The organism is Chlorobiota bacterium, from assembly GCA_016700335.1.
Lineage (GTDB): Bacteria > Bacteroidota > Ignavibacteria > OLB7 > OLB7.
This window is the reverse complement of record CP065014.1, coordinates 1,842,132-1,957,474: the sequence shown is the minus strand read 5'-3', so window position 1 is coordinate 1,957,474 and position 115,343 is coordinate 1,842,132. Positions and strand designations below refer to the sequence as shown.

Annotated in this window: 88 protein-coding genes and 5 tRNA genes (2 of these 93 cut by a window edge); 56 read left to right on the top strand and 37 right to left on the bottom strand. The window is 28.2% G+C overall.

The genetic code is table 11. The annotated features are described in order from the left end of the window. Both rfaE1 and IPP08_08010 read left to right on the top strand, forming a co-directional pair. A protein-coding gene (gene rfaE1 / locus IPP08_08015) for a D-glycero-beta-D-manno-heptose-7-phosphate kinase (GenBank protein QQS65720.1) crosses the window boundary here: on the top strand, positions 1 to 841 show its 3' portion. The gene continues 146 nt to the left of window position 1, outside the view; only the last 841 of its 987 coding nucleotides appear in the window; its start codon lies off the left edge, out of view; it ends in the stop codon at positions 839 to 841. A 42-nt stretch (positions 842 to 883) separates the two neighbouring features. Continuing rightward, positions 884 to 957: transfer RNA gene (locus IPP08_08010), tRNA-Val, on the top strand. A gap of 83 nt (positions 958 to 1,040) precedes the next feature. Here IPP08_08010 and IPP08_08005 read toward each other — a convergent pair. Continuing rightward, positions 1,041 to 2,195 (bottom strand): acyl-CoA dehydrogenase, encoded by a 1,155-nt coding sequence (locus tag IPP08_08005; protein ID QQS65719.1) that lies wholly within the window; start codon positions 2,193 to 2,195, stop codon positions 1,041 to 1,043. A gap of 110 nt (positions 2,196 to 2,305) precedes the next feature. Here IPP08_08005 and IPP08_08000 point away from each other — a divergent pair, with 110 nt between their 5' ends. Beyond that, positions 2,306 to 4,201: an APC family permease gene (locus IPP08_08000; GenBank protein ID QQS65718.1), complete on the top strand. Its 1,896-nt coding sequence runs from the start codon at positions 2,306 to 2,308 to the stop codon at positions 4,199 to 4,201. Between the two features lie 129 nt (positions 4,202 to 4,330). On the opposite strand, the gene IPP08_07995 is transcribed toward IPP08_08000, so the two are convergent. Beyond that, positions 4,331 to 6,853, bottom strand: a complete 2,523-nt coding sequence (locus IPP08_07995) for an LPS-assembly protein LptD (GenBank protein ID QQS65717.1) — start codon at positions 6,851 to 6,853, stop codon at positions 4,331 to 4,333. 210 nt (positions 6,854 to 7,063) lie between these two features. Beyond that, positions 7,064 to 8,065 (bottom strand): glycoside hydrolase, encoded by a 1,002-nt coding sequence (locus tag IPP08_07990; protein QQS65716.1) that lies wholly within the window; start codon positions 8,063 to 8,065, stop codon positions 7,064 to 7,066. A 231-nt stretch (positions 8,066 to 8,296) separates the two neighbouring features. Here IPP08_07990 and dnaN point away from each other — a divergent pair, with 231 nt between their 5' ends. The 7 genes from dnaN (at position 8,297) to IPP08_07955 (ending at position 15,495) form a co-directional block, all read left to right on the top strand. Next, a complete protein-coding gene (gene dnaN, locus IPP08_07985) occupies positions 8,297 to 9,409 on the top strand; it encodes a DNA polymerase III subunit beta (GenBank protein ID QQS65715.1) in 1,113 nt (370 codons plus the stop codon). Between the two features lie 111 nt (positions 9,410 to 9,520). Beyond that, the gene (recF, locus tag IPP08_07980) at positions 9,521 to 10,654 is read left to right on the top strand and encodes a DNA replication and repair protein RecF (protein ID QQS65714.1); all 1,134 of its coding nucleotides are present in this window, start codon (positions 9,521 to 9,523) and stop codon (positions 10,652 to 10,654) included. 40 nt (positions 10,655 to 10,694) lie between these two features. Next, positions 10,695 to 10,973, top strand: a complete 279-nt coding sequence (locus tag IPP08_07975; protein ID QQS65713.1) for a DUF721 domain-containing protein — start codon at positions 10,695 to 10,697, stop codon at positions 10,971 to 10,973. Positions 10,974 to 11,026: 53 nt separating this feature from the next. Further along, entirely contained in the window at positions 11,027 to 13,030 is a 2,004-nt protein-coding gene (gyrB, locus tag IPP08_07970; GenBank protein ID QQS65712.1) for a DNA topoisomerase (ATP-hydrolyzing) subunit B, read from the top strand. A gap of 85 nt (positions 13,031 to 13,115) precedes the next feature. Continuing rightward, the gene (locus tag IPP08_07965) at positions 13,116 to 14,120 is read left to right on the top strand and encodes an NAD(P)H-dependent glycerol-3-phosphate dehydrogenase (protein QQS65711.1); all 1,005 of its coding nucleotides are present in this window, start codon (positions 13,116 to 13,118) and stop codon (positions 14,118 to 14,120) included. Between the two features lie 94 nt (positions 14,121 to 14,214). Further along, positions 14,215 to 14,907: a hypothetical protein gene (locus IPP08_07960; GenBank protein QQS65710.1), complete on the top strand. Its 693-nt coding sequence runs from the start codon at positions 14,215 to 14,217 to the stop codon at positions 14,905 to 14,907. Between the two features lie 60 nt (positions 14,908 to 14,967). Then, the gene (locus IPP08_07955; protein QQS65709.1) at positions 14,968 to 15,495 is read left to right on the top strand and encodes a hypothetical protein; all 528 of its coding nucleotides are present in this window, start codon (positions 14,968 to 14,970) and stop codon (positions 15,493 to 15,495) included. A gap of 52 nt (positions 15,496 to 15,547) precedes the next feature. Here IPP08_07955 and IPP08_07950 read toward each other — a convergent pair whose 3' ends face one another. Both IPP08_07950 and IPP08_07945 read right to left on the bottom strand, forming a co-directional pair. Then, positions 15,548 to 16,831, bottom strand: coding sequence for a dihydroorotase (locus IPP08_07950; protein ID QQS65708.1), 1,284 nt, complete (start codon positions 16,829 to 16,831; stop codon positions 15,548 to 15,550). A gap of 45 nt (positions 16,832 to 16,876) precedes the next feature. Beyond that, positions 16,877 to 17,887 carry a hypothetical protein gene (locus tag IPP08_07945; GenBank protein ID QQS65707.1) on the bottom strand — a complete coding sequence of 337 codons (1,011 nt, stop codon included), beginning with the start codon at positions 17,885 to 17,887 and terminating at the stop codon, positions 16,877 to 16,879. 220 nt (positions 17,888 to 18,107) lie between these two features. Between IPP08_07945 and IPP08_07940 the strand changes: the two genes are divergently transcribed. Both IPP08_07940 and recN read left to right on the top strand, forming a co-directional pair. Continuing rightward, positions 18,108 to 18,704, top strand: coding sequence for an SGNH/GDSL hydrolase family protein (locus tag IPP08_07940; protein ID QQS67854.1), 597 nt, complete (start codon positions 18,108 to 18,110; stop codon positions 18,702 to 18,704). 65 nt (positions 18,705 to 18,769) lie between these two features. Beyond that, positions 18,770 to 20,470, top strand: a complete 1,701-nt coding sequence (gene recN, locus IPP08_07935; protein ID QQS65706.1) for a DNA repair protein RecN — start codon at positions 18,770 to 18,772, stop codon at positions 20,468 to 20,470. A 33-nt stretch (positions 20,471 to 20,503) separates the two neighbouring features. Here the strand turns inward: recN and priA are convergent, their stop codons facing one another. Then, on the bottom strand, positions 20,504 to 23,008 hold the full coding sequence (gene priA, locus IPP08_07930) for a primosomal protein N' (GenBank protein QQS65705.1): 2,505 nt from the start codon (positions 23,006 to 23,008) through the stop codon (positions 20,504 to 20,506). Between the two features lie 83 nt (positions 23,009 to 23,091). Next, on the bottom strand, positions 23,092 to 24,597 hold the full coding sequence (locus IPP08_07925) for a tetratricopeptide repeat protein (GenBank protein QQS65704.1): 1,506 nt from the start codon (positions 24,595 to 24,597) through the stop codon (positions 23,092 to 23,094). A 178-nt stretch (positions 24,598 to 24,775) separates the two neighbouring features. On the opposite strand from IPP08_07925, the gene gcvT reads away from it, so the two are divergent. Then, the gene (gcvT, locus tag IPP08_07920) at positions 24,776 to 25,873 is read left to right on the top strand and encodes a glycine cleavage system aminomethyltransferase GcvT (protein QQS65703.1); all 1,098 of its coding nucleotides are present in this window, start codon (positions 24,776 to 24,778) and stop codon (positions 25,871 to 25,873) included. A gap of 1 nt (position 25,874) precedes the next feature. Continuing rightward, complete coding sequence (gene hemH / locus IPP08_07915; GenBank protein ID QQS65702.1) at positions 25,875 to 26,897, top strand: ferrochelatase; 1,023 nt, start codon at positions 25,875 to 25,877, stop codon at positions 26,895 to 26,897. Positions 26,898 to 26,979: 82 nt separating this feature from the next. On the opposite strand, the gene IPP08_07910 is transcribed toward hemH, so the two are convergent. Next, entirely contained in the window at positions 26,980 to 27,234 is a 255-nt protein-coding gene (locus tag IPP08_07910) for a DUF3276 family protein (protein QQS65701.1), read from the bottom strand. Positions 27,235 to 27,432: 198 nt separating this feature from the next. Here IPP08_07910 and IPP08_07905 point away from each other — a divergent pair, with 198 nt between their 5' ends. After that, positions 27,433 to 28,185: a class I SAM-dependent methyltransferase gene (locus IPP08_07905; GenBank protein QQS65700.1), complete on the top strand. Its 753-nt coding sequence runs from the start codon at positions 27,433 to 27,435 to the stop codon at positions 28,183 to 28,185. A 59-nt stretch (positions 28,186 to 28,244) separates the two neighbouring features. On the opposite strand, the gene ald is transcribed toward IPP08_07905, so the two are convergent. After that, positions 28,245 to 29,357, bottom strand: coding sequence for an alanine dehydrogenase (ald, locus tag IPP08_07900; protein ID QQS65699.1), 1,113 nt, complete (start codon positions 29,355 to 29,357; stop codon positions 28,245 to 28,247). A gap of 330 nt (positions 29,358 to 29,687) precedes the next feature. Next, entirely contained in the window at positions 29,688 to 30,131 is a 444-nt protein-coding gene (locus IPP08_07895; protein QQS65698.1) for a BrxA/BrxB family bacilliredoxin, read from the bottom strand. A 166-nt stretch (positions 30,132 to 30,297) separates the two neighbouring features. Here IPP08_07895 and IPP08_07890 point away from each other — a divergent pair, with 166 nt between their 5' ends. From IPP08_07890 to IPP08_07870, 5 genes are all read left to right on the top strand, one after another. Further along, positions 30,298 to 30,888 (top strand): thiamine phosphate synthase, encoded by a 591-nt coding sequence (locus IPP08_07890; protein ID QQS65697.1) that lies wholly within the window; start codon positions 30,298 to 30,300, stop codon positions 30,886 to 30,888. Positions 30,889 to 30,957: 69 nt separating this feature from the next. Next, on the top strand, positions 30,958 to 32,451 hold the full coding sequence (lysS, locus tag IPP08_07885) for a lysine--tRNA ligase (GenBank protein QQS65696.1): 1,494 nt from the start codon (positions 30,958 to 30,960) through the stop codon (positions 32,449 to 32,451). 526 nt (positions 32,452 to 32,977) lie between these two features. Continuing rightward, positions 32,978 to 34,699 carry a GIY-YIG nuclease family protein gene (locus IPP08_07880; protein ID QQS65695.1) on the top strand — a complete coding sequence of 574 codons (1,722 nt, stop codon included), beginning with the start codon at positions 32,978 to 32,980 and terminating at the stop codon, positions 34,697 to 34,699. A 7-nt stretch (positions 34,700 to 34,706) separates the two neighbouring features. Further along, complete coding sequence (locus tag IPP08_07875; protein ID QQS65694.1) at positions 34,707 to 35,183, top strand: DUF2127 domain-containing protein; 477 nt, start codon at positions 34,707 to 34,709, stop codon at positions 35,181 to 35,183. 57 nt (positions 35,184 to 35,240) lie between these two features. Then, positions 35,241 to 37,451 carry a hypothetical protein gene (locus tag IPP08_07870; protein QQS65693.1) on the top strand — a complete coding sequence of 737 codons (2,211 nt, stop codon included), beginning with the start codon at positions 35,241 to 35,243 and terminating at the stop codon, positions 37,449 to 37,451. Between the two features lie 68 nt (positions 37,452 to 37,519). Here the strand turns inward: IPP08_07870 and IPP08_07865 are convergent, their stop codons facing one another. Beyond that, a complete protein-coding gene (locus tag IPP08_07865; GenBank protein QQS65692.1) occupies positions 37,520 to 38,998 on the bottom strand; it encodes a hypothetical protein in 1,479 nt (492 codons plus the stop codon). Positions 38,999 to 39,122: 124 nt separating this feature from the next. Further along, positions 39,123 to 39,195, bottom strand: a tRNA-Ile gene (locus tag IPP08_07860). A 214-nt stretch (positions 39,196 to 39,409) separates the two neighbouring features. On the opposite strand from IPP08_07860, the gene IPP08_07855 reads away from it, so the two are divergent. The 8 genes from IPP08_07855 (at position 39,410) to IPP08_07820 (ending at position 44,021) form a co-directional block, all read left to right on the top strand. Next, the gene (locus IPP08_07855) at positions 39,410 to 39,892 is read left to right on the top strand and encodes a hypothetical protein (protein QQS65691.1); all 483 of its coding nucleotides are present in this window, start codon (positions 39,410 to 39,412) and stop codon (positions 39,890 to 39,892) included. 162 nt (positions 39,893 to 40,054) lie between these two features. Then, positions 40,055 to 41,080 (top strand): hypothetical protein, encoded by a 1,026-nt coding sequence (locus IPP08_07850; GenBank protein QQS67853.1) that lies wholly within the window; start codon positions 40,055 to 40,057, stop codon positions 41,078 to 41,080. Between the two features lie 137 nt (positions 41,081 to 41,217). Next, positions 41,218 to 41,292, top strand: a tRNA-Val gene (locus IPP08_07845). Between the two features lie 46 nt (positions 41,293 to 41,338). Beyond that, positions 41,339 to 41,482, top strand: coding sequence for a hypothetical protein (locus IPP08_07840; protein QQS65690.1), 144 nt, complete (start codon positions 41,339 to 41,341; stop codon positions 41,480 to 41,482). A gap of 237 nt (positions 41,483 to 41,719) precedes the next feature. After that, complete coding sequence (locus IPP08_07835) at positions 41,720 to 42,088, top strand: hypothetical protein (GenBank protein QQS65689.1); 369 nt, start codon at positions 41,720 to 41,722, stop codon at positions 42,086 to 42,088. 486 nt (positions 42,089 to 42,574) lie between these two features. Then, positions 42,575 to 42,648: transfer RNA gene (locus IPP08_07830), tRNA-Met, on the top strand. 46 nt (positions 42,649 to 42,694) lie between these two features. After that, positions 42,695 to 42,784 (top strand) — tRNA-Ser (locus tag IPP08_07825). A 100-nt stretch (positions 42,785 to 42,884) separates the two neighbouring features. Then, a complete protein-coding gene (locus tag IPP08_07820) occupies positions 42,885 to 44,021 on the top strand; it encodes a PLP-dependent transferase (protein QQS65688.1) in 1,137 nt (378 codons plus the stop codon). A 5-nt stretch (positions 44,022 to 44,026) separates the two neighbouring features. On the opposite strand, the gene IPP08_07815 is transcribed toward IPP08_07820, so the two are convergent. The 5 genes from IPP08_07815 to rsmG all read right to left on the bottom strand — a co-directional run bounded on the left by IPP08_07815 (position 44,027) and on the right by rsmG (position 48,856). Next, positions 44,027 to 45,271 carry a CinA family nicotinamide mononucleotide deamidase-related protein gene (locus IPP08_07815; GenBank protein ID QQS65687.1) on the bottom strand — a complete coding sequence of 415 codons (1,245 nt, stop codon included), beginning with the start codon at positions 45,269 to 45,271 and terminating at the stop codon, positions 44,027 to 44,029. Positions 45,272 to 45,317: 46 nt separating this feature from the next. Continuing rightward, entirely contained in the window at positions 45,318 to 46,190 is an 873-nt protein-coding gene (locus tag IPP08_07810) for a fatty acid desaturase (protein QQS65686.1), read from the bottom strand. A gap of 71 nt (positions 46,191 to 46,261) precedes the next feature. Then, on the bottom strand, positions 46,262 to 47,248 hold the full coding sequence (locus IPP08_07805) for a polyprenyl synthetase family protein (GenBank protein ID QQS65685.1): 987 nt from the start codon (positions 47,246 to 47,248) through the stop codon (positions 46,262 to 46,264). 66 nt (positions 47,249 to 47,314) lie between these two features. Beyond that, entirely contained in the window at positions 47,315 to 48,112 is a 798-nt protein-coding gene (gene tatC / locus IPP08_07800; protein ID QQS65684.1) for a twin-arginine translocase subunit TatC, read from the bottom strand. 84 nt (positions 48,113 to 48,196) lie between these two features. Further along, positions 48,197 to 48,856: a 16S rRNA (guanine(527)-N(7))-methyltransferase RsmG gene (gene rsmG / locus IPP08_07795; protein ID QQS65683.1), complete on the bottom strand. Its 660-nt coding sequence runs from the start codon at positions 48,854 to 48,856 to the stop codon at positions 48,197 to 48,199. Positions 48,857 to 49,032: 176 nt separating this feature from the next. Here rsmG and IPP08_07790 point away from each other — a divergent pair, with 176 nt between their 5' ends. Both IPP08_07790 and IPP08_07785 read left to right on the top strand, forming a co-directional pair. Beyond that, positions 49,033 to 51,810, top strand: coding sequence for a HEAT repeat domain-containing protein (locus IPP08_07790; GenBank protein ID QQS65682.1), 2,778 nt, complete (start codon positions 49,033 to 49,035; stop codon positions 51,808 to 51,810). Between the two features lie 22 nt (positions 51,811 to 51,832). Next, on the top strand, positions 51,833 to 52,291 hold the full coding sequence (locus IPP08_07785) for a cyclic nucleotide-binding domain-containing protein (GenBank protein ID QQS65681.1): 459 nt from the start codon (positions 51,833 to 51,835) through the stop codon (positions 52,289 to 52,291). Here the strand turns inward: IPP08_07785 and IPP08_07780 are convergent. The 3 genes from IPP08_07780 to IPP08_07770 all read right to left on the bottom strand — a co-directional run bounded on the left by IPP08_07780 (position 52,288) and on the right by IPP08_07770 (position 54,563). Next, positions 52,288 to 52,878, bottom strand: coding sequence for an HD domain-containing protein (locus IPP08_07780; protein ID QQS65680.1), 591 nt, complete (start codon positions 52,876 to 52,878; stop codon positions 52,288 to 52,290). The genes IPP08_07785 and IPP08_07780 overlap by 4 nt on opposite strands. A gap of 139 nt (positions 52,879 to 53,017) precedes the next feature. Next, on the bottom strand, positions 53,018 to 53,896 hold the full coding sequence (locus IPP08_07775; protein ID QQS65679.1) for a YihY/virulence factor BrkB family protein: 879 nt from the start codon (positions 53,894 to 53,896) through the stop codon (positions 53,018 to 53,020). A 52-nt stretch (positions 53,897 to 53,948) separates the two neighbouring features. Then, positions 53,949 to 54,563, bottom strand: a complete 615-nt coding sequence (locus IPP08_07770; protein QQS65678.1) for an outer membrane lipoprotein carrier protein LolA — start codon at positions 54,561 to 54,563, stop codon at positions 53,949 to 53,951. A 172-nt stretch (positions 54,564 to 54,735) separates the two neighbouring features. On the opposite strand from IPP08_07770, the gene IPP08_07765 reads away from it, so the two are divergent. The 4 genes from IPP08_07765 to IPP08_07750 all read left to right on the top strand — a co-directional run bounded on the left by IPP08_07765 (position 54,736) and on the right by IPP08_07750 (position 65,979). Beyond that, positions 54,736 to 58,830, top strand: a complete 4,095-nt coding sequence (locus IPP08_07765; protein QQS65677.1) for a choice-of-anchor D domain-containing protein — start codon at positions 54,736 to 54,738, stop codon at positions 58,828 to 58,830. A gap of 259 nt (positions 58,831 to 59,089) precedes the next feature. Next, complete coding sequence (locus IPP08_07760) at positions 59,090 to 63,178, top strand: choice-of-anchor D domain-containing protein (GenBank protein QQS65676.1); 4,089 nt, start codon at positions 59,090 to 59,092, stop codon at positions 63,176 to 63,178. 174 nt (positions 63,179 to 63,352) lie between these two features. After that, the gene (locus IPP08_07755) at positions 63,353 to 65,155 is read left to right on the top strand and encodes a hypothetical protein (protein ID QQS65675.1); all 1,803 of its coding nucleotides are present in this window, start codon (positions 63,353 to 63,355) and stop codon (positions 65,153 to 65,155) included. Positions 65,156 to 65,280: 125 nt separating this feature from the next. After that, positions 65,281 to 65,979 carry a hypothetical protein gene (locus tag IPP08_07750; GenBank protein ID QQS65674.1) on the top strand — a complete coding sequence of 233 codons (699 nt, stop codon included), beginning with the start codon at positions 65,281 to 65,283 and terminating at the stop codon, positions 65,977 to 65,979. 10 nt (positions 65,980 to 65,989) lie between these two features. Here IPP08_07750 and IPP08_07745 read toward each other — a convergent pair whose 3' ends face one another. Further along, entirely contained in the window at positions 65,990 to 66,508 is a 519-nt protein-coding gene (locus IPP08_07745) for a redoxin domain-containing protein (protein ID QQS65673.1), read from the bottom strand. A 209-nt stretch (positions 66,509 to 66,717) separates the two neighbouring features. Further along, positions 66,718 to 67,956, bottom strand: a complete 1,239-nt coding sequence (locus IPP08_07740) for an MFS transporter (protein ID QQS65672.1) — start codon at positions 67,954 to 67,956, stop codon at positions 66,718 to 66,720. A gap of 150 nt (positions 67,957 to 68,106) precedes the next feature. On the opposite strand from IPP08_07740, the gene tgt reads away from it, so the two are divergent. Both tgt and IPP08_07730 read left to right on the top strand, forming a co-directional pair. Continuing rightward, positions 68,107 to 69,234 (top strand): tRNA guanosine(34) transglycosylase Tgt, encoded by a 1,128-nt coding sequence (tgt, locus tag IPP08_07735; protein QQS65671.1) that lies wholly within the window; start codon positions 68,107 to 68,109, stop codon positions 69,232 to 69,234. 133 nt (positions 69,235 to 69,367) lie between these two features. Further along, the gene (locus IPP08_07730; protein QQS65670.1) at positions 69,368 to 72,343 is read left to right on the top strand and encodes a T9SS type A sorting domain-containing protein; all 2,976 of its coding nucleotides are present in this window, start codon (positions 69,368 to 69,370) and stop codon (positions 72,341 to 72,343) included. A 296-nt stretch (positions 72,344 to 72,639) separates the two neighbouring features. Here IPP08_07730 and IPP08_07725 read toward each other — a convergent pair whose 3' ends face one another. Next, positions 72,640 to 72,780, bottom strand: a complete 141-nt coding sequence (locus IPP08_07725) for a hypothetical protein (protein QQS65669.1) — start codon at positions 72,778 to 72,780, stop codon at positions 72,640 to 72,642. 300 nt (positions 72,781 to 73,080) lie between these two features. Continuing rightward, positions 73,081 to 75,075 carry a hypothetical protein gene (locus IPP08_07720; GenBank protein ID QQS65668.1) on the bottom strand — a complete coding sequence of 665 codons (1,995 nt, stop codon included), beginning with the start codon at positions 75,073 to 75,075 and terminating at the stop codon, positions 73,081 to 73,083. A 1,090-nt stretch (positions 75,076 to 76,165) separates the two neighbouring features. Between IPP08_07720 and IPP08_07715 the strand changes: the two genes are divergently transcribed. Further along, positions 76,166 to 76,399, top strand: coding sequence for a hypothetical protein (locus IPP08_07715; GenBank protein ID QQS65667.1), 234 nt, complete (start codon positions 76,166 to 76,168; stop codon positions 76,397 to 76,399). Positions 76,400 to 76,664: 265 nt separating this feature from the next. Here IPP08_07715 and IPP08_07710 read toward each other — a convergent pair whose 3' ends face one another. From IPP08_07710 to IPP08_07700, 3 genes are read right to left on the bottom strand one after another with little or no spacing between them, the layout of a single operon-like run. After that, positions 76,665 to 80,336, bottom strand: coding sequence for a hypothetical protein (locus tag IPP08_07710; protein QQS65666.1), 3,672 nt, complete (start codon positions 80,334 to 80,336; stop codon positions 76,665 to 76,667). A gap of 50 nt (positions 80,337 to 80,386) precedes the next feature. Further along, positions 80,387 to 81,418 carry a cytochrome-c peroxidase gene (locus tag IPP08_07705; GenBank protein ID QQS65665.1) on the bottom strand — a complete coding sequence of 344 codons (1,032 nt, stop codon included), beginning with the start codon at positions 81,416 to 81,418 and terminating at the stop codon, positions 80,387 to 80,389. Continuing rightward, positions 81,408 to 81,983, bottom strand: coding sequence for a hypothetical protein (locus IPP08_07700; protein QQS65664.1), 576 nt, complete (start codon positions 81,981 to 81,983; stop codon positions 81,408 to 81,410). Before IPP08_07700 ends, IPP08_07705 begins: the two co-directional genes overlap by 11 nt. A gap of 769 nt (positions 81,984 to 82,752) precedes the next feature. Between IPP08_07700 and IPP08_07695 the strand changes: the two genes are divergently transcribed. After that, on the top strand, positions 82,753 to 83,304 hold the full coding sequence (locus IPP08_07695; GenBank protein QQS65663.1) for a Spy/CpxP family protein refolding chaperone: 552 nt from the start codon (positions 82,753 to 82,755) through the stop codon (positions 83,302 to 83,304). 58 nt (positions 83,305 to 83,362) lie between these two features. On the opposite strand, the gene prfA is transcribed toward IPP08_07695, so the two are convergent. After that, positions 83,363 to 84,442: a peptide chain release factor 1 gene (prfA, locus tag IPP08_07690; GenBank protein QQS65662.1), complete on the bottom strand. Its 1,080-nt coding sequence runs from the start codon at positions 84,440 to 84,442 to the stop codon at positions 83,363 to 83,365. A 67-nt stretch (positions 84,443 to 84,509) separates the two neighbouring features. Continuing rightward, positions 84,510 to 85,502 carry a DUF3078 domain-containing protein gene (locus tag IPP08_07685; GenBank protein QQS65661.1) on the bottom strand — a complete coding sequence of 331 codons (993 nt, stop codon included), beginning with the start codon at positions 85,500 to 85,502 and terminating at the stop codon, positions 84,510 to 84,512. 219 nt (positions 85,503 to 85,721) lie between these two features. Between IPP08_07685 and dnaB the strand changes: the two genes are divergently transcribed. Further along, entirely contained in the window at positions 85,722 to 87,236 is a 1,515-nt protein-coding gene (dnaB, locus tag IPP08_07680) for a replicative DNA helicase (protein ID QQS65660.1), read from the top strand. A gap of 17 nt (positions 87,237 to 87,253) precedes the next feature. On the opposite strand, the gene IPP08_07675 is transcribed toward dnaB, so the two are convergent. Continuing rightward, entirely contained in the window at positions 87,254 to 88,180 is a 927-nt protein-coding gene (locus tag IPP08_07675; protein ID QQS65659.1) for a flavin reductase family protein, read from the bottom strand. A gap of 47 nt (positions 88,181 to 88,227) precedes the next feature. Next, complete coding sequence (locus tag IPP08_07670) at positions 88,228 to 89,577, bottom strand: FAD-dependent monooxygenase (protein QQS65658.1); 1,350 nt, start codon at positions 89,575 to 89,577, stop codon at positions 88,228 to 88,230. Positions 89,578 to 89,701: 124 nt separating this feature from the next. On the opposite strand from IPP08_07670, the gene tilS reads away from it, so the two are divergent. The 8 genes from tilS (at position 89,702) to raiA (ending at position 98,197) form a co-directional block, all read left to right on the top strand. Next, the gene (gene tilS / locus IPP08_07665) at positions 89,702 to 91,882 is read left to right on the top strand and encodes a tRNA lysidine(34) synthetase TilS (protein QQS65657.1); all 2,181 of its coding nucleotides are present in this window, start codon (positions 89,702 to 89,704) and stop codon (positions 91,880 to 91,882) included. 47 nt (positions 91,883 to 91,929) lie between these two features. Next, on the top strand, positions 91,930 to 92,493 hold the full coding sequence (locus IPP08_07660) for a hypoxanthine phosphoribosyltransferase (GenBank protein ID QQS65656.1): 564 nt from the start codon (positions 91,930 to 91,932) through the stop codon (positions 92,491 to 92,493). 153 nt (positions 92,494 to 92,646) lie between these two features. Continuing rightward, complete coding sequence (gene ftsH / locus IPP08_07655) at positions 92,647 to 94,608, top strand: ATP-dependent zinc metalloprotease FtsH (GenBank protein QQS67852.1); 1,962 nt, start codon at positions 92,647 to 92,649, stop codon at positions 94,606 to 94,608. A 114-nt stretch (positions 94,609 to 94,722) separates the two neighbouring features. Then, positions 94,723 to 95,622, top strand: a complete 900-nt coding sequence (locus tag IPP08_07650) for a hypothetical protein (protein ID QQS65655.1) — start codon at positions 94,723 to 94,725, stop codon at positions 95,620 to 95,622. A gap of 68 nt (positions 95,623 to 95,690) precedes the next feature. After that, positions 95,691 to 96,308: a heme-copper oxidase subunit III gene (locus IPP08_07645; protein ID QQS65654.1), complete on the top strand. Its 618-nt coding sequence runs from the start codon at positions 95,691 to 95,693 to the stop codon at positions 96,306 to 96,308. Positions 96,309 to 96,358: 50 nt separating this feature from the next. Next, positions 96,359 to 96,775: a cytochrome C oxidase subunit IV family protein gene (locus IPP08_07640; GenBank protein ID QQS65653.1), complete on the top strand. Its 417-nt coding sequence runs from the start codon at positions 96,359 to 96,361 to the stop codon at positions 96,773 to 96,775. Between the two features lie 171 nt (positions 96,776 to 96,946). Further along, a complete protein-coding gene (locus IPP08_07635) occupies positions 96,947 to 97,801 on the top strand; it encodes a hypothetical protein (protein ID QQS65652.1) in 855 nt (284 codons plus the stop codon). A gap of 93 nt (positions 97,802 to 97,894) precedes the next feature. Continuing rightward, complete coding sequence (gene raiA, locus IPP08_07630) at positions 97,895 to 98,197, top strand: ribosome-associated translation inhibitor RaiA (protein ID QQS65651.1); 303 nt, start codon at positions 97,895 to 97,897, stop codon at positions 98,195 to 98,197. 23 nt (positions 98,198 to 98,220) lie between these two features. Here raiA and IPP08_07625 read toward each other — a convergent pair whose 3' ends face one another. From IPP08_07625 to IPP08_07600, 6 genes are all read right to left on the bottom strand, one after another. Next, positions 98,221 to 99,189, bottom strand: coding sequence for an ATP-binding protein (locus IPP08_07625; protein ID QQS65650.1), 969 nt, complete (start codon positions 99,187 to 99,189; stop codon positions 98,221 to 98,223). 20 nt (positions 99,190 to 99,209) lie between these two features. Continuing rightward, positions 99,210 to 99,905, bottom strand: coding sequence for a response regulator transcription factor (locus IPP08_07620; GenBank protein ID QQS65649.1), 696 nt, complete (start codon positions 99,903 to 99,905; stop codon positions 99,210 to 99,212). Positions 99,906 to 100,048: 143 nt separating this feature from the next. Continuing rightward, entirely contained in the window at positions 100,049 to 100,561 is a 513-nt protein-coding gene (locus IPP08_07615) for a hypothetical protein (GenBank protein QQS65648.1), read from the bottom strand. Positions 100,562 to 100,630: 69 nt separating this feature from the next. After that, the gene (gene xseB / locus IPP08_07610; protein QQS65647.1) at positions 100,631 to 100,858 is read right to left on the bottom strand and encodes an exodeoxyribonuclease VII small subunit; all 228 of its coding nucleotides are present in this window, start codon (positions 100,856 to 100,858) and stop codon (positions 100,631 to 100,633) included. A gap of 141 nt (positions 100,859 to 100,999) precedes the next feature. After that, positions 101,000 to 102,013: a hypothetical protein gene (locus tag IPP08_07605; GenBank protein ID QQS65646.1), complete on the bottom strand. Its 1,014-nt coding sequence runs from the start codon at positions 102,011 to 102,013 to the stop codon at positions 101,000 to 101,002. A 206-nt stretch (positions 102,014 to 102,219) separates the two neighbouring features. Then, a complete protein-coding gene (locus IPP08_07600) occupies positions 102,220 to 104,154 on the bottom strand; it encodes a T9SS type A sorting domain-containing protein (protein QQS65645.1) in 1,935 nt (644 codons plus the stop codon). Positions 104,155 to 104,446: 292 nt separating this feature from the next. Between IPP08_07600 and IPP08_07595 the strand changes: the two genes are divergently transcribed. The 9 genes from IPP08_07595 to IPP08_07555 all read left to right on the top strand — a co-directional run. Further along, positions 104,447 to 106,108, top strand: coding sequence for an acyl-CoA carboxylase subunit beta (locus IPP08_07595; protein QQS65644.1), 1,662 nt, complete (start codon positions 104,447 to 104,449; stop codon positions 106,106 to 106,108). A 108-nt stretch (positions 106,109 to 106,216) separates the two neighbouring features. Continuing rightward, positions 106,217 to 109,057, top strand: coding sequence for a S8 family serine peptidase (locus IPP08_07590; protein QQS65643.1), 2,841 nt, complete (start codon positions 106,217 to 106,219; stop codon positions 109,055 to 109,057). A gap of 1 nt (position 109,058) precedes the next feature. Then, on the top strand, positions 109,059 to 109,838 hold the full coding sequence (locus IPP08_07585) for an ABC transporter ATP-binding protein (protein QQS65642.1): 780 nt from the start codon (positions 109,059 to 109,061) through the stop codon (positions 109,836 to 109,838). 148 nt (positions 109,839 to 109,986) lie between these two features. Then, complete coding sequence (locus IPP08_07580) at positions 109,987 to 111,405, top strand: acetyl-CoA carboxylase biotin carboxylase subunit (protein QQS65641.1); 1,419 nt, start codon at positions 109,987 to 109,989, stop codon at positions 111,403 to 111,405. 31 nt (positions 111,406 to 111,436) lie between these two features. Then, positions 111,437 to 111,721, top strand: coding sequence for a hypothetical protein (locus IPP08_07575; protein ID QQS65640.1), 285 nt, complete (start codon positions 111,437 to 111,439; stop codon positions 111,719 to 111,721). A 112-nt stretch (positions 111,722 to 111,833) separates the two neighbouring features. Then, complete coding sequence (gene lpdA / locus IPP08_07570; GenBank protein QQS65639.1) at positions 111,834 to 113,237, top strand: dihydrolipoyl dehydrogenase; 1,404 nt, start codon at positions 111,834 to 111,836, stop codon at positions 113,235 to 113,237. 73 nt (positions 113,238 to 113,310) lie between these two features. Continuing rightward, a complete protein-coding gene (gene lipB, locus IPP08_07565) occupies positions 113,311 to 113,958 on the top strand; it encodes a lipoyl(octanoyl) transferase LipB (protein ID QQS65638.1) in 648 nt (215 codons plus the stop codon). A 34-nt stretch (positions 113,959 to 113,992) separates the two neighbouring features. Next, positions 113,993 to 114,805 (top strand): class I SAM-dependent methyltransferase, encoded by an 813-nt coding sequence (locus IPP08_07560; GenBank protein ID QQS65637.1) that lies wholly within the window; start codon positions 113,993 to 113,995, stop codon positions 114,803 to 114,805. Between the two features lie 159 nt (positions 114,806 to 114,964). After that, positions 114,965 to 115,343, top strand: partial view of a TlpA family protein disulfide reductase gene (locus tag IPP08_07555; protein QQS65636.1) — the 5' portion only. It continues 71 nt past the right edge of the window; 379 of the gene's 450 nt are visible here — the first part of the coding sequence; it begins with the start codon at positions 114,965 to 114,967; its stop codon lies off the right edge, out of view.

The following is a 115,343-nucleotide window of genomic DNA, read 5'->3' as shown; positions in this document are numbered from 1 at the left end:
AATTGATGAATCTGAACATCCAGGTGGCGCAGCAAATGTTGGTTACAACATAGCAACATTAGGTGGAAAAGCATTTTTATTTGGGGTAATTGGCAATGATAAAAATGGAGAGCATTTGGTTGCTTTACTTAACAAACTAGAAATTAATACATTAGGATTAATAATTGATACCAACAGACCAACCACAGTTAAAACAAGAATAATTGCTGGGAGCCAGCATGTGGTAAGGTTTGATAGAGAAAGTAAAAAGCATTTATCAGAAAATTCTTTAAATCAAATAGTTGAAAAGTTTAATTTAATTTCTGATAATATTGATGCAGTTATTCTTCAAGATTACAATAAAGGTGTTTTACAAAAATCTTTGATTGAGTCAATAATTAAAATTTCTAATAGAAAAAAAATCCCAATATTAGTTGATCCAAAAAAGGATAATTTTTTTGAATATAAATATTGCACAATTTTTAAACCTAACAGGAAAGAAGCTGAAGAAGGATTGGGAGTTAAATTAGATAGTATGGATAAATTGAATGAAGCTTCTAAAAATTTGCTTTCAAAAATTAATAGTAAATTTGTAGTAATTACTTTAAGTGGAGAGGGGATGTTAATATCCGAACAGGATAAAGAAATTATGCATATTCCTACTAACGCAATTCAAGTGGCTGATGTTTCTGGTGCAGGAGATACAGTTATTGCAACATTAGCTGTAAGTATTGCTGCAGGAGCAAGTATGACTCAAGCAGTTACTTTATCTAATTATTCTGCTGGTATTGTTTGTGAACAAATAGGTACTGTTCCAATTAAATTTAAAGAGTTAAAAAATAAATTCAAATTGACTGATTGAAAAATATTCTATTATGAAAGATTTATCAAAATAATAATTACTGGGGTTATGGCACAGTTGGTTAGCGCGCTTCCTTGACATGGAAGAGGTCACAAGTTCGAGTCTTGTTAATCCCACAAAAAAACACCATAAGTAAATAAATTAATTAATGGTGTTTTTTTTTAATACTTATTAAATTACTAACTGAAAATTTTGCTAATTACTCACTCTCTTTTATTAATTGTCTAGCAATAACGATATGTTGAATTTCTGAAGTACCTTCATATATTTCTGTAATTTTAGCATCACGTAAATATCTTTCAACTTTATATTCTCTAACATATCCATACCCTCCATGCACTTGAATAGCTTCTAAAGTTACTTCAACTGCAATTTTAGATGCAAATAGTTTAGCCATAGAAGCTTCCTTAATAAATGGTAAATGTTTGTCTTTCAAACTTGCAGCTTGATGAACTAAAGCTCTTGCAGCAGAAATTTTTGTAGCCATATCTGCTAATTTAAATTGAATTGCTTGAAACTCATGTAAAGGTTTGCCTTGAGCTTTACGTTCTTTAGAATAATTAACAGCAGCTTCAAAAGCTCCTTGAGCAATTCCTAAAGCCTGAGCAGCAATACCAATTCTACCACCATTTAATGTCTCCATTGCTAAGTTAAAACCTCTACCCTCATCACCTAACATATATTCAGCAGGAATTATTACATCTTGAAATTGAAGAGAGCAAGTATCGCTAGATCTAATTCCAAGTTTATCTTCTTTAATACCGTTAGTGAATCCAGGCATATCTTTTTCAAGTATAAAACAACTTATTCCCTTATGAGCTTTCTCTTTATCAGTTTGTGCATAAACTAAATAATATTTTGCAGTTGTTCCATTTGTTATCCAATTTTTTATTCCATTCAATGTCCAAGTTCCATCAGAGTTTTTTGTTGCCATTGTATTTTGATTTCTGGCATCACTACCAGCCTCAGGCTCAGATAAAGCATACGCACCAATGCATTCACCACTTGCTAATGGTTTTAAAAATTTTTCTTTTTGGAATTCAGTTCCGTAAGTCTCAAGTGCCCAACATACTAATGAATTATTCACAGACATAACTACACCAACTGAAGCATCAATTTTAGAAATTTCCTCCATTGCAATTACATAACTTAAAGTATCTAATCCAGAACCACCCCATTCAGGAGAAACCATCATTCCTAAAAATCCAAGTTCACCAAGTTTTCTAATTGCATCATGAGCAAATTCACCTTTTATATCCCTTTCAATTGATGTTGGCTCTACTTCATTTTTTGCAAAATCTCGTGCTGTATCACGAATCATTATTTGTGTTTCATTTAAATCGAAGTTTAACATATTGTTGTATTAATTTGAAATGTTTTATGTTTGAAGATAAAATGTTTTCAAAATTAAGAAAGGACTTCTAAAATTTACTATTTATTTTATTTCATTAATATTATTTCTAAATGGAGTTAAAATTACCAATACTAGTTGTACTAAATTTAGGGCTTGTTATTTTATTTATTTATTTATGGAGAAAAAAGAATTTACTTTCTTCATTTGAAAATGGGAAATGGTATTTGTCTTGGTTAGCAGTTGCCACAATTACTTTAATGGATGAATTGACATCCATTTTCTATGCTCCTGCAGAAGCACATGAGTTGCTTAACCATCATTCAATGGCTGAGTACACGATATTCTTTATTGCTTTTACTTCATTAGTTGTAAGGCTGTTAACTACAAGGATGACAGAGATAGCTAGGATTTTAGAAGTAAAAGGTATAAAAGGTGGAGGGGTTTATTCCTTCAGTTATATTGTTATGGGACCTATAATGTCTTTCATTGCAGTATCATCTATATTTGTAGATTATATACTTACAGCTAGTATTTCTACTGTTTCTGCAGTGAATAATGCTTTTTCAATAATACCAGGAATTGATAGTAAAATTGCATCTTTTGGATTTGAATTTTTTATAGTTTGGTCGGTATGTGCATTAAATATTTCCGGAATTAAAGAGAGTGCTAAATTTACATTTGCAATATTTGTGGCTGCTTCAATTTTACTACTAACCCTTTTAGCAAGTGGTATTATAGATATGCCAATTGAAGGTTGGAAAACAATGGGTCATGGATTTATTGAAGCTCCAAAGCAGATTATTGAGAATGGATTTAGTGGAATTCTTAAAAGTATGATGTTTGTAATTGTTGGTGTTTCTAGTTGTATTCTAGCTTATTCTGGTGTAGAATCTGTTATTCAAACTGCTGGATTATTAAAGTCTTGGAAAGAGATTAAAAAAGCTTACTTATTTTTAGGTTTAACAGTTGGATTAGTTACTCCATTAATTTCTGCTTTAGTATTATCTAATCCTGGTATTGATGTTAGTAAAAATTCAACAGATTTAATAACACATTTTGCTGGTTACTTAAATGGACCATGGTTTGGAGTTGCAGTTGGTGCATTAGCAAGTTTTACATTAACAATGGCTTTGAATACTGCTTACGTAGCTTCCGCTGAGCTAATTGAAAGAGTTGCACATAGATATGGTTTCCATTGGATAGTTGATTTAAATAAACGAGGCTCATTGTATCGAGTACATATACTAAATGCAACTTTATATACGATTGTAATTGTTATAACAGGTGGTTCTCAGAAGATGTTAGCAGAAATGTATGCTGTTGGTTTGGTAGCAAGTTTTGTAATTAATATGGGATGTTTACTTTATTATAGATTTAAAGAGGGAACTAATTTAACTGATGGAGATGGAAAAGTGGTTGAAGCTGAGAAGTATAATACTTCAAGGTTTGGAACTTTAATGTTATTCTTATTGTTGTTAGGTTGTTTGATTTATCTGTCAACAACAAAGCCAGTTGGGTTTGGAATGTGGGCTATTTTCACAGGATTTTGTTTAATAATTGGTTTAAAATATGCTCGTAAAAGAGAACCAGAAATTGAACAAAGAAAATTAACTGCTTCACCAATGGACGCAATTTTACATTTAGCAGAATATGAAGGAGATGATGTTCATGTTCACTTTTCAAGACCACAAGAAGAACTTGAAATTAATCATAGTCATGCTTATATAACATTCTATAATCCAAGGCAGAATGCACCTGTTGCTATTGGTCCTGGTCATTTTGTTATTTCACTAGAACAAACTCCTTTACCTGAAGCGATTAAAGAAATTATTGAATTACTAAAATATGAAATGACTGGTTATAATATAACTTTCCACTTTGGTTGGCCTCAAAGTAGTTGGTTTGATAGAATGTCAATTGGAGTTATGGTTTACAGATTAATGAAGTTACCAAAAGAATATCCTAATTTTAATTTCGTAATGGAATACAAAAAGAAAAAGATATAATTGATATTCTAAAATTTAAATATCAGTTAATTAAGATAAAGTTCTAATATTAAAAAGCATTATTGAACATTAAATGTCAATAATGCTTTTTATTTAATGCAATGAAATTTCAAATCTTAATATTCAACTTTAATACCCTCGATACTCATATTTTATATCCTTTAAAGAAGGTGCTTTTAGTCCAATTTTAAAATAAATACCCGATAAAAATCCAGTAGGTATATAATTCAATTGCATTTCCCAACAGTGCAAATCTTTAGTAATGTTAATGTTTGGAATTAAAAACTCACCTTGCCTGAAATCGTAACTACCGTTTGCAGATAAACGTAATGTTGGTGTTAATGTTAAAGAAAAATCTGTAAAGATTGAAAATATATTTTCTGTTGAATTTAGATATCTGCTAAGGCTATAACTACCTGTAAATCCTATTCTCCAAGGTATTGAAAAATCATGATTACCATTTACAATTTCACCTGTAAATTCATCAATATCAAAGTGGGTATCTTTATAACTTGTTCTGCTTCTAGTTGGTTTTAAAGAATCTGAAATTTTCTTTTGACTTAAATCATTTAATCCATTACTACCAAAACTTGTACTAAAAGTTAAGCTAGATCTTTCAGTTATAAATGGAAATTTACCTGAATCAAACAAAAGACTAGGAATCTTTTTTCCTAAAGAATCTTTTTCATAAAATGACAAGCTTGTATTACCACTTAAACTTCCTATAATTCCTAAGTCAGTTGAGGCATCAATAAAAATATCTCCCCATTTTAACCCATCGTAACTTAATGGATTATAACTTCCATTAATATTCAAACTCATTAGTTGTCTTCTATAATCATCTAATGTATCTCCTTGAGAAATTTTAGCATCTAAGATATTATTTAAACTATATGTAATCAACGCCGATTGTCCTTTTGAAATACTGTTACCTAAATAATTATCAGTTTCAAATTTTGAATATAAATCAAATCTATTTGAAATTGGATTATACAGGGAATCAAAATATTGTGGAAAATCTGGCTGATAAGAAATAGTAATTCTTGGAATGTAAGTATGCCTAATAGCATTTATTCCAAAAATTCTAGGTTGAATAATTCCATATCTTTTAGTTGATATTGTTATGCTACCACTATAACTTTGAGTGTAATGAAATGCTGAATCATATTGAGATGTTCGAATAGTAGAATCTGATATAAAAAATTCTTTTTTAGTTTTTCTAAAAAATATACTACTTGAATATCTGAAACTTGGCTCTATTGTAAAATAACCAATTTTTGGAGTGAAAGAAATTGAAGGGTTAATGGTTACAGCTTTTCTGGAATCATCTATATTAAAAGATTTTTTTATTGAATCAAATCCTGATCTAATATATTCATTTATATATCCAGTACTTATTGACATTGATAGGTTGCTTAAAAAGCCATTATCATTTGATGAATTTTCAAAAGGTCTCCATGTTGGTAATGAAATACTTAAATAGGGAAGCCTTTTTGTAATTTCATTTGTTTTATAATTAATAAAAGAGCTCTGATTTAAATTTAAAAAAATTTGGTTGTATAAATTTAGATTTAATTTAGGGAATGATTCATCAATTGTAGAATTAAAATCATTTAATCGATTACTATATGAAGCTGAAAGTGCCCAGTTTTTTCCTGATGTTGAAAAAGAAAAATCAGATAATATTTCTTGCTGAGTTATGGAGTTTACATCTTCTAATCTATTTGTTCCTGATGCAGTGTTTCTTGAAGCTCCAGAAGTTGAATATTGAAGGTTCCCTCCAATCCTAGTATATCTTCCAAACCTTTGTTCATGCTGATAATTACCAATGAAGTTATTTACAAATGATTCATCTAAACTATATCTAGATCTGCCCGTTGTTAATGTCAAATCGGATCTATCTAACTTCCAGTTTTTGTTCCTGAACCGTAAATAATTTGTGATATTATATCCTCCAATACTATAAATATTTGCTGTAACTAAATCATCGAAATAATCATTTCCCGCCCAAAAAAATCCCAATTTTTCTAGCCCAACACCTTTACTTGAACCTCCTAATAGTGGGGTAGGTATGAGAATCCCAGATTGTTTACCACCGGTTTTAGGGAAGTAAACACCAAAAGGTAATGCGAAAATTGGGACATCAGCAACAAATAAAACTAAATTGTTAGCAAATACTTTATCATTAGCAATTACTTTCATTTTAGGTGCATAAAAGTAATAATGAGGATGTTTTGCATCGCAAGTTGTATATGTTGCATTCTTTACAAAATAAGTGTCATCAGACACTTTTTTAATTTTATCTCCATAATAAAACCCATCACCAAATTTAGTTTCAGCAGATGCTAAAGTTCCTTTTTTAGTTTTAAAATTATAGCTAAGTTTTATAGATGAAAATTCATTTGATTCATCTTTAAAAACAGGAACACCAATATATTCATTAGTTGAGGAATCTAATTTTGCTTCAGCGAATAACTCTGAGTTCCCAAAGTCAATAGTTATGAATTCTGCAGTTAGAACTTGCTTCCCACGTGTAAACACAGCAGATCCATACAGATACATTTTCTTTTCTGCAATATCAAATATAGTACTATCTTTTGCAGAATGAGTTATTGATGTATCTTGTTGTGAATTAGAATTATTCAGCTTCATTGTATTTACAACTTTCAATGTAGTATCTATAATTTGACAATCTGAAACAGTTAGATTTAAAATTAGAATGATGCTAAATGAAAAAGTAAATAATATTATTTTCGGAACTTGTATGATCAAATTATTTAAGTTATTCTGCAAAGATAGTTGGGTAATCTTTATATATTTATATTGTTTAGAAATGAAAAATAAATTGTAAAAAAAACTAATTTAATTTTTGTAGAATGATTTAATTGTATTTATTACAGATTTATTTTGAGGGGTAAAATCAGTTTTAATATCTAAATCACTTTGTTCTAAATTATCATACCATTTCCAAATAAAACCTCCAGCAAAGTATTTTTTTTTCCAAAAAGTTTTATAAATTGCTAAATAAGCATTTTCTTGAGCGAAATTATTTGCATTCGGACTTTGTTCAATTTGCCAAGGTTTATCACAATTATTATCCATACTTCTATAACCATATTCGGTAAATATAATTTTCTTGTTGAATTTTGTTGAAAGTGAATCTATTTTGGTTTCATATTGAACCCAGTTATTCATAAGTTCATTTACTTCAGGAGTTTTAGATTTCGATAATGGATAATAAGCATCAATACCAATAAAATCTAGTTTATTCCAAAATGGTACTTTTAAAGATTCATCCCAATTTGCTGCATAAATTAATTTACCAGAATAAATTTTTCTAACAGAATCAATTAAACTATTCCAAAATTCAACTCTATTATTTACAAAACATTTTAATTCAGTTCCAATACATAAAATATCTACTTTTTTATCATTACATATTTTAGCGTATATAAGAATATAATCTAAATAATTTTTTTCAAATAATGACCAATCATTATCATCCATCAATTTAAATTCGCCTGTAAATGAGCCATTCCCAATCCATATTTGAGGTTTTATCATTATTTTCATATTCATTTTCTGAGCAATATCAATACAATTAATAATACCTTCTGGTTTTTCACCATACCATTGCCAAAATGAGTTATTTTTGAGGTTAGGAGAATTATCTTTAGTATAAGCAAAAGGCATAAAACAAACTGAGTTTGAATTTATATTAACTGCATCAATTAATGAATTTTGGTTCAAACTGACAACAGGAGCAACATAACTTATTCCATTAAAAAAATTTGAATCTTGAATTCTAACAATTGGGTAATTACTAACTTCGGAATCTTTCTGAAAACTACAAGAAACCAACATAAATATTGTTGTTATATAAAATAGTTTAATCAAAATTTTATTAAAAATATAGTTTTTGAGAAATTAATTTAGTGTTCAAAAATTGATTGAATTAAGAAATTAACTCATTAATAATGAATTAATTTTAAATTAACTAAAATCAAACAATTAAAAAAAGAATAATTACTTCAATTTACGTATCTTTGCAAACTTCTTTAAATTTTTGATAAAATAATAAATTCAATATAAATAATGAAATTTTCTATATCAATAAAAGACCTACAGAGTGCATTAGGGCGTATTTCTAATGCAATTCCACAACGATCTCCAATTACAATTTTAGAGAACATAAAAATGGAATTATTTGGTAATTCTTTAAGTTTAACTGCAACTGATTTGGAGATTACAACAATAACTAAAATCGATGTTTCAGGAATTGAAGATGGGTCTGCACTTTTTCCTGGAAAAAAGTTTATAGATACAGTTAGAGCATTAGATTTGGGAGAAGTTGAAATTTCTGTTGATAACTCTAATTATAGAATTAATATCAAAACTGAAAATGGAAGTTATAAATTGTCTGGATTAAATTCAGATGAATTTCCAAGACAAACAGAATTTGTTTCTAATGTTAATGTAGAGTTTCCTATGCAAAAGTTAAGTAGTATTATTGATAAAACAACCTTTGCTTGTTCAACTGATGATTTCCGACCAGCAATGACTGGTGTCCTTTTCCAGTTTAAGGGGGATTCCATTTGTGCAGTAGCAACAGATGGTTTCAGATTAGTTAGAATTATAGATAAAGAAGTTCAAACAGGTTCAAATGCACCTGATATTATAATTCCTCCAAAAGCATTGAATATTGTAAACAAATCTTTTATTTCTGATAATGTAGTTATCGATGCAAATTCTACTCATGTTAAATTTTCAGATGGAATAACAACTGTTATTGCAAGGTTAATTGACGAAACATATCCTGATTATTCAAGTGTTATTCCTCCAGATGGAGACAAGAAATTGCTGATAAACCGAGACTCTATACTTTCAACAATTCGTAGAGTTAGTATTTATTCTCATCAACAAACTAAGCAAGTTAGATTTAAAGCTGATAGCAATATCCTTTACATAAAAGCAGAAGACTCTGATACTGGTGGTGAAGCAAATGAATCATTAACATGTGATTATTCAAATGAGTTAATTGAAATTGGTTTTAATTCACAATATGTAAAAGATGCATTAGACAGAGTTAATGTAAATAATGTTGAATTTACTTTTACTACTCCTTTGCGTCCTGCTTTAATAGCTCCAACTGAACAAAATGGTCAAGATATACTAATGTTATTAATGCCTATAAGATTAAATAACTAAAGAAATAATTGTTAATATTTTTTATTTAATTTATATAATTAGTAATTATTGTTGTTAAAATTCCATTTTAAATTTAATTTTCATTTATCTATCTGATTCAAAATTTATTAAATGAGAGTTACTCGTTTAGCATTTTCAAACATTCGAAATCATTATACTTCACAAGTTTTTCCTGTAGATAATGTAAATATTTTTACTGGATTAAATGGAGAAGGTAAGACTTCAATTTTGGAAGCCATTACATTGTGTACACTCACCAGATCGTTTGCAGATCCATATGAACAGAATATTATTAGAAGTGGTGAAAAAAAAATTGAAGCTATATTAGAGTTTCAAACTGACTTAGGAGTTAAAAGAAAAATTGAAGTTTTATATGATACAGCCCAGGGGAAAACAATTTGGTTGGATGGTGAAAAAGTTAGCTCAGCTGCATCAATTATAGGTGTTGCTCCAACAATTGTTTTATCTCCAGATTTAAAGATAATCACTAATGGAGCACCATCTGAAAGAAGAAGATTTATAGATATTGTTATATCACAAGCTAAAAGAAGTTACTTAGATACACTAATTGATTATAGAAGAGTATTAAAACATAGGAATGCTCTTTTAATTGATTCAGTTAAAAATAACAAAACTATACCAGATATTTTGTTAGAACCATTCGACGAGATGCTAATAAATTTATCTGCAAAGTTAATGTTTGAAAGAGCATTATTTATAGCTGAATTCGAGATTGTTTTTACCAAAACAGTTTTAGAATTATCAAATAATAATGATATTGTAGAATTAAAATATTCCCCTAATTCAGTTCACAAACCTTTACCATTAATCGATGATTATCGTGATGCATTATGGTTAAAAAGTAAACAGATTAAAAAAGAAGAATTAAGAAGGGGAGCAACATTGTTTGGAGCTCATAGAGATGAATTGAAGATCAAGATTAATGGCTTAGAAGCTCGTCTTTCAGCTAGTCAAGGTCAACATAAAACTTTAATTACTGCTATGAAAATTGCTGAATTTAGATTCTTATCGAGCAAACTTGGGGAAACACCTATTATATTGTTAGATGATATTTTTAGTGAATTAGATGAGGAACGCTCTGAAAAGGTTTTTCATGCAACTCATTCATTAGCACAAATATTTATTACAACTGTTTCAATTAAAAATATTCCATTTTATAGTAACATAGAATCAGGGATAATAAATGTAAAAAATGGAGAGGTTAGTTTGAATGAGTTTGTTTGAAGATTATAAAATATTTAAATAAATAGAACAATTTAAATGTATGACTGAATCAATTGGATCAGCTATAAAAGAATGGTTAAGAAAAAATAACTTGGAACAAAAAGTTGCTCAAGAATCTGTTCCACTTTATTGGAAAGAAATAGTTGGGGAAATTTTAGCTAAGAATACAGAGGTTGAAAAAATTGAAAATGGGAAAATGTTTTTAAAAACTCAGAATTCAACTTGGAGAACAGAAATTATAATAAGAAGTGAAGAAATTAGAAAAAAAGTTAACATTCATTTTGGTAGTGAAGTTATTTTAGAAATTATTGTTAGATAGAAATTTTTTTTGATTGAATTTAAAAAACTAAATAAAATATTTAAAAATTATATATGGATATTCTTGAAAACAAACAACCTAATTCTTATTCTGAATCGAGTATAAAAGTACTTGAAGGGTTAGAAGCTGTGCGTTTACGACCAGCAATGTATATAGGTGATGTTGGATCTCGTGGTCTTCATCATTTAGTATATGAAGTTGTAGATAATTCTATTGATGAAGCTTTGGCTGGTAGGTGTGATAAAATTGAAATTATTTTACATAAAGACAATTCAGTTTCTGTTTCAGATAATGGATCTGGGATTCCAGTAGGAATTCATCCTGAAAAGCAAGTATCTGCTCTTCAAGTAGTAATGACAATACTTCATGCTGGAGGAAAATTTGATAAGGATTCATATAAGGTTTCAGGTGGATTGCATGGAGTAGGTGTTTCATGTGTAAATGCATTATCTGAAAAAATGATTACCACAGTTAAAAGAGATGGAAAATTATATCAACAAGAATATTCATGTGGAATTCCTTTAGGTGATGTAAAGCAAATTGGAGTATTAGATAACATAAATGATACTGGTACTTCACAAAGATTTTATCCCGATACAACTATATTCAAAACTAATATTTATAAGTGGGATATCTTAGCTGAAAGAATGAGAGAACTTGCTTTTCTTAATCCAAAAGTTAGTATAAAAATGACTGATGAAAGGGAAGATGGTTTTGAAGAAGTATATCATTATGTTGATGGTTTGATAGGATTTGTAGCTTATATTGATACTCAAAGAACTGCAATTACAAAAGCAGTTTTAATATCAGGTGAAAGAGATAATGTAGTTGTTGAAGTCTGTTTTCAGTACAACAGTAGTTACTCTGAAAATGTATTTAGTTATGTAAATAACATTAATACTAGAGAAGGAGGAACTCATGTATCTGGTTTTAGATCTTCATTAACTAGAACCTTGAATGCATATGCAACTAAAAATAAACTGATAAAAAATGATAAGCTTTCACTAACTGGAGATGATTTTAAAGAAGGCTTAACTTGCGTAATTTCAATTAAAGTTCCAGAACCACAATTTGAAGGTCAAACCAAAACGAAACTTGGGAATGGGGAAGTTGAGGGAATTGTAAGATCAATTTTTAGTGAACAACTAAATCAATATTTAGAAGAAAACCCAAAATCAGGGAAAGCAATTATAGAAAAAGTTTTTATGGCAGCTGAGGCTCGTGAAGCAGCTAGGAAATCTCGTGATTTAGTTAGAAGGAAAAGTGCCTTAGAATCATCAACATTACCTGGTAAATTGGCTGATTGTTCTATTGAAGATCCAGATTTTTGTGAAATTTATTTGGTTGAAGGTGATTCAGCTGGTGGTTCAGCTAAAGGGGCTAGGGATAGAAGATCACAAGCAATTTTACCCCTACGTGGAAAAGTTCTTAATGTTCAAAAATCTAGATTAAGTAGAATCTTAGAGAATGAAGAAATTAGAAATATCTTTACAGCAATTGGTGCGGGTTTTGGAGAAACATTAGATATTACTAAAGTAAGATATGGTAAAATTATTATAATGGCAGATGCTGATGTTGATGGGCTTCATATTCGTACTTTATTATTGACTTTATTTTTCAATTATATGAGGGAAATTGTAGATGCGGGAAAAATATATTTAGCAATGCCACCTTTATATAAAATTAAAAAAGGGAAACAAGAAAGATATGCTTTTGATGACAAAGAAAGAGATGAAATTCTTGCATTGTTTAGGAAAGATACCAAAGTAAAAGTTGAAGATAATGAAAATGAAGATTCTAATGAAGAAGGTGTAGAAGAGATTGGAAGAACTCGAGATGGTATTGTAATATCACGATTTAAAGGTTTAGGAGAAATGAATCCAGATCAACTTTGGGCTACTACAATGAATCCTGAAGCAAGAACTTTACAACAAGTTAATATTGAAAGTGCTCAAGCAGCAGCTCATTGGTTTGAAACTTTGATGGGTGATGCTGTTGAACCTCGCCGTCAATTTATTGAAAGAAATGCTAAGTATGTTAAAAATTTAGATGTATAATAAGTCAATTAATATCTAATTTTTTTATTAAATTGGGTAGACTATTTGTCTACCTTTTTTTATTATTATTAATTTTAAATTTAGTTTGAAAACAACAGTTGGTGTTATAGGAAATGGTAGTTGGGGAACAGCTTTAGCAATTCATTTGGCTAATAAAGATATTGATACATTCCTTTGGTCAAGAAGTAAAGATCAGATTGAATTAATGAATGATGATAGGGAAAATAAAAAATATTTACCTGGAGTTAAGTTCCCAGAAAAACTAAATGTTACTGGTAATTTGATTTATGCCTTAAATTGTAAAATAATTCTTTGTGCAATTCCTACTCAATTTATAAGATCAACACTTTCAAATGTTCCAGATGATTTGTTTAAAAATAAGATTTTGATAAGTGCTTCTAAAGGAATTGAAGTTGAATCACTTTTAAGAATATCTGAAATTTTTGTACAAACTCATCAGATAGATATTAATAATTTTATTTGTTTATCAGGTCCTAGTCACGCTGAAGAAATGAGTCGAGGAATTCCTACAACTCTAGTTTCTGCAAGTTTGAATGAAGATATTGCAAAAAAAATTGTAAGATTATTTTCAAATGAAAACCTAAGGGTTTATGAAAGTCATGATTTGATTGGAGTTGAATTAGGTGGAGCATTAAAAAATGTTATTGCAGTTTGTGCTGGTATAATTGATGGAGTAGGCTATGGTGATAATACTAAAGCAGCTTTGATAACCCGTGGTTTAGCTGAGATAACAAGATTAGGAATAAGTTTAGGTGCAGAAGCTCATACTTTTAGTGGCTTAGCTGGTATGGGTGATTTAGTTGTAACTTGCACAAGTAAACATAGTAGAAATAGATTTGTTGGAGAGCAAATAGGAAAAGGTAAAAAACTATCTCAGATTATTCAAGAAATGAATATGATAGCTGAAGGAATTGCAACTACAGAATCTGCTTTTAAGTATGCTAAAAAAAATAAAGTAGAACTACCAATCACAAATCAAGTTTATGAAATATTATTTAAAGATAAAGACCCTAAAAAAGCAATTTATGAATTAATGACTAGGTCATCAAAAAAAGAAATTTGGGTTTAATTTCTAAAAATAATTTTAAACCAAAATAGAAAATAAATTACTATTGTAATTATCTTGATTAATTTCTATTCTAAACAATCATTCATTATTAAATATGTCAAAAAGAATTTTAGGTTTGTTTGTATTTGTATTCTCTACTATTATATTAACTTCTTGCAGCCATACAAATAATTTATCAAAATATAAGATAGCTGGAGCTCCGGTTATATTTAGAGTTTCAGCAAAAGAAGGCGGGTCAGCTTACTCTTCTGTTTCGAGTCCATCAAAAAATGTAATAGTAGAAATTGTATCAGCAGTTGGAAGCGGAGTTGCATCTGAACTTGCACAAAAAAAATTAAATAGAGTGGTTAATCCTGATTCGATTGCAATGTTTATATCACAAGGTATGAAATTCGCAATGATAGATTATTTAAATATTAAGCCTGTAAAAGACATGTCTGAAAACCCTGAATATATTGTTGAAACAAAATTAACAAAGTACCAAATTATATCAAATGAATATGGCTTGTCGGCAAATGCATGTGGGAATTCTAGGATAATTCATAGGTCAACAGGTGCAATTGTTTGGGAAGATGATGAAACTCATAGCTTTACAATTTCAGATACTTGGTTAGCAATTGTAGCTCCAAATGTTGTAAAAACTGGAACAAGTGTAATGAATGCAGTAAAACTTAATTCAATGAAAGATGAAGATTTAAGTAAGATAATTGATATGACTGGGATAGAGGTTGGGAAAAAAATTGGAGAAACACTAAGAAATGATATTTCTAAAATGTACAATAAATAAGTTAATTTATACAAGTAATCTAATTAAAAATCATTAAATCTATTTAAATATAAATAAACAATGAATAAAGTAATTCTAACAATTATAATCCTATTGACTTCTGAATCTTTTTTACTATCACAAACAAATTTAAATAATGTATCAAAGGCTGATTCTTCAGATGATTTTTACTATAGAGGAAATTACTTTGGTGCAGGTGTTAGACTTGGCTTAACGTCAGGAACTGGATTAACTGGAAGATTTGTATCTGAAAAAGGATTTGTTATTGGAGCAAGTGTTTTTGCAATAACTTTAGGAGATTGGACTCATTTCAATTTTGGAGCTGAAGGACAATATTCTTTTATAAGAGAAAAGGATAGTAGATATTATGCAACTTTAGGATTAGCATATTTTAATTCAACAACAGATGAAGTAGGGTACCCAGGTAATAGAATTGCAAATCCATTTAGAATTGGTTTGGGGATTGGTTATGAATGGTTTTTAAACAAAAGATTTGCAACTTCTTTTGCCTTACCTATTACATATTTCCCATCTACTTCACAAATTCTCCCATTACCAGAAATAAGTTTACAAATGTATTTTAAATAAAATTAATTCAATCTAAAAAAATCTCTTCTATAAAATATTTGAGGAGATTTTTTTATAATTCAGACCAAACAATTTTACTTTTATTAATAATACAAATTGGTTTTCCACTAAGAGCAAATGAATTGAATGGGGTGTTCAAAGATTTAGTTTTAAATTTCTTAGAATCAACAATCCAATTTTCAATAGGATCAAAAATTGATAAATTAGCTACCTCACCAACATCAATTTTTATATCTTTTAAACCCATTATTTTTCGTGGATTAATAGACATTAACTCAATCATTTTATTAACTGAAATATGATTCTTATTTACAAGATATGTAAGAGTTAATCCCAAGGAAGTTTCTAGCCCAATAATACCATTCGGTGTTTGATTAATTTCTTGCTCCTTTTCTTGAAAAGAATGTGGTGCATGGTCTGTAGCAATTACATCTATAGTCCCATCTATTAAACCATTAATAACTTCATCAATATCTGATTGTAACCTTAACGGAGGATTCATTTTAGCATTAGATCCATACAACTCAATAGCATCATCAGTTAATACAAAATGATGAGGTGTAACTTCACAAGTAACATTTTTAACTCCACTTGCTTTTGCTTTCCTTACAATATCTACAGTTCCTTTTGTACTTAAATGTTGAACATGATATCTACCGTTATCACAGAAAGATGAAATTTGAATATCTCTATTTACAATAATCTCTTCAGCAACAGATGGGTAACCTTTGTAACCTTGTTTAGTTGAATTGAACCCTTCATTCATAATTGAATTTTTCGTCATACTGTTTTCTTCGCAATGTTGGCTCAAAGTTGCTCCTTCAAACATAGATAAGTATTCGAAGGCTCGCCTCATAACTTCTGGAGACTTTAGACAATCACCATCGTCTGTAAACAATCTTACTCCAGATTCATACAAAGAACCAATATTGGATAATTCTTCTCCTTTTCTATTTTTAGTAATAGCAGCTGAACAATGTACATCAACAGGTAAGTTCTGAGATTTAAATTGAATAGAATGTACAACTTCAACTGAATCAATAGTTGGGTTAGTATTTGGCATACAACAAACACCAGTAAAGCCACCGTTAGATGCAGCTGAACATCCAGTCTCAATTGTCTCCTTGTGTGTTCCACCTGGTTCTCTTAGATGCACATGCATGTCGTAAAGCCCAACTGAACAAATCCATTTTGAACCGTCAAAACTTTCAGAATTCACTTCAGGTATAATATTATCTTCAATTTTAGAAATAATACCATCAACTATTAATATATCAGTTCTTCTGTCTAAATTTTGAATTGGACTAATTAATCTTATATTTTTGAAAAGAATCATCTGATTTTTAAATTATTTAAAAAATTTGGTTACAAATAAATATCTTTAATTGTTATAGTATTCAATTAAATTAAATGCTTTTGCAAAATCTAAAAATGAATTGAATCTACATCCAGCAGCATTTTCATGTCCTCCACCGCCAAACATTTCTGCAATTTCTCTTGCAGACTTATTTCCACCACTAATGGATCTAAATGAACACCTAACACTTCCAGAATCTAAAATTGTATATATAACAGCAACACAATTTGGTTTTTTGTTAAACTCTTCACATAATAAATTACCAGTTTCTGAGGCAAAAGAAGTTGCGTTTGTAATTAATAAATGAGTATCCAAATAATTAATTCTTTTAGTATGAGATAATGTTTTTCTTGTTTGTGAATCAATCATTGCACTAATTCCGATACCTTTTAAAGTAGAATTTTCTAGCCAAATTTGAGAATTATTAATTGATTCTATAAATTCATTTTCTATACCTTCAACTCTATCTTCATTTAAATTAATAGTTGCATTTACTTCTTTTGAATTTTCAAGTTCCCATTCCCATAAATCTTGATCAGCAACATATTTTAACATTAAAGGAATATCTTTATCTTCATTAAATCTAATATTGCAATATTCCCAAACTAAAGTAGCACCACTCATTCCTGGAGCAATTTTAATGAAAACTTCATTGCAATATAAACTAATTTCATTAATTTTTTCTAAAGCAGTTTTATGATGATCAATACAAATTACAGGTGGATTATCTTTAGTTGTAATTTTTCTTTCATATCTTAATTGATTAATAATTTGATTTAGTTTAACTTCTGATAAACAAATATCTACAATAAAAATTTCATGAACCTCATATTTTGGTTCAATATTTTTTTCAACATAATTGATTGGGAGTAAATCATCCCAAGATCCATAATGTGTTATTGGACAAAATGAAAATTGGAAGTCATTATTTAAGTAATTTGATTCAATTAATCTATGCTTCAAAGCCACTGCAGCAGTTGCACCATCAGGACAAGGGAAGTGGAAAAAACATAATACTGATTTTTTATAACTCATTTTTAAAATTTATATTACAAATTTAATTATCATTTTTGATAAACAAATATAATCAGTTGAATTATTGTTTTTATTTTTAAGTTCAAATAAATTTTAAATGAAATTAAATAAAATATTAATTAAAAATATTATTGTTCGAGCTATAGTTTTATCTGTAGTATTTTTATCTTTTAATTGTTATACCTTAAAGAAAAAACCACTTGATTATTCAGTAAATCTAATGAAATATTTAGCACTAGGAGACTCATACACAATTGGGGAAGGAGTTCCAGAAGATTTAAGATTCCCTATGCAGTTATCAGATTCATTACGAAAGTATGGTGTAAATGTAAATGATCCAGAAGTAATTGCTAAAACTGGTTGGACAACTGATGAATTGCAATTAGCAATTGATGCTACTGCTCCACCTATAGATTATTCATTAGTAACTTTACTAATTGGAGTAAATAATCAATATAGGAATTATCAAATTGAAGATTATAGAGAACAATTTACTATCCTTCTAAAGCGTTCTATTGCATATGCACAAGGTAATCCTAAAAGAGTTATAGTAATTTCAATACCAGATTGGGGAGTTACACCATTTGCTGAAGGACGAGATAGAGCATTAATTGCAAGGGAAATTGATGAATACAATAAGGTTAATAAATCTGTTTCAGAAGAATATAAAGTTAGATATGTAGATATTACAGAAATATCTAGAAAATATGGCAATGACCCATCAATGGTTACAACTGACGGTTTGCATCCTTCGCCAAAACTATATGCAATTTGGGTTAGTCAAATTTTAGAATCAGCAAAAAAATCTTTGAAATAAAATTTGTAAAATTTGCAGAATAGTAATAATAAATCAGTACTTAATAATTACAAAAAAAAAACACATTGCTACAATCTTTATACATAAATAACTTCGCATTAATTGAAGAATTAACAATTAATTTTAAAAGTGGATTTAATGTTTTAACTGGAGAAACAGGAGCAGGTAAATCAATTCTAATTGGTGCTTTAGGTTTGCTGCTTGGAGAAAGATCTAATCAAGAATCAATTCGTACTGGTTGTGAAAAAGCAATTATAGAAGGTAAGTTTACTATTGAACATAATGAACCTGCACATTCTGTACTAATTAAGCATGAATATGCAAACGGAGAAGAACTTATTATAAGAAGAGAACTTACTTTGAAAGGTACTTCTAGAGCTTTTATAAATGACTCTCCAGTACCTTTGAATATATTGAAAGAATTAGGTGTTAATTTAGTTGATTTGCATGGTCAACATGATCATCAAATGCTACTAGACAATGAGACTCATATTGATATGCTAGATAATGCTGGTGGACTTGAAAAAATATTATTTGATTATAAAACTTCTTACCAAAAACTCAATTTTAAACTTAAAGAACTTTCAACAATTTTAAATAGAGAAGTTCAATTAAGAGAAAAACAAGATTTGTACAGATATCATTTAGATCAAATTAATGAAGTTTCTCCAGACCCAAATGAAGATGAGATAATAAAACAAGAGCTATTGATTTTGGAAAATTCTGAAAGAATTGTTAGCTCAATAAATAGTATTAATTATTCATTGTATGAAGATGAAAATTCTGCCAGAGACCGCATTTTAAGAGCTAGGAATATTCTTGATCAACTTTTAATTATAGATCCTGTATTTCAAGAACAAAGAGATGAAATTGTGAATTCAGTTGCAATTATAGATGAGATAATGAAATTTTTGCAAAGTTATTCATCAAAGATAGATTATAGTTCTGAACGATTAGAAAACAGAAGAGAAAGATTATCGCAGATAAACTCATTAAGAAAAAGATTTGGAGGAACTTTAGAAAGTGTATTAGCATACAAAAATAAAGTTGAGTCAGAGATTGAGTTATCTAATAATTTTGATTTAGAAATAGTTAAAATAAAAAATGAAATATTTTCACTCAAAAAAATTGCTGGAGAATTCGCATTAAGATTATCTCAAAAAAGAAAAGAGACTGCTAGAAAAATTGAAAAATCTATTGAGAAAACTTTATCTCAACTTGGCATAGAAAAAAGTAAATTTATTGTTGATATATTATTGATAAATAATTCTGAATCAACTGTTTTGAGTGATAATATAGAATTCAAAGCAAATGAAAAAGGGATAGACAACATTGAGTTCTTTATTTCAACTAATAAAGGAGAAGAACCAAAGCCATTGGTTAAAGTTGCTTCTGGAGGTGAAATTAGCAGAGTCATGCTTGCATTGAAAACAATTTTAGCAAAAAACAATAAATTACCTTTACTTGTTTTTGATGAAATAGATACTGGAATTTCTGGTAGAATTGCTTCTAAGGTAGGAAATGCAATGAAAAACTTGGCAGATTTCCATCAAATTATTGCTATAACACATCTAGCTCAAATTGCTGCAATGGGGCATCATCATTATGTTGTTGAAAAAATAACAAAGAAAGAAAGGAATATTACTTCAGTTAGAATATTATCTGACCTTGAACATATAACTGAAGTTGCAAGAATTATGAGTAGTGATAATATTACTGAAACAAGCCTTAAAATGGCAAAAGAACTTATAGATAAACAACTTTAGATCATTTAATTAATTTACTTTTTTATTTAATAATTATATCCCCTGAGCATCAACATCGATAATTATTTGAACATCTTTTTTTGCAAATCTTTTCATATAAGTATCATATGCTGATGTAAAGATTTTCATAAATTTTTTCCCGCTTGGATCTATTATTTTAATATTTTTTACAATAATTTGAAATCTATACAAACTTCTTAACTTCCAAATTAAAGCAGGTGATGGACCGAGAATTTCCATACTTAAATCTTTTGAAGGTAATAATTTTTTAAAAATTTCAGAATGACCTTCTGCTAAAGTTTTGTCTTCACTTCTAATTTCTATAACTATAAATCTTGAAAATGGAGGATATCTAAGTTCTTTTCTATTTTGTATTTCATAATGGAACATAGACAAATAGTCTTTAGTAAAGCTAGATTGTATTGCAGGATTTTCTGGTTGAGATGTTTGTATAATTACGTCTGCTTCAAGACCACTTCTTCTTCCTGCTCTTCCAGCAACTTGAGTTATTAATTGATAAGTTCTTTCTGATGAACGAAAGTCTGGAATCATTAAAGATGAATCTGCTGAAACAACTCCAACTAATGATACTCTATTAAAATCTAATCCTTTAGTTACCATTTGTGTTCCTAACAAAACATCAGCATTTCCAATTGCAAAATCATCTAATATTTTTTTGTGTGAACCTTTTTTAGAAGTAGTGTCTAAATCCATTCTAAGTACTTTAATATCTGCAATTTTTTCTAACAATTCTTCCTCCACTTTTTGAGTACCAACGCCTGGTTGTTTTAAATCTTTACTTCCGCAAATAGTACAACTTTTTTCAACAATTCTTTGATAATTACAATAATGACAATGTAGTTCATCTTTTGTTTTGTGGTATGTTAAAGCTACAGCACAGTTAGGGCACATTGGAGAATGTGAACAATTAGAACATTCAATTCTAGTAGCAAAACCCCTTCTATTTTGGAATAAAATAACCCCCTCATTTTTAATTTTCTTTTGTTTAATTAATTCAATCAATTTATCTGATAAAGCTCCTATCATTTTGTTCTCTTTTCTAGCTTTTGCAATATCGACAATTATCATTTTTGGTTCAGTAGCTTTATCTGCTCTTTGATTTAGCTCAATAAGTTTATACTTCCCATTTAATGCATTGAAGTAAGATTCAACTGAAGGAGTTGCTGATCCAAGTATAACAACTGTTCCTTCAATTGAACCTCGTACAACAGCAGCATCTCGTGCTTGATATCTTGGCTGTTGATCATATTGTTTGAAGCTGCTTTCATGCTCTTCATCAACAATTATTAAGCCTAAATTTTTTAATGGAGCAAACAATGCAGACCTTGCACCTATAACTAAATCACATCCATTTTCATTTACCCTTCTCCATCCATCATATCTTTCACCTTCACTCATCCTTGAATGCATAACCACAACTCTATTACCAAAAATTAATGTAAATCTTTCAACTAATTGCATGGTTAATGCTATTTCAGGAACCAACATTAAAGCAGTTTTTTTATTTTTAATACAATTTTTTATTGCTTCAATGTAAACTATAGTTTTACCAGAACCAGTTACACCATGTAATAGAAAACATTTATAAATATCTGAATCAATTGAATTATTGATTTCATCAATTAAAATTTTTTGTTCTGAATTTGGAATTATAGGTAATGAATTTACTTTCAAATTTTCATAAGAATCTAAGCTAATCACATCTTCACGAGAAATTTCAATTTCATAAATTTCAATTGCTTTCTTATTAAGTAAGCCCTTTAATGCTGACTCACTAGCATTTGTAATTGATAAAATATTACTTGCTAAAATATGTTCAGTTTTGTTTTTATCTAGTTGGTAAAGCAAAGCAAGCATTATATCTGCTTGCTTAGGGGCTTTTAAGTCTAAATCATTTAGTAAAATTTTTAATTTTTCTTCATTTAATAAAAATGAATCATTTAATTTTATAGCTAGGCATGTTTTAGGTTTAATTAATTTTTTTGTAAAACTACTTATGTTTATATATCCTTTCTCTTCTAACGATTTAAGTTGGGTTGTTAAATTATTTGAACCAACTGCTTTTCTGAGTGATGATAATTGTATTCCTTCTTTATGATCTGTTAATGCAGTAATAATTGCGCTTTGCCTAGGAGCTGATTTCCTCAATTCTTGGATTACATCATAATAATTTATATCGTTTAATTGAATTAACTGTGAAGATTCATTACTCATTCCTTGAGGTAACATAGTTTTCAAAGTTTCACCAATTGGTGATAAGTAATATTCACTTAACCAATTAGCAAATTTTATCATTCTTGGGGAAATTGCAGGTGATTCATCTAATACATCTAATACTGATTTTAATTTGGGTATACTTGATGATTCAATAAAGGATATAATTATTCCTGTAAATGTTCTTTTTCCAAATGGTACAATTACTCTACAACCAATATGTGTTAAGATTAAAAATTCTTCTGGAAGTTTGTAAGTAAACGTCTGGAATAATGGGACTGGAACAGCAACTTCAACTAACATAAATAAATTGCTAAATTAACTTTTAAATTTCTTGCAATTTATAGTATTAAAATTGAATAATTAACTAAATTTGGGATTGATAATTAATCTATTAATGTAATATTCCTTTCAATTTTAAATCTTAACAAATGCTCATTCTCATAATTTTTAAAATTTCTAGCACTCTGTAAATAATCTTTTGATTTTTTTAAATCACCTAATATTTTAAACCCTTCACTCATATAAAAATAACAAAATGGAGGTACCCATTTTTCTTCACTATTTACAGAGGAAGCAATTGCCTTTGCAAAAAAATCATTTGCAATATTGTAATTTTTCAATCCAAAATATGCTGAGCCTAAGATATAATTAATTTGTGAGATTTGTTCTGGTTTCAGTTTTTGTTGATTAGATAATTTTTTTGAAATTGTTAAAGCATCATTGAAATTTTCCACTTGAATAAAATTTAATCCCTTTATAATATCAATATCAATTGCATCTAAAGGATTAGAAATTAACTTCATTATTTTAATTTTTGAAGAAATATCTTCTCCAGTTTTACCAAAAGTTGATTTTGCACGTTGATATGATTTTAATGCATTTTCTCTATTCCCCTCAATTTCGTAACAAATACCAAGGTATGACCAAACTTGAGTTTTGAATAATTTCTCGTTATAATTTTTTAGAAAAGATTGCAAGTAAATTTTTGATTTAGAGAAATCATTCATCAAAAAATATGACATGCCAGATCTTGCATAACTCAATGCTGTAAATACTTTGAAATCTTTATTATTATCTTTTATTATCTTATCAAAATATGGTAAAGCTTTTTGTACTTCCCCTGCCTCACTGTAAGCTGTTCCAATCACATAATATAAAGGTACACTTTTAGGATATTTAATATTCATATCTTGAAGTACTCCTAGCCCTTTAGATTTCTCATTCTTATAGTAAATATCTAATAAAGCATTTATAAATTTGGCATCATGCTTGAAATAATATCCCCTTGCAGATGTAACTAATATTTCTTGAAGACCTAATTTTGAATCTCCTTTTATACCTGAAAGTCCTGTAACAAACTGTCCAATTTGAGGTATTGAACCAAATGCAAAATGGAAAATCCCAAGTCCCAAATAAGCATCCCATTCTTTATTGTTAACTTTAACAACCTCCATTAATTTATCGTAACAAGTTCTTCCTGACATAGCACCTGCAACAAAATTTTCAGCTCTAATGTTTCCAATAGCTCTATAACCATAAGCCATTCCTAACATCAATTTACTTCGAATATCATTTGGATTATTTTTAATTCTTTTTTCAGCTACAGAAATTGTTTTATCATTTAATGTTATGAAGTAAGATAATTGTTCATCTTTATTATCGAATAAGTAACTCCAAAGGTGAACATTTGAGCTGAAAAGATAACCCCTTGGATCTGTTGGATCTATTGAAATAGATTTGTCAAAGTATGATTTAGCCTCGTCGAAATTTACATTGTATAGTAATTCTAAACCTTTCATAATGTTATCATCTATTGCATCAGCCTTTAATTTATTAACTGAGAATAGTATAAAAAAAAGAAATAGAAACCTCATAATATTTTTTGTCATGATAATCTAAAGACGTAAAAAAATAATTTTAATTGTTAAGTTCATTTTATACTAAATATATTAATAAGCAATAATTATAGTTTTGTAAAAAACAAATTTTTAGTTTTTGTATTCCATAAAATTTACTTTATTTATGTTTGCATTCATTAAAAAATATTAAATCAATAATTAGTTTACAATGTCTGATAAATTAAAAAGAACATCGCTATTTGATATTCATGAAAAATTAGGAGCTAAAATTGTACCTTTTGCTGGCTTTGAAATGCCAGTTTCATATAAAGGAATTATTTCTGAACATTTGGCTGTAAGAAATAATGCTGGACTATTTGATGTTTCCCATATGGGCGAAGTATCAGTAACAGGTGAAAGTGCTTTAGAATTTATTCAAAAAATCACTATAAATGATGCAAGTGTATTAATAAATGGTCAGGCTCAATATAGTGCAATGTGTCTAAAAAATGGAGGGATTATTGATGACTTATTGGTTTATAAAAGAGATGAAAATAATTATTTATTAGTTATTAATGCATCAAACATAGACAAAGATTTCAATTGGATGCTTGAAAATAAAATTGATGGTGTAGAGCTAACTAATGTTTCCGATGAATATTCTTTATTAGCATTACAAGGACCAAAATCACTGGAGATTTTACAACAATTAACTGAAACAAATTTAAGTAAAATTGAATATTATTATTTTGTTGAAGGTTATATAAATGGTGTAAAGGCTATTATTTCAAGAACTGGTTACACTGGTGAGTTAGGATTTGAATTGTATATTTCTAGCAATAAATTTGATTGTGAATCAGTATGGAATTCAATTATGGAAAAAGGATCTGTATATGGAATTGAACCTACTGGTCTTGGAGCTAGAGACACACTTAGATTGGAAATGGGTTATTGCTTATATGGAAATGATGTTGATGAAACGACAAATCCAATTGAAGCTGGATTGGGTTGGATTACTAAGATTAACAAAAATGATTTTAATGGTAAATCGGTGATAGTTGAAACAAAAATGGAAGGTCCTAAAAGAAAACTTGTTGCTATAGAATTGCTTGAAAGAGCTATTCCAAGACATGGCTATGAGGTTTCAAAAGATGGAAAAATTATTGGAGTAATTACAAGTGGAACTATGTCTCCAAGTTTGAATAAGGGAATAGCAATGGGTTATGTAGAAACTCAATATTCTAAAGCTGGTACAGAATTAAATGTTTTGATAAGAGGCAATGAATCAATGGGAATTGTTGTGAAAACTCCATTCCTAAAAAAATAATATGCCAAACAAAAAAGGAATTTTAATTGTAAATTTAGGTACACCAGATAGTTTTAAAAAAAAGGATGTTAAAAAATATTTAATTGAATTTTTAACTGATAAAAGAGTGATTGATTATTCTTTTTTGTTAAGAAATTTTTTAGTAAGATTTTTAATAATTCCATTAAGACTAAATAGAGTTGTTAAATTATATGAAAATCTTTGGTTAAAAGAAGGATCACCATTAATGTACCACGGTTTAAATTTATTAGCTAAAGTTAAAGAAAAATTAGGGGATGAATATTCTGTTGAATTAGCTATGAGGTATCAAAACCCAAGTATAAAAATAGGTTTAGAAAAGTTAAAACAACAAAAAGTTTCTAGTATTACTGTATTGCCCTTATTCCCGCAGTATGCATCTGCAACAAGTGGTTCGGTTGCTGAAAAGGTAATAAAAGAGATTTCAAATTGGAATGTAATACCTGAATTAAAAATTATCCAAGCTTTTTACATTCATCCAAAGTTTATAAAAGCGTTTGCTGAAAATGGAAAAAAATTTCTAGCAGAAAATAAATATGATCATATATTATTTAGTTACCATGGTATTCCAGAAAGGCATTTAAGGAATGCAGGTAAAGATTTTAACAAATGTAATTTCCCAGATTGCGCTAGTAATTGCTCACAAGGAAAAGATGAAAATATGTATTGTTATAGATCATCTTGTTATGAAACTTCATATTTAATTGCAAAAGAATTAGGTTTAAAAGAAGATGATTACTCAATTTGTTTCCAATCAAGATTGGGTAAAGAGCCTTGGTTAGAGCCATATTCAGAAGAAGTGTCTGCTGAATTACCCAAAAATGGAAAAAAGAAAGTACTTGCTTTCTCACCAGCATTTGTAGCAGATTGTTTGGAAACAACTTCAGAAGTTGGTGAAGAATATAAAGAGATTTTTATGCATAATGGTGGAGAGCAATGGGATTTAGTTGAGAGTTTAAATAGTAGTGACTTATGGGTGGAATGTGTTTGTGAAATAGTCAAGTAAAAAAAGTCAAATCAAATTAAATTGATTTGACTTTTTTTGAAGAATAATTTTTGATTACAAGATTTATTAGAAATAAATCTTCTTAAAATGGAACTTCATTAATCTCTTTTTTTGGATTTGGAAATTGCTTCACAGAGCTTATTATTGCATCAATAAACTCTTTGATATGATTCTCAAATACCATAATCCCATTACGTTTGTATTTACCTTCAGACTCATATAAACTTTCGTTTATTTTCAAATACTTATTACCATTTGAAGCTGTATTTACATCAATAAAATAAGTTCTTTTTCCAGCACGAATCTGGATTGTTTTTAGTTCATTTGCATTTTCCATTTTTCATTTTGATTAGGAATTATTGGTAAAATTATTTACTCATATAATATAAATTATTTATGTTCCTATTCTAAAAAAAATCGTTCCATTGCATTTTGTAACTTAAAGTATATAATTTACTTAATAATAATATTAAAAATTTATAAATAAATTTGCTCAAGTTTTAATAAAAAATTTAATTTAAAAATTGAAATTCAAATGATTGAAAAATCTGAATGGTATGAAGATTGGTTTGCTTCAGATCATTATTTGAAATTGTACAGTAATAGAAATCAAAATGAAGCTAAGAAAGCAATTAGTTTGATATATAGTTTTCTAAATATTAATGATAGAATCAAAGTACTAGATTTAGCTTGTGGTGCTGGCAGACATTCAATTGAATTAGCAAAAAAGAATGCAATTGTTACTGGTGTAGATCTCTCCTCAAACTTATTGAAAATTGCAATAAATGATTCTTTAGCTGAAAAATTAGATATAACATATTTGTTATCAGATATGAGGAATATTACATTTGAAAATGAATTCAGATTAATAGTTCAATTATTTACAAGCTTTGGATATTTTGATTGTATTGAAGATGATAAGTTGGTTTTGGCAAATAATTTTAGAGCATTGGAAATAGGGGGATTTTACATTCTTGATTTGATAAATAAAAATTATTTGTTAAATAATTTAGTTTCTAATTCTATTAAGAAAATTGAAGATTTAGAAGTTGTTGAAAAAAGATATATTATAGATGATTTTGTTGTTAAAGAAATTAATTTGAAATCACCAATAAAAGAGATTAATTTCAATGAAAAAGTTAGACTTTATTCAATGAATCAAATATTAGATTTGCTATTAGAAATAGGATTTGATAGTGTAAAATTGTTTGGAGATTATGATGGAATTGAATATGATCAGAACAAATCTGAAAGAATGATTTTGATTAGTAGGAAAAATAAAAAATAAAAAAAACCTATAAATTGTGATTTACAACTTTATAGGTTAATATAAAATATAAATTGTATTTATAAAACTTCTTTCACAGGAGTATATTGCATTTCAAAAGCATCGCTTACGCCTTTAAAAGTAATTTTCCCATCTACAATATTTAATCCATGAACTAGTTCTGGAGATTTTTTCATAGCTTCTTTCCAACCTAAGTTTGCAAGTTGGATCATATAAACATAAGTTGCATTTGTTAAGCCTAATGTTGAAGTAAATGGAACTCCTCCTGGCATATTTGCAACACAGTAATGAACAACACCATCAACAACATAAGTAGGGTTGTCATGAGTAGTTGCTTTTGTAGTTTCCACACAACCACCCTGATCTACTGCAACATCAACTATAACAGATCCTACGGGCATTGTACACAGCATATCTTTTGTGATTAAGAATGGTGCTTTTGCTCCAGGAATCAACACAGCTCCAATCACTAAATCAGCAGTTCTAACTGCCTCTCTGATATTTGAATTTGTAGACATCATGGTTTGAACATTCTTAGGCATAACATCATCTAAATAACGAAGCCTTGGTAAACTTGTATCGAATATAGTTACATTAGCACCGAAACCAGCAGCAATTTTAGCAGCATTTATCCCAACAATTCCACCGCCTAAAACCAAAACATTAGCAGGCTTTGTTCCTGGAATTCCACCTAATAAAATACCTCTTCCACCCATTGCTTTTTCTAAATATTTTGCACCTTCTTGTGGTGCCATTCTTCCTGCAACTTCACTCATTGGAATTAACAATGGTAATGATCTATCTGGCAGTTGAACTGTTTCGTAAGCAATAGCAATACATTTTGATTTTACAATAGCTTCTGTAAGTGGTTTATTAGCTGCAAAATGAAAATACGTAAATAAAATTTGACCTTCCCTAATTAAGTTATATTCAGATTCAATAGGTTCTTTTACTTTAACAATCATATCAGCCACTTTATATACTTCAGCTGCTGTATCTACAATTGAAGCACCTACATTTGTATAAGATTCATTGTTATAACCCGAGCCAGATCCCGCATTATTTTCAACTATAACTCTATGACCATTTTTTATCAACATCTCAACCCCAGAAGGAACTGCTCCAACGCGATTTTCATTTGATTTGATTTCCTTAGGAACACCTATAATCATTTTTTTTAAATTTTAATTGTTAAATTTTATTGTATAAATTTTAAACCTATTTTGATATAACTTAAAATTATCTAAGTTGATAAAAAAAGAATCTATATCCGAATTCCAAAAATTATTTTTTATTCCAAATTCTACTTAAATAGATAATTAATAAAATTGCTATTATAAGAGAAAATATTGATGACCATATAGATTTAATTTGAGAAAAATAAAAGATATTCCACCAAGAAAAAAACAGACTGAATAAAATACCAAATACAATTAGAACTTTATGAAAAGTCATTAATGTAAATGGATCTCGTTCAAATAATTTCATATAAACTTAAAAAATTATATTGATCCTTCTTTTACACAAACTTGATTAATAACATCAATCAACGTTGTAGCAATAGCTTCAGGAGGATATCCTTCAATATGTTGCCTTTGCATCATAGCAATTAACTTCCCATCTTTTAATAAAGCCACTTGAGGCGAAGAAGGAGGATAACCAACAAAATATTCTCTTGCTCTTGAAACAGCTTCTCTATCTTGTCCAGCAAAAACAGTAACTATTCTATCAGGAAGTATCTCATTTTGCATAATAATTTTCATTGCAGGCCTTGCTCCACCAGCTGCACAGCCACAAACAGAATTGACATATACCATTGTGGTTCCAGATAACTTGAGCGTTTCATCAACTTCTTCTGCAGTACGGAGTTCTTTTATACCAATTGATGTAAGTTCGTCTCTCATTGGTTGAGTCAAAAATGGGTCATATAAAGGTTGTAAATTCATAATAATAGATTTGTTAAATTTGTTGAATAAAATAATTTGATTGCATTTTACGAATGACGAATTGAAACAAATTAAATTTAAGTTACAAAATTAATCTTAAATTTTCTTTTGAAGTAATGGTTTTTAGTGTTTTAAGAAAACAAACTTAATTACTTAGTATCAAAGTATGAACATTAATTTCAAAATAATTGCAATAATTAATAATGAAAAAAATTTAAAAAATGTTTTAGAATTTATTTTAAAATATCCTTCAATTAAAATTTGCATTATGTTAAGAGATGTTAATCATAATCAATTTGATTTAGAGAAATTAATTGAAATATATTTTCAAAAATATTATTTAAATGTACCTTTAATAGTTAATTCATTCTCAAATTATAGAGCTGATTTTTTGCATGTAAATTCTTATCAATTAAATGATAAAAATTTTATGAATAATTTAAATTTGAAATTTGGTGCTTCTTGTCATAATATTAATGATGTACAAATTGCAGAAAAATACAAAGCAGAATACTTAACTTACAGCCCAATATTTACTACTCAATCTCATTTAAATACTAATGGTAAAGGTATTAGTAAGTTAAAGCTTATTGTAGATTACACAAAAATTAAAGTATTTGCTCTTGGTGGAATATCTGTTTTAAATATTAAAAAATGTTTCGAAGTTGGCTGTTATGGAGTTGCTTCAATTTCATTTTTTGATAATTCCATTTCATTAGAAAAAGAAGTTATAGATTTACTATCAGATTGTAATTAAAAACTTGTGTAATTTTACGAACAAAATAAACTTGGCAATAAGAATTTTAAAATCAAAATAACTTTAAAAATGTCAGAACAGTCATTTCACAGATACGAAGAACTAAATGAAATTGAAACTAGTGGAATTTTAGCTTATCCATATTCATTCGAGATAAATTGTAATTCAATAGATGCTAAAAAACAATTTGAGAATAAGGAGTTAACTCAAAGCGAAGAACCTATTAATATTTCTCAAGCAGGAAGAATTGTAGCAATTAGAAAAATGGGAAAGGCTAGTTTTGTTCAAATTCAAGATACTGTTGGTAGGATTCAAATTTATCTAAAAAAAGATGATCTTCAAAACTATGATATGCTTAGACTCCTAGATTTAGGTGATATTATTGGAGTTAAAGGTTATTTGTTTAGAACTAAAACAGGTGAGATAAGCATTCATTCTACTGAATTTGAATTGCTTACAAAGTGCTTAGTTCCTTTGCCAGTTGCAAAAGAAGAAATTGATGAGGCTGGTAATAAAATTGTTTATGATGCATTTACTGACAAAGAACAAAGATACAGACAGAGATATTTAGATTTAAATATTAATTATGATGTTCGTGATGTTTTTAGAAAAAGAGCAAAAATTATTTCATGTATTAGATCTTTTATGGATAGAAATGATTGGTTAGAAGTTGAAACTCCTGTTCTTCATAACACTTATGGTGGTGCTGCTGCAAGACCCTTTGGAACTCATTTAAATGCTTTAGATATTCCTTTGTTTATGAGAATATCTTTAGAATTAAATTTGAAAAAATTAATTGTTGGAGGTTTTGATGGAGTTTACGAAATTGGAAAAAATTTTAGAAATGAAGGAATTGATAAAACTCACAATCCTGAGTTTACTATGATGGAGCTATATGTTGCATACAAAGATTATAATTGGATGATGATTAAAATTGAAGAACTTTTAAGTGAAGTTGCTTTGAAGGTTAATGGTTCTACTACCGTAAAATATAAAGGTATTGATATTAATTTTGCTCCACCGTATAGAAAAGTATGTATGTTAGATTTAATTAGCGAAAAAATTGGACATGATGTTTCTGAAATGAATGTAGATGAAATCCGAAAAATTGCTCAAGAGTTAGGAGTTCAAACTAACAACTCTATGGGAAAAGGAAAATTAATTGATGAAATATTTTCTGAAGTAATTCAACCTGATTTGATTCAACCTACTTTTGTTATGGATCAACCACTTGAAATGGTTCCTTTAGCAAAAAAACATAGAACTAAAAATGGACTTGTTGAAGCATGGGATTTATTTATTAATGGACAAGAAATTGGACCATGTTTTAGTGAGTTAAATGATCCTCGAGATCAAAGATCTAGGTTTGAAGAACAATTAAAACTAAGGGCAGATGGTGATGATGAAGCAATGTTGATTGACGAAGATTTTCTCAATGCATTAGAAGTTGGTTTGCCACCAACTGCCGGGGTTGGTATTGGAATTGATAGATTAACTATTTTGTTAACGGGTCAAGATTCTATTCGAGATGTAATTTTTTATCCAATGATGAGGAGTTTGTAAGATCCATTTCCATCTAACTGATTAATATTTATTTTAAATTTAATTGAAATAGATTTGACAATTATATATAAAAATACTTTCCAACATTTTATTCCTTTATAAATACAAATTTGGTTTATAATAGCAAAGTTAATAATTCAATTTAATATTTATTTAGAATATAAACTTGAATTAGATTCAATTAAAACTGATACAATTTTTTGTCTTAAAGCATTGGCCTTAACAATTCAAATTTTTTGATATCAATCGTTAAATAATAGGTCACTAAACATTACATAAGTAGGCGTGGAGCTATCTCCATGCCTGCTTTGTGTATAATTAATATGATTAATATGTATAATTTGTATAATAAAGTTTTGCTTTAATTTGAATTTATACATAAATTATAAATATATAAAATATCAATTTAATTAAAAGGTTTCTAAAAAATAATTTGTACCAAAAAATATTTAAATTTAAATAATAAGTAATTAATGAAAATTATTTGAGATGAATTATTATTTTGTTATTAAATTAAGTGTAGAATATGCCATTAATAGAAGAAATTACTTTTGCTGTAACAGATGTTGAAACAACTGGCTCTAGTGCAAGCAAAAATAGAATTATGGAAATCGGATGTGTAAATGTGTTAAATGGAAAAATTATTAGTGAAAACCATGCATTAATAAACCCCGAACAATTTATCCCACCTTATGTTCAGGAAATGACTGGTATATCAAATGCAATTGCTATAAATGCTCCAAAAGCATCTGAGACCCTACCTTTAATAAGAGAGTGGTATCCTAAAGAAGCAGTATTTACGGCTCATAATTTAGCCTTTGATTTTAATTTTGTTCAAGCTGAATTTCAAAGGCATAATATTTTACCCCTACATGCACCAAATCTTTGCACATTAAGATTAGCAAAAAGAATTTTGTCTAAAAGAAGAAGAAATGGTTTATCTAGCTTGGCTTCATACTTTGGAATTAGATTAAAGAATCATCATTCAGCAATAGACGATGCCAGGGCAACAGCAAATATCCTGATTGAATTATTAGAGATACTTCAAAATGAACACGATTGTGAATATTTAGATGATGTTTTAAGATTCCAGCATAAAACATTAACAAATCTAAAAACTCTTCCTAAGCATGTTTCAAAAATTTCAAATTCAATAAAAACTTTCCCTAATTCTTGCGGAGTTTATAAAATTATAAATTCAAAAAAAGAAGTTTTATATGTTGGTAAAGCAAAAAATTTGAAAAATCGATTATCAGATTATTTTTCTGTTTCCTCAACTTTAGCAAAAAAGATTTCAAAAATGGTTTCTTTGGCAAGAGAGGTAAATATAATTGAAACAAATTCAGAGATTGAAGCGTTGATCTTAGAATCAAAATTGATTAAAGAATTAAGACCTGAGTATAATACACTACAAAAAAGGTATAAGGGTTCTGCATTTTTAAAGATAGACTATATTGAAAAATTTCCAATGATTTCTATTGTAAGAGAAATTGATAATCATGAAAGTGAATATTATGGACCTTTCCCAAATTTTGATTCAGCTTTAACTATTCAGCAGGTTATTGAAAAAAGTTTCAAACTTAGAAAATGTATAAATATGCCCACCCCATCAGAAGAAGTAATTCCTTGTATATACTATCAAATTGACAAATGTGATGCTCCTTGTGCTTTGTTACAAAGTGAAATTGATTATAAAAAAGAACTTCATAATGTAAAAAATTTTTTAAGTGGAAATGATGGCGGAGTTATAGATTTATTAACAGCTCAAATGAAAACTGCTTCAGATATTCTTGATTTTGAAACAGCAGTAAATGTTAGAAATTTGATTCAAAATCTAAATAAAGTTTTTCAAAATACTTCAGAATTAACTGGTAGTATTAATAATAAAAATGGAGTTTTTATTTCAACTATTGATGAAGATATACTTGAAGCAATATTCATTGTAAGAGGTAAAGTGGGGCATGTATTGCAATATGAAGTTATTAGATTTGACAGTTATAAAATTAAAGAAATTATTGATGATATATATTTTAATAAAGTTAATATTAAAGTGAATTTATCTAAGCCTGAAATTGACGAAATGAGGATAATTTCTACTTACATTTATAGAAAAAGACATGAGGGTGAACTAATTCCTATTAATAAAAATTCCAAACTTGATATAATTTTAAAAGAGATTAAATCAAAATCAATTTTAAGAATAAATAATTTAAAAGAAGATTCAATAAAATCAAAAAAAGAAGATTAGTTTTTTTATGAAAAATTTAGATACAAAAGTTAAACATGATAAAGGATTGGTATATATTGCAATTTGGAAATTTATTAAAGGAATTTTTCTTCTTGTATTTGGGATATCATCTCTTTTTTACATCAAACTAAATTACATTGAAAATATAGTATTGAATATTCAAGAAGAATTGATGATTGAACATCTAAGCTATATAAAATGGATCTTAAACAAAGTACTTACCTTTTTAGAAAAGGGAAATTTACAAACTACTGGGGTTTTAGCAATAGTTTATTCAATTGTTTTAATAACAGAAGGGATTGGAGTTTATCTTCAGAAAAAATGGGCGGAATATCTTATAATAATTTCTACTTCGAGTTTGATTCCTTTTGAGTTTTATCATCTAGTTTTAAATCCAACATTAATAAAAGTTACTATAATTGTAATAAATGTATTAGTTGTAATATATTTGTATAAAATACTTAAAAAGAATACAGAAAGTTGATTATTTAATATTAGTATTTTGCTAATTATATTTAAACTGTAAATAATTATCTAAACATTGTTCATAGGTAGAAAAAAAGAATTAGGAACTATTACAAACCTATTAAAAGGTAAAAGAGAATCCCCTGATAAGTCACTTATTATAGGGGTTTCAGGACTATTCGGTTCTGGCAAAACTACTTTACTTAATGAAGTTGTAAATAATATTATTTCTGAAGGTAACTCAGATGGAATTTATGTTACAAATGAAGACATTACAATAAGTACATTACCTGAATTTGTTTATTCACTTGCATCAACATTCAAACCATTAGGCAAAGCAAAACCAAGATTTAATTTAGATGAAACTGATTCACGTAGAAGAAGATATTTACAAATTATTGGTAAACTTGGAATTGATGTTATACCTGTTTTAAGAGAACTTAGAAATAATAATCTTGCTTTGCAAAATAGCGAAGATTACAAAGTTTTAGAAAATGAAAAATTAGCTCTTGAAATTGCAATTAAAAATCAATTTAACAGTTCAGATGATCAAAAATTAATTCTTGATACTTCTAAAGTTGTAACTGAAAGTTTTATTATTGATATGATGACAACTCATTTCCCATTATTGGAGAAAATGCAGTCGCTCCAAGATTATATATCCAATAATGAAGCACCTAGAAAAATTATATTTTTTATTGACACTTTTGAAAAAATTTCTCCTTTAGTAAATCCTTGGTTGCTTGAATCTTTATTACCCTATTTCTACACTAAAAGATTTGGTGATCTTCAAATTTATAAATCATCATATTTACCAGAAGATGCTTTTATAAGAGATTTTTTTGATGTTCGATTTGTAATTGCAGGTCGTGAAAAGCTTACTATGACTGATGTTGAAAGAAGATGGGATAGATTTAGAACTGGTATTACTGAAGTTAGAATTGAACCATTTAATGAAGATGAATTAAAAAATTATTTATCGGATATTGGGTTAAACTCAAAACAAGAGATTGAAAATGTTATGAATCTTACTCATGGGTTGCCCTATTTAGCTTCACTATGGATTGATTCAAATAAAAATAATTTAATTGGAGATGATAAAGCTCTAATGAATTCTTTAGCAGAACAAAGGATATTTTGGTACAAGACACCAGAGCAATGTAATTGGATTAGATGTGCTTCTTTTCTTGAGTGGTTTGATTCTGATGCTTTACAATGTTTCCCATGTATTCCTAATGAAATGGTTGCAACTGAAGCATATGATTACTTAAGATACTCAAGTGAAATTGTTCAACCAAGTCAAAAAAAAGAAGGAAAGTTTGAAGTTTATGAAATTATTAGAACTTCTTTAAGAGATTCTACTTGGCAGGAAAGTACAGAAATGGCAATTGAGTTTCAAGAAGCCGCTCAGTCTTTTTATGATTCATTCTCATTTCTTGAAAAATATCAAAATCATGAAAAACATCTTATTAGAAGATTAGCTTACTTTCATAATTTTGATGATGAAGCAATTGCAAGGTGTTTTGGCGGTGAGGCACATATTGTTCGCGAGTTGATTTCTAATTCAACAGATTTAATTGAAAATAAAAATAGTATCTTCAGTATGAACGAAGATATTGCAAATAAATTAAGAAGATATAATAGGTGTGTTGATAAAACAAATTATTTAAAAATATTAGACGAAGTTAGAGAATTATGGTTTTGGAGAAGAAATTATTTGGAAAAAGAAATTAATGAAAGAGAAGTTTCTATTCAAGAAATTAATAAACAAATAATTAAAACTAACGCTGATTTAGAAATGAATAATACTCTTCGAAATGAAGCTGAAAGGTCAATGAGCGACTTAAAAGTTGAGTTTAGAAATTTAAAAAGAGATAATTCAGGGTCAATGACTTCAAAAGAAAATCTTATATTCAGAACTAGTTTGTTTTTTTTAGCAATATTTATTTTACTACTTTTAACTGTAAAATCTTTTCCAATTGAAGTTAAAACTCAAGACATTTTAAGAAGTGCAAGCTTTATTTTAGCTCCATTTTTTTTATTTGTTTGTGCTGGAATTATTGGGAAAATAGTTTTCTCGAAAAACAAATCTAATGATAGAAAAGATATTAGAGAAGATGTTGTTTCTATTGAGAATAGATTGTTAAATAAACAATATGAATATCACGATTTAGGATCCCAAATCAAAAAATATGAATTTGAAATATCAGCATTAAACGCAAATCTTGAAAGATTAAAGTTAGAAGTTTCAGGTTTTGAATTAAAACTTATCAACTCTTATGTTTAACTTTCTATTAGTTTAAATAAATTTTACAAAATTTTTATTCAAATTGTAAAAGATAAATCATTTAAAATCTATTTTTTAAAAACCTCGCAAGCCTCAATAATACTAGCTTCGGAAGTACTATATGCATCAATCCTATATTTAAATATTTCATCTTTTAATAAATATGGGTTTCCAAAATTCATAATTGCACAATTGTAATTTAATGCAACTTGAATTATCTTAAATTGATTCGTACTAAATCCTATATTTCCAGTATATGCATTTGGTTTGATAAATAACCCTAAAATAACAGAATTATTTTCTTTAATTCCTTGAATCAAAGTTTCAACTTCATTATCATTTATATCATCTGAGATAACAGCTCCAATTGCTTCTGGAGCACTATCAAACATAACACTAATCCATTCTTCAGCTTTGTTAGTATTAACTTTATTTGAGAACGCAAGTAGTAAAGAATTTGATTCTGGCTTAACTATTTTCCCACTAATTTTTATAGATTTTTTTGCTGTATGAATTGCAACATTGAAATTATTTTCTATTGTAAAAACTCTATCTTTATTAGATAAATCAAATTCTGTTATAAATTTTTTCATTTTCAAAATTCTATTTGAAGATTCATAAACCCTCTCTTCTGAAATTTGTCCATTTTTAAAACCTTTTATTAAACTTGTTAAAGAATCCTCTGCACTAGGCATAGTTTCAAGTATATCAGCACCTGCAACATAAGCCATTAAACTGGCTTTTCCATTTGAATATGATTTAGTAATGGCTTTCATATCCATTGCATCAGTAATAACAACGCCATTAAAACCTAATTTATTTCTAAGTAATTCAGTAGTGATTTTATATGATAATGAAGCTGGTAAATTAGATTCATCAATTATGGGAACACTTAAATGGGCTGTCATAATTGATAAAACTCCACTACTAATTGATTTCTTAAAAGGGGGAAGTTCAATTTGATTTATTCTATCAAGATTAAAATTAAGAATTGGAAGATCTGAATGTGAATCAATATCTGTGTCACCATGACCAGGAAAGTGTTTAGCACAAGCAATTATGCCAACATCTTGAATGCCCTTTAAATATGCTTCTGTGTGCTTAGCTACAAACTTAACATCTTCGCCAAATGATCTGGTATTGATTATAGGGTTATTAGGGTTAATGTTCACATCAACAACTGGAGCTAAATTCCAATGTAAACCCAAATATTTCATTTCCAATGCAATGCTTTGAGCCACGGTATAAGTAACAGATAAATCGTTAATAGAACCTAAAGCCCACATGTTAGGGAATTCAGTGCCGCCTTTAAACCTCATTGTTACGCCATCTTCACAATCAGCTGCAAATAATAATGAGCCCTCACTTCTTTTTTGTAATTCTCGAGTTAGTATATATACCTCATCAACTGTACCATCAAAGATAACAAAACCTCCAACATTCTTAACGTCAATTAAGTTATTTATATATTTGGAATATTCTTTATCGTAAAAATATCTGGAACATTCAAGTCTTGGAAAAATTGATTGAGCTAATAGATGAATCATAAAGAATATAAATTTAAAACTTTAATTAATTTTGAAAATCAATTGAAAAAAATTAGAATAGTGAAAATCGGGAAGTAAGAATATGAAAGGAATTATAACAAATTATAATAAAATATAAGTTTAGTGGGCCCGGAGGGAGTTGAACCCCCAACCAACGGATTATGAGTCCGCTGCTCTAACCATTGAGCTACAGGCCCTAGTAAACAAAATTTATTGAACTATACAGATGATTATTAAAAAGGATTGCAAATATACGAATTTCAATCAAAGATATTAGTTGAAATAAAAAAATTAATAATTAAAAAATTATTTTTAAAATTATCAATGTAGTTAAGACTAAATCTAAGTATTGCTTGTTCACATTAAACACTTAAATTCAAAAAAAAATTTAATTAATTATTTTATTTATAAATGAATAATTCAATGGAAGGTAAATCACCAAAGCAAATATTTAATACTGTTAAAATAATGCACTTAGCAATTTGTACAGGACCATTAATATTTGCAATTGCAATGGCATATCTTGTAAGTTTAGGTGAGTCTTTTGGAGTAACTGGAATTTCCAGCACTTTAATTTTATTAATTGCTGTTTTGCTATTTGTAACTGGAATATTTCTATCGAATATTTTATATAAGAAAAAAATTGATACTATAATTGAAAGTTATAATATCAAAGATAAATTTGCAATCTTTACTGGTGCATTTATCTTGAAACTAGCATTATTAGAAGCCCCGGCGTTGCTATGTGTAGTAGGATTTATGTTAACAGCGGATTATAAATTGTTAATCCCTGTGGGAATTATCTTACTTTTTATGTATTTTTCGGCACCAACTTTATCTAAGTTAACTAATGATTTAAAATTAACTCCAGATCAAATAAAAGAACTTTCATAAATATTATTAGCAGTTTTATAGAGTAAAACATTTTTTCAAATTAATTATTGTTTCAAAAGACTTTATATGAAAATTATTACTGTATCAAATAGTTCTGAGCTTAAGAAATTTATTAAAATAGTTTGGAAAATTTATAAAAATGATGTCAATTGGGTTCCACCAATTTTAGCTGACAGAATAAAATTATTAGATAAACAAAAGAATCCATTTTTCAAACATTCTGAAATGGAGTTGTTTTATTGTGAAAATAATGGAGAAATTATTGGTAGAATTGGAGCAATTATAAATTACAATCACAATAACACTTTCAATGATAAAATTGGATTTTTTGGATTCTTTGAATCTATAAATGATCAATCTGTTTCAGATTTATTATTTCAAACTGCTGAACAATGGCTTAAAACAAAAGGTTGTACTCATATTAGGGGACCCGTTAACCCTTCTTTAAATGATGAAGCTGGGTTATTGATTGAAGGCTTTAACGATTCACCACAAATTTTAATGACTTATAATCCTGAATATTATATTTTGTTAATTGAAAATTTTGGGTTTAAAAAAGTAAAAACTTTACTTGCTTACAGATTAATGGCAGATAAATTTATCTCTCCAAAATTAGAAAGGGTACAAAATCTAGTAAGAATTAGAGAAAAAATTACAGTCAGAAAAATAAGATTAAAACCTAAAAAATATTTTATTGAGGATGTAAAAATTATAAAAACAATTTACAATTCTGCTTGGGAACCTAACTGGGGATTTGTAAAAATGACTGACGAAGAATTTGATTTTTTAGCTGAAGATTTAAAACAAATAGTTATTGATGATTTTGTTGTTATAGCTGAATCGGAGGGTAAAGTTGTAGGTTTTGCATTAGGATTACCTGATATCAACCAAGCTTTTAAGTTCAACAAAGGAGGTTCCTTGATTGGTGCAATTTATTGTTTGTTATTTAAAAAGAAAAATATTACAAGAGGAAGAATATTAGTTTTAGGAGTTTTACCAGAGTTTCAAAAAAGAGGAATTGATTCAATATTGTATTACGAAGTTGGTACAGCAATGACTAAGAAATATCCATATTCTGAGGGAGAAGCATCATGGATTTTAGATGACAACATATTGATGAATCGTTCTTTAGAAATGATGAATGGTGAGGTTTATAAAAAGTATGCTTTATATGAAAAAGAGATTTGATTAAAATTATAATTTAAAATCAAATAAAATATTAAGATTAAAAACTACAAATTCAAGTTAACTTAAAAATAAATCTAAATTATATTCGTTCAATTCAAAGAATAAATTTATATTTGCATTCTATTTTTTAGAATAATGGGCGCTTAGCTCAGCTGGTTCAGAGCACCTGCCTTACAAGCAGGGGGTCGGGGGTTCGAATCCCTCAGCGCCCACAAATAATTAAAATGAAATAATCATAAAAAAAGCGGAACAACTAAATTGTTCCGCTTTTTTTATTGGGTTTATACTATAAAAATATGCATAACAGAAAATGAAGAACCATTTGCATTAACAGTTAAAAAAAAATGGATATTCAATGAAGAATTACAAATGACTTTTGTTATTAAGGATACAAATGGTTAAATAAAGGTTGCTATAAACTTATACAATAGTAATATACCTCACATACAAATCAACATCACGCCAAACTTTATTCATGATTCAAAAACAAAAATCAAAAAACAGAATCACAATGGAATAATTATATTGAAAAACTCCTACTATTGTAAATCCAATTCAAGATTAAATATGAAATATTTAGAATTTTTTTATAGAATAAAATAATACCAAAAAAAAATAAAGTATAAACAAAAAAAATTTATGAAAAAAGCAATAAAAATAATGTTAATAATGCTAGCAATAACAAGCACATCAAAAGCCCAGCAAATAGATAAAATAAAACCGAACCCAAAGGCAGTAGAGTTAAAGCAAATATGGGGAAGGGGAAACTTGGGAGTAAATACTGGTAGTATAGGTGATATAAATGGTGATGGATTAGATGACTGGATTTTGAGATATACCAAATACAATAAAGATATTAAATTTAATTATTTTTTACAAAAATTATTTTATGGTGTAAAAAACAAAATTCCAAAATATAGTGATGGTTTTAGTATTTGTGATACTCGAACCAATTTGGATAAAAGCCTGAGTTTAGAATTGAATTACATAACACAAATAAATTATTGAATTAGTATCAAGTTTAAAATTACTAACAAAATAAGACCAATGCAATAATTATAAAAAAAAAATATTAATTGTGTAACATAGTTTTAATATACTAGCATCTATAATATGATATTATGTTTGAAAATTCATAGCAATGATATTGTAAAAATGGTAGTTCAGACACAATATAAAAAAAGTTCCAGGAGTTGAGTATATTCTGGAAGTTGAGATAACTCAAATATTGAAGTTATAACAATTTTAATAAAAAATTTTATGCGAATGTAAAAAATGTCTTATTTTCGTATTGTAATCTTGTAGCGTTGAGTTTTTGTAGGGAATTAATACTATTAGATGGCTTATAAAAATATTAATGATTTGTAAATAAAATTAGAATCGAATCCATTTGCACCCATTGTAATATCAAGAAAATTAGGATATAGGAAACAAGATTTAAGAATACCTGTTTCGTATTTCCTTTTTTTAATTTAAAATCTTTCTTGTATTTTTGCCGAAGTAGCTCAGTAGGTTAGAGCAACGGAATCATAATCCGTGTGTCGGGGGTTCAAATCCCTCCTTCGGTACTGTTTATAAATTAGTTATATTAAAAAATAATTTCAATCAAAAATCGGAGAGATGGATGAGCGGTTGAAATCAACGGTTTGCTAAACCGTCGTAGGGATTATATCCTTACCGAGGGTTCGAATCCCTCTCTCTCCGCAAAAGAAACCCGCAAAGCAATAAATAATGAGCTTTGCGGGTTTTTGTATAAAATAACAATTTACTCTTAATAGTTCAAAAAATTTTATTAATATATCTAATGCAAGGCTTTTCAACTAGAGCAATACATGCTTCTCAAGAGGCTGAAGAAATAACTGGATCAGTAAATGTACCAATTTTTCAAACATCTACTTACAAACAAGAAGGTATAGGTAAGCATAAAGGCTTTGAATATGCTCGAACCCAAAATCCTACAAGATTCGCATTTGAAGGTTGTATGGCAAGTTTAGAACAAGGTACAAATGGTTTTGCTTTTGGTAGTGGCTTGGCTGCAATTGACGCTGTAATGAAGCTTGTAAAACCAGGTGATAGAGTTATTGCTGGTGATGATATGTATGGTGGTACTTTTAGATTGTTTGATAAAGTACTAAAGCCATTAGGTTATGAATTCGTTTATGTTGATATGAGAGATCCCGAAAATGTTAAGAATGCAATTACTAGTAACACTAAGATGATTTATGCCGAAACTCCAACAAACCCAATGATGAGGCTTTGTGACTTATCTGCAATTGGAATTGTTGCTAAAGATTCAGATTGTATTTTTGTTGTTGATAATACTTTTATGAGTCCGTATTTACAAAATCCTTTATTACTTGGTGCTTCAATTTCACTTCATTCATCTACAAAATATATTGGTGGACATAGTGATGTTGTTGGTGGAGTTGTTGTTACTAATGATGCAATTATTTCAGAAAAATTAAAATTCATTCAAAATGCATGTGGGGCAATTCCAGGTCCACAAGATTGCTTCTTAGCATTAAGGTCATTAAAAACTTTAGCTATTAGAATGGAAAAGCACTGTGAAAATGCTATAAAAATCTCTAAACATTTATCATTAAAAAAAGAATTTCAAAATATACATTATCCTGGTTTAGAATCATTCCCTCAATTTGAATTGGCTAAAAAACAAATGAAGAATTTTGGAGGTATGATTTCAGTTGATTTAGGATCTTTTGAGTTAGCAAACAAACTATGTTCTAACGTCAAAATATTCACATTTGCAGAGTCATTAGGAGGAGTTGAGTCTTTACTTTGCCATCCAGTTTCCATGACACATGGCTCGGTACCAAAAGAGACAAGAGATAAATTAGGAATTACTGATGGATTAGTAAGATTTTCTATAGGAATTGAAAATGTAGAAGACTTGATAAATGATATTGAGCAAGCAATTTCATAACTAAATTAGATTAAATCAATCAAATCAATTTCTTTTATTAACATTATTAGTGCAGTAATAACTGTTTTTTGTCTAACAGAATCACGACCTAATCCCATAGAAATTAATTTTGAAAATGTTTTAAATTTTGTTGATATTCCAATATAAACTGTGCCAACTGGTTTTTCTAAAGAGCCACCTGCTGGACCAGCAATCCCAGTTATTGAAATTGATAAATCAGTTTTAAATTTAAGTCTTTGTTCATAAGCAAGTATCTCTGCTGTTTCTTTACTAACTGCTCCAAAATTTTCCAATATATCAATTGGAACATTCAATTCTTTGCATTTAATTTCATTTGAATATGCAATTATTCCTCCTATATAATATTCGCTAGAACCAGCAACAGACGTTATTGCAGATCCTAATAGTCCTCCAGTACAAGATTCTACAGTAGAAATAGTTAATGACTTTTTAATTAATTTTTTTCCAAGTATGACTTCTAATTTCTCATCAAAATCCCAAATAATATATTCTTTGGCTTTATCATTAATTACTTCAATTATTTTATTATACCTATTGATAGAATCTTTAGAATCATTTTTCCTCATAACTCTAAGTCTAATCATAGAATAATTAGGTAGGTAAGCTAAAGAAACAAATTCATTAACTAATTCTTCACATGCAATTAAATAATCAGCAAGTATAGATTCTGGAATGCCAACAGCAACAAAAGTTTGTTGATTATTTGAAATATTTTTAAGTTTAATATCATTAATGATACAATCTTGAAAAATTCCTTTCATTTCAACTGGAACCCCTGGAAGAGAATAAATGCTTGCTTGGTTTAAAACAAACTTAATTCCGGCAGCAGTTCCATAATTATTAAATAATCCAGTTGAATTTTCTGGAATTAGGGCTTGATTTTCATTTCTTTCGTTTATTAAATGACCTCTTTCAGATAATCTTTTTTTTATAAAATCTAATTGAGAATGAAAAATTTTCAATTTGCATTTATTAAGGAGATCACAAATTACAAATTTGGTTATATCGTCGTGAGTAGGACCCAAACCACCGGTAATTATAATTAAATCATTTGATTTTGAAAGGAGTGATATTGTATCATAAGCAAGTGAGAAATTATCTCCAATAGTTCTTACTTCAGAAATAATGTAACCTAATTTTGTTAACTCAATTCCTAACCAGGTAGCATTTGTATTTGAAACTTGCCCAATTAAAAGTTCATCACCTATAGATAAAATAGCTGCTTTCATATATTAATATGTGATGTTTTAAATAGGTATTCCTTAAAAGAATAAATTAAGATTGATTTATATTTAATCTTCTTAACCTCATTGAATCAGTTTTAAAATTTTTGGAAAAAATACCTAAAACATAGGCTCTAATCATATAACCCCAAAAGCTTTTTTGGTTTAAAACTGGGTCAATTTTATCAGCTACTTTTTTATGAAGATCTGGAGTTAAACTCCAATGAGTTCCGGCTCTATCATGATGTACGGTATGAAATCCATTATTAAATAAAAATGCATTTAACATTGGTCCAACAAAATTCCTTGAATGGTTAATATCAGATTCTTCATCTGCATGCACATGCTGAACATAATTAAAAATTAAAATGCTAATTAAAGAAAACTGATGAGGAATTAAAATCAGAATTATTGCTTTGTGCCAATTAAAATAAAAAGCAAGAATATACAAAACACCTAAAGCAACATATTGAAAAATAGCACCATAGAAATCTGTTCTATTAGTTTTGAATAACATCTTTAAATAATCTGCAATTGGCTTTTGTTGATGAAAACTACTTATAGAAGGATAACTCATAAGTGTTGCCATATTATTTTTTTCACTACAACGATATGTTATAGTGTAATCACCTGATTTATTATTATAGAAATGATGATTTTTATTATGAGTAGGTATCCATCCAAAAGCAGGAAAACCATAAAATAATGTTAACCAATAATCGGTTATTACATTCAAATATTTCTTTTTCCACATAGGTAAATGATTATGATTATGAGCCATAATTGCTACAGCAACAGAAAAGAAAAGGCTAATTGAATATAATAAATAATTGATATCGGTTAAATACCATTGGATTATAAAAATTGTAGTTGTAATAATCATAAAAGCAATAGATCTCCGATCAGCAGCATATCTTAGAAGCATATAATTAGATTAATTTTTTACAAATATAATAATGTTTATAAAAGCAATAAATTTGAAAAATATTTTTATTGTTAACTATCTCTGTTTAAAGCAAAATCAACAAATAAAATTAAAGAATTTTTAGATTGGTTATCTGGTAATATACTTAAAGCATTTAAAGCTTTTAGCCTATATTCATTAGCAATTTTAATTGAATAATCTACTCCTCCAAATTTATTTACAAATTCAGTAACAATCTTAGTTTTTTCTTCATTTGAATCATCATTTAACTTCAAGGATCTAATAAGTTTGATAATTGATTTTGATTCAGTTTTAGTTGCTTTACTTAATGCATAAATTACTGGCAATGTTAATTTTTTTTCTAGAATATCATTACCTATTGGTTTCCCAATTTTTTTATGAGTAGAAGTATAATCAAATAAATCATCTTTAATTTGAAAAATAATTCCAACATACTCTCCAAAATCTCTCATTGCAATTTGAATATTTTCATCATTAGATGAACTTAGAGCACCAATTTCACAACAGACTGAGATTAATGAAGCAGTTTTATCTGAGATAATTCTGAAGTATTCTTCTTCTTTAATATTCAAACTTTTAGATTTATAAATCTGGAAAAGTTCACCTTCACTCATCCTTTTTACGGCTCTAGAAGTAGCTTTTAAAAATCCGAATTCATCATTTTCGTTTGCTATTATTAATCCTTGACTAAGAATGTAATCACCTGCAAGAACTGAAATTTTATTTTTCCAAACAGAATTAATGGATGGGAACCCACGTCTTTCGTCTGCTTCATCTACAACATCATCATGTACTAAAGTGGCTGTATGAAGAAGTTCAATCATTGAAGCTGCTATGTAGGATCTTCTGTTTACACCTCCGCAAGCTTCAGCTGATAAAAGTACCAATAATGGTCTTATCTTTTTACCTTTTTGTCTTAAAATATATTTTATAACAACATCTAATAAAAATACTTTTGAACGTAACGAATTCTTGTAAAATTTGTCAAATTCTTTTAAGTAAATTTCTATTGGTTTTGATATTTCTTTGAGTGGCATTTAATTTAAAGACGAACTTTTGAAGTAAATAGTACAATAGAGGTTATTATATTAAAATCGTTAAAATCATTCCAAATCTGAATTAACATTTGAAATAGTTCTACTCTTTAATGCTAATTTTGAAACTAAAATACTAATCTCATAAAGCCCATAAAGTGGGATAGCTAAAAATAAGCAGTTGATAGGATCTGGAGTAGGTGTAATTATTGCAGATACAATTAAAATAACAACAACAGCATGCCTCCAGTAATGTCTTAAAAAAGGGGGAGTAACAATTCCTAAACGAGATAAAGCATAACTTATAACTGGCATTTCAAATACTACTCCACAAGCTAATAAAAACCCTAATACAAAACTAAAATATGAAGATATCGAGAACCTATTTTCAATTGTTCCAAATTCAATTTTGCTAGTAAATTCAAGTGAAGTTGGAATCAATAGGAAGTAAGCAAAAACAACTCCTAATAAAAAACAAAATATAGTAGCAATTGCAATTGCACCTATATATTTTTGTTCTCTTTTATACAATCCAGGTTTAACAAATTGCCAGAACTGCCAAATAATAAATGGTATAGATAATATTAATCCACTAAACATTACAACTTGAATTGCCATTGTAATTTGCCCCATTGGCTCAAAGTTTTGCATTTTTATCGGTGGTGTTACATTATTTGCAGGACCTAATAATATTTTTTCAATGATAAACCTATAAAACACACCGCAGATAGTTGAACACAAGATCAATGCAAATAGAGATTTAATTATTTTACCTCTTAGCTCTTCAAGATGATCAAAGAATCCCATCTCATTTGTTAATTCAGAATCAAGTTTTCCATCTGAATCTAAAATATTTTCGTTTTCCAATTTTATTTATTCCAAAATTAATTTATTTATCATAAGTAATATCTACACCAATATTTGTAAATCAAAGAATTGTTAAAATTATAATTAAAAATTCACCTTTACAATTTTTTTCTCTTCAGTAAGAAACCAATCAGTCCCTTCTATCTCTATATCAAACACTTCAATTTTAGCTAATGGGAATTTAGTTTGAGCTTGAAGAATCTCATTTGTTAAATCTCCACCTTTAAGTGTTACAATTGGAGAATCGGGTTTCAAAATAGGCTTGCTCCATTTCATTAAATCGACCAAAGGGGCAACTGCTCTAGAAACAACAAAGTCGAATTTAATTTTTGAATTAGGATCATTTGGCATTTCTTCAGCTCGATTTCTTATAGATTTCAATCCAAATTTAGTAATATGAGAAGCTAACATACTAGTTGTTTGCACTTTTTTAGCAATTGAATCTAATAGAATCATTTCAATTTTTGGATATGCAATTTTTAATGGAATACCAGGTAGACCTCCTCCAGATCCAATATCTAAAATTTTAGATTTTACATCAGGAATAAACTTCATTAATATTGGGGTAAGAGAATGTAATAAATGCCTTAACCAAATTTGCTCTGTATCCCTACGAGATATTAAATTCACTTTTTCATTCCAATACAACAAATCATTGGCATATCTTTCAAAAGAGGCCATTTGTTCTTGTGAGAGTGGTAAACCGTTGCTTGCACAAACGGACCAAAATTCGATTGAATCCATTTGCAAAGATAATAGGATTTTGTTAGTTAGAAGTAACTTGAATACAATAGATACAAAAATTTTATTTAAAAAATTATTAACATTAAATATTAGTAGAATATAAATGAGTTTAACAAAATTGATTTATAATTATTTCTTTAATATTCATATTTTAAAAAACAATAAATTCTCCTAATATGAAAAAAAGAATTTTACAATTGTTAAATATTCATGATGATGAGGTATTCCTTGTATCAAGATTTTTCTTACTTCAATTGTTACAAGGAATAGGAGTAGCTGTTTTTAATACAATCGCTTTAACATTATTTCTTAATAGATTTCAACCATCATTACTTTCAAATGTTTATGTAGTTTCAGGTGCTTTGTTGCTTGTTATAGGATATTTTTATACTAAAATAGAACATAAATTGCCAGTTAAGAAAACTGCTCCAGGGGTAATTCTCTTTATGGGATTTAGTATTTTGCTTTTAAGATTCTTTTTAATTTATGACCAATCTCCCTGGGTCATTTTTTTTATGTTCTGTTGGTATTATGCAATTTACCTTTTAAATAATTTAGAATTTTGGGGAGTTGCAGCATTGACTTTTGATATAAGGCAAAGTAAAAGATTGTTTGGTATTATTGGTGCAGGAGATATTCCTGCAAAATTAATTGGGTATTCTGTAGTTCCAATATTATTGCATTATGTTTCAACAGAAAATGCATTATATGTATCATCATTTTTCATTTTGTCTTCTTTTTTTGTTTGCAGAAATTTAGATAAAGCTGGTAAGTTAGACATTGAAGTAAAACATGTACATCATAATAAAATTAAATTGGAACATGGTACCACTGATTTATTAGGGTCATTTTCATTATCAGATTTTTTTGTCAATAAACTAATAAAATACTTATCAATTTTATCATTTATAATTATAACAATTGTTACATTAATAAATTTTGGTTTTTATGTTGAAGTAAAACATCATTCTCACACAGATATTGAACTTGCTGGATTTATAAGTAAATTTTTTGCACTTGGTAGGCTTTTAGCATTATTAATAAGATTAGTTCTAACTGGTAGAGTAATGAACAGAATTGGTTTAAAATTCTCATTATTAATATCTCCAATTATTCTAATATTAATTTTAGGATACATTTTAATAAACTCATTATTAAGTAATAACAATTCAATTACTTCAACTTTATATTTGTTTGGATTAGCAGCTGTTTTATCTGAAATGCTTAAAACATCTATACAAGATCCAGTTTTTTTGTCAATGATGCAGCCACTTTCTTTGCAACTAAGACTTAAAAGTCATGCTGTTGTTAAAGGTGTTGTAGATCCTTTTGCTTTAGTATTTAGTGGTATAATTTCTTTTCTATTCGTTCATTTTACAAAAGGAACAAGCGATGAAGGACTTAATATAATTGCCTTAAGTGGTTTAATAGTTGTATTTATTATTGTATGGATTCTGATAATATTTTTAATTGAAAATGAATATGTTAGAACTTTAGTTAAAGCAATTAGCAAACGATATTCCTTTGGATCAGAACTAGATATTACTAATGAGAGAACAAAATCAGTTTTTTTAGAAAAAGTAAAATTTGGTGATCAATCTGAAGCTATGCATACTTTAAACATAGTAGGCAAAAGGTTCACACCAGAATTATCTGAGATTGTTCTTGCTGGGTTAGAAAATAAAAATGAAATTGTTATTAGAGAAAGTATTGCTTTGATAACTCATTTAAAATTAATTAATGCTGTTCCTTTAATTAATAAAATGATAAATGATGAATCATATTTATTTATACTCCCAGATTTAATAAAGTCGATTTGTTTGCTTACACCTGAAAATGTTGATGAATCAGAAATTTATGTGAATTCTGATAATATAGAATTATCAAAATCTGCTATTATCGGTTTGATGAGTAGTGGTGGAATATCTGCAATTGTAGTTGCTGGACAAAAATTAATTGAAATGATAAATTCACCTTATACTATAATAAGAAAAACTGCAGCTGAAATTATAGGAGATTTAAAAACAAATTCATTTTACAAACCAATTTTAAAACTTTTAAATGATGAAGAATTTATAGTTGTGAAAGAAAGTATAATTGCATGTGGTAAAATTAAAAACAAGTATTTAATTGAAAAAGTAGTTAAATTATTTAAAGATATTAAATATGAAAAAATATGTATCGATGCATTGATTAATGGAGGTGATAATTCTGTTGTTGAAATTAAAAAGATATTATATATAAATACATTAACTCAGAATCAAAACCAAAAATTAATTTACATTCTTGGGAATATTAATTCAAGTTTATCTATTAAGGTATTATTAGAACATTTAAAATTTGATAAAGTAAATAGATATACTATTTTACAAGCTCTCCATATAACTGATTTTAGAGTTAAAGAAGATAATAAATTATTTTTTAATGATTTAATTCAAGAGTCTTTAAATGTTGCTACTAAAATTACTAATATGATAAATTTCCTTTCTCAAACTGATGGAATGCATCATCTGTTAGACGCATTGGTATATGAATTAGAAAAATTAAGAGAAGTATTATTATTAATACTATCATTCATTTATGATTCTAATAAAATAAAAAAAGTTAGAACTGCTTTTCATTACAATAAAAAGGATACAATTGCAAATGCATTAGAAGTTTTTGAAATTGAAGTTGATAAAGATATTTCTCTAAGATTTATTGAATTATTTGAACCTAATGATATGAAAATTAAAAGTTTGAAATTTAATGATAAATCAAATTCATCATATACAGAAAATGATATATTCCAAATCATAATTTATGATGAAATATATTTTTTTGATAGATGGACTAAAGCAGCATGTACTTATTCTCTAAACGAATATCATGGGAATAATAAAAATGAGTATATAGATTTCTTAACTTTAAGTAGTGATAATTTAATTAAAGAGACTGCAATGAGTATTGCCTAATAATTATAAAAATTTAGTTCAAATGCATAAAAAAGAAAGCGATTCAAGTGAGAGATTATTACAAATTGAAAAAATTCTAACTTTAAAATCATTAGACATTTTTTCTGAAACTCCAACAAATGTTTTAGTGGAGGTGAGTGAAATTTTAGAAGAACTAGAATTGGAAGCTAATAGCTTAATCTTTAATGAAGGTGAAATTGGTCAATGTATGTATGTAATTTTCAAAGGAGAAGTTAAAATACATAAGGGTGGAGTTGTTGTTGCTATTCTTAAAGAAAAAGATCTTTTTGGTGAAATGTCTTTGTTAGATACTGAAGCTAGAAGTGCTAGCGCAACAACAATAACAGATACACTCTTATTGAAATTAGATCAAGAAGATTTATTTGAATTAATGGATACAAGGGTGGAAGTTGCAAAGGGTATTATAAAAATGCTTAGCAAAAGATTAAGAAATGCTAATGAAAAAGTTAAATCGAATTAATCAGGATTTTCAACAATCTTAATTATTTGTTCTAAATATTCTTTTTTCTTTGGCTCTCTATACATCTTACAAAAATCAGTAAAATATTGATGTTTTTTTAAAAAATTCATTTGAATAATGTTCCACTGAGATTCATTTGAAACATCCATGTAAATTTTTAATTCATCAAAAAGAGTTCTTCCAACATCCCAATAATCTGCAGTACCTAAATATTCTAAATCTGCATCAGCAATAATTTGTTCTAAATGAGTTTTTGGACTTTGTGGAATTTTAGTAGCCATTATCAAACCACAAACAATATTAACCTCATCATCAGATAAACCAAACTTTGGGAGCTCTTCCTTAGCTATTTTGCAACCCTCTTCTTCATGATTTTTGTAAACATGTACAAACCCAATATCGTGATAAAGTCCTCCAACATTTAGAAGGAATAATTCATTTGAAGTAATTTTTTCATGTTCACAAATTATGTTAATAGAATCTACAACAGATAATGTATGGTGCATTCCATGATAATACAAATCCATTGGTAACTCTTTTTTGAGTTTGTCTAAAACATGTTTTTTAATTTTGCTAAAATCTTTCATCTCTAAATTTAAGTTTTCTGTTTAATTTGATAAAACAAATTTTTGTAACTGATTATAACAACAAAGTAAGTGTTTTGAAATATTGATTGAAAAAATTCTACAGTTATAAAAAACAAATTCTAATTCATTAAAATAAGTATTAATTATATGATTTAGAATTATTTTTTAAGAATGAATTTTTATTGATTATTAAAGATAATTCTGCTCCAAATAACATAACTAATGCTGAAAAATATATCCATATTGCAGAGGCTGCAAAAATAGCATACACTCCATAAACTCTAGAAAATGATTTGAATGAAGTAACATAAAATTCAAATGCAATTCTAGAAACCTCCCATAAAATTGAGCTGAATATTGTTGACATCCAAAGGGTTTTATTATTTAATCTTTTATAGGGCATAAATCTAAAAATTGAAAGAAAAACAAATAAAGAACTAAAAATTATTATTACTTCACTTACAAACGAACTAACTAAATTTAAGGAAGCCCATTGATTTAGTTGATTATTCATTGAAAAAATAAGTTTAAAAATTGGACCTATCAAAACTGAAGCATAAATTAGAATTCCCATTATCATAATCACACAAATATCATAAAGTTTGTAAATAAGGAAATGTTTTTCGTTTTGTAAATTAAATACTGTGTTTACACCTGTTCTAATAGATGTTGCTAATGCTGATGATGTCCATAGTAAACCAGCAATTCCTAAAAATCCTGCAATTCCTCTATTATCAACTATTACATTAATCTGTTCTTTAATATGATCAATAATATCTTGTCTATATCCTACAACAAAAAAATCTTTTGCATAAATATTTAATTGGTTTATAATCGTTTGAGAATCCAATATGTACCCTAACACAAAAAGTATTATTAAAATTGTTGGTACTATAGATGTAATGATTGTAAAAGCAATCCCACTTGCCATCATATATATGTGATGTTCAGTTGTAGAATTTGAGAAATCTAATATATGGGAATAAATATTTTTAAATAAATCAAATACTTTTTTCAAATAATTTTTCACTTTAGAATAAAATAGAAACATAAATAAAATGGAATTAAAACTATTTAGTTAAATCAATAATTTTAACGTTAGGTGATGGGTTATATGAAAATTTATTTGGATTTATAATAGTATTATACTTTGAACTTAGGATTTTAATATTAATCTCACCAAAAGAATCATTATTTAAAATTAGTCTTTGAAAAGTATTATCTTTTTTATTGATATGCAAGACTGCTGAACTAATATCAGAAATTGTTTTACTTATATTTTGTGGTGTACATTTAATTATCATAGACCCTTTATTTTCGGAAACATATTCTGAATTGTAATCTCCAGGAAATGATGTAAAAATATCACTTGGTAAGATAGATTTTCTTTTTGTAATTGCCTTTGTTATAATTACTTGACTTAATTTAGAATTAATATTCCATACTTTTACACCATTGCAGATTATTGTTTTATCCCCATACCAGATGTTGTATTTATTACCTTTAGAATAATACATTTTACCTCTGATTTTATCAGAATTAGCACTTGTTTGTTCAAAAGAAATTTCCGCTGTATTAACACTAGAATAAAATTGTTTGGTTTTATTTACAAATTGAGTTACATCAGTTTTAAACTCTATAGAATTTAACAAGTTAAGACTAAACAGAATAGTTATGTATATCATATTTTAATTTAATTATTTGAATCTTTTGTATAGTTTTGAGTGTCTTTAAAAATTCTATTATGAATATTTTTTAATAAAATATAATTGTTTCTAATTTAAATCTAGTTAGATTTTATTAGTAACCTTAAATAATAAAAAGTTAAGCATATCATTTAAACAAAATCTAATATTAATGTACAGAAATCTACTACTATTTACAATTAATTTTCTAATTGTATTAAGTTTTTCATTTGCTCAAAATGGTAAGCCATTACCAAATATTCCATTCGGACCTTCAAATTCTGGAAAAGAATATTATTTTAATTTTCCTGCAAATTATGAATATGGTGCTTCAATTAAGTATTGTAGGTTATATATTACTGCTGGAGTTAGAACCAAAGTAACAATTGCAATTGGCTCTAAAAATAAGAAAACAATTTATACTGTACCATTTGATATTGTTACTTATGATTTATCTACAATAGATGCACAGATGTTTCCATTTTCAACTACTGATCCAGTAAGTGACGATCAAGTTTATCCAGGTAAAGCTGTTTATGTAAAAGCTGATGCACCAATTGTAGTTTATGGAATGAACAGAACTTCGTTTACAAGTGATGGTATGTTGTTATTACCAACAAATGCTATCGGAAAAGAATATATTATTGCAGCCGGACCAGATAATTTACAGGGATCTGCTTTTGCTGGAAAATTCCCATCTCAATTCGTTATATCATCTCCATTTGATGATACAGAAATTACTATTGAATTACCTTCTGGACAAAGATCTCCTAATCATAATGGAAAAAATGGTCCTTTTAATATTACAATGAATAAAGGAGATGGATTTTCTTGTCAATCTATTGATCAATATGCAGATTTTTCTGGAACTAAAATAATTGCTAATAAACCAATATCAGTTTGTTCTGGATGTTTATGCCCTTGGTTACCTGACCCAAGATACTCAGCTTGTGATCATATTGAAGAAATGATGTTACCAGTTACCGCTTGGGGTAAAATATATCATTCAATTCCTTTCGCAACAAGAAGAAAAACAGATCTTTATAGAGTTTTTGCTGGTGCTGATAATACTAAAATATTTATAAATGGTACTGAATGGGGTACTTTAAATAAAAAAGGTGGGAATGAAGGTGAAGGTTGGTTTAGTTATTTACATGATAAAAGAGAATTAATAGAATTTACTGGAGATAAACCTATTTATGTACAACAGATTAACAATTCTCAGAACTGGGATGGAGTAGAAAGCGATCCTTTTATGTTAGTTCTTACTCCTGTTGAGCAATATCAAACTCAATTGTTATTCACTACCCCATCAGCTGATTATCCAGCAAATTTTGTAAATTTTGTATGTGATTCTGCTGGTTATAATGACATTGAAATAGCTCAAGGCGGTACAGATAAATGGGAGTCTTTCCCAAGCAAATTTGGATTTGATTTCAAAAGATTTCCAACTAAAATAAATGGGGTTACTTACATTGCTAAAACAATAGCAATAAATCCAGGAACATACAGAGTAAGAGGTCCTAAGCCATTTGCAGGATATATATATGGATTTGGAAGTTTTGATAGTTATGGATATCCATTATCAGTTGCTGTAGGAGATTTGTCAAGACCAGATAAGGATGCACCAGTAATAAAAGATACAATCGATTGTTTTGGAAACTATGAAGCAACCACAACAGATTTACCAGATGACAGTAAAATAAGAAGCAATATATCAACAATAGATTTAGATCCAGATGCAACATATAATTATAGTATAACAGTAGCAGATTTCATACCAGGCACGGATAGGGAAGTAAAGTATTCATTGAAAGTAATAGATTTAAGTCAGAATGCCCAAGCAGTAGTTATAATATCAGACCAAGCAGGGAATTATACAATAGATACAATACAGTATAATGCATTCAATGTAACAATAACGCCATCCCCAGTAAACTTTGGCACATTATTTCCAGGTGTAAAAGTAGTAAAGAAATTAACAATAACAAACTTAGCAGAACGAGAAGTAAAGTTAAAGAATATCCAACTACAAAGGAATACGCCAGGATTTAAGATACTAAGCCCAATAGGCGGTTTTACGTTATCAAAAGCGGGTGATCCAGGCTCAAGCATAGTAGCTCAAATAGAATTCACATCAACAACAAATGGGAAGTATGAGGATTCAGTAGGCATAGAGAATGAATGTAATAAGAAATACATATCATTGATAAAAGCAAAAGTAGGAGCCCCATTGATAAATGTAACAGATAAAGACTTTGGAACATTGATAGTAAATACAACAAGTCCAGCATATACAATAGAAGTATCAAATCCAATAGATCCAGCATTAAGTGATGCGATACTAACGGTAACAGGAGCAAAAGGACCAAAGAAGCTAGAGTTTAAATTAGTAGATGGAATGTTGGCATTTCCATTTGATTTAGCCCCAGGAGAATCAAAGACGTTAAGAATAACATTTAGTCCAGGAAGTGTAGCAAGTTATTTAGATACAATAGTATTCAGCAGTAATGCAACAGGTGTAGATAGTTTGGGGATATTGCAAGGAAAGGGAATACAACCACAATTGATAGCAACAAATTATGATTGGGGAAGGAAGCGAGTAGGGACAGGATGGTATACAGGAAAAGTGATGTTAAAGAATTATGGAACAGCCCCAGCGATAATAAGAGGGTTGTTGGCAAGTACTGGAGATATAAATGATTTCAGATTACCCCAAACAACATTAGATGCATTGTCAGATTTAAATATATCAGCGAATGATTCAGTAGGTTTAGATGTAGAGTTTAATCCAACAACAACAGCAGGGAGACAGATGGTGATGAACTACAATGTGGTACAAGGACCAAGTGGAGTAAAATCAACATTAGATGGATTTGGCACCCGTCCAGGGTTGATAACCCAAGATTATGATTATGGAACAATGGAAGTAGGGACAACAGTAAGTACAATCAGAGATGTAGAATTTCAAGCAGTAGGACAGTATTTAGATTCAGTAACAATAACAGAGTGGGAGTTTAGTAATCAAACCCCAGAGAACGATTACAGCTCAAGTGAGAGTGTGGTAAATGTAAAGTTAGCAACCCCAATAGTATTAAAGCCAGGGAATACGACCTATACAATGAAAGGATCATTCATAGCGAAAGCGGTAGGACAAAGAGTAGCAAGAATGAAAGCAATAACATTAGATGGAGTAGATACAACATCAAAGTGGTCAGGGAATGGATTTTCATTATCAACGAGTATAGTTGGGAAAGGAGCGAATGCGGATAATATATGTGCACCAAAGGATACGATATTAAATGCAGAGGTAAGCAATAGTGGTCAGAAGGATGTGAAGGTATTAGGGTTAAAGTTGATAGGTTTATCAGGAGATTTCAGTTTGGTAAGTGGAGTAACAAGTTTCACATTAAAGCCAGGCGAGAAGCGACAGATAGGGATAAAGTATAGTCCAAGCAAAACAGGTAAGGAAGTAGGGAAACTAGAAGTAACTCATGATGCAGGCACACCAACGAGCCCAATGTTATTAGATATAAGTGGAAGCAGTTATGCAGAGACAATAAGTAGTGGAGTAGTGTTAACAGGCACAAGGGATAATAAGGGAGAGATAGGCGGGAAGTTAGGCTGTGTAGTATCGTTGTTAGGTGGGTTTAGTAATTTAGTGGATTTAAAGAGCATACAGTTAACAATAAATTATGATCCAGTACAGTTGAGTATAGATGAGTCAAGTATCCAGATAGGAGGAGCAGGCGTATCGTATACAAAGAATAACTTAAGCAAAGCAGGCATCTATGTAATAGATGTACAGAATCCTGGAGGATTTACCACATCAGGAGAGTTGTTAAAGTTCAATATGGATGTACAATTAACGGAGAAGTTAGAGCGTGAAATAGATGTAAAGATCATAACAAATCAAGGTTGTACAACAATAAATCCATCAACAACAAAGATAGATATATATCCAATATGTGGGTTAAGTTTACGAGCAATAGAGTTAATAAATGGAACATATACACTGAGCCAAAATGTCCCAAATCCATTTAATCCTAGTACAAAGATAAAGTACAGTATAGGATTAGAAGGAAGAACAGAGATAGTGTTACAGAATATGGAGGGAAAAGAGATACAGAGATTGGTATCGGAGGATCAAAAGGCAGGGAATTATGAGTTAACAGTAGATGTAGGAAATTTACCGAGTGGAAATTATTACTACACAATAAAGTCGGGAGTATGGACAGAGACAAAGATGATGACAGTAGTGAAGTAGATTAAAGGGATAGAAATAAGAAAAAGACCTTAAAGAGAATTGATTTTCTTTTCTTTGAGGTCTTTTTTGGTTTTTTAATGTAATAATTTGAGATTGAGATTGTTATTTATTTACCAATAAAATTTAATTTTAATTCATTTATATTTTATATGTTTGAATTCTATTAATATGTAAAAAAATCGTTTGTTTTATTAAAAATCAATTTAGAAATAATCTTAAATTTTAATCTCTTTATTTATAAATATAATTAATTTTCATTATGAAAAAATTATTACTTTTTGTATCTTTAACTATCTTGTTGCTTAATGGAACTATATTCTCTCAAGGGGGTAAGAACTTACCATCAATCCCTTTCGGACCAAGTAATTCTGGCAAAGATTATTGGTTTTCATTTCCACATAATTGGGAATTTGGAGCAACCATTAAATATTGTAGATTGTACATTACAGCAGGTACTAGAACCAAAGTTACTATTTCTATTGGGACTTCTAAGATATTAAAATCTTTATTTACAGTTCCATATGATATTATAACTTATGACCTTTCAAATGTAGATGCTCAATATGGAACAGTAAGGGATGATAATTCTCCTATTCCGAACGCTGAAGTTTATCCAAATAAAGCAATTCATGTTGAATCAGTTGCACCAATAGTAGTTTATGGAATGAACAGAACTTCTTTTACAAGTGATGGTATGTTAATTCTTCCAACAAATGGATTAGGTAAAGAATATCTTGTTGCATCTGCTGCTGAAATTGGAACAACTCAAAGATTACCTTCTGAATTTGTTATTGTTTCTCCTTATGATGAAACAGATGTTTTGATTACATTACCTTCAGATCAAAAATTACCAAATTATAGTGGTTCTAAAGGTCCTTTTAATATTTCAATGAATAAAGGTGACGTATTTGGGGCTTTATCTGATGTTACTTTGGCAGATTTAACAGGTACTTTAATTCAGAGTAGTAAGCCTGTTGCGGTTATGAGTGGTCAAAATTGTACATATTTACCTGATGCACGGTTTGCAGCTTGTGATCACATTGAAGAAATGATGTTGCCAGTTTCAGCGTGGGGTAAATTATATCATTCAATTCCATTTGCTACAAGAATCAAGACCGATATGTATAGAATTTTTGCTGGTGAAGATAACACAACAGTATCAATAAATGGTACTGTTTGGGGTAAATTACCTAAAAAAGGTGGTAAAGAAGGAGAAGGCTGGTTTAATTATTTGCATAATAAAAGGGAGTTAATAGAATTTACTGGGGATAAACCTATTTATATAGCTCAATATAATAATTCTCAAAACTGGGATGGAGTAGAAAGTGATCCTTTTATGTTAGTTCTTACTCCTGTTGAGCAATATCAAAATCAATTAATATTTACTACTCCATCAGCTGATTTCCCAAAAAATTATGTAAATTTTGTATGTGATTCTGCTGGTTATAATGACATTGAAATAGCTCAAGGCGGTACAGATAAATGGGAGTCTTTCCCAAGCAAATTTGGATTTGATGTTAAAAAGTTCCCAACTAAAATAAATGGGGTAACATACATTGGGAAAACAATAGCAATAAATCCAGGAACATACAGAGTAAGAGGTCCTAAGCCATTTGCAGGATATATATATGGATTTGGAAGTTTTGATAGTTATGGATATCCATTATCAGTTGCTGTAGGAGATTTGTCAAGACCAGATAAGGATGCACCAGTAATAAAAGATACAATTGATTGTTTTGGAAACTATGAAGCAACCACAACAGATTTACCAGATGACAGTAAAATAAGGAGCAATATATCAACAATAGATTTAGATCCAGATGCAACATATAATTATAGTATAACAGTAGCAGATTTCATACCAGGCACGGATAGGGAAGTAAAGTATTCATTGAAAGTAATAGATTTAAGTCAGAATGCCCAAGCAGTAGTTATAATATCAGACCAAGCAGGGAATTATACAATAGATACAATACAGTATAATGCATTCAATGTAACAATAACGCCATCCCCAGTAAACTTTGGCACATTATTTCCAGGCGTAAAAGTAGTAAAGAAATTAACAATAACAAACTTAGCAGAACGAGAAGTAAAGTTAAAGAATATCCAACTACAAAGGAATACGCCAGGATTTAAGATACTAAGCCCAATAGGCGGTTTTACGTTATCAAAAGCGGGTGATCCAGGCTCAAGCATAGTAGCTCAAATAGAATTCACATCAACAACAAATGGGAAGTATGAGGATTCAGTAGGCATAGAGAATGAATGTAATAAGAAATACATATCATTGATAAAAGCAAAAGTAGGAGCCCCATTGATAAATGTAACAGATAAAGACTTTGGAACATTGATAGTAAATACAACAAGTCCAGCATATACAATAGAAGTATCAAATCCAATAGATCCAGCATTAAGTGATGCGATACTAACGGTAACAGGAGCAAAAGGACCAAAGAAGCTAGAGTTTAAATTAGTAGATGGAATGTTGGCATTTCCATTTGATTTAGCCCCAGGAGAATCAAAGACGTTAAGAATAACATTTAGTCCAGGAAGTGTAGCAAGTTATTTAGATACAATAGTATTCAGCAGTAATGCAACAGGTGTAGATAGTTTGGGGATATTGCAAGGAAAGGGAATACAACCACAATTGATAGCAACAAATTATGATTGGGGAAGGAAGCGAGTAGGGACAGGATGGTATACAGGAAAAGTGATGTTAAAGAATTATGGAACAGCCCCAGCGATAATAAGAGGGTTGTTGGCAAGTACTGGAGATATAAATGATTTCAGATTACCCCAAACAACATTAGATGCATTGTCAGATTTAAATATATCAGCGAATGATTCAGTAGGTTTAGATGTAGAGTTTAATCCAACAACAACAGCAGGGAGACAGATGGTGATGAACTACAATGTGGTACAAGGACCAAGTGGAGTAAAATCAACATTAGATGGATTTGGCACCCGTCCAGGGTTGATAACCCAAGATTATGATTATGGAACAATGGAAGTAGGGACAACAGTAAGTACAATCAGAGATGTAGAATTTCAAGCAGTAGGACAGTATTTAGATTCAGTAACAATAACAGAGTGGGAGTTTAGTAATCAAACCCCAGAGAACGATTACAGCTCAAGTGAGAGTGTGGTAAATGTAAAGTTAGCAACCCCAATAGTATTAAAGCCAGGGAATACGACCTATACAATGAAAGGATCATTCATAGCGAAAGCGGTAGGACAAAGAGTAGCAAGAATGAAAGCAATAACATTAGATGGAGTAGATACAACATCAAAGTGGTCAGGGAATGGATTTTCATTATCAACGAGTATAGTTGGGAAAGGAGCGAATGCGGATAATATATGTGCACCAAAGGATACGATATTAAATGCAGAGGTAAGCAATAGTGGTCAGAAGGATGTGAAGGTATTAGGGTTAAAGTTGATAGGTTTATCAGGAGATTTCAGTTTGGTAAGTGGAGTAACAAGTTTCACATTAAAGCCAGGCGAGAAGCGACAGATAGGGATAAAGTATAGTCCAAGCAAAACAGGTAAGGAAGTAGGGAAACTAGAAGTAACTCATGATGCAGGCACACCAACGAGCCCAATGTTATTAGATATAAGTGGAAGCAGTTATGCAGAGACAATAAGTAGTGGAGTAGTGTTAACAGGCACAAGGGATAATAAGGGAGAGATAGGCGGGAAGTTAGGCTGTGTAGTATCGTTGTTAGGTGGGTTTAGTAATTTAGTGGATTTAAAGAGCATACAGTTAACAATAAATTATGATCCAGTACAGTTGAGTATAGATGAGTCAAGTATCCAGATAGGAGGAGCAGGCGTATCGTATACAAAGAATAACTTAAGCAAAGCAGGCATCTATGTAATAGATGTACAGAATCCTGGAGGATTTACCACATCAGGAGAGTTGTTAAAGTTCAATATGGATGTACAATTAACGGAGAAGTTAGAGCGTGAAATAGATGTAAAGATCATAACAAATCAAGGTTGTACAACAATAAATCCATCAACAACAAAGATAGATATATATCCAATATGTGGGTTAAGTTTACGAGCAATAGAGTTAATAAATGGAACATATACACTGAGCCAAAATGTCCCAAATCCATTTAATCCTAGTACAAAGATAAAGTACAGTATAGGATTAGAAGGAAGAACAGAGATAGTGTTACAGAATATGGAGGGAAAAGAGATACAGAGATTGGTATCGGAGGATCAAAAGGCAGGGAATTATGAGTTAACAGTAGATGTAGGAAATTTACCGAGTGGAAATTATTACTACACAATAAAGTCGGGAGTATGGACAGAGACAAAGATGATGACAGTAGTGAAGTAGATTAAAGGGATAGAAATAAGAAAAAGACCTTAAAGAGAATTGATTTTCTTTTCTTTGAGGTCTTTTTTGGTTTTTAAGAGTTTCAAATTTTAAGTTATTTTTACTTTAATAATAGTCTGATAATATAGAATTTTATTTTCCATTATATCTTTTTAATAAAAATTACTCCCAATTTTGAAATTATTTGTTTTTATAATTTTTTATTCATGCATTGTTAAATGTTTTTCTCAAATTTCTGGACCATCACAAAAAATTAAACTTTTACATGCAGATTCGTTAATTGGTAAAGCAATTACAGGTGAAGAAATATTTTCTGGAAATGTATCTGTTATTCAAGGTGTTGTTAAAATTCAATCTGATGTAATTAAATTATTTTCAAAAGAAAATAGAGCAACATTTAATGGAAATGTAAAAATTGAACAACCTGGTTTAGTTATTACCGCCGGTAATGGAGATTATGATGGATCAACAAGATTAGCCACTGGTACTGATGGAATTTCACTAACTGAAGATAATGCTATCATTACTGCTCAAACTGGAGTTTATAATACTTATAATAAGAGAGCAAAATTTTTAAATGATGTAATAGTAAAACAAGGAAATACAATTGTTAAAGCTCCACAAGCAGACTATTCATCAATTGATAAAAAAGTAGAATTTAAAGGAAGAGTTAATTATTCTGAAGGTACTACTAATTTATCAGCAAACAATGCAACTTATTATACTATTACAAAAAAATCTTTTTTCTCTGGAAATGTTGTACTTATTGACAAAGAGTTAAGTTTAACATCCGATTTTGGAGAGATTGATAATTTGACAAATAAAGCAGTTTTCAGGGGTAATTTAAAAGTTAGTAATAATAATATGAACGTTATTTCAGAACAAGTAGAATTTGATAATGTAACAAAAAAAGCAAATTTCAAAGGTAAGGTAATTATGAATGATAAAGGCACAATTACTTATGCTGATGAAATTAATTATGATATAAATACTGGAAGAGCTTTGTTAAATGGAATTGTTTCAGTTGAAAATGATTCCATTAAAATAAATGCAAATAAAATTGATTTCAATAAAAAAACTGGTGAATCAATAATTACTGGGAATGGTGTATTGTATTTGAAAAAAGAGAATACATTGATTACTGGTGATACAATGATAAATAAAAGCAAAGAAGGATATTCAAAAGCATTTGGAAACCCTAAAATTGTATTTGTTGAAACAATTAAAAATGAAAGCTCCACAGGTAAACAAAATGGGGATACAACTATTATAACTGCAGATACTATTGAATCATTTAAAAATGATACAAACCAAAACTATATTGGAAATGGAAATTTTAAAATTGTAAAAGGTTCAATGAAAGCAGTTGCCGATATTGGAAAATATTTTGTAAAAGAAAGTGTTATAATATTATCAAAAAATACAGTAAAATTAATAGACAAACCTATAACTGGTGAATTAATTGATACTAATTTTTTGAACAAAGATTCTTCTATATCGCAGAAAATTATTAACTCAGATTGTTCTAATACTCGACCATCAATTCCTGTTATTTGGTATGAAAATTCTCAAATAAGTGCTGACTCTATCTCTATTGGATTAGCTAACAAAAAAATCAATTCAATAAATGCTATAGGGAAAGGACTAACAGTTATGAAGAATAAGTTAGAAAATAGGTTTGATCAAATTTATGCTGATTCATTATTCTTTATAATTAAAAGTGATACAATTAGAAAAGTGAATTGTATCAAATATGCCAGTAGCATCTATTATTTGTATGATAATGAAAACCCAAATGGAGTTGAACAAGTGTCTGGAGATAAGATAGAGATTTATTTTAAAGAAGGAAAACCAAACAAAATAAAAGTAAACGCAACATCAGAAATTTCAACAAAAGGTGAATATTTTCCAGAAGGTTTAGTAAAAAATAATGAATTGAAATTTAAACTAGAAAATTTTAGATATTTTGTAAAATAATATCTTCAAATTTTTTCGTAAGTAATTCAATTTTTGCATGTTAATTTTTCTTAAAACAACACATTCTTTACTTAAAAGGTTTGACTAATTTCATTATCAAAGTAATAACTTTAAGTTTACTTTTATTGTCTTTTAATATTACAATATATTCTCAAACAATAGTTACTAATTCTATAAATATTAATTTAATAGATACATCTAGAATATATAAAACCGATTCTATTATTCCTACTACCGGTGATACTATTAATAATTTCACACCACAACAAGATAGTTTATTCCAACAAAAATTGTTTCAAAGATTATTAGAAAAAGATAAATTAAAATTGGATTTTACTTTTGAAAGAGAAGAATTAATCGAGCTTTTAGACAGCATAAATAATACGCCTCTTGCTATTATGAAAAGAAATTTGACTTTTAATCCTAAAGATATTTTAGCAGACCCTCGTGATGTTTCAAGAAGAAATGAAGATATTTATAGGTCTCTTTACGGATGGGATTCTAAGCGTCCTATTACTTTGTATCCATTTACATTATCTATTTCAATGGGGTCAATTGGAAGATTTTTAGGAGTAATTGAAGATGTAACACCAAGAATTAAATACATGATAAATAAACAATCAAAAGTATCAGTAAAAATTTATGATCATACATCAATTTTAATAAGGAATTTAGTTGATGCAAATCAGAACACTGGATCATATTCTTTTGATTGGGATATGAAGAATGATAAAGGGGTTAAAGTATTAATGGGTGATTATGTAGTTGAAATAATAATTGATGGCAAACCTTATAAAATGAATAAAAGAATCGAAGTACCTTAACTCTAAAGTTCTAAATATTACAAACAGAATACTCTGAATAATTAACATTATCTGATGGTGTATTATAAATAAATTTCTTCACAAACTCTCCTTTAAAAATTAAAAATACACCTCCTAATTGTTTTTCATTTCCAGTAGATTTAGTCTGAAAATTACCATTCAAAATTGCTCTAAATGATCCAACAATAGTTTTCAAGTTTATCATATTTTTAAATGTAACTTCTTTAAGATTTAAAGCTTTATACAAAATTCTATCTTTGTCTACTATATATGGTATCTTTGAAATATTGTATTTCTCAATTAAATTTTGAAAAGAAATAGAGTCTGAGTGATGCACAATAACTATTTCAGTACCATTTTTTAATATCTTTTTCCAATTTTTATTAATATCTGAAAGTGTCTCTTTGCAAAACAAACATCCAGTATGCCTTATAAATACTACCATTATTGGTTTAACAAATGACATTTCATAAATTGTAAATCCTTTATTTGTTTTAAATTGGTCTAAAATATTCTTGTTATCAGTCAAATTGTTAAAGTATAAATAAAATGGTAATTTTAAATTTTAAATACATTAGATACCTTATTGAATAAGTAATAATAGTATAATGACGAATTTAAATGAAATAGATTCTAAATTTTACATTAAAATTTAAATTCTAAATCTTAATTTAAATGTTTTAAATATCTGATATTTAGGTTTCAAAATTTAAAAAATATTATTTAAATTTATATAGCTCATTCTTTAATTTCTATTAAATCAGATCCATTAATTCTAACATCTTTAACTTTAGAAATCATTAAAATTCCAAATAGGAAAAATAACCCTATTATTAAAATTGCTTTTCGTTGACCAAAATAATTTGATGCTTCACCAAACAAAAGTGGACCAATAATTGCCGAAGCTTTTCCACAAAATCCATCATAAAATCCAAAAAATTCAGTTCTTTTGTTTTGAGGTGTTAATAATGCCATCATTGCTCTACTAGTGCTTTGAGATGACCCTAAACCAATACCTGCAACAATTCCAATAATATAAAAAAAAGGTTTAGTAGTAACAAAGAAAGCAGATATAACCACAATTACCCATATTGTAAGTGTGATTATTATCACATTTCTAGCACCAAACCTATTCGTTAAAGAACCAAATAATAAAGATCCAATCAATGCTGAACCTTGAACTATAATAAATAAAACTAGTCTTTCTTGTGTATTAAATCCTAAAGTGGATTCAGCATATAAACTTGCAAAAAGTATAACAGTTAATATACCATCATTGTAAATAAAAAATGCAATTAAAAATTTATTTACCTCCTTATAATTTTTAATTTCCTTAATAGTATTAACTACACTTTTATAACCTTTAGCAATTGATGATTTTAAAATAGTACTTGATTTATTCTCTTTTATATTAAAAAATAATGGCAAAGAAAAAATAGCAAAGAAAAATCCAGAGATTGCAATTAGCGTTCTTATATCTGAATCAGTTGGTGATCCTTGCAAAAAATACATTGAAATTCCAAGTATTATAAATGAACCTAAGTAACCCATTGCAAAACCATATCCCGATACTTTTGCATAATCTTTAGGTTCAGAAATATCAGGTAAAATTGCATCATAAAATACAGTTCCACCTTCAAATCCAAAATTTGCAATAATTATTAAAACCATTGCAATCCATAATGTCCATGTAAAAAAAAGTCCGAATGTGGCAGCAATGGTAAAGATTGTTAAAGCAGCTAAGAATAATTTCTTTTTATTTCCTGCATCTGCAATTGCACCAAGTAAAGGTGCAAGTAAAGCAGTAAGCAGCATTGAAATTGATACAGCCCTTCCCCAATAAGCTTCATTCCCATTTGCTAATGAATTTTTAAAGTAAACAGGATAAACAACAGTCATCATTATGACATAAAATCCAGTGTTAGCAAAATCGAAGAATGACCAAGATAAAACCTTTTTAAAATCTTGTTTGGACATGATTAATTGTAAATAAAAAAATATTATTATACGCCTAAATTAAGTGTTGTTCTTGAAATAAATATTTAAAATTAATGTAAATGTATTAAATCTATTTCTTCATTTTATTGGAGTTATTTCTTTAAATTTTGTTAGCTATTTTTGAAAGATATGAAATTTGAATTATTACAAACTGATATTGTATCAAAGGCAAGAGCTGGAATTATTGAAACAGATCATGGAACTTTCAATACTCCAGTATTTATGCCTGTTGGTACTCGTGGGGCAGTTAAAACTTTATTAAGTGAAGACTTATTAAGGTCAAACTCAGAAATTATTCTTTCAAATACTTATCATTTATTTACAAGACCTGGCTTAGATGTTTTGTTGAAAATAGGTGGTTTGCATAAATTTATGAATTGGAATAGATCTATTCTTACTGACTCTGGAGGATTCCAAATTTTTTCGTTAAAGGAATTATGCAAAGTAAATGAAGATGGTGTGAAATTCCAATCTCATATTGATGGAGCAAAAATTAATTTAACTCCCGAAAAGGTAATTGATATTCAGAGAGCTATAGGATCTGATATAATGATGGTGTTAGATGAATTTAGATCACCAGATTTACCTGTAAATGAACATCGAGAGGCTGCAGAAAGGTCTTTAAGATGGGCAATTAGAGCAAAAGAATATCACAATAAAATAGATTATCCCTATGGATTTACTCAAGCATTATTTTCCATAATTCAAGGAGGGACTAACAAACAGCTTCGAGAATTTAGTGCAATTGAAACAGTTAAAGTTGGATTTGATGGATTTGCTATTGGTGGGTTAGCTGTAGGTGAACCTACCAATGTGATGTATGATGTAATTGACTTTACAATCCCTTTCCTACCCGAAAATCGACCAAGATACTTGATGGGAGTGGGTACTCCAGAAAATCTTCTAGAAGCCATTTCTCGTGGGGTTGATATGTTTGATTGTGTAATGCCAACTAGAAATGCTAGAAATGCAACCTTGTTTACTTCAAAAGGAAGGTTAAATGTAAGAAATCTAAAATTTAAATATGACGAATCGCCAATTGATTCCAATTGTGATTGTTTAACTTGCAAAGGATATTCACTTTCTTATATAAGGCATTTATTTAATGTTGATGAAATTACTGCTTGTACTTTATCAACAATTCATAACATTCATTTTTATTTGCAATTAATGAGGTCGTCAAGAGAGAAAATATTAACAGGAAATTTTTTAGAATGGAAGAATGAGATTGTTCAAAATCTTGTTAAAAAAATTTAATTTGTTCTTAATATATTTTAAAAAATTTATTTTATAATTTATAACTTTTGTTAGATAAATATTGCATTTTAATTTATATAATCTAAAAGTTTCATTTATTTTACAATTCCATTTCATAAAAAAGAATGTACGAATGAAAATTTATATTAATTATAATAAAATTGTAACTTTTTGTATTGCAATTTACTTTATAACTTCTCAATTAATTCAAGCACAAACAGTAAGATCAGATACTCGAGGGAAGCAATTTTATATTGCTTTTATGGAAAATTTAGGAAGCAATACTAATGGCTCAAAGTTAAGGTTATATGCGTCTTGCGACAAATTAACAAAATTGAAAATTATTTTAAATAATAATTTTTCTGCCCCAATCAATTATGATATTCAACAAGTAAATACTCCACTTGAAATTAAAATTCCATTTAATCTAGAATTAGATAATTCTAATACTGGTGTAAGTAATAAAAGTGTAATAGTTGAAGCTGATGATGAAATTACTATTTATGGTGTATCAATTAGAGATAAATCTGCAGATGCTTTTGTTGCAATTCCTGAAAAAGTTCTGACCCCACGATATATTGTTTTATCTTATTCAAATGGATATTTGATTCAAGGGAATAATGGAACTTTTGATACGCCTTCTGAATTTGCAGTTGTTGCTACTGCTGATAATACTGTTTTAAGAATTACTTCTTCTCCTCTGGCTAAAATTAATGGTAATCAAAAAGGAGCTACATTTAATGTAAATTTGAATAAAGGACAAGTCTTCTTTGGTCAAGCAGAAATTAACAAAGATGCACAAGATGTTAGTGGAACTGAGATTTTAGGAAATAAACCTGTTGCAGTATTTGCTGGTGTTAAAAGAGCATCTATACCAGTATTAGATGGTAGAAGTCGTGATCATTTATGTGAACAAATTCCACCATTAGAAACATGGGGAAAAAATTACATAGTTACACCTCATTTTGTAATTACACCATCATCTCCTTTTAAACCAATTTTCAGAATATTATCTGCATTTGATAATACTAATTGGAAGTTAAATGGAGTTGTACAAACACCTCTACAAAAGGGGATTCCAGTAGAGAAAGAATACACTGCCTCTTCCTTTATAAGTTCAGATTTACCAGTTTTGATTGCCCAATATGAGCATTCAGCAGAAAGTAATAAAAATCCATTTAGTGGTGGAACTGCTTTAGGTGATCCTTTTATGATGATTATTCAACCAATAGAGCAATGGGATTCTATCAATGTTTTTCAAAGTATTATAGATCCAGAATTTAGACGTCATTTTTTTAATATAACAATTCATAAAGATGGTTTGAAAAATTTAACTTTAGATGGACAAAAGTTAAATGCGAACCAATTTAAACCCGTATCAACAACAAATTATCTTTATGCTCAAATTGAAGTTCAACAAGGTTCGCATATAATTAATTGTGATTCTTCATTTGGAATTGGAATTTATGGTTTTGGAGCTGCAAATTCTTATGGTTACAGCGGTAGTATGGTTTTTGGGAAATTAGTTGGTGATATTTATCCCCCTATAATTGAGGATTCTTTAAGATGTTCAGATTTAGATGGTATTGCATTTGATAGTAAAATTACTGATACTGGTATTGACTCAATTATAGTTTTAACACAAGAAAATACAAAAGTTACTATTCCTGCTTTTTCTAAAGGGATTGATACAGTTTATTTTAAAGCAACTTTAGTTGATAAATATAATGATGGTAAAATTGGTATTAAAGCAATTGATTCAGGAGGAAGGGAGATTAGTTTTTTTAAAACAATACCTGGCTTCACTTTGCGGACAATTGGAATGAATGGTAATACACCTATTGTTTTGGATTCTTTAATTATTATAAATTCTGCAAATGATACTTGTAGGGATTTTGAGATTGAGAATTATGGAAATTTCCCACAAACTATTACAGAAGTATTAATTTCAGATACTCTTAAGAATGCGTTATTACAAAACAACATTAAGATAAAAGGAATTTTACCAATAACTTTAAAACCAGGTGAGAAGGTAAAATATTCTATTTGTATAAGTGGATGGTTAGGAATGGCTGAGATAAATACTGAAATAAGAATTAAAAATTTGTGTAATGAAAGAGTGATTGCTAATATCCCTTTACAAAGTTTGGTTGATACTCTCCCACCTAAAATTGAAACTTTGATTCCTCCTTGCCCATCAAATTTAACATATCAAGTTTCGGAGTCAAGAAAAATTGGAACCGGTGTTAATAGTGTAAATTTTAGTCTTCTAAAAAATTGTGAAGTAGTTGTATTGCCAAACTCATCAGATTTTCCTACAGATGAAATTAAAGTTGATATAAGATTGAAAGATAAATATCATGATGGTTATGTAACTATTATTACGACTGATAAAATAGGGAATACATCTACAAAAACTGATACATTAAGTGGTTTTACTTTAGCAACTTTAGATACAAAATCTAGAGATTCAGTTGGCTTGAGATTTGGTAAAGGAGTTGAATTAGATACATTAAATTCATTAACTTGGAGATGTTCTGATAGTATTGAAATTGTTAATTATGGAAGTAAATCTAAAATTATTTCTTCTCTAAAATTTAACAATAATATAGTTTATAGTTTGCCACCATCTATTATTCCAATTACAATTTCACCCCATTCATTTGTAAGAATTCCAATATGTATTCAAGGTTCTACTCTAAATCAACAAACTGATACACTAATTGTTGGTGATGCATGTGGAAATGAAGATGTAATACCGTTTAATATTAACATGTTACTATCTCTTCAAGCAGGTTCTGATTGGTGCAACAATAAACTAAGTTTTGGTGTAAAAGCATCAGCAAATTTCATTACTTCTTCTTTCCCCAATCCAGTTACTAGTGGAATTGCTAAAGTTTATATAGGACTCGTAAATGATGAAAATATAAATGTTTCCTTATATGATTTAACAGGGAATGAAGTTAAAGTGTTAGTTAATTCAATTATATTCAAGAAGGGAATTAATACTTTTATTTTTGATCTTTCTGATTTACCAAGTGGAAGTTATACAATTATGATGGTTTCAAATAACAATAAATATTTGAGTAAATTATTAATTACTAAATAGTTAATCTAAAAATTATAAAAACGTCAGTTTCAATTTATTACTGGATAAATACTTACATAGAGAATTCGACTGTTATCTCTGCACGGATAAAGGGTATAATAATTAATGTAATCTTGATGACAAAGATCCCTTACTTCAAGAAACACAATATACTCTTTATTCGGTTTTGCTTCTAAGTGTGTGTCAATCTTACCCTTTTCCAACCAATCTTTTGTGCTAGATTGATTTATTCCAAACCATTCTGAAGCATAGGTAAATTGTAAGCATGAACCTGTATCGGCTATTTGTTTTGGTGTTTAAGATAATAATTTTTTACTTTCGTTTTTTATAAGTGGAAATAAATTTACACAAGCAGGTATGTAATGCCCTTTTATTGGATCTATTATCTCAGTTGTTACTATTTTACTACTGTTTTTCTCAAGCTGCCCCTGAATCATAAATTGCAATTACATCATTAACTTTTATGTGAGCAATTATTGCAGTGTTTGTTAGCATAAAATCAATACAATGTTAGCTAGGTACTTTGCTTTCATTAATTGAAAGCTACATTTATTATGAAATTGCTTTTATAATTACTCAAAACAAGAACTTACATAGTTAAACTCTATTTTTAAAAAGCAATCTTATATTATAAAATAATATTAAACCTCAATTTTTGATACATAAAAAAACCTCCTAAAAATTTTATCAATTGATAGGAAGTTTTTATATTTATTAAGTATTTATTAACAATTTACTTATTCCAATTTCATTACTCTTGGTTTTGGGTTTTTACTCAACACACTGCTTATTTCCTCATCAATATTAATTCTTACATACAATTGATAACTCCCTACAGCTCCGCTTTTGTCAGCTATTTTTGCCATACCATAAACGATATGTTTATTATCTGGTGACCAATTTGGAAACGAGGCTGTCCATCTATCCCATGAACTGTTATCTGGTTTAAATACTATATTTTTATCTTCCAATGATTTAAGATTCAATACTCCTAGTTTTGATGGATCGCACGGACCACCTATAAAAGCTCGCTGACCATAGTTTGAGTATAATATCTTTGTTCCATCATTATTATAACGCATCCAAAGTAAAGCACGATTAGGTGAATCAAATTGGTATAACGCTTGCTTACGTTTTGTCTCCAAATTATAACTAACTATTATAGGTGGTCTATAACTCCCTACATCTGTAAATAACAAATTTTTCCCGTCTGGGCTTATGTCAAACCCATTAACTATTTCATTACGACCAAAACTTGAGTAATGCTCAAGTATCAACTCTCGCTCCATTGTGTTTAAATTCAATTTGTAATACCCAGCATTTCTTCCTTCTGGTTTGCCTAATGAATAATAAACAATCAAACTATCACTACTACCCATATACACCGCACTAGAGATGTTTTCGCTACTGTCTAGTAGTTCTTTTAAAGCGTAATCATTTTGCAAGTCCATCTCGTATAATGCTCCTATGCTTACCGACGACCTATTTGAAACTACATAAACAATTTTCGTTTTTTTCTTATTTAAACTCATTGTAAATGGGTAGTATTTTATTAAAGAATTATCTCCAATTGATGAGTCTTCAATTACATTATAATTGCTGTCTATTTTAATGTACTGCGCTGAATAAGTTGCTAACATAAAATTATTTGTCCAAACGGCATTTTCTAAATTTTTAGACTCTAATGTTTTAGAAGTTATCTTCTTTACTTTTAATATTGTTTTCTTATTTGTCTCCAATTCAATATTCGTTTTAATGTATAATTCGTAATTACTTAAACCTAAGCATATCATACCATAAATTATGTGTTTATTATCTGGTGACCAGTTTGGAAATGGAGCTACCCATGCACCTGTACTTGCATCTTCTGGCTTGAACTGTAATAGCTTATCTTCCATCGTTTCTAGTTTTATTACTCCTAACTTTGATGAAACTTTTGGACCATTACCCAATAAACCACGACTATAAATTGAATATAATACTTCAGTGCCATCATTATTGTAACGCATACACAACAATTCTAACTCACGATTCACATCAAGACTTAGTTCTTGTACCCATCGAACTTGACCAGTTGACATTTCTACCATTAATATCTTTGGAGTTGTTTTGCTAAACACTTCAGGTACTAATAGTGTGTTACCATCTGGGCTTACATCAAAACCATTTACTATCTCATCACTACCAAGATCTGAGTAAATATCAAATATTAATACTCGTTTATTTGTTTTCAAATCCATTTTGAAATATCCAGCATTTACTCCCTCTGGTTTGCCCAATGAATAATAAACTATTATGCTATCAGTACCACCAAAATAAACTGCACTTGAAATGTTTTCCGATGAATTAATTATTTCTTTTACTTGATTGTTATACAAATCTTTCTCTACCAATGCACCCATGCTTTTGGTTCTAAATTTCGATACCACATACAATACTTTATTTCTCGCTTTGTTCATACTCATTGTAAGTGGAGTACATTCAGGATTTGAACCCTTGCAAACTGATGAGTCCTCTAAAAATTTAAAGCTACTATCTATTTTGATATACTTCAATGGGTATGTACTTAAAAGAAAATTCTTGCACCATAAAGTACTCAATATAGTATCTTCTTGTAGTGATTCAGAGCTTATTTTAATTACACTTGATATATAATTACTACTTTCAAACCTTGTAAAACCGCACGACATAAAAACCACAATCAGTGGTAAGATTATTTTTACACTTTTCATGATTATCTTATTTCAGTTTTAAATTGTATATTGTTGCAGTTACTAGTTGGTACAGTTATTATCTGCCCATTATGAGACCATTTTTTTACTAAGTCCATAACTCCTATATTAAAAACACTTACCTTGTAAGCCTTTAAACCCTGTACTCCTATACCAAAAGTTGAAGGAAATTTTAGAAGTCTGTTTTTTAATTGCTAAGTACATTTATTAAAAATAAAACTAATCTAAAAATGTGAATTGTAAATTTGTTTTGTATCGCATAAAAAGGTTCTTCAAACATACTTATAAATTGTGGAGTAACAATCGTTTAGTCTTTATTTTATTTATTATATTTTTTATTATAAAAATGAAAATACTAAAATTATTATATCTCTGGAATATACTATTCTACAACACAAAAAACAAAAACCTCCTAAAAACTTATTCAGTTGATAAGAGGCTTTTTATTATCAATTAACAATTTACATTTATCTTATTCCAACTTCATTGTTCTTTGGATTGGTGTTGTTGTAGATATGTTTGTTGTACAATCTTACTCATACTAAAAAAAATTCAGTTTAGTTTATTAATCCTGATATAAATTTACAATACATTTTAAATTCTGAATTGAGTTTGCAATATTAGGAGTTTTTCTATTATTGTTATTATATAATTTCTATGTTTTATAATTGTTTTTTTGATTTAAGAATCGTTACAAAAAGGATTTGTTTTCTATTGCATCAAATGCAAAATATTTGATAGAATATTTGGCTTCTTTTTGATGTATAAAATTTTATTTCATTAACTAAATCCACTTAATTAGCTTTCGTTGTCATAATAAATCTACTTTGCATTTCCCCAAAATTTCAACTAAGGATTACTTAGTTTGTATCATCTCCTGAATGAATTTAAGTATTTCATCTTCGTAGAATATTTACCTACCTATTAATGATTTAATTGCCAATGTTATACTTTTTTTAGGATAGAACTACTTTAGTAGAAAAACAGAAATATTTCAAGTAGATATTATGTGCAAATTTGCTGTATATCATAGTGGATAAGCCTTGTAAATAAAAAGGTAATGCCTTAAAAGACAAAATATAATTTGACTATGACTACACATAAAGATTATATTACATTATTGCTAAAAAATGTTCCTAAAATTACCCAACAAGAGCTTAAGATAGCCGTTTTACACAGGCTTTCAATGAGCACAAAGGAGATAGCCGATTTACTAAAATTATCATCGCGTTCAATAGAGAATCTCCTTATGCGTATCCGTAAGAAATTAAAAATTTCCAACATGGAAAAGATATATCAAGCCTTAATGAAATTGAGTGAATAGCTTCAAAAACTAATACTTGAATTTGTCATAATCCTATATGTGATGGTTGTTGTAATAAAAAATATTGCATTACTACAATTTAATTGTACCAAAGCACAGCTAAACTTTTGCTTTGCTTAGTTGCATTTATTATTTACTAATAAGTTCAATACATTTCTCTATAAATAATTTTTTTACAATAAAAATTAAAATGAAAAATTATTTATTAATGTCATTCAATTATTAAAGTGCTTTATTTTTTATAAGAAGTAATTTAGTTATTTAGTTATTTAGTTACATTGATATTTTTAGTTACTATTCCTTGATTTGATTTTAAGACTAATTGATAAACTCCATTTGAAAGTGAATTTAATATAAATTTTACAACTCTATTTGATTCTATAGAAATCTCATTTTGAATTATTTTACATACATTTTTACCACTTAAATCATTACAATCTAAACTATATAATGTATTTGGTTCTAAAGTTAAATTGATTACAGCTTCAGTTTTAATAGGGTTGGGAGTTATGGAATTAATTTTGAAAGCATTTACAAAATAAAATAATCTATTTGTATTAAAAACACAAGGTGTTGGGTAAATGTAATAATTCCCAATAGAATTTAAAGTAGTTATTTCACAACCTCCAATTGAAACTGTTGAATCAAATTCAATAGATGTATTTAAAGAATCTGCATAATAAGCCTCAACATTTAGATAAGCAAAAATAGAATCCTTAGTTGGCAATTCATTTAACTCAAATTTTACTTTTATATTTTTACTATTGTTCTGTATTTCTTGATTTAAAATAACGCCTTTATTTTTGGAATTTACCATTGTAAATCCAATTGGAATCAACATCTTAGAACTAAATTTAATATTAGTAATAAAAGTGTTAGCATTTGCATTACTTAATAATTCCGACTTTCTTAAAATTATTGGAATTGGCAATTGTTGCACTTCAAATGTGTTAGCAAATCCTGATTTTATAGTATCGGATATAGTACCAATTGATACTATACTCGAAAATTTTGTTTCTCCTTCACCTGTTACAATCAAAGAAGTTGTGTCTGGGCAAGGTGAAGATATGTAAATTATAGTATCAGAAAAAACTCCACAAGTTTGAGGAATGAACATTATTTCAATTTGAATTGAATCTTTTTTAGGGATGATAAATTTATCTTTTGGGGATAATATTTCAAATTGTTTTTTTAAATAAAATTGAGATAAATTTATAGGATAATTTGATTTGTTTAATAACCAAACTTTTTTAATTGGTTTTTGAGTAATTGGTTGAACTCCATAATTTAACTTAAGTGATTGAAGTGATATAAAAGATTTTGATTCTAATTTATCGCCATATAACGGAATATAAATTATAGGGTTTAAAGATGAATTACTTTCAATTTTTAATTTAGAAATAGATTTACCAAATAATATAGGTTTAAATTTTATAAAAATTATAATTGAATCATTAGGTTTTAAATCAAATGGTTTATCATATGGAGAATTTATAGAAAAAATATTATTAGTATCTACAATAGTACAATCAATAATTAAAATAGTATCTCCACAATTTTTAATTATTAATGATTGTTCGTCTTCTCCAATACAATTGATATTATTAAATAAAATATCAATCTTATTAATTGAAATACATTTAACAAAATTCTTTAAAATAGCTTTCCCAATTAATTTAACATATTGAGTGTCTTGACATAATCCAATATCTGATACTTTAATAGAATCTAAAAAATCTCCTGCTGATTTGGGATTAAAAGTAACATCAATAATTAATGAGTCTTTAGGTAAAATAGTTATTGGATTATTAGCTAATACTACTTTAAAAGGATTTTTTGGTAATGTAATATTTTTGGTAATTGTAAAATCCGTATTGTTAATTATTCTAAAACTCTTTGTAGTTTCTTGAGATTCTGGGAGTATTTTTATTTGAAAATCAAGTAATGTATCTGATAATTTTGGACGTGTTAGAATCCCATTTCCATTAAATCTATATATTATTGTATCAGGACAGGGTGTTAAAATTAAAATTAGGGAATCATTATAATATCCACAATTATAAGGTAAAAATTTTACAACTATCTGAGCTGAATCATTTCCTTTAATATTGATATTACTTGTAGGCTTTATTAATTCAAAAGGAACATTTGGTGAATGTAAAATTTGTACTTTTACATCTAGATTTCGTTTATTAAAGTACTTTGAAATAAATATTATTGACTTACCTAAATCAACATTTCCAAAATCATGTTTAACTTGAGTTAAACCATCACCTTTTTCAATTAATAAGCCATTTAAAGTTACATTTAAAATAGGTGTTTTTGAATTAGTTTTTAAAGTTAGCAATGCTTTTTTTAGTCCAAATGACTTTGGAACAAACGCAACTTTCATTATTATTAGATCTTTCTTTTTAACTATAAATGGAATATTAAATGGGGGTATTATATTAAAATCTTGGTTAGATGAAATAGAAGGTGTAACTTGAATATCCGCATCACCACAATTATTCAAAACTACATAATCTGAATCTGAACCAAAACAAATAATATCTTTAAAATTTAAATTACTTTTTAATACCTCCAAGCACGAATCAATTTTTACAGTAATTACAGGTTTAAAAATATCAACGTCTCCAATTAGACCTTTATCAAAAATATCTTGTTTCCCATTTGCATCTATTATATAACTGTTTGTTGGGGTATTAAAAGGTTCATTTCTTGGAGTACCTTGTAAACCATAATTTCTAGCTAAATCATTCGTTGTTAAGATATCACCTGTAATCCATATCAAACTATCAGTCACATTTGTTGAAGAATTATAGTTTGGGAAAAATGAATAATCAATTCCGCCTGCGCAATTTTCAATAGATTTAGAAGCTCCCCCACCTATAGGTCCGCCTGGTAATGTTTTAGCACCAACATGAAATTTACTTGCAGCTTTCCAACCGAAGCCATTATTATTTTTTTCATATTCATAAGCTAAAGAATTATGTGCAGGGATTGGTTCAGTTGGAGGAGCATTCGAATTCATTGCAATGTTTATATCACCTATCATTGTTCTTTCAGCAACTAACATCCTTTTTCCATCTTGTGAAAATTCTATATCCGATATTGGATTTGTAATATTAAAATTATTCAACATAAATAATTGATGAGTAATTTCTAATTTACTAGTTTTGGAAATGAATGTACCATTTACATCTAATTGTACACTCCAAATTTCATTATGCTTTACTGAATTTTGATTTACTCCAGTTTTGCCTTTGCTAACATGTTCAACAAATCTACTAAAGTAAATTGTATCATTAAAAATTCCAATACCCCACAAACGCTCACCAAGAGGTGCAAATCCATTTAATCCATTATCAACTGTAAATGGATCAAACGAATCAAGAATATTACCAGAATAATCTATTCTATAAATTTTACCATCTTCAAAATTTGTTGCAAAAAATTGGTTATGCTTTTTATCATAACAAATGTTTCCTAAACCTGGATAATAATTTTCTGTTTTATCTAAAAAATTTGGTAAAGTAGTAAATACTGATGATACACCAGTTTGAGCATCTAATTTATATATTGCACCAGAACCACCAATTCCATAATTAAATTTACCATAAACTGAAGTTGATGACACATAAATATTATATGAATTATCAATAGTAATACCGAATACCTGACCAAGCACTTCACCAATCCAAGTTGGGTGATGATAAAATTGAATTCCATTCCAATTAGATCCTTTTGGTGCATTTGGATATGCATCTTTTGTATTTAAAATTGAAACTACAAATTCCTTTGGATCATAAATACCATTTGTACCTGAGAAGTCAGTTAATACAGCATTTCCAGGAGTAAACATAGGGCTCACAAATTGAGAATATAAATCAATATTCAACAAAAAGAATATGGTTAAATAAAGTATTATTTTTTTCATAAATTGTATATTAACTTTTTTTAATTTGAAAAACCCATTAAGATATAAACTTATTTAAATGGATATGAAAATGTTTTGTTGTACAAAAAATCTAAATCAGTAAGTGTAAATAAAAATGCAACTAAATCTTTTTTCTGATTTTCTGTTATTGTAATTGGTTCTTTAATATCTAAATTTAATTGCTTGATTTCATTTAAATTTATATTTGCATAATGATTAATAACTTCACTTAATTTGTTAAATCTACCATCATGCATATATGGGAATGTAAATTCAATATTTCTTAATGTTGGAACTTTAAATTTAAACGAATCATTTTGGATATGAGTAATATTGTATCTTCCTAAATCATTGAAATTAGGATCAATCTTTAAACCATTGTTTGCAAAAGTAAAATTAGTAAATAATGGCTCATTATGACAATTTGAACAAAATGTTCTAAAGAGTTTTAAACCATTTAGCTCTTGTATTGAGAATGTTCCCCCTTTCTCATGCCTAATATATTTATCATACTTAGAATTATATGAAACTAAAGAAACAGTAAATGAAGCTAATGCTTTGAGTAAATTTTTAGAATCAATTATAGAATCATTGTATGCTTTAAAAAAAAGATTTTTATAATTGAAATTTGAATTTAGTTTTGAGATTAGATTGTTAAGTGAATTACCCATTTCATTTGGATGAGTAATTGGATTTATTGCTTGCATTTCTAAATTATTAACTCCTCCATCCCAATGAAAAGTTTTATTCCAAGCTAAGTTTATTAATGCCAAACCATTCCTTGTACCCTTCTTCCCATCAATTCCATGGCTTACATTATGGTCTGTATGAGAAAATCCAGAATATTGCAAATGACAGCTTGCACAAGAAATTGTACTATCTTTTGATAAAATTGGATCATAAAATAATTTTCTTCCTAATTCAAATTTTTTCAAGGAAAAATTGTTTTTAGAAAAATTATAATTTGGTTTTGGCCATCCTTTAGGAACAAAGAAAATTGAATTACGATTCTTTGGTATTAACAAAGTAATAATCATAAAAAAAATAATAAAGACAAACAAATAATTGAAACTAATTTTCATTATTTGAAACCTTAAATATGTTTTTAAAACCATCCATAACTTTGTTCGATTCTGCTCCTGGAATTAATACACTTCTATTGTTTTTATAATCAAAAGAATCAAAAAAGTTACCAAGATCTAAAACTAAATTTATTTTATAATTAGTTTTGAAATTCTTAACAATATTAAATGATAAATTTCTTAATGAATTATTTGGAGAAATATAACCGCCAATGTGATATTCAAATGAGTTTTTATTCCCTAAAATATTATAATAATTACCTTCCATCTTTAAATTAATATAACCAGAATTCCAAGACCAATACATACCTTTTCTAGGATCTAAATCTCCATTTAAAGCTCCTGAAACGTTAGTTATACTATCTACTCCAAGACAAAATTTAATATTAGAAATTTCTTTTTTAGGGATATTTTTTAAAACAAATTCCAAACTTTTATTATCATCAAGATCAATTAAATGATAACTAAATTTTTCCATATACTTAGAATTATCACTAAACAAAATTTCAATGTTAGTTAGATAAAATCTAATTTTAGTAATTGAAATTGAATCTAAGTTTTTCATTAATAAATACTGTTTGTTATATCTAAAATCTTCTCCATTAAATTTTAGAGAAATTATAAACCTAAAATCAGTTTTCTTAAGTTCAACCTTTGATAAAAGTTTGCAATCAATGAGACTTTGATAAGAAAATATAATTATAAAATATAGTGTGATTTTAGCTATGATAATTTTATTTAAGTTTAACCATTTTGATTTTTTCAAAATTTCAATTTTAATAAAGAATATAATCATTGTAAAATCATAACATAATAAATTTGTTGTAAATTATTTAAGTGAAAATCAATATAAATTAATAGATTGATTATTTAGTGATAATTAACGAGTTGAATAAACAGAAAATGATTTGTAAGTAAATTACAAATTAAAAGTAATTTGTAATTAATTCTTTCTAATATATTTGGATTGTTTTTAGAAATTGAATTTTAAATAAGTTATACGAATATTAAAAAATTTACATTTTAAACTATAGTTAACGAAAATTTTTTTAAATTTTTTTACTGTTTGTGACTTTAAGTTAACATAACAAGTCATTATAACAAAAGAGGATATTATGAATTTGTTTAAAAGTGTTTAATTAGATTAAAATCATTTTCTTGGAACCAAATAAAAATATTTATCTCAAATAACAAAAATCGGGAATTGTAATAAACTGCAAAACTATGGTGTCATTTTTATTAGTTTTGCAAAAAATACTTCGAAGTACCTTTTCCGTAAAACAATGATATTAATTAAGTAACAATTTAACATCAATTTAAGTTATCAATTATTTATGAAAAGACTATTAAACGTAATTAGTGCATTTGTATTCATAGCATTAATTAGTGTAACTACATCACTTGCTCAACCAGGAGGACCTGGAAGAAAAGGAGATTCAGCTGGACCAGGCGGTCCTGGCGGACCTAGAAGAGGAGGAGATTCGTTAAAACCAAAACCGCCACATACAAATTGTATTGATTTATTAGGTTTAACAGATGCTCAAAAAGAACAAATGAAAGCTATTAGAAGCAATTTTGAAAGTTCTACATTAGCTAAGCGTGAAGAAATGAAATCATTAATGACCAAAGCTCGCGAATTACGTAAAGCTAATGATAAAGCTGGGTTAGATGCTTTGAAATCACAATTGGATACATTGAGGTCTCAAATTGATGCAGCTCATAAATTAATGGATGATGCAATGAGGAATATTTTTACAGATGCTCAAAAAGCAATTCTTGATGATTGTATTAAAAATAACAGACCACCTCATAAAGGAGGACCTCAAGGAGATGGGGATCCAATTAAACGTGGACCTTCAACAGAAGGAAGTGGGACAATCAATTAATTTTATTATTTAAAAAAAAGTCGTTTAGTTATAATACTAAACGACTTTTTTATTTGCTTTATTTTATAATTCCCGATTTTAATTTCTCTGCTCTATCTGCAAGTTTTAAAGAAGTTATAACTTGGTCAAGTTCTCCTTCGAGCACTTCTCTTAACGAATAATTTTTACTATCACCTTCAAGTCTATGATCTGTTAATCTATTTTGAGGATAATTGTAAGTCCTTACTTTATCAGATCTGTCACCACTTCCAACCATCCCTTTTCGTTGAGCAGCATATTCACTATCTCTTTTTTGTTGCTCTATTTCATAGAGTTTAGCTCTCAACATTTTCATAGCATTTTCACGATTACTAAGCTGTGATCTTTCTTGTTGGCAAGCAACAACAACTCCAGAAGGAATATGGGTTAGTCTAACAGCTGTTTCAACTTTATTTACATTTTGACCTCCTTTACCACCACTTCTATAAGTATCCATTTGAATATCTGCTGGAATAATTTCAATATCAAAATCTTCAACCTCTGGTAATACTGCCACTGAGGAAGCTGATGTATGTACTCTACCTTGTTGTTCAGTTTCTGGAACCCTTTGAACTCTATGAACGCCAGCTTCAAATTTCATTGTACCAAAAACTTCCTCTCCAGTTAACTGAAAAACAACTTCTTTAAATCCACCTAATGCAGATTCATTAAAATCCATTAATTCTAATTTCCATCCTTTTTTTTCAGCATACATTGTATACATTCTATAAAGATCTCCGGCGAAAATTCCTGCTTCATCTCCGCCTGTACCTGCTCTTATTTCAATGATACAATTTTTAAAATCATTTGGATCTGGAGGAATAAGTAAAAATCTGATTTCATCCTCCATTGATTCTTTCATAGCTTGAAGTTCAGCGTATTCAATCTCAGCCATTTCTTGAATTTCTTTATCATCAGCATTATACATTAAATCTTTTGCTCCATCCAAATCATTTATGCATTTAGAATAAAGATGATAAGTTTTTACAATAGGTAAAAGCTGTTTTTGTTCTCTCATTAACTCACGATATGTTTTGAGATCATTAATAATATCTGGATCTCCAAGTTTATTGCCTATATCTGTAAATCGATTGAATATTTGTAAAAGTTTATCTAACATTATTTATTTGTAATTATTTTAATAAAAAAAAAGATTATTCGCATCTACATAAAATTTCAAATTAAATTTAAAAATTTTGAGTTATGCCTAAATTTAATGATTCTTGCCATTGTGTATGAATATTTTGTTCAATATTATAAACAAAATTTACATTTAATGAGACATAAATAAATTTCCATAATTTTGCTCTAAACTCATTACCTATTTTAACTTTCCATTGAGTTAAATCCCTAAATTGACTAGATAATTCAATTCTTCCAGTGTAATTAATAATCTCAGTTAAAGATGCATTTAAATCTGAGATGCTTTCAATCCCCGTCCGTAAAGCAAATTTTTCTGTAATATCAGGAGTTTCTAGATTATCGGTTAAATCAGTATATTCATCTGAGAATATTTGTTCTAAATAAAATCCAGACCTTACATCTAGATCATAATTATCAGAAAAATCAGAAAATCTCAACCCAGCACTTTCTCTAATAGTAAGTGGATCTAATAGTTTTCCAATTCTAAACCTATCGTTAGTTTCATCATCAAATAAAAATATTTCAGTAACTGATGTATTAGCTTTTAAAGAGATATATGGATCTATTGTCCAACCCAAATTTAAAACACTTATAGACTCCAATGAAAGCTCGTTATCGCTTATTCTCCATGGATATAAATTGCTTTGATTCTTTACATATTGAGTTCCAAGTTTTAATAAAACTCTGTTCACTAAAACAAAATTATCTATTTTACTCTTATCAACTATTCTAGCAATTAATTTTAGAGTTAATGAGTTATTTTCTCCATCATACCAATAGTTAGAAGATGATTGAATAAAATTCAAACTTATAGAATTTTTATTTGGAATTGAAATTGGTGATGATGTAGGTATTGCAACATTAGATTCAGTTTGTACGGTTTTGATAGAAGGAACAACCACTTTATCTTGAGGATTAACCTGTGCATTAACTTGTACTGTTAAATAACTTAACAACAATAAAGTACAAATAAATGAGCAGAATTTAAACTTAATTTTTATCTTTTTAAAATAAAGTAATTCAACAAAAATTTTCATTCGGCAAAAGTAAACAACATTGTATAATCTTTTATAAAAAAGTAAGATTAATTAAAGATTTATAATTCATTTAAAATAAATCTTATTCTAAAGGAAGTTCTAATAATTGTGGGAAAAATGTGTAAAATATGTGTAAAATTTATTTTGATTGCTAACTTAAAGGTTGTAATTTGTAATTGTTATTTCAGTCTAATTAGAAAAGTTTAATTTTTAAAAGTATTGTCAACAGATTATAATAATTATAAAGAAGGAGGCGCATCAATGCCTTTAGATAGGTTCATTGGTCAACCAAATTCTAGAGGTAACAAAGTTGTCAAACTCGAAACCAATTCAGACAGAGTTCCACCTCATTCAAACGATGCAGAAGTTGCAGTGTTAGGTGCAATGATGCTTGGAAAAGAAGCTTCAACAAAAGTTATTCCAATACTTTCCCCTGATTCATTTTACAGAGAATCTCATAGAGTCATTTATCAAGCAATGGTTGCTTTAGCAGATAGGAACCAACCAGTTGATATAATTACTCTTAAGGATGAACTTCAAAGAATGAATAAGCTCCAAGATGTAGGAGGTTCTTATTATCTTTCTGAACTTAATATGAGGACACCAACATCAGCAAATGCAGAATATCATGCTAAGATTATATTCGAAAAATATCTTAAAAGGCAGATGATTCAAACTGCAATGGAAATTATGGGAAATTGTTTTTCGGAAACAACTGATGCTTTTGAAGAAATAGATAGAGCTGAACAACAGATATTTGATATTGCTGAAAGTAGAACTGGAAGCAGAAGTTACAGAGCTTTAAAACCTTTAGCAATGGAAACCATAGAGCTTCTTGAAGCTATGAGTAGTAGATTTCAAGATGGTGGTGGTGTTGTTGGAATTCCAACTGGTTTATCAAAACTTGATGCAATGACTGGTGGTTTTCAAAGGTCTGACTTGATTATTATTGCAGCAAGACCATCAATGGGTAAAACTGCCGCAAGCCTAAGTATGGCTCGTAATATGGCAGTGGATTATAAAAGAGGAGTTGCATTTTTTTCTTTAGAGATGTCTGCTCAGCAGTTAGTTGTAAGGTTGATTTCTGCTGAATCAGGAGTTAATATGCAAAAGTTAAGAACTGGAGATTTAAAGCCACAAGATTGGCAAAATATAGTTAGAACAATTCATAATTTAGCTGATGCTCCTTTGTATATTGATGATTCACCTGCTCTAAGCATTTTAGAGTTAAGAGCAAGAGCAAGGCAAATGAAACGTGAACATAATATTGAATGTATTATGATAGATTACTTGCAACTTATGCATGCACCAAAAGCAGAAAGCAGAGAAAGAGAAATTTCAACTATATCTAGAGGTTTAAAACAGCTTGCTAAAGAACTTAATATACCTGTAATTGCTTTATCACAACTTAATCGAAGCGTTGAGGGGAGAACAGGAACTAATAAAAGACCGATGTTAAGTGACTTAAGAGAATCTGGTTCTATTGAGCAAGACGCAGACGTTGTAGCCTTTGTTCACCGACCAGAATATTATGGAATTACAACTGATGAAGATGGGAATCCAACAGAAGGTGTTGCTGAACTGATAATTGGGAAACAAAGAAATGGACCAACTGGAATTGCTAAAGTAGCATTCCTAAAAGAATCTGCCAGATTTGAAAATTTAGCATATCAATATGATAATGCCTCAGATTATTTACCATCTGGTTTAGATCCAGATGAACAACCATTCTAACTAATAAAAGTGTGAAGTTAATTATCAATAGAAAGTAAAATCATCCATGCTTTAATTACATCTGAATGTATGAAATGTTTAGAAATTTGAATTAAATTATCAACATCAACTATGTTTTTGTTATCAATTTCATTTAGTGCAATAAGTAATTCTTTGCTTACAATGTTATTGTATTTTCTAACATCTTGCCAAAAATTCATTACTTCATTATTACTTGGAAGAGCAGTTACTGAAGCTAGTTTTGCTAATTCATTTTTGGAAAAGTTTTTACTTTTTGAAATAAATTCTGGTAAATTGTCAAAACCAATTCCTTGAGTTTTAGGTTGTTCCAAGGTAAATACAGAATCAAAATTTGCTCTTGAATAATTTGCTCCACCCATTCTAGCAACTAAATCTAATTTAGAATAATCAAGATATTTTCCAGTAAACATATCTTCTTTAACATGAAACATAACAACTTCACCAATTAACAAATTACCAGAACCAGGCAATCCACCTAACTCTAAATGCTGTTTCAAAATACATTCCATCACCATTGGGGCTTCAAGAACTCCAAATGGTTTTATTATAGTTGATTCTAATTTTGAAAATCCAGATTTTACAAATTCATCAGTCCCTTTAGAATAATCTGTTGAAGCTAATGACATTTGTTCTACCATGTTGAAAGAAACATTAGAAACAGTAAATTCTTTTAATTCTAAAATGTTTAATAATGTATCTTTTTTCTTTCCATCAGTACCTCTTAAAGCAGGTGAAATTGCTATTGTAGGAGGATTAGCACCAAAAGCATTAAAAAATGAAAATGGAGCTAAGTTATCATTCCCAAAAGAATCTTGAGTTCCAACAAATGCTATTGGTCTGGGTGAAACGCCAGAAAGAAGTAGTTTATGAGATTCAGTAAAATGAATTTCCTTTGGGTTTACTTCTCTATAAATATTTTTCATAATTTTAATTTAAAATTTGTTAAACAAAATTAAATCTAAAATAAAATTTAGAAATTTAATTTTAAAAATTTCTCTAATGAATCTTTTCCTTTATTAATTTCATTTAAAATATTCTCATATCCAATTTTTTCCAAAAAATTATCCTGTTTAATAGATCTATTTAGAGCATCACTATAAGGAATAGTGCTAAAAGTTACCATGGTATATAAAGGTACCCAAAATTCTGGAAAGAAATCAAAAAGTATGTTATCAATCTCTTTTTTCTTGATAAATTTTGGATTTATAACTTTACTTCTCATTTCAACAAAATTTTGAAGTGCTAAATCAGCTATAGCATCAGCATTAGGTTTTCTGTTCTCAAAATATTTCTCAATCACAGTACACCATTCGTCAACACTTTCAGGTAGAATTTTAGAGATTATATTATCTAACTCAAGACAATCCTCAAAACAACAATTCATACCTTGTCCATAAAAAGGGACAACAGCATGAGCGGCATCTCCAAGCAAAAAAGCCCAGTCTTCATAATACCATTTATCACATCTTACAGTAGCTAAAGTTGAAGGAGGGTTTCGGTTCCAATCTTCTAATAAAGTTGGCATAAGTGGAACAGCATCTTTAAAAAAAATATTAAAATACCTTAATACATCATCATCTGTTTTTATTGAATTAAGTCCATTCTCACCTTCCCAAGGAGCAAAAAGGGTTAGTGTAAATGTGGCATCTGGGTTTGGTAAAGCTATCATCATAAACTCGTGTCTGGGCCAAATGTGTAATGAATTTTTTTCTAATAAAAATTCACCATTTATGCCAGCAGGTATAGTTAATTCTTTGTAACCATGCTCTAACCATACAACTTTTGTATTAACTCCAGTTGACTCTATTGAATGTCTTAAAGAAGAATTTGATCCATCTGTACCAATTAAAATATCAACATTTTTTTTAACTATTTCATCAGTTTTATTGTTTTCTAAAATTACAACTTTATCATTTAAATGAACTTCCTTACAAGTAAAATCGAAATGAATTTTTAAATTAGGTTCGCGTTCTGCAATATTCATTAATTCAATATTCAAACCAGATCTTGAAACAGAATTAATTGCTTGCCCATCTTTTCCATAAGGTTGAGATTCCAAATCCCCATCTAAAGTATGGATCATTCTTGAATACATGGGAATAGCTGAGCCAAGTATTTCTTTATCAATACCTATAGCTTTAAGAGCTGCAATACCTCTAGTTGATAACGCAAGATTGATCGATCTACCTCTTTCAACAGATGTTTTTCTCATATCATCACGTTTTTCATATAAATCTATTTGGTAACCTCTTCTAGCTAAAAATGTTGCTAATAAAGGACCTGATAACCCAGAACCAAGAATCGTAATTCTTTTTGACATAATTATTCAATATTAATTTCTACAAACTTAAAATATTTCTTTATAAGTAAGAATTATAAAACATTGTTCTAAAAGATACTATCACCTTAAATTTGTAAACTTTATTTTATTAAATCTTAGAATTATGATAGATATAAACAAATCATTGCTTTATCAGAATGTTAAAAAATATATTGCTAGAAATGATTTAATCTGGTCAAATGATAAATTGCTTGTAGCTGTTAGTGGTGGAATAGATTCTATGACTATGCTAGTTATACTAAAATACTTATCAAATACTCTAAATTTAGAATTAGTTGTTGCTCATTTTAACCATTTATTAAGAGGCTTAGAATCTGATAAAGACGCACAGTTTGTAGCTGAAGTATCTAGAAAACTAGGTTTGAAATACTATATAGGGAAAGGTGATATAAACAAGTTATCAAAAGAATGGAAAATGACTATTGAAGAAGCTGCAAGAACAGCAAGATATAATTTTCTTACTAAAGTGATGAATGATCATGATATTTCAACATTGGCAGTAGCACACAATTCAAATGATAATGCTGAAACACTAATTTTTAATTTATTAAGGGGAAGTGGAGTAACAGGATTAGCAGGTATTCCTCCTATTAGAATTTTCAATGAAAACAAAAGGATTATTAGACCATTTCTTTCTGTCCCTCGAGAGGAAATTGAATCTTTTGCAAAAGACTTTGAGATTAAGTGGCGAGAAGATGAAACAAATGAACTCTTAAATGCTACTAGAAATAAAATTAGGCACGAGTTATTACCTGAATTGCAAAAATATAATTCGTCAATTGTAAAAACTCTTAACTCTACAACTGAGATTATGAGAGGTGTAGATGATTTTTTAGGAAGGTCTGTAGATTCTGCAATAAAAAATTTACTTCAAGAAAAAGAGCCTGGAAGAATATCTTTAAAAATATCCCATCTTAAATATTTTCCTAAAACAATTCAATCAGAAATAATTCAGAAGGTTATTTGCGAAGAATTTAATGTACAACCAATTGATTATGCAACAACTGAAAGGATATTGTTATTATTGTCCAAAGAAACTGGATGTCAAGTTGATATAGTTTCTGGAATAAGCGGATTAAGGGATAGAGATAATTTAGTTTTTTTAGGAAAAGCAATTGTTAGGGTTTCTGACAAACAAAATGGTATAAAATTAGAAAAAAATATTGGAACTAAAACTGAAATTACAAATAAAAATATTGTAGAAATAAATACTATAAATGAACCTTTTAAAGGAAAAAATAATCATAAAAATAATATAAATAATAAAGTTACTCAGCAAGTTAAAATTGAATCTAATCTATTAAATAATAATAGCAATAAAATAGATAAATCTAATGTAATTTTAAATGAAAAACCTCAGATAATAAAATCAGATATTAAAATTATAACACCTATTTCTGATACTAAAAGTAATAAGCTAAAAGGTAAACAACTACAAAAATCTGTTTTATTAGTTACTTCTGAACCTGATAATAATTCAAATGTTAATAAAATTGATAAGAATTTAAAAAATCAGATTATTGTCAAACAAAAAATAGATAATAGTTCAAAAAGAAAAATCGAATTAGAAAATTTGGGGAAAAAGATAAATCAGAAAAATAAGATTCCTATTGTTCAAAATAAGGTTGAAAATAATATTGATAATAAAACTAAAAATCAAATTAATTCCAAACCAATCTTAAAAACTAATGCAGATTTAAAAAATCTAGTTAAAATAAATAATTCAAAACCAGTTAATGAGAAGACTAACATTTTTAATTCAAAAAAATCAATTGTCAATGAAAAAATAATTTCAGAAAAAAAGGATGCAAATTTAGAATTAAAAGTAGATATTCTAAAAAGTTATCCTAAATTAATTCAATTTGAAAATATAAATATTCACATTAATAAATTAGCTAAAAAGAATGTGAAATTTGAAGATAATAAAAATATTGAGTTCGTTGATGCAAAAAATATTATGGGTGATTTAATACTTAGAAAATGGCAAAAAGGTGATAAGTTTATTCCATTAGGAATGTCTGGCGAAAAAAAATTGAGTGATTTTTTTGTTGATATAAAAATACCATTAGATAAAAAAGGACAAATAATGGTTTTAGTAAATAAAGGTAATGATAGAGAAGAAATTATTTGGATTTGTGGATTTAGAATTGCAAATAAATTTAGAATAACAAGAGATACTAAACATGCTCTGAAGTTAGAAATGGAGAGAACTATTAAAGGAAATGTACAACCAAAAAATTTGTTAAATAAGACAGAAAAAGATGATGAAATACTAAAAAAGTAAGTATTAATTTATACCATTGATTTTAATACCAAAGCAATAAGCTAAATATGTTATCGTCAGTTAACTTTAAGGATATTATAAAAATAAATGATAAACAATTTGAGTTATTTATATTAGAGAATACAATTCTAAAAAGAATAAAAGAATTATCTGATATAATTAAGTTAGAAGTATGTAAAGATACAATTTTTGTTTGTGTTTTAAAAGGTGGATTCACTTTTTTTTATAATTTGATCAATCAGTTAAATATTATTGATTTAAAATTTGATTTTGTTTCGGTTTCAAGTTATAACGGTAAATTAGAAAATGGAACAAATGTTATTAAATCAATTGATTTAAGTACATTGGATTATGAAAAAAAGAATGTAATAATTATTGAAGATATTATCGATACTGGTAACACTATCAATTTTTTAAAAAACTATTATACCTCAAAAAAAATAAACTCTTTGAAAATTGCTACCCTTATTTTTAAGCCTAAATACAATTTAAATATTGTTAAACCAGATTTTATTGGTTTTGAAATTGAGAATGAATTTATAATTGGTTTTGGAATGGATTATTTAGAAGAAGGCAGAAGTTTGAAAGAAATATATAAGTTAAAGAGTTAAATAATTTTGTTTAAAAGAATTTTATAAAGTAGAAATTAAGATATGAGCGAACTAAAAAACAACAACCAACCTAAATCACCTTTACAACAAAAATTGGGTGGTAGCGATTCTGGTCCTGGTAAAATATTAAAAACAGTATTCATGATTATGGCAATGTTTATTGCTGTAATGGTAATAGTAATGCTTGTTAAAGGTGGGTCTTCTGGGAGTTTAGCAATTACATTTAATGATTACAGAAAATTATTAGAAGCTGGATCTATTGAAAAGGTAACTGTAATTAAATCACAATTAAATGACTATGAGTTAATTGGAGAATTGAAAGTTGCCGAAAATTTATCTTCAGAAAATGGAAATAGGAAAGCAGTTACTAAAAACTTTACTACCAAATTGTTAGTTGTTGATAATGAAATACAAAAAGAGTGGTTATCTAAAAATATTAATGTTAATGTTCAAAATGAATCTGGTGATTATTTTGGTAATATAGTAAATGTTGCATTGTTACTTTTTGGTGTAATTTTAATGATTACAATGTTTAGAAGGATGCAACAAGGAGGCGGTTCAATGGGTGGAAAGAATATATTCTCATTTGGAAAATCTCAACCTAGAGTACAAAATGAAAATTCTGAAAAGATAACATTTGCTGATGTTGCGGGTGTTGATGAAGCTAAACTTGAATTATCAGAAGTTGTAGATTTTTTAAAGGAACCAATTAAATTTCAAAAATTAGGTTGTAAAATTCCAAGGGGGGTTTTATTGTTAGGACCTCCAGGAACAGGTAAAACTCTATTAGCTAAAGCAGTGGCAGGTGAAGCGGGAGTTCAATTCCTATCTTTATCAGGTGCTGATTTTGTTGAAATGTTTGTAGGTGTAGGTGCAAGTAGAGTAAGAGATTTGTTTGAACAGGCTAAAAAAGTTTCCCCAGCCATTATTTTTATTGATGAAATAGATGCTGTTGGAAGGCAACGTGGAGCTGGCTTTGGAGGAGGACATGATGAAAGAGAGCAGACTCTTAATGCACTATTAGTTGAAATGGATGGTTTTCAACCTAATACAGGAATTATAGTAATAGCTGCCACAAACAGACCAGATGTTTTGGATCCTGCTTTGTTAAGACCAGGAAGGTTTGATAGACAAGTTATGGTTGATTTACCTGATAGAAAGGGAAGAGAAGGAATTTTAAAAGTTCATACTAGAAATATGCCAGTAGGTAGTGATGTGAACTTGGAAAGGTTAGCTTTAGCTACTCCAGGTTTTTCTGGTGCTGATATAGCAAATTTGTGTAATGAGTCTGCTATTCATGCTGCTAGAAGGGGTGCTAAGGCAGTTACTATGGAAGATTTTGAACAAGCCAGAGATAAACTCATCATGGGGTTAGAAAGAAGGTCAATGATAATGAGTGATGAAGAAAAAAATATGACCTCTTATCATGAGTGTGGTCACGTATTAGTTGGTAAGTTAATGCCAGAAGGAGATGCACTTCATAAAGTTACTATAATTCCGAGGGGTAGGGCTTTAGGTGTTACTTCATTCTTACCTGAAGGTGACAAGCATTCAAGATCTAAGGAATGGTTTGAATCTAGAATTGCAATGGCAATGGGAGGAAGAGCTGCAGAATTATTAATTTTTGGTAATTATACTTCTGGTGCAATAGGTGATATAAAACAAGTTACTCAATTGGCAAAACAAATGGTTTGTGATTTAGGTATGAGTGATATACTTGGTCCTGTCAATTATTCATCAGGAGATGGGGAAGTGTTTTTAGGCAGAGATTTCAGTACACATAAAGATATTAGTGAAGCTACTGCAACAATTATAGATCAAGAAGTTAGAAGGATAGTTGATGAAGGAATGGAGCGTGCCACAAAAATTTTAAAAGAAAATGAAAACTTGTTACATAACATGGCAAAACTTTTAATTGAACATGAGACATTAGATGCTGAAGAAATTGATATGATTGTTAAAGGAGAAGAAATTCCTCCATTAGAAGTAAAAAAAATGATGAAATCTAGAATTTCTAATATGGTAGATTCTGTTAAGCAAGAAATTAAATTAGCTACAAAAACAATTTCAAATCCTGATTCTGATAGTGGTTTAACTCCTGCTGCTGGTGTATAGATATCATTATTAATTAAATAAAATTAGACTAGAGGTAAATTTATTTCTAGTCTTTTTTTATTTTGTAACTATTCTATGTATTAAAAAATATTATCTTTTCTTAGTTTTGTTGTGATGAAAAAAATACTATTTGTGATATATTGTTTTGGAATTACAACTCCTTTTCTTTCTGCACAAACCAATCAAAAAATTGATTCTTCATTAGATAGTTTAAATAGGAATTTTATGAGAGATTTTAGTTTAGATTCTTCCGTAAAACTAAATTCTTATAAATCTCCTTTTGTTTCTGGTACTTTATCTGTTATTTTACCTGGTTCAGGGCAAATATATAATAGAAGTAGTTTTTGGAGAACTGCATTATATTTAATTATTGAGGCTACGAGTTGGTATTGTTATTTCCTTTTTGATAAAAAAGGAAATGACCTTACTATATCATTTCAGAATTTTGCTGATGATCATTGGGATGTTGGAAGGTATATTAATTGGATTCAGAAGAACTATAAGAATTGGAATGATTCATTAATTGATAAAACTATTATAAAAAACAATTTAGATTCAATTTATATATCTGATGATCTAAACAAAAAAAATTGGGAGAGAATTGATTTTGATAAATTAAATAAGATTGAAAGATCAATAACTCCATTTTCACATACACTTTATAATCATGGAGAGCAACAATATTATGAAATGATTGGCAAATACTCTCAATTTAGATCAGGTTGGGATGATCATAATTTCAATGGTGATACAATAAAAATATATGATCCGTCATTTACTTCTACAAATAATACTGATTACACTTATCAAAGGGCTAATACAAATAAGATATTGGGTTATACAAATGTTGTAATTGCTACAATTATATTAAATCACATTGCAAGTGCAATTGATGCAGTAATTTCAAGCAATACAAACAACAAAGTGAATTTTAATGCACAAACTTATTTTAAAAGTAATATCAATAATCAAAATCTATTTTTAACTTCTTTGATGCTGAAAATAAAGTTTTAGTTAAATTAGCAAAATATTTTATTTAGAATTCTAGTAAACAAATTAAAATTAGTAAATCATTTTTTATAATGAGCGAATTACTTTTTACAAAGCCGGTACCACCACGCTTTTTTGACACTAACACTCTTGATGATACTCAAACCAAAACAAATAATTGGAAAGTATTCATGTGGTTATTCTTAGCACAAGATGCCATGATGTTCTTTACTTTATTTGCTGGTTACATTGGGCTTAGAATTTCAGATCCTGCCTGGCCAAAACCATCTGCTATTTTAGGTATAAACTTTACTGCAGGAATGACTTTTCTTTTAATTTGTTCTTCAGTTACCATGGTTATGTCAATTGCCTCAATCCAAAAAGGTGATCAACAAAAAATGAGAATGTGGTTGTGGCTAACAGTTTTTGGTGGAGTTCTATTTTTATGTGGACAATACTATGAATACTCACATTTGATAAATCATCAAGGAATGAGTTTTTCACACAGTAATTTTTGGGCAACTTTTATTGCCTTAACTAGTTTCCATGGTTTCCATGTGTTTAGTGGTGTTGTATATTTAGGTAGTGTGGCAGTTAAATATAAAAATTATACTAAGGAAAATTATGCCCATTTAGAAACCGCTGGTTTGTATTGGCACTTTGTAGATCTGGTTTGGATTATTTTATTTACATTAGTTTATCTTGTGTAAATTATTAAGTATTATTTTAAAATTAAAAATAGAAATTTCATTTAATTAATATGTCAACTATTCAAAATGCTCACTCAGAGGGTGGGTCTCATGTTAAAGATTATATTCTAATATTTGTTGGTTTGTCAGTTCTAACTTTTGTTGAAGTAGCTGTAACCTCATTTAGTATGTCACCTTTTATGTTGACAGCAGTATTATTAATATTAGCATTTGTAAAGGCTTCAATGGTTGCTTGGTATTTTATGCATTTAAAATATGATGCTAAATATCTTGCCTTTATTGCTGGGGTTCCTGTTTTCCTTGTTTGTATAGCAATTATAATTATTGGATATGAAATGACCACTTATACAACAACAGCTCCAAAAACAGATCTGAAGTATATAACCCATGAACAATCACACAATCAGAATGAAAGTGTAAATCAAACAAAAGATGAAAGTGTAGATAAAAATAAAAAAGATCAGTAATGCTTAATAACATTACTGATAAAGATAATAATCATTCCTCTGAAGATAGAAAAATAATTTTTTTCTTTTTTGGAGGAATTTTATTTTTTTTTATAATAGGATTTTTAATTCTATTATTTTCTGTTTTCTCAGATTGGCAACATTAAGTTCTTAAAAGCCTAAAATTGTAAAATGAGTTTTGTAAAAGTCTTTTTTTTAATCTTTATAAATTCCCTAACTTTTTTTGTATTTAATTTATATTCTCAAAATGATGTTGACCATATTGATTCAATTGAAATAGTTGAAAAAAAAACATTGTTTAATGATAATTTACTTACTTTTTCTTTAGAATTTATTCCTTCACCATTTGGAGGAAATTTTTTTGAAGAATATTCAAAATTAAATCCAAAGGGTCTTAGATTAAAGGATGCTTTGTTGCCAACATTATCAGCATTATTTGATTACAACGAAAATTATAAAATTACTGGTAGAATATCTTATTATAATTGGAATTTAACAGATATTTATAATCAGATGGTATTAAATAATACTATTCCAAAAGAAAATGATAAAGGATCACCAGGTCTATCAATTGTTGAGAGTATTAGTGGTTTTCAAATCCCATTTTTAATGGGATTACAGTTTTCACCATTAAGATCTCAATATTCTAATTACTTAGGTGTTCAAGTTGGATTGAATATAAGTAATACAAATTGGCAAACAACTTCGAGGTCAATCTCTAATTCTATTTTATCTTCCAGACCTGCTATAAATATTAACGGAATTAGTCTAGATTTTTCATATAGATTTTATACAGGTTTCGAGCTTAGATTTGATAGTATTGTATCAAATACTAATCCATTAAGAGGTGTTTTTTTAGAAATAAGTTACTTTGATTTGCCTATTCTTAGAGGATATTTTGAAAGAATTATAAATGAAAGTAAAGGGTTGTTTAATACCCCAAGTAATGGGATTACGAGAATATCTACTGGTGGAATAAGTATTTCAATAGGTGCAACTATTCAGTTTTACAACACAACTAATTAATGATTTTTACAATTTCTTAAATTCTTTTTGTAAATTATTTGATTGTTTCTATTAAATTATATAACATAAAATTTTAATTCTAAAATATTAAAAATGAAAGTAAATATCACTTCACGTCATTTTGAAATTAGACAGGATTTAGAAAATTTCATAAATGATAATTCTGAATTATTGAACAAACACTTTGCTAATTCAATTGAAAAGATTGATGTTATTCTTGATTATCATAGAAATGAAAAGTTAAGTAAGATTAGTGAATTTATTGTTCATGCATACAAATGTGAATTTGTTTCAAAAGAAAGTTCAGATGATTTTGAGAAATCAGTTACAGAATGTTTAGATAAAATTAAAATCCAAATTACAAAACATAAGGAAAAAATTCAGTTGCATCATTAAAGGATTGGAGATAAACAGTTTGTTTAAGAATTTTTATTTGATTTCCCAATTTTTTTAAGATTGAACTTAAATGTAGTACCAACTCCTAAAGTTGAAATAACATTAATTTGAGTTTCATGGGCTTCAATAATGTGTTTTACAATTGCCAAACCCAATCCAGTTCCACCAACTGATCTTGATCTGCTTTTGTTAACTCTATAAAATCTTTCAAACAATCTGGGAATGTCTTCATTATCAATTCCTATACCATTATCTATTATACAAATTGATACTTCATCTTCTAATGGCGTTACTTCTAAAGTTACATTTCCATTTGGTTTGTTATACTTAATTGCATTTTCAATTAAATTGCCTATTACTTGTTTTAATTTTTCTTTATCACCAAGTATTAGAATATTATCTTTTTCGGAACCAACATAATTGTAGTTTAGCTTGATATTAGCTTGTTCAGCTGTTGGTTCTAAATCATTTATAATGTCTATGAATTCTTCATTAGGATTAAAGTATCTAAAATTCATACGCATTTCACCAGATTCAATTTTAGAAATCTCGATCAAATCTGTTAGTAAATTGTTCAATCTTAAAATATTCCTATGAGCTTTTTCCACAAATGAATTCCTAATAGATTCTTCAAGATTCTCGTTATCTAATATAGTTTCGAGAAAACCTTGAACAGTAAATATAGGTGTTCTTAATTCATGAGATACATTCCCTAAAAATTCACTTCGCACTTTCTCTAACTTGATATTCTCTTTCTTATTATTAAAAAAAGCTTCTCCAAAATTATTTATCATTTTGGAAATAATTTTCAACTCATTACTTTTAAACTGATTTAAATCTATCAAGTTAAATTTATCTTCATTTAACATTTTAGATAGAGCATCAATAATAATTTTTTCTAATAATTTTTGTTTTTTATAATTAACAATAAATAAAAAAATTACAATTAATAGAATAGAAATTATAACTAAAAATATAAAATGAAATGTCATAGATATCTTTAATAGTAAACTCAGCTATCAATAAATCTGTATCCAACTCCTTTAACAGTTTCTAAAAGATATTCTAAGTCTTTTAATTTTTCTCTTACTTTTGATATATGAACATCAACTGTTCTATCCCCAACATTAACTTGTTCACCCCAGATTCTATTTAGCAAATCATCTCTTCTAAATACTTTGCCAATATTTGATGCTAATAAAGCTAATAATTCAAATTCTTTTTTTGGAAAAAAAATAGTTTCATTTTTTACCTTAACAGTATAATTTTGACGATTGATTTCTATCGAATTGACTTTAACAATTTTGTGCATTAAATCTTCATTTACACCAATATCAAACTGTCTTCTTAAAGCTGCTTTAATTTTTGCGATTAAAATTCTTGGACTAATTGGTTTGTGTAAATAATCATCTGCACCAATTTCTAAACCAATTATTTGATCTATTTCTTCAGATTTTGCGGTCAAAAAAAATATTGGAGTTTTAGAGTAATTAGTGATTTGTCGAATCTTTCTACATGTATCAAAACCATTTAGATTTGCCATCATTACATCTAACAATATTAAATCAAAATTGTTTGTTAAGGACAAATTAACAGCCTCTACTCCATCATGTGCTATTGAGGTTATAAAACCTTCGGATTCTAAATTAAATTTTAACAAATCTAATATATCTTCCTCATCATCTACAATTAAAATTGATTTACTCATAAAAATATTTAAAGCTTTATATTTACAAACTTACCAATTTAATAATAAAGTAAAATATTATGTTCTCTTAATATAGAAAAGTATAAAAAAAATGCTTAAGAATGAGATATTCAAAAGCATATTTTAATATTTACAATTTATATTTACTTTAAAATTTTGATCTTTTTCTTAATTTGATTCGGCTGTTTATTAATTATTGTATCATTTGTTTTTGGGGTTGAAACTGATATAGTATTTACTAGTTCATTTAAACTTGGCAACATTGTTTCCACATTTGCAAGTTTCATATTAACAGCATCAAATTCTTGTTTAGCTTGGTTTAATGCAGTTTCTAATTCACTTCTTTTACCCTTATTTATTGCTTCTTCAACTGTTATACTACTCCTAGAAATCATTGAATTTGCTTCACTAAAAATTGATTGAGATGTATATAATAATTTATCTAATTCGTTTCTTTGTTTACCAAAAGAAGATGTATCACTTGGATTAAAACCAGGTAAATTTTTAACCTTTGTATTTATCTCATCACTTTTAATTTTAAGATCACTCAATTTACTCGAAACAGAATTTTTCATATCAGACCACTGTTTTTGCAAATCTGAATTATCTTCTTTACATCCAAAAGTTAAAGTTGATAAAAAGCAAAAACTTAACATTAAAATCACATACTTTTTCAATTTAATTTTACCGATTTTATTTTTTGAACTTGACAAAGTTTTCTATTGTTATTTATTATTAGTTAAAATTTGTTCTTCAATTAAATTGTCATGATTTAACTTAAAAATCTTTTGCTCAGTTTCAAACAATTCAATTTTACATTTATTTGCTAGAGTTACTCCTTCTTCATATAATTTGACCATATCATTTAACTTATGGCCACCTTGTTCCAATGAAGAAACAACTTGTTCTAAGCGAGTTATGTTCTCTTCAAAATTATTTAATTTACTTTTCAAATTATATATTATTTATTTATAATTCAAAAATAATAATTAAATGAGAATAAGAATTAAATTTAGTTTATATTTTAATGATTAACAAAAAAACATCGGTTCCCCAATTGAAACCGATGTTTAATATTAATCTCGAATAAAAATTTATTTACAAGATGAACAATCTATATAATAATTAATAAAAAATTTATTATTTAACTCATTGTATTCACTAACACTATTCAAATCATCAAATTTAAAAGTAAGAATATATGTTGAACTACAATCTAAGTATGGTTGAGTTGTTAAAGATTTAGTTTCACCAGCATTAAGTTGTAAGGCACTATTAATTGCTCTTACCTCTACTCCACCAGCTCCACTGTACAATTTATTTTCAAATATGCCAGTATAACTTGATCCATCATTTTTAATGTGATAGGTAACGTTATAAGCAAATTGATTATTTGCACCTCCACCTGGTAATGCATTCTTACAATCTAATTTAACTGAACCTCCCCATGGAACAAATTGTCCTCCAGTTCCATTAACATCTCCACCAATAGTTACACCATCTTTAGAGTTTAAAATATCAATTTTATTCTTTAATTTTTTAGTGTTTTGAATAATTTTTGAGTTATTTGTTAAAACTTCTTTAGCAGTAGTACCATCATTAGGTTTAAGTTGACAATCATCTAATAAAGTGTAATTGAAAGTTAATAAATTGTTTAATTCATCAGATTCAACAATATCTCCAATATTTAAATTATCATCTAATTTTATGAATAAATCATGTGTCCCAACAGGTAAGTTAATAGGTAAAATAATATTCCTAATTTCACCACTAGCTAAGCTTGGAACATCCACCCAACTATTACTTCCTAATCTTGAATCAATTGATACGCCACATTTAAAAGGTCCACAAGCTAATCCATTGTTAGTTATACTAAAATTAATACTGAAATTGTAGTAAACTACTCCAGATGCTTCACTTCTTTCATGAGATGAACAATAGATTTTTACCTTTCCATTGTTATTACAAATAGTATTGTCAATCATAATTGGTTGATTTACAAAAAGAATATCAGCAATGTCAATTCTAGTCTTTTGAGAAAAAAGATTTGTTGTTAAAGAAATTAACGCAAGTAAAATTGATAATAATAATTTTGAATTGTTTTTCATTTTTATTTTAATAAGTTTTAAAGTTTTTTAATTGATGTAATAAATATAAAACTTTCGCGTTGCAATTTAATTTACAATGCGTTGCAACTATAATTTAATGTTGAATATTAATAATTTTAGAAAAATAAATATAAAATACAAATTTAAAAAACTAAGGCTTGATTAGAATTTACTAATCAAGCCTTTAATTAGTAAAATACTAACTATTATTTGGAAACATGAATCATTCTAGATGAAGTTTTCCCATTTTGAGAAACAACACACCTATAAGTTCCACTTGGAAAGTTTGTAAAGTCAAATTCATTAACATATGTTCCAGCAAAAGCTTTGTTGTTATTAATAGAACCAATTTGTTCTCCAATCATATTAAAAAGTTGAATTTTAACATCACCATTATTAGGTAATGTATATTGAATATTCACTTTGTTTGTAACTGGATTTGGAAAAGATCTAATAGAAAAAGCTAATGCAGAAGATTCTTCTTTTTCAACACTTCCAGCTTGATTATCTGGTATAGAAATTTTTTGGAAATACTGAAAACATTCAGAAAATTCTGTTGGTCTATTAACAGGAGTTTCTGCAGTACCATCTCCATCAGCATCATAATTACTTACAAACGCATAAGCACCTGGGTATCTTCTTGCTTGGAAAACCATATTACATGTTGTTGTACCATTAGCATTAACACAAGTAGGAGATAATGATGGATATTCACAACTTGCACTATCAGTTCCAGTTCCAGCAAAATCCTGAACCAAAATTGGATTGCCCCAATTCTTTCCTCCATCTTTTGAAGCAATTGCCCATAATCTTGAATACAAAAATCCTTCTTCACTTGAAACATTTGCAGATCCAGTCTCATCTGATGGAGCCCAAGCTTGGAAAGCTATCATTAAATTTTTGTTATTATCTGCAACTGAAACTGAAGGATAACATACAAAACCAGTATTAGGTTGATTTTTATTTGATGCAAATCTAGAAATACCTAATCCAGATTTTAAATCAGTATTTGCAATTATTTTTAATCCCCTAGATGGAGTCCATTGAAAGATACATCTACTTGAATACAAATTATTTATACTCCCACTCGAAACTATATTAGCTTCTTCGCCAACATATGCAATATCAACAATACCATCATAATTCAAAGTATCTTCGTCTCCGTTTTCCTCAGTAATATTATGTATATTAAAACCAAACGCTTTTACAGGAGCACTCCACTTAACTCCATCAGAGCTTTCAGAAAAATATAAACCACTATTTTCTAAATTTGCATTTGCATCTACATAATCCCAAACAACACCAATTTTTCCTTTTTTTGATGTTGAAACTGCATAATTGCCACCACTAGTTTTTGCAGTTTCACTTTCAGAAATACTTTTCCAAACAGGAGTTGTAGAAGCTCCAATTTCAACTATAGAAACGTTCAATGCTTCTCTTTCAGCAACAGTAGCAGGACCAATCGAACCAAAAACTAAGGCTTTGTTCTTATCAGTTGGAGATATAGCAACCATGGGCCAAATTGTTCCAGATGCACTTCCACCTGTACTACCTAAAGAACCATTTGCATTTTCAGCAGGGAATTCATTTGCAGCTAAAAAGTCAGTACCACCAATTCCTGCATATAAGAAAGTTCTAACAACAGCATCGCTTGGAGTTGTACCATGAGTAGCAATTATTGGTACACCTTCATTACCTAATGTAAGCCATGGAAATCCTCTTCTATTAGGATCAATTTGTTTTGTTGATTTCCAAGTAACTCCACCATCATTTGATACAGCATACCCAACTTTTCTATTTGTACTCAAAACATTTGTATCATTATCACCTTTGCTTGTTGAAAGCATATAAGTAGTATGAATAATATTTTCAGTACCATTTACAATATATTGAGGACTCCATCCATTAGACTGATAATCATAATAACCTTGCAATCCAGTAGGAGTTGCACCATTACGTAATTTTAATGGAGCTCCACTAACAGATTGTAATTGAGGTTTAGATTTGTTCATATCTTTTGGAATTATCTCTGGCATTGGCCCAGATTTAACTCGTATTGGTGCTCTATCACTCATTGTTTGTGATAAAGAAAATCCATAAACTAAAACTCCAAGAAATAGAGTAGTAATTATTTTTTTCATTTTAAAGTAGATTAAGTTAGAATTTATTTATAATTGAATATTAAATTTCGTTGATAAAAGAAACTTGAAAAGTGAGAAAGTTACGCAAAGATAAGAAAGTATTTTAAAATTTATGAATTGAGTTAAAATCTATAAAAATTATAAATAGTATAAATTCAAAAATTTTTTAATTTAAAAAATAATTAAATAAAATTAATCAAATTTTCAAAATTGATTATAGTTAATTCAAACAAGTCGCTAAGCATTAATTTCTACTTAAATTTGTTCTTTTAATTCTAATAATACTTATAATATGCAAATTGGAAATAGTAAAGTAAATGAACTACAAGCTTACAAAAAAAATTATGAAGTAAACAAACAATTGCTTGAAATTGAAGAATTAACTTCAAGTAAAACTAAATTAGGTGGAGGAGTTAAAGCAATAGAAAAATTGCACACTAAAAACAAATTTTCAGCTCGTGAAAGAATTGAAATGCTAATTGATGAAGGTTCATATTTCCTTGAAATTGGACTTCATGCAGCTGATGGAATGTATATTGAACAAGGTGGAGCTCCTTCTGCTGGTGTTGTAACAGGAATTGGAATTATTCATGGAAGAGAAGTGATGATTGTTGCAAATGATCCAACTGTTAAAGCTGGTGCTTGGTTCCCTATGACTGCAAAAAAAAATATGAGAGCTCAAGAAATAGCAATTGAGAATAGAATACCTGTGGTTTATTTAGTTGATTCAGCTGGTGTATTTTTACCTATGCAAGATGAAATTTTTCCAGATAAAGAGCATTTTGGTAGGCAATTCAGAAACAATGCTGTAATGAGTTCTATGGGAATTCCTCAAATTAGCTGTATTATGGGTCCTTGCGTTGCTGGTGGTGCTTACCTTCCAATAATGTGTGATGAAGCAATTATTGTTGAAGGTAATGGTTATTTATTTTTAGCTGGTCCTGCATTAGTTGAGGCAGCAATTGGAGAAAAAGCAGATCAAGAAGAACTTGGTGGTGCAGAAATGCACAGTTCTATTTCTGGAGTAACAGATTTCAAAGCTAAAACTGAATTAGAAGCAATAAATTATATAAGAGCTTCAGTATCTAAGTTTGGACCTAGTTTAGGGAAAAGAAATTTGTTTGATAGAATTGAACCTCAACCTCCATATTTTGATTTAGATGAAATATTTGGTTGTATTTCTTATGATAGAATAAGACCCTATGATACTTACCAATTTCTTGCAAGAATTATTGATAATTCAGAATTTGACGAATATAAATCTGATTATGGTAAAACTATTATTTGTGGTTTTGCAAGAATTGATGGCTGGGCTGTTGGTATTGTGGCAAATAATAGAAGTGTTGTTAAGAATGCAAAAGGTGAGATGCAAATTGGAGGCGTTATTTATTCTGATAGTGCAGATAAATCTGCTAGATTTATTATGAATTGTAATCAAAGAAATATTCCTTTAATATTTATTCAAGATGTAACTGGGTTTATGGTTGGAACTAGAAGTGAACAAGGAGGAATTATTAAAGATGGGGCTAAAATGGTGAATACAGTTGCAAATTCAACTGTTCCAAAATTTACATTTATAATTGGTAATAGCTACGGTGCTGGTAATTATGCAATGTGTGGTAAAGCATATGATCCAAGATTAATTTTTGCTTACCCGAGTGCTAACATTGCAGTTATGGGAGGAACTCAAGCGTCTAAAACAATGTTAACTATTAAGCTATCACAGTTAAAAAAGGAAGGAAAATCTATTTCTGTTGAAGATCAAGAATTAATGCTTAAAGAAATTCAAGATAGATATAATGAACAAACTAAACCAATTTATGCTGCTTCTAGGTTATGGGTTGATGGTATTATAAATCCGTTAGATACTAGACAAATTATCTCAAGGGGTATATCAATGGCAAGTCATAATCATGTTATACCTAAATTTAATACAGGGGTGTTTCAAGTATAATTTCTTTATAATTTAATAACATTTCACAACATTTACAAATTTTGTAAATATAAATCTAACAATAACATTCTAATAGTGTTAATAGAATATAAATGCACCTAAACATATATGAAAAAAAATATTTTTGTTTTTTTATTTCTTATGGATATTCTTTTTACATCAAATTTATTATCTAAAAATTCTTTTGATTATAATCCTCATAAAATAATTGTAAAATTTAATATTGGAGTTGACATAAATAATAATTCAAATCTTATTAAATTAATAAATGAAAAATATGAGATAGCTTTATCAATTAAGCCATATATAAATCCAAAACTATTATGGTACAATACAAATTATTCATTATTAAAACAAAATTATAATGCGCCTGAAGAAAATATCTCAAGAATTTTTGTCCTTGATTTATTACCAAATATTGATGTTTCTAAAGTTCATGAAATACTTAATAAAAAAAGGTTTATTGATTATTCGGAACCTCTTTATAACAGATATCTAATGTACAAACCTAATGATGTAAATTTATCTAGCCAATGGTATTTAGATACAATAAAAGTTATAAATGCATGGGATAAAGTTAGAGCAGATTCATCAATTGTTGTTGGGGTTGTTGATGCTGGTTATGACTTTAATAATAAAGAACTATCAAATGTATTTAAAATAAATTATAATGAATATGGGAAAGATGCTAAAGGTATTGATAAATCAATAAATGGAATTGATGACGATGGAAATGGACTGATAGATGATTGGAGAGGCTATGACTTTGTTGGAACTAATGGATATAATCCTGATAATAACCCAGAGTATAGTTTTAGTACTCATGGAATTGCCACTTCTGGGATTATTGGTTCTGAGGGTAATAATAATTATGGGATTGCAGGAGTTGCTTTTGGATGTAAAATTCTTCCAGTAAAAATTGTTGATGATGTTGGAAACATTTCTAATGGATTTGAAGGAATTATTTATGCTTCTAAAATGGGGGCTAAAATAATTAATTATAGTATTGGTGGAAAAGGAAAGAGTAAAGCTGAAGAGGAAATAATAGATTATATTTACTACTCATTGGGTTCTTTAGTTGTTGCTGCATCTGGAAATACAGGGAATGGTGTTGATCAATTTGATTATATATACCCCGCTGCGTACGATAATTGCTTGAGTGTTACAGCAACTCGTGGAGAGGATTATAGAGCAGATTTCAGTGTAACAAATTATAAGGTAGATATGTCTGCTCCTGGAAGTTTTATTTTTACAACAGGTTCTAATAATCAATTTGATTATGAAAATGGAACTTCGTTCTCAAGCCCTATTGTTGCTGGTGCTTGTGCTTTAGTACAAAAACAAAATCCAAATTTAAGTGTTGAACAAATTCGCGAAATTATAACTACAAACATTAAGGATATTTCAGCAAATCTAATAAATGGTTCTCAAGATAAAATGGGTAGTGGTAGGTTAGATATTAACAAAGCATTAACTAATAATATCAATACATCTTCTGCTAGAATGATTAGTTATTCTTTAGAAGATCAAAATAATAAAATTCCAGAGATAGGAGAATCAATTGCTTTGAATCTTTCTATTAAAAATATTTTAGCAAACACAAATACATGTGAGGTTTCAGTTTTTTGTTCATCACATCCTGAAATTTCAATTAGCAAAAATAATTTCAAGCATGGTCCTTTAAAAACAAGTGAAAGTTTTTCTGTTTCAGATAGTTTTAATTTTAAAATTCCTCAAAGTTTTAAAATTGATGAAGAATTAGTTTTAAAAGTAGTTATTAAAACTGATGATATTAGCAATACACAATACATAATTCAAAATGTATCTCCATCATATTCAGTCACTAATTTAAACAATATTGTTGCAGCAGTTAATAGTAAAGGGAATATTGCATACACAGATTTATCTAGAGGTGGAGGCGAAGGTTTGACACACAAAAATTTTGGATCAGATTTATTATACCATTCTGGTTTAATGATAGGGGTTTCAGATACTAAACTTTCAGATGTTGTAAGAAGGGGATTTAAAAGTGATGGAATAGAATCTGATTTTTATACAACTCAACCATATAGATTAACAACTGATATTAATAAACAAATTGGTATTTCAAAATTTAATGATTCATTTGTTGATGAGTTATTAAGAGTTGGAGTAAATGTAGAATTGAATACAATTGAATATAAATCTCAGGAATTGAAAGATGTGTTATTCCTAATATATAAAGTTCAAAATAATAATAAAACCAAATTATTTAATTTACACTGTGGATTGTATTTGGATTGGGATCTTAATATCAATAATAATGATAAAGTAGAATATGATCTAATCAATAACATAGGTTATATGTTTGATAACACTACAAGGAAATTGTATGCTGGAACAATATTATTATCTAATCAAAAATTAAATTTCTCAGGTATAGAAAACTTAAATCCAAATAATGGAATTAAGCCCTTTCCACAAAATAGAAAATGGGATTATCTATCATCAGGCACTTCATTAATTTCGGATGTTTCTGGTGACATGAGTGTTGTAATTGGAGGAGGAGGGGAAGACCTAAATGCAGGTGAAACCAAAGAATTTGCTTTTGCAATAATTATTACTAATGATGCTGATTCTCTTATTAATATTTCAAAAAATGCACGTGAAAAATATAAATTTTTAATCGGTGTGAACAATGATAATTCTTTTTCTAGGGATTCTTTAATCTGTTATATAAAAGACAAATCTATTATTGTATTTGAACTTAATTCTACAAAAAAATCGAATCCATTTTTGGAGATTTGTAATATTTCTGGTGAAGTTATACTAAACAAAAATCTTAGTATTTTTATAGGGAAAAATAAAATTGAAACTAAAATTAATGAGTTAGCAAATGGAGTTTATTTTTATCGTCTACATGATGGGAATTCAATTTTAACAGGTAAGATTTTAGTAGAAAAAGAATAAAATGAGTAATATATTAAATGTTGAATTCTTAAATAGTAAAATTGATTCAAGATTTGAATTAAAGAACATAACATTCAAGATAGAAAGTGGTTTAATCACTGGAGTAATTGGTCCGAACGGATCTGGAAAAACAACTTTGTTAAAAATTATATCTGGACTCTTAAATTTCGATAATGGCTTAATTGAAATCAATGGAAATAATTTGTTGAATATGAATAATTCAACTAAATCTAAATTAGTAACATTTACTCCTCAAACATATATTCCAGTTTTTGATTTTACAGTATATCAAACTGTTTTACTTGGAAGATTACCATATAACTTGTGGTATAAAAATACAACTGAATTTGATGAATCAGTTTGTGAAGAATGTATGATATTAACTGATATTCATAAACTTAAGGAGTTAAGCATAAAAAAAATATCTGGAGGTGAATTACAAAGAGTTATGATTGCAAAGGCATTAGCTCAGGAAACTAAATTAATTGTTCTTGATGAGCCTTTAACTCATTTAGACCCATTTTATCAAAAAGAGATATTTAAAAATATCCAGATTCTTTGCAAAAAAAAAAATATTAAAGTAATTGCCTCATTCCATGATATAAATTTTGCATCATCTTTTTGTGAGAATATAATAGCTTTACATAATGGAGAGATAATTTCACAAGGAGAACCAAATAATGTAATTACAAAAAATGTATTACATAAATTGTTTAATTCAAACTTTGAAATTCAAATAAACAACCAAAATAAAATCACTGTTCTACAAAATTTAACATAGGTTAAATTATAAATGATAAATTGAAATATTAATATCAATAAAAATTTGAATCAATATTTTTCAACATTGTAAATTCATCAAACTAATAAGTAACAATCTTTTCTTATTTTTGGAACTTAAATTTTCAAAACAATAAAAGAAAGATTTAGTGAAAAAAATATTAATTGCTAATAGAGGTGAAATAGCAAGAAGAGTAATTAAATCTGCTCTTTCAATGGGTATCAAAACTGTAGCAGTTTATTCAGACCCTGATACTCAATCATTATATGTCCAAGAAGCTGACGAATCATATAGATTGCCAGGAATAACTTCTAGAGAAACATACTTACAATCAGAAAAGATTTTATCAATAGCAAAAAAAACAGGTTGCGATGCTATTCATCCAGGATACGGTTTTTTAAGTGAAAATGCAGAATTTGCACAATTATGCTTAGATTCTAATATTAATTTTATTGGACCAAGCCCTGAAGCTATAGATCATTTAGGAAGTAAAACAAACGCACGATTATTAGCAATAGAAAACGATGTACCAGTACTTCCTGGAACAACTAGAGGAGTAAATTCTTTTAAAGAGGCAATAGAAATAGCAAATAATATTAACTTTCCCATTTTATTAAAAGCCGCAGCTGGAGGTGGGGGAAAGGGAATGAGAGTAGTTGAAAATGAAGATGAACTTGAGGTTTCACTTAAAATGGCTCAATCCGAGTCATTGTCATCATTCGGGAGTGATGAAGTTTTTATAGAAAGATATATTACAGAACCTAGGCACATTGAACTCCAAGTAATTGCAGATAAATTAGGTAATGTCTTAATTTTAGGTGAGAGGGAATGTTCAATTCAGAGAAGACATCAAAAAGTAATTGAAGAAGCTCCTTCAGTTATTCTAACACCAGATACTCGAGCTAAAATGATAGAGTGTGCTCAAAGGTTGATTAAAGGAGCTAATTATTATAATGCTGGTACATTAGAGTTTTTGTTGGATACTGATGGAAGTTTTTATTTTCTTGAAGTTAATACTAGATTGCAAGTAGAACACCCTGTATCTGAAATGGTTACTGGAATAGATCTTGTTAAAGAACAACTATTGGTAGCAATGGGTGAAGAAATTTCAGTCAAGCAAAAAGATTTGATAATAAATGGTCATGCAATAGAATGTAGAATTTGTGCAGAAGACGTTTATCAAAATTTCATGCCAAGTATAGGTTTAATTCGTGATTTAATTGAACCTGTTGGAGAAAATATTAGAGTGGATAGTTCTTTATATAAAGGATTAGATGTAACTCCTTATTATGATCCAATGTTAGCAAAATTAATTTGTTGGGGTGAAAATAGAGAAACTGCAATTGAACTTTCTAAAAAAGCTTTAAATGATTTTCATATTGCTGGAATCAAAACAACAATTCCATTTTGTAAATATGTTCTCAATCATGAAGATTTTGTTTCTGGAAACTTTTCAACAAATTTTGTAAAGAAAAACTGGTTGAATGTTGAACAAGATATAGATATGAATAGTATGTTAAAAATTAGTCAAGCAGCTATAATTTCATATAATAAATCAATATTGTAAATAATTTATTCAATTGTTATTTGTATCATAAATGGCATCCAATTTACATAGGTGTCCTGCTTGCAAAACAGCAGGTAAAGTATATCGATCAAAAGTAAGAAGTGCTTATGAAAAGTGGAACATCTACTTAAAGCCATTTAATAGAATGTACAGATGTCATCATTGCAATTGGAGGGGAAGTTTAGTAAAGAGTAATATTAAACCTTGGATGGTAGGTTTAGTTAAAGTTGTATATTTTATAATTGGTTTAATTTTATTATTAGGGATTTATATAGTTATTATTAACTTTTTTCCAAAAGCAAGATTTAAATATTAAAAATTTTTTTTAATATTTAATTAAACAAGATACTTTTATAAATAAAATTAAATAAACTCTTCAAAGATTTATTTTCAAATAATATTTTCAATTTAAATTCTTAAATTTTTTAATGGCTAATCATCAGTTTGATGTTGTAATAATAGGTGGCGGACCAGGCGGGTATGTTTCCGCAATTCGTTTATCGCAATTGGGTAAAAAAGTTGTTTTAATCGAAAAAGCAAAATTAGGAGGAATTTGTTTGAATTGGGGATGTATCCCTACAAAAGCATTATTGAAGAATGCAGAATATATGCATTTTCTAAACCATGCAAAAGATTTTGGGTTCAAAATCTCAAATGTAGAAGTAGATTTTCCGAAAGTAATAGCCAGAAGTAGAGAAGTAGCTAAAACAAATTCAGAAGGTATAGATTATTTAATGAAGAAGAACAAAATTCAAGTGTTTTATGGTAAGGGTTACATTCAAAAAAAAGGAGTTGTAGAAGTTAAAGACAATAATGGAAATATAACTGAAATTATAGAAACTAATTCAATTGTAATTGCAACTGGAGCAAGATCAAGGACATTCCCTAATATTGAAGTAGATGGAAAAAATATAATTACTTCAACTGAAGCAATGATTTTACAATCACCACCAAAATCAATGATAATAATTGGTGCTGGTGCTATTGGAATTGAGTTTGCTTATTTTTTTAATGCCTTTGGAACAAAAGTAACAGTTGTTGAAATGAAACCACATATTCTACCTGTTGAAGATGAGGAATGCTCTAAAGAATTATCTAGAGCTTTTAAGAAAAAGAAAGTTGAAATGCTAACAGAAACTAAGGTTATAACAGCTAAATCAAATGGTGTTGGAGTTGAAGTATTAATTGAAGATAAGAATGGAAATCAAAAAATGATTATTGCAGATATTGCTTTAAATGCTGTTGGTGTTCAAGGTAATATAGAAGATATAGGGTTAGAAAATACTAGTGTTGTATTAGAAAGAGGATGGATAAAAGTTGATAAAAATATGTTAACTAATATTGATGGTATATATGCAATTGGTGATGTAGCTGGTCCTCCTTGGCTTGCCCACAAAGCCTCTGGCGAAGGAATAGCAGCAGCAGAACATATTTCTGGATTGAATTCACATGGAGTGGATTATCTGAATATACCAGGTTGTACTTATTGCCAGCCTCAAGTTGCATCTGTTGGTATTACTGAGGCAAAAGCAAAAGAACTTGGGTATGAAGTAAAAGTAGGTAGGTTCCCATTTAAAGCAAGCGGAAAAGCTAGGGCAATAGGCGAAACAGATGGATTTGTAAAATTAGTGATAGATTCAAAGTATGGTGAAATTCTTGGTGCACACATTGTTGGTTCTGAAGCTACAGAAATGATAGCAGAGCTTGGATTAGCAAGGTCTTTGGAAGCAACTGTTGATTCTGTTTTACATACAATGCACGCTCATCCTACTTTATCTGAAGCTGTTATGGAAGCAGCTGCTGATGCTCTTGGAGAAGCTATACATATTTAAGCTATTTAATGATAATCTGTTTTTATATTGAAAATTATCTAGGAATTTTATTCAATTGAATTAATTAATTTTTATGAACTTCAGATGGTTAGGTAGAATTAATTATGGAGAAGCATATGATTTGCAAAAATTGACTTTTCAAAATGTTTTAGATGAAAAAGAAGATAATACTTTTTTTTTGTGTGAGCACCCTGATGTAATTACAATTGGTAGAAATTCTAAAAATGACAATAACTTATTAAAATCTAGGGAACAATTAAAATTAGATGGTTATGAAGTATTTGATGTAGATAGAGGAGGAGATGTAACTTATCATGGTATTGGTCAATTAGTTGGATACCCTATTATTAGGCTAAAAGATTATAAAGAAGATTTAGGCTGGTACTTAAGGTCTCTTGAAGAATTAATAATCCTCACAATCAAAGAATTTGGAGTTAATGGAGTTAGAAGTGAAGTTAATACAGGAGTTTGGGTAAATTCAATAGATAATATTCAGAGAAAATTATGTGCAATAGGTATAAAATCGTCTAGATGGACAACCATGCATGGGTTTGCTTTAAATGTTACTACAGAATTGAATAGATTTAATCCAATTGTACCATGTGGTATTAAAGAATTTGGAGTAACATCTATTGAAAATGAAACTAATAAAGTGTTTTCATTACAACAAATTTCAGATGTTTGTTTTGATATGTGGAATGATGTTTTTAGTATAAGCTAAAAATTAATTGAAGTCAAATTTTTAATATTTAATATTGAATACCTTTAAAGAAATAGTATATAGTGATAATAAATACTCAGATGTAGTAAAGTATCTTTGGAATTATATGTATGGATTATCTTGTAATTATGTAATTCCATTTTTGCTTGATAAAGGTGTGAAAATTAAAAATTCTGATATTATTGAAATAGGCTGTGCAGAAGGTGGTAATCTTTGTGCTATGTTTGAATATGGAGCAGGAAGATTGGTTGGAACTGATATTGCTGAAGATAGATTGGAGTATGCACGTGAATTATCGAATACATGTGGTATTAAAACTATTGAATATACTAATCATGATGTAATAACAAATGAACCAACTGAAGAATGGATAGGTAAATTTGATATTGCATTGTTAAGAGATGTTATTGAACATCTTGATGATGAAAAACAAGCATTAGTAAATATAAAAAAAATGTTAAAACCTGGAGGTATTCTATATGTTACTTTCCCACCATATTATTCACCTTTTGGAGGTCATCAGCAGTTGTTATTAAATAAAATATCTAAAATTCCATTTGTTCATTTACTACCAAAATTTATTTTTAATAAATTGATTAAAGATGGAAGAGCAGCTGATGTAATTGAAGTTCAAAGGATTAAAGAAATTAGAATGACTACTTCAAAATTCAGAAAAGCAAGCCTTGATTCTGGATACAGAATTCTTGATGAGAAGTTATTTTTCCTAAGACCAGTTTTTAAAATGAAATTTGGTTTACCTGCTCTAAGTGCTAATATATTAAAACCAGTTCCTTTTATAAGAGATGTTTTTGCTATGGAAGCAGGTTATCTGTTAGTTAACGACTGATTGTTTTAATTAATTTAGAGATTTATTTTTAAACTAATTAGATTCTCAAATTGTCAATCGAGATATAAATTTAACTTAATAATTATATAATTTTTTACAACTCAAATGAAATTAAATTCTTTTAAATTAATTCTTGTCATATTCTTTTTGACATTGACAATGAATAATTTTACTTCTGCTCAAAATTCTTCAACTTTAACAAAGTTGCTAACAAATGTTTCAGGAGGTCAAAAATCAATAGCATCAATTGCAAGTGGTAAAGTTACTATAGTCAGTTTTTGGGCTACTTGGTGTGAACCTTGCAAAAAAGAACAAGAAGCTATGAATAATCTTTATAGCAAATTAACAGAGAAAAGTGTTGAATATATTGCTGTTTCAATTGATAATACTAAAACTATGGCAAAGGTAGCACCATATGTTAAATCAAAAGGTTATACTTTTCCAGTACTTATAGATAGTAATTCAGATATTTTCAAAGCATTGAATGGTGATAATGTTCCTTACACTGTTATCTTTAACAAAAGAGGTTCAATTGTTG

Bases quoted from the DNA above. Each gene is read 5' to 3' on its own strand.
- IPP08_07815 (QQS65687.1), bottom strand. From the start codon at position 45,271: ATGAAAGCAGCTATTTTATCTATAGGTGATGAACTTTTAATTGGGCAA.
- IPP08_07910 (QQS65701.1), bottom strand. From the start codon at position 27,234: ATGGAAAATGCAAATGAACTAAAAACAATCCAGATTCGTGCTGGAAAA.
- IPP08_07700 (QQS65664.1), bottom strand. From the start codon at position 81,983: ATGAAAAACTTAGATTCAATTTCAATTACTAAAATTAGATTTTATCTA.
- IPP08_07780 (QQS65680.1), bottom strand. From the start codon at position 52,878: ATGAAAGATTTTAGCAAAATTAAAAAACATGTTTTAGACAAACTCAAA.
- IPP08_08005 (QQS65719.1), bottom strand. From the start codon at position 2,195: ATGTTAAACTTCGATTTAAATGAAACACAAATAATGATTCGTGATACA.
- ftsH (QQS67852.1), top strand. From the start codon at position 92,647: ATGTTTATTGCTGTAATGGTAATAGTAATGCTTGTTAAAGGTGGGTCT.
- IPP08_07730 (QQS65670.1), top strand. From the start codon at position 69,368: ATGAAAATTTATATTAATTATAATAAAATTGTAACTTTTTGTATTGCA.
- IPP08_07810 (QQS65686.1), bottom strand. From the start codon at position 46,190: ATGCTTCTAAGATATGCTGCTGATCGGAGATCTATTGCTTTTATGATT.
- IPP08_07740 (QQS65672.1), bottom strand. From the start codon at position 67,956: ATGTCCAAACAAGATTTTAAAAAGGTTTTATCTTGGTCATTCTTCGAT.
- IPP08_07605 (QQS65646.1), bottom strand. From the start codon at position 102,013: ATGAAAAACAATTCAAAATTATTATTATCAATTTTACTTGCGTTAATT.
- IPP08_07695 (QQS65663.1), top strand. From the start codon at position 82,753: ATGAAAAGACTATTAAACGTAATTAGTGCATTTGTATTCATAGCATTA.
- IPP08_07685 (QQS65661.1), bottom strand. From the start codon at position 85,502: ATGAAAATTTTTGTTGAATTACTTTATTTTAAAAAGATAAAAATTAAG.
- IPP08_07640 (QQS65653.1), top strand. From the start codon at position 96,359: ATGTCAACTATTCAAAATGCTCACTCAGAGGGTGGGTCTCATGTTAAA.
- IPP08_07820 (QQS65688.1), top strand. From the start codon at position 42,885: ATGCAAGGCTTTTCAACTAGAGCAATACATGCTTCTCAAGAGGCTGAA.
- IPP08_07625 (QQS65650.1), bottom strand. From the start codon at position 99,189: ATGACATTTCATTTTATATTTTTAGTTATAATTTCTATTCTATTAATT.
- IPP08_07945 (QQS65707.1), bottom strand. From the start codon at position 17,887: ATGAGTTATAAAAAATCAGTATTATGTTTTTTCCACTTCCCTTGTCCT.
- IPP08_07995 (QQS65717.1), bottom strand. From the start codon at position 6,853: ATGAAGCTGAATAATTCTAATTCACAACAAGATACATCAATAACTCAT.
- IPP08_07790 (QQS65682.1), top strand. From the start codon at position 49,033: ATGAAAAAAAGAATTTTACAATTGTTAAATATTCATGATGATGAGGTA.
- raiA (QQS65651.1), top strand. From the start codon at position 97,895: ATGAAAGTAAATATCACTTCACGTCATTTTGAAATTAGACAGGATTTA.
- IPP08_07880 (QQS65695.1), top strand. From the start codon at position 32,978: ATGCCATTAATAGAAGAAATTACTTTTGCTGTAACAGATGTTGAAACA.
- rsmG (QQS65683.1), bottom strand. From the start codon at position 48,856: ATGGATTCAATCGAATTTTGGTCCGTTTGTGCAAGCAACGGTTTACCA.
- IPP08_07645 (QQS65654.1), top strand. From the start codon at position 95,691: ATGAGCGAATTACTTTTTACAAAGCCGGTACCACCACGCTTTTTTGAC.
- IPP08_07675 (QQS65659.1), bottom strand. From the start codon at position 88,180: ATGAAAAATATTTATAGAGAAGTAAACCCAAAGGAAATTCATTTTACT.
- IPP08_08000 (QQS65718.1), top strand. From the start codon at position 2,306: ATGGAGTTAAAATTACCAATACTAGTTGTACTAAATTTAGGGCTTGTT.
- IPP08_07770 (QQS65678.1), bottom strand. From the start codon at position 54,563: ATGATATACATAACTATTCTGTTTAGTCTTAACTTGTTAAATTCTATA.
- gcvT (QQS65703.1), top strand. From the start codon at position 24,776: ATGTCTGATAAATTAAAAAGAACATCGCTATTTGATATTCATGAAAAA.
- IPP08_07615 (QQS65648.1), bottom strand. From the start codon at position 100,561: ATGTTAAGTTTTTGCTTTTTATCAACTTTAACTTTTGGATGTAAAGAA.
- IPP08_07600 (QQS65645.1), bottom strand. From the start codon at position 104,154: ATGAAAAAAATAATTACTACTCTATTTCTTGGAGTTTTAGTTTATGGA.
- gyrB (QQS65712.1), top strand. From the start codon at position 11,027: ATGGATATTCTTGAAAACAAACAACCTAATTCTTATTCTGAATCGAGT.
- IPP08_07875 (QQS65694.1), top strand. From the start codon at position 34,707: ATGAAAAATTTAGATACAAAAGTTAAACATGATAAAGGATTGGTATAT.
- IPP08_07865 (QQS65692.1), bottom strand. From the start codon at position 38,998: ATGATTCATCTATTAGCTCAATCAATTTTTCCAAGACTTGAATGTTCC.
- dnaN (QQS65715.1), top strand. From the start codon at position 8,297: ATGAAATTTTCTATATCAATAAAAGACCTACAGAGTGCATTAGGGCGT.
- IPP08_07670 (QQS65658.1), bottom strand. From the start codon at position 89,577: ATGTCAAAAAGAATTACGATTCTTGGTTCTGGGTTATCAGGTCCTTTA.
- IPP08_07635 (QQS65652.1), top strand. From the start codon at position 96,947: ATGAGTTTTGTAAAAGTCTTTTTTTTAATCTTTATAAATTCCCTAACT.
- IPP08_07940 (QQS67854.1), top strand. From the start codon at position 18,108: ATGAAATATTTAGCACTAGGAGACTCATACACAATTGGGGAAGGAGTT.
- IPP08_07955 (QQS65709.1), top strand. From the start codon at position 14,968: ATGAATAAAGTAATTCTAACAATTATAATCCTATTGACTTCTGAATCT.
- tilS (QQS65657.1), top strand. From the start codon at position 89,702: ATGATAGATATAAACAAATCATTGCTTTATCAGAATGTTAAAAAATAT.
- IPP08_07765 (QQS65677.1), top strand. From the start codon at position 54,736: ATGTACAGAAATCTACTACTATTTACAATTAATTTTCTAATTGTATTA.
- lpdA (QQS65639.1), top strand. From the start codon at position 111,834: ATGGCTAATCATCAGTTTGATGTTGTAATAATAGGTGGCGGACCAGGC.
- IPP08_07720 (QQS65668.1), bottom strand. From the start codon at position 75,075: ATGAAAAGTGTAAAAATAATCTTACCACTGATTGTGGTTTTTATGTCG.
- IPP08_07905 (QQS65700.1), top strand. From the start codon at position 27,433: ATGATTGAAAAATCTGAATGGTATGAAGATTGGTTTGCTTCAGATCAT.
- IPP08_07715 (QQS65667.1), top strand. From the start codon at position 76,166: ATGACTACACATAAAGATTATATTACATTATTGCTAAAAAATGTTCCT.
- IPP08_07960 (QQS65710.1), top strand. From the start codon at position 14,215: ATGTCAAAAAGAATTTTAGGTTTGTTTGTATTTGTATTCTCTACTATT.
- IPP08_07710 (QQS65666.1), bottom strand. From the start codon at position 80,336: ATGAAAAAAATAATACTTTATTTAACCATATTCTTTTTGTTGAATATT.
- lysS (QQS65696.1), top strand. From the start codon at position 30,958: ATGTCAGAACAGTCATTTCACAGATACGAAGAACTAAATGAAATTGAA.
- IPP08_07890 (QQS65697.1), top strand. From the start codon at position 30,298: ATGAACATTAATTTCAAAATAATTGCAATAATTAATAATGAAAAAAAT.
- IPP08_07835 (QQS65689.1), top strand. From the start codon at position 41,720: ATGAAAAAAGCAATAAAAATAATGTTAATAATGCTAGCAATAACAAGC.
- IPP08_07855 (QQS65691.1), top strand. From the start codon at position 39,410: ATGAATAATTCAATGGAAGGTAAATCACCAAAGCAAATATTTAATACT.
- ald (QQS65699.1), bottom strand. From the start codon at position 29,357: ATGATTATAGGTGTTCCTAAGGAAATCAAATCAAATGAAAATCGCGTT.
- IPP08_07925 (QQS65704.1), bottom strand. From the start codon at position 24,597: ATGACAAAAAATATTATGAGGTTTCTATTTCTTTTTTTTATACTATTC.
- IPP08_07785 (QQS65681.1), top strand. From the start codon at position 51,833: ATGCATAAAAAAGAAAGCGATTCAAGTGAGAGATTATTACAAATTGAA.
- IPP08_07725 (QQS65669.1), bottom strand. From the start codon at position 72,780: ATGATTCAGGGGCAGCTTGAGAAAAACAGTAGTAAAATAGTAACAACT.
- recF (QQS65714.1), top strand. From the start codon at position 9,521: ATGAGAGTTACTCGTTTAGCATTTTCAAACATTCGAAATCATTATACT.
- IPP08_07660 (QQS65656.1), top strand. From the start codon at position 91,930: ATGTTATCGTCAGTTAACTTTAAGGATATTATAAAAATAAATGATAAA.
- prfA (QQS65662.1), bottom strand. From the start codon at position 84,442: ATGTTAGATAAACTTTTACAAATATTCAATCGATTTACAGATATAGGC.
- tgt (QQS65671.1), top strand. From the start codon at position 68,107: ATGAAATTTGAATTATTACAAACTGATATTGTATCAAAGGCAAGAGCT.
- IPP08_07575 (QQS65640.1), top strand. From the start codon at position 111,437: ATGGCATCCAATTTACATAGGTGTCCTGCTTGCAAAACAGCAGGTAAA.
- IPP08_07595 (QQS65644.1), top strand. From the start codon at position 104,447: ATGCAAATTGGAAATAGTAAAGTAAATGAACTACAAGCTTACAAAAAA.
- IPP08_07990 (QQS65716.1), bottom strand. From the start codon at position 8,065: ATGTTGGTTTCTTGTAGTTTTCAGAAAGATTCCGAAGTTAGTAATTAC.
- IPP08_07650 (QQS65655.1), top strand. From the start codon at position 94,723: ATGAAAAAAATACTATTTGTGATATATTGTTTTGGAATTACAACTCCT.
- IPP08_07585 (QQS65642.1), top strand. From the start codon at position 109,059: ATGAGTAATATATTAAATGTTGAATTCTTAAATAGTAAAATTGATTCA.
- lipB (QQS65638.1), top strand. From the start codon at position 113,311: ATGAACTTCAGATGGTTAGGTAGAATTAATTATGGAGAAGCATATGAT.
- hemH (QQS65702.1), top strand. From the start codon at position 25,875: ATGCCAAACAAAAAAGGAATTTTAATTGTAAATTTAGGTACACCAGAT.
- IPP08_07975 (QQS65713.1), top strand. From the start codon at position 10,695: ATGACTGAATCAATTGGATCAGCTATAAAAGAATGGTTAAGAAAAAAT.
- IPP08_07950 (QQS65708.1), bottom strand. From the start codon at position 16,831: ATGATTCTTTTCAAAAATATAAGATTAATTAGTCCAATTCAAAATTTA.
- IPP08_07805 (QQS65685.1), bottom strand. From the start codon at position 47,248: ATGCCACTCAAAGAAATATCAAAACCAATAGAAATTTACTTAAAAGAA.
- priA (QQS65705.1), bottom strand. From the start codon at position 23,008: ATGTTAGTTGAAGTTGCTGTTCCAGTCCCATTATTCCAGACGTTTACT.
- IPP08_07620 (QQS65649.1), bottom strand. From the start codon at position 99,905: ATGAGTAAATCAATTTTAATTGTAGATGATGAGGAAGATATATTAGAT.
- IPP08_07760 (QQS65676.1), top strand. From the start codon at position 59,090: ATGAAAAAATTATTACTTTTTGTATCTTTAACTATCTTGTTGCTTAAT.
- IPP08_07895 (QQS65698.1), bottom strand. From the start codon at position 30,131: ATGAATTTACAACCTTTATATGACCCATTTTTGACTCAACCAATGAGA.
- IPP08_07705 (QQS65665.1), bottom strand. From the start codon at position 81,418: ATGAAAATTAGTTTCAATTATTTGTTTGTCTTTATTATTTTTTTTATG.
- IPP08_07590 (QQS65643.1), top strand. From the start codon at position 106,217: ATGAAAAAAAATATTTTTGTTTTTTTATTTCTTATGGATATTCTTTTT.